At 71.9% G+C, this 82,028-nt stretch carries 78 protein-coding genes and 1 pseudogene; 40 read left to right on the top strand and 39 right to left on the bottom strand.

From position 1 onward, the window contains the following. Together L1785_RS16810 and L1785_RS16805 are read right to left on the bottom strand one after the other, a co-directional pair. Positions 1-187 (bottom strand): annotated as a pseudogene (locus L1785_RS16810) (aminoglycoside phosphotransferase family protein); the annotation flags it as partial. A gap of 166 nt (positions 188-353) precedes the next feature. After that, entirely contained in the window at positions 354-1,025 is a 672-nt protein-coding gene (locus L1785_RS16805) for a TetR/AcrR family transcriptional regulator (RefSeq protein WP_236090438.1), read from the bottom strand. Positions 1,026-1,124: 99 nt separating this feature from the next. Here L1785_RS16805 and L1785_RS16800 point away from each other — a divergent pair, with 99 nt between their 5' ends. Beyond that, a complete protein-coding gene (locus tag L1785_RS16800; RefSeq protein ID WP_236090437.1) occupies positions 1,125-2,057 on the top strand; it encodes an SDR family NAD(P)-dependent oxidoreductase in 933 nt (310 codons plus the stop codon). Positions 2,058-2,066: 9 nt separating this feature from the next. Beyond that, positions 2,067-2,195, top strand: a complete 129-nt coding sequence (locus L1785_RS23415) for a hypothetical protein (RefSeq protein WP_372461879.1) — start codon at positions 2,067-2,069, stop codon at positions 2,193-2,195. Position 2,196: 1 nt separating this feature from the next. On the opposite strand, the gene L1785_RS16795 is transcribed toward L1785_RS23415, so the two are convergent. Continuing rightward, positions 2,197-2,625, bottom strand: coding sequence for a CBS domain-containing protein (locus L1785_RS16795; RefSeq protein ID WP_236090436.1), 429 nt, complete (start codon positions 2,623-2,625; stop codon positions 2,197-2,199). Positions 2,626-2,938: 313 nt separating this feature from the next. On the opposite strand from L1785_RS16795, the gene L1785_RS16790 reads away from it, so the two are divergent. From L1785_RS16790 to L1785_RS16775, 4 genes are read left to right on the top strand one after another with little or no spacing between them, the layout of a single operon-like run. Next, the gene (locus tag L1785_RS16790) at positions 2,939-3,220 is read left to right on the top strand and encodes a hypothetical protein (RefSeq protein WP_236090435.1); all 282 of its coding nucleotides are present in this window, start codon (positions 2,939-2,941) and stop codon (positions 3,218-3,220) included. Positions 3,221-3,230: 10 nt separating this feature from the next. Beyond that, entirely contained in the window at positions 3,231-4,664 is a 1,434-nt protein-coding gene (locus tag L1785_RS16785; RefSeq protein WP_236090434.1) for a hypothetical protein, read from the top strand. After that, a complete protein-coding gene (locus L1785_RS16780; RefSeq protein WP_236090433.1) occupies positions 4,661-5,338 on the top strand; it encodes a hypothetical protein in 678 nt (225 codons plus the stop codon). The genes L1785_RS16785 and L1785_RS16780 overlap by 4 nt, the downstream gene beginning before the upstream one ends. 47 nt (positions 5,339-5,385) lie before the next feature. Next, complete coding sequence (locus L1785_RS16775) at positions 5,386-5,925, top strand: hypothetical protein (RefSeq protein WP_236090432.1); 540 nt, start codon at positions 5,386-5,388, stop codon at positions 5,923-5,925. On the opposite strand, the gene L1785_RS16770 is transcribed toward L1785_RS16775, so the two are convergent. Both L1785_RS16770 and L1785_RS16765 read right to left on the bottom strand, forming a co-directional pair. Then, positions 5,922-6,404, bottom strand: a complete 483-nt coding sequence (locus L1785_RS16770; protein WP_236090431.1) for a DUF4198 domain-containing protein — start codon at positions 6,402-6,404, stop codon at positions 5,922-5,924. The two genes, L1785_RS16775 and L1785_RS16770, sit on opposite strands and share 4 nt — an antisense overlap. After that, positions 6,401-12,241 carry a hypothetical protein gene (locus tag L1785_RS16765; protein ID WP_236090430.1) on the bottom strand — a complete coding sequence of 1,947 codons (5,841 nt, stop codon included), beginning with the start codon at positions 12,239-12,241 and terminating at the stop codon, positions 6,401-6,403. Before L1785_RS16765 ends, L1785_RS16770 begins: the two co-directional genes overlap by 4 nt. A 284-nt stretch (positions 12,242-12,525) precedes the next feature. Here L1785_RS16765 and L1785_RS16760 point away from each other — a divergent pair, with 284 nt between their 5' ends. After that, positions 12,526-12,975, top strand: coding sequence for an SRPBCC family protein (locus tag L1785_RS16760; RefSeq protein ID WP_236090429.1), 450 nt, complete (start codon positions 12,526-12,528; stop codon positions 12,973-12,975). A gap of 123 nt (positions 12,976-13,098) precedes the next feature. Here L1785_RS16760 and L1785_RS16755 read toward each other — a convergent pair whose 3' ends face one another. Next, positions 13,099-13,524 carry a VOC family protein gene (locus L1785_RS16755; RefSeq protein ID WP_236090428.1) on the bottom strand — a complete coding sequence of 142 codons (426 nt, stop codon included), beginning with the start codon at positions 13,522-13,524 and terminating at the stop codon, positions 13,099-13,101. A gap of 106 nt (positions 13,525-13,630) precedes the next feature. Here L1785_RS16755 and L1785_RS16750 point away from each other — a divergent pair, with 106 nt between their 5' ends. From L1785_RS16750 to L1785_RS16730, 5 genes are all read left to right on the top strand, one after another. Further along, positions 13,631-14,635, top strand: coding sequence for a helix-turn-helix transcriptional regulator (locus tag L1785_RS16750; RefSeq protein WP_236090427.1), 1,005 nt, complete (start codon positions 13,631-13,633; stop codon positions 14,633-14,635). A gap of 140 nt (positions 14,636-14,775) precedes the next feature. Further along, positions 14,776-15,981, top strand: a complete 1,206-nt coding sequence (locus L1785_RS16745; RefSeq protein WP_236090426.1) for a sulfotransferase family protein — start codon at positions 14,776-14,778, stop codon at positions 15,979-15,981. Positions 15,982-16,183: 202 nt separating this feature from the next. Next, on the top strand, positions 16,184-17,452 hold the full coding sequence (locus L1785_RS16740; RefSeq protein WP_236090425.1) for an ABC transporter substrate-binding protein: 1,269 nt from the start codon (positions 16,184-16,186) through the stop codon (positions 17,450-17,452). Positions 17,453-17,470: 18 nt separating this feature from the next. Further along, positions 17,471-18,373, top strand: a complete 903-nt coding sequence (locus L1785_RS16735) for a carbohydrate ABC transporter permease (RefSeq protein WP_236090424.1) — start codon at positions 17,471-17,473, stop codon at positions 18,371-18,373. Continuing rightward, positions 18,370-19,302, top strand: a complete 933-nt coding sequence (locus L1785_RS16730) for a carbohydrate ABC transporter permease (protein WP_236090423.1) — start codon at positions 18,370-18,372, stop codon at positions 19,300-19,302. The genes L1785_RS16735 and L1785_RS16730 overlap by 4 nt, the downstream gene beginning before the upstream one ends. A gap of 339 nt (positions 19,303-19,641) precedes the next feature. Here L1785_RS16730 and L1785_RS16725 read toward each other — a convergent pair whose 3' ends face one another. Together L1785_RS16725 and L1785_RS16720 are read right to left on the bottom strand one after the other, a co-directional pair. Next, positions 19,642-19,851 carry an SANT/Myb-like DNA-binding domain-containing protein gene (locus tag L1785_RS16725; protein ID WP_308113358.1) on the bottom strand — a complete coding sequence of 70 codons (210 nt, stop codon included), beginning with the start codon at positions 19,849-19,851 and terminating at the stop codon, positions 19,642-19,644. 15 nt (positions 19,852-19,866) lie between these two features. After that, positions 19,867-20,427, bottom strand: coding sequence for a maltokinase N-terminal cap-like domain-containing protein (locus L1785_RS16720; protein WP_236090422.1), 561 nt, complete (start codon positions 20,425-20,427; stop codon positions 19,867-19,869). 101 nt (positions 20,428-20,528) lie between these two features. Here L1785_RS16720 and L1785_RS16715 point away from each other — a divergent pair, with 101 nt between their 5' ends. Then, on the top strand, positions 20,529-20,927 hold the full coding sequence (locus tag L1785_RS16715) for a nuclear transport factor 2 family protein (protein ID WP_236090421.1): 399 nt from the start codon (positions 20,529-20,531) through the stop codon (positions 20,925-20,927). A gap of 34 nt (positions 20,928-20,961) precedes the next feature. On the opposite strand, the gene L1785_RS16710 is transcribed toward L1785_RS16715, so the two are convergent. The 3 genes from L1785_RS16710 to L1785_RS16700 all read right to left on the bottom strand — a co-directional run bounded on the left by L1785_RS16710 (position 20,962) and on the right by L1785_RS16700 (position 22,924). Then, positions 20,962-21,804, bottom strand: a complete 843-nt coding sequence (locus tag L1785_RS16710; RefSeq protein ID WP_236090420.1) for a PhzF family phenazine biosynthesis protein — start codon at positions 21,802-21,804, stop codon at positions 20,962-20,964. A 26-nt stretch (positions 21,805-21,830) separates the two neighbouring features. Further along, entirely contained in the window at positions 21,831-22,214 is a 384-nt protein-coding gene (locus L1785_RS16705; protein WP_236090419.1) for an ACT domain-containing protein, read from the bottom strand. Between the two features lie 68 nt (positions 22,215-22,282). Next, positions 22,283-22,924, bottom strand: a complete 642-nt coding sequence (locus L1785_RS16700; RefSeq protein WP_236090418.1) for a dihydrofolate reductase family protein — start codon at positions 22,922-22,924, stop codon at positions 22,283-22,285. Between the two features lie 250 nt (positions 22,925-23,174). Between L1785_RS16700 and L1785_RS16695 the strand changes: the two genes are divergently transcribed. After that, positions 23,175-23,555 (top strand): MmcQ/YjbR family DNA-binding protein, encoded by a 381-nt coding sequence (locus L1785_RS16695; protein ID WP_236090417.1) that lies wholly within the window; start codon positions 23,175-23,177, stop codon positions 23,553-23,555. 86 nt (positions 23,556-23,641) lie between these two features. Here the strand turns inward: L1785_RS16695 and L1785_RS16690 are convergent, their stop codons facing one another. Then, positions 23,642-24,751, bottom strand: coding sequence for a cellulose binding domain-containing protein (locus L1785_RS16690; RefSeq protein WP_236090416.1), 1,110 nt, complete (start codon positions 24,749-24,751; stop codon positions 23,642-23,644). Positions 24,752-24,864: 113 nt separating this feature from the next. Then, positions 24,865-26,481 carry a hypothetical protein gene (locus L1785_RS16685; protein WP_236090415.1) on the bottom strand — a complete coding sequence of 539 codons (1,617 nt, stop codon included), beginning with the start codon at positions 26,479-26,481 and terminating at the stop codon, positions 24,865-24,867. Between the two features lie 176 nt (positions 26,482-26,657). Here L1785_RS16685 and L1785_RS16680 point away from each other — a divergent pair, with 176 nt between their 5' ends. After that, positions 26,658-27,959, top strand: a complete 1,302-nt coding sequence (locus L1785_RS16680) for a dicarboxylate/amino acid:cation symporter (protein ID WP_236090414.1) — start codon at positions 26,658-26,660, stop codon at positions 27,957-27,959. 65 nt (positions 27,960-28,024) lie between these two features. Here L1785_RS16680 and L1785_RS16675 read toward each other — a convergent pair whose 3' ends face one another. Further along, positions 28,025-28,666 carry an NAD(P)-dependent oxidoreductase gene (locus tag L1785_RS16675; protein ID WP_236090413.1) on the bottom strand — a complete coding sequence of 214 codons (642 nt, stop codon included), beginning with the start codon at positions 28,664-28,666 and terminating at the stop codon, positions 28,025-28,027. Between the two features lie 40 nt (positions 28,667-28,706). Next, a complete protein-coding gene (locus L1785_RS16670) occupies positions 28,707-29,639 on the bottom strand; it encodes an NADP-dependent oxidoreductase (RefSeq protein WP_236090412.1) in 933 nt (310 codons plus the stop codon). A 99-nt stretch (positions 29,640-29,738) separates the two neighbouring features. Between L1785_RS16670 and L1785_RS16665 the strand changes: the two genes are divergently transcribed. Further along, positions 29,739-30,431, top strand: coding sequence for a TetR/AcrR family transcriptional regulator (locus L1785_RS16665; RefSeq protein WP_236090411.1), 693 nt, complete (start codon positions 29,739-29,741; stop codon positions 30,429-30,431). Here L1785_RS16665 and L1785_RS16660 read toward each other — a convergent pair. Then, positions 30,407-30,682 carry an alpha-L-rhamnosidase C-terminal domain-containing protein gene (locus tag L1785_RS16660; protein WP_236090410.1) on the bottom strand — a complete coding sequence of 92 codons (276 nt, stop codon included), beginning with the start codon at positions 30,680-30,682 and terminating at the stop codon, positions 30,407-30,409. The genes L1785_RS16665 and L1785_RS16660 overlap by 25 nt on opposite strands. A 32-nt stretch (positions 30,683-30,714) precedes the next feature. Here L1785_RS16660 and L1785_RS22905 point away from each other — a divergent pair, with 32 nt between their 5' ends. From L1785_RS22905 to L1785_RS16650, 3 genes are all read left to right on the top strand, one after another. Further along, positions 30,715-30,849, top strand: a complete 135-nt coding sequence (locus L1785_RS22905) for a hypothetical protein (protein WP_268915396.1) — start codon at positions 30,715-30,717, stop codon at positions 30,847-30,849. Between the two features lie 130 nt (positions 30,850-30,979). Further along, positions 30,980-32,905: an APC family permease gene (locus L1785_RS16655; RefSeq protein WP_236090440.1), complete on the top strand. Its 1,926-nt coding sequence runs from the start codon at positions 30,980-30,982 to the stop codon at positions 32,903-32,905. Positions 32,906-32,988: 83 nt separating this feature from the next. Continuing rightward, positions 32,989-34,389 (top strand): TrkH family potassium uptake protein, encoded by a 1,401-nt coding sequence (locus L1785_RS16650; RefSeq protein ID WP_236090409.1) that lies wholly within the window; start codon positions 32,989-32,991, stop codon positions 34,387-34,389. A 10-nt stretch (positions 34,390-34,399) separates the two neighbouring features. On the opposite strand, the gene L1785_RS16645 is transcribed toward L1785_RS16650, so the two are convergent. Further along, positions 34,400-35,299 (bottom strand): helix-turn-helix transcriptional regulator, encoded by a 900-nt coding sequence (locus L1785_RS16645; RefSeq protein ID WP_236090408.1) that lies wholly within the window; start codon positions 35,297-35,299, stop codon positions 34,400-34,402. A gap of 167 nt (positions 35,300-35,466) precedes the next feature. Between L1785_RS16645 and L1785_RS16640 the strand changes: the two genes are divergently transcribed. The 3 genes from L1785_RS16640 (at position 35,467) to L1785_RS16630 (ending at position 38,511) form a co-directional block, all read left to right on the top strand. Beyond that, complete coding sequence (locus L1785_RS16640) at positions 35,467-36,930, top strand: MFS transporter (RefSeq protein ID WP_236090407.1); 1,464 nt, start codon at positions 35,467-35,469, stop codon at positions 36,928-36,930. Between the two features lie 37 nt (positions 36,931-36,967). Then, positions 36,968-37,333 carry a putative glycolipid-binding domain-containing protein gene (locus L1785_RS16635; RefSeq protein WP_236090406.1) on the top strand — a complete coding sequence of 122 codons (366 nt, stop codon included), beginning with the start codon at positions 36,968-36,970 and terminating at the stop codon, positions 37,331-37,333. Between the two features lie 158 nt (positions 37,334-37,491). After that, entirely contained in the window at positions 37,492-38,511 is a 1,020-nt protein-coding gene (locus L1785_RS16630; RefSeq protein WP_236090405.1) for a zinc-dependent alcohol dehydrogenase family protein, read from the top strand. A 111-nt stretch (positions 38,512-38,622) separates the two neighbouring features. Here the strand turns inward: L1785_RS16630 and L1785_RS16625 are convergent, their stop codons facing one another. The 4 genes from L1785_RS16625 to L1785_RS16610 form a co-directional block, all read right to left on the bottom strand. Further along, positions 38,623-39,579, bottom strand: a complete 957-nt coding sequence (locus L1785_RS16625) for an aldo/keto reductase (protein ID WP_236090404.1) — start codon at positions 39,577-39,579, stop codon at positions 38,623-38,625. 170 nt (positions 39,580-39,749) lie between these two features. Then, positions 39,750-41,039 (bottom strand): M15 family metallopeptidase, encoded by a 1,290-nt coding sequence (locus L1785_RS23270; RefSeq protein WP_236090403.1) that lies wholly within the window; start codon positions 41,037-41,039, stop codon positions 39,750-39,752. A 135-nt stretch (positions 41,040-41,174) separates the two neighbouring features. Further along, positions 41,175-42,068 (bottom strand): hypothetical protein, encoded by an 894-nt coding sequence (locus L1785_RS16615; protein ID WP_236090402.1) that lies wholly within the window; start codon positions 42,066-42,068, stop codon positions 41,175-41,177. 55 nt (positions 42,069-42,123) lie between these two features. Then, positions 42,124-42,741 (bottom strand): GyrI-like domain-containing protein, encoded by a 618-nt coding sequence (locus L1785_RS16610; protein WP_236090401.1) that lies wholly within the window; start codon positions 42,739-42,741, stop codon positions 42,124-42,126. 97 nt (positions 42,742-42,838) lie between these two features. Between L1785_RS16610 and L1785_RS16605 the strand changes: the two genes are divergently transcribed. Beyond that, positions 42,839-43,237, top strand: a complete 399-nt coding sequence (locus L1785_RS16605; protein ID WP_236090400.1) for an OsmC family protein — start codon at positions 42,839-42,841, stop codon at positions 43,235-43,237. A 52-nt stretch (positions 43,238-43,289) separates the two neighbouring features. Here the strand turns inward: L1785_RS16605 and L1785_RS16600 are convergent, their stop codons facing one another. From L1785_RS16600 to L1785_RS16585, 4 genes are all read right to left on the bottom strand, one after another. Continuing rightward, a complete protein-coding gene (locus L1785_RS16600) occupies positions 43,290-43,616 on the bottom strand; it encodes a DMT family transporter (RefSeq protein ID WP_236090399.1) in 327 nt (108 codons plus the stop codon). Next, positions 43,613-43,969 carry a DMT family transporter gene (locus tag L1785_RS16595; RefSeq protein WP_236090398.1) on the bottom strand — a complete coding sequence of 119 codons (357 nt, stop codon included), beginning with the start codon at positions 43,967-43,969 and terminating at the stop codon, positions 43,613-43,615. Before L1785_RS16595 ends, L1785_RS16600 begins: the two co-directional genes overlap by 4 nt. After that, positions 43,966-44,496, bottom strand: coding sequence for a TetR/AcrR family transcriptional regulator (locus L1785_RS16590; protein WP_236090397.1), 531 nt, complete (start codon positions 44,494-44,496; stop codon positions 43,966-43,968). Before L1785_RS16590 ends, L1785_RS16595 begins: the two co-directional genes overlap by 4 nt. Positions 44,497-44,575: 79 nt before the next feature. Continuing rightward, the gene (locus tag L1785_RS16585; protein ID WP_236090396.1) at positions 44,576-45,553 is read right to left on the bottom strand and encodes a DNA-3-methyladenine glycosylase family protein; all 978 of its coding nucleotides are present in this window, start codon (positions 45,551-45,553) and stop codon (positions 44,576-44,578) included. A gap of 9 nt (positions 45,554-45,562) precedes the next feature. On the opposite strand from L1785_RS16585, the gene L1785_RS16580 reads away from it, so the two are divergent. From L1785_RS16580 to L1785_RS16555, 6 genes are all read left to right on the top strand, one after another. Then, positions 45,563-47,140: an NAD-dependent epimerase/dehydratase family protein gene (locus L1785_RS16580; RefSeq protein ID WP_236090395.1), complete on the top strand. Its 1,578-nt coding sequence runs from the start codon at positions 45,563-45,565 to the stop codon at positions 47,138-47,140. A 65-nt stretch (positions 47,141-47,205) separates the two neighbouring features. Then, the gene (locus L1785_RS16575; protein ID WP_236090394.1) at positions 47,206-47,763 is read left to right on the top strand and encodes a TetR/AcrR family transcriptional regulator; all 558 of its coding nucleotides are present in this window, start codon (positions 47,206-47,208) and stop codon (positions 47,761-47,763) included. A gap of 99 nt (positions 47,764-47,862) precedes the next feature. Then, complete coding sequence (locus L1785_RS16570; protein ID WP_236090393.1) at positions 47,863-48,492, top strand: SRPBCC family protein; 630 nt, start codon at positions 47,863-47,865, stop codon at positions 48,490-48,492. Between the two features lie 29 nt (positions 48,493-48,521). Then, positions 48,522-49,766: an MFS transporter gene (locus L1785_RS16565; RefSeq protein ID WP_236090392.1), complete on the top strand. Its 1,245-nt coding sequence runs from the start codon at positions 48,522-48,524 to the stop codon at positions 49,764-49,766. Between the two features lie 61 nt (positions 49,767-49,827). Continuing rightward, positions 49,828-50,247, top strand: a complete 420-nt coding sequence (locus L1785_RS16560) for a Dabb family protein (protein ID WP_236090391.1) — start codon at positions 49,828-49,830, stop codon at positions 50,245-50,247. Between the two features lie 437 nt (positions 50,248-50,684). Then, positions 50,685-52,037: a pectate lyase family protein gene (locus L1785_RS16555; protein ID WP_236090390.1), complete on the top strand. Its 1,353-nt coding sequence runs from the start codon at positions 50,685-50,687 to the stop codon at positions 52,035-52,037. Between the two features lie 152 nt (positions 52,038-52,189). Here the strand turns inward: L1785_RS16555 and L1785_RS16550 are convergent, their stop codons facing one another. The 4 genes from L1785_RS16550 to L1785_RS16535 form a co-directional block, all read right to left on the bottom strand. Next, complete coding sequence (locus L1785_RS16550) at positions 52,190-52,816, bottom strand: DUF6580 family putative transport protein (protein WP_236090389.1); 627 nt, start codon at positions 52,814-52,816, stop codon at positions 52,190-52,192. Next, a complete protein-coding gene (locus L1785_RS16545) occupies positions 52,795-53,262 on the bottom strand; it encodes a DUF4430 domain-containing protein (RefSeq protein WP_236090388.1) in 468 nt (155 codons plus the stop codon). Before L1785_RS16545 ends, L1785_RS16550 begins: the two co-directional genes overlap by 22 nt. Positions 53,263-53,356: 94 nt before the next feature. Next, positions 53,357-54,466, bottom strand: coding sequence for a prenyltransferase/squalene oxidase repeat-containing protein (locus L1785_RS16540; RefSeq protein ID WP_236090387.1), 1,110 nt, complete (start codon positions 54,464-54,466; stop codon positions 53,357-53,359). Further along, entirely contained in the window at positions 54,463-56,619 is a 2,157-nt protein-coding gene (locus L1785_RS16535) for a DNA gyrase/topoisomerase IV subunit B (protein WP_236090386.1), read from the bottom strand. Before L1785_RS16535 ends, L1785_RS16540 begins: the two co-directional genes overlap by 4 nt. Positions 56,620-56,810: 191 nt before the next feature. Here L1785_RS16535 and L1785_RS16530 point away from each other — a divergent pair, with 191 nt between their 5' ends. Next, complete coding sequence (locus L1785_RS16530) at positions 56,811-57,008, top strand: DUF7455 domain-containing protein (protein ID WP_236090385.1); 198 nt, start codon at positions 56,811-56,813, stop codon at positions 57,006-57,008. Between the two features lie 78 nt (positions 57,009-57,086). On the opposite strand, the gene L1785_RS16525 is transcribed toward L1785_RS16530, so the two are convergent. After that, complete coding sequence (locus tag L1785_RS16525; RefSeq protein ID WP_236090384.1) at positions 57,087-58,424, bottom strand: aspartate aminotransferase family protein; 1,338 nt, start codon at positions 58,422-58,424, stop codon at positions 57,087-57,089. Between the two features lie 132 nt (positions 58,425-58,556). Between L1785_RS16525 and L1785_RS16520 the strand changes: the two genes are divergently transcribed. Beyond that, complete coding sequence (locus tag L1785_RS16520; RefSeq protein WP_236090383.1) at positions 58,557-59,642, top strand: phosphotransferase enzyme family protein; 1,086 nt, start codon at positions 58,557-58,559, stop codon at positions 59,640-59,642. Between the two features lie 327 nt (positions 59,643-59,969). On the opposite strand, the gene L1785_RS16515 is transcribed toward L1785_RS16520, so the two are convergent. The 3 genes from L1785_RS16515 to L1785_RS16505 all read right to left on the bottom strand — a co-directional run bounded on the left by L1785_RS16515 (position 59,970) and on the right by L1785_RS16505 (position 63,608). Continuing rightward, the gene (locus tag L1785_RS16515) at positions 59,970-61,691 is read right to left on the bottom strand and encodes an RNA polymerase sigma factor (RefSeq protein ID WP_236090382.1); all 1,722 of its coding nucleotides are present in this window, start codon (positions 61,689-61,691) and stop codon (positions 59,970-59,972) included. Between the two features lie 261 nt (positions 61,692-61,952). Then, positions 61,953-62,321 carry a universal stress protein gene (locus L1785_RS16510; RefSeq protein WP_236090381.1) on the bottom strand — a complete coding sequence of 123 codons (369 nt, stop codon included), beginning with the start codon at positions 62,319-62,321 and terminating at the stop codon, positions 61,953-61,955. A 33-nt stretch (positions 62,322-62,354) separates the two neighbouring features. After that, a complete protein-coding gene (locus L1785_RS16505; protein ID WP_236090380.1) occupies positions 62,355-63,608 on the bottom strand; it encodes a DUF4192 domain-containing protein in 1,254 nt (417 codons plus the stop codon). Positions 63,609-63,797: 189 nt separating this feature from the next. On the opposite strand from L1785_RS16505, the gene L1785_RS16500 reads away from it, so the two are divergent. Beyond that, the gene (locus L1785_RS16500) at positions 63,798-64,355 is read left to right on the top strand and encodes a hypothetical protein (RefSeq protein ID WP_236090379.1); all 558 of its coding nucleotides are present in this window, start codon (positions 63,798-63,800) and stop codon (positions 64,353-64,355) included. Between the two features lie 9 nt (positions 64,356-64,364). Next, the gene (locus tag L1785_RS16495) at positions 64,365-65,522 is read left to right on the top strand and encodes a polyprenyl synthetase family protein (RefSeq protein WP_236090378.1); all 1,158 of its coding nucleotides are present in this window, start codon (positions 64,365-64,367) and stop codon (positions 65,520-65,522) included. 11 nt (positions 65,523-65,533) lie between these two features. On the opposite strand, the gene pknB is transcribed toward L1785_RS16495, so the two are convergent. Beyond that, complete coding sequence (pknB, locus tag L1785_RS16490; protein ID WP_236090439.1) at positions 65,534-67,537, bottom strand: Stk1 family PASTA domain-containing Ser/Thr kinase; 2,004 nt, start codon at positions 67,535-67,537, stop codon at positions 65,534-65,536. Positions 67,538-67,660: 123 nt separating this feature from the next. On the opposite strand from pknB, the gene L1785_RS16485 reads away from it, so the two are divergent. Then, a complete protein-coding gene (locus L1785_RS16485) occupies positions 67,661-68,086 on the top strand; it encodes an Rv2175c family DNA-binding protein (RefSeq protein WP_236090377.1) in 426 nt (141 codons plus the stop codon). A gap of 148 nt (positions 68,087-68,234) precedes the next feature. Here L1785_RS16485 and L1785_RS16480 read toward each other — a convergent pair whose 3' ends face one another. From L1785_RS16480 to L1785_RS16470, 3 genes are all read right to left on the bottom strand, one after another. Continuing rightward, entirely contained in the window at positions 68,235-69,584 is a 1,350-nt protein-coding gene (locus L1785_RS16480; RefSeq protein ID WP_236090376.1) for a class II 3-deoxy-7-phosphoheptulonate synthase, read from the bottom strand. A 99-nt stretch (positions 69,585-69,683) separates the two neighbouring features. Beyond that, entirely contained in the window at positions 69,684-70,910 is a 1,227-nt protein-coding gene (locus L1785_RS16475; protein WP_236090375.1) for a pyrophosphate--fructose-6-phosphate 1-phosphotransferase, read from the bottom strand. Between the two features lie 162 nt (positions 70,911-71,072). Beyond that, complete coding sequence (locus tag L1785_RS16470) at positions 71,073-71,819, bottom strand: hypothetical protein (protein WP_236090374.1); 747 nt, start codon at positions 71,817-71,819, stop codon at positions 71,073-71,075. 58 nt (positions 71,820-71,877) lie between these two features. On the opposite strand from L1785_RS16470, the gene L1785_RS16465 reads away from it, so the two are divergent. Beyond that, positions 71,878-72,627, top strand: a complete 750-nt coding sequence (locus L1785_RS16465; RefSeq protein ID WP_236090373.1) for a lysophospholipid acyltransferase family protein — start codon at positions 71,878-71,880, stop codon at positions 72,625-72,627. Positions 72,628-72,631: 4 nt separating this feature from the next. Here L1785_RS16465 and L1785_RS16460 read toward each other — a convergent pair whose 3' ends face one another. Next, on the bottom strand, positions 72,632-73,576 hold the full coding sequence (locus L1785_RS16460) for an ROK family glucokinase (RefSeq protein WP_236090372.1): 945 nt from the start codon (positions 73,574-73,576) through the stop codon (positions 72,632-72,634). 209 nt (positions 73,577-73,785) lie between these two features. Here L1785_RS16460 and L1785_RS16455 point away from each other — a divergent pair, with 209 nt between their 5' ends. The 5 genes from L1785_RS16455 (at position 73,786) to L1785_RS16435 (ending at position 80,916) form a co-directional block, all read left to right on the top strand. After that, positions 73,786-75,615, top strand: coding sequence for an AMP-dependent synthetase/ligase (locus tag L1785_RS16455; protein WP_236090371.1), 1,830 nt, complete (start codon positions 73,786-73,788; stop codon positions 75,613-75,615). A 142-nt stretch (positions 75,616-75,757) separates the two neighbouring features. Beyond that, positions 75,758-77,512, top strand: coding sequence for a DEDD exonuclease domain-containing protein (locus tag L1785_RS16450; protein ID WP_236090370.1), 1,755 nt, complete (start codon positions 75,758-75,760; stop codon positions 77,510-77,512). Next, positions 77,506-77,787, top strand: a complete 282-nt coding sequence (locus L1785_RS16445) for an Lrp/AsnC family transcriptional regulator (RefSeq protein WP_236090369.1) — start codon at positions 77,506-77,508, stop codon at positions 77,785-77,787. Before L1785_RS16450 ends, L1785_RS16445 begins: the two co-directional genes overlap by 7 nt. Positions 77,788-78,013: 226 nt before the next feature. Continuing rightward, positions 78,014-79,540 (top strand): TldD/PmbA family protein, encoded by a 1,527-nt coding sequence (locus tag L1785_RS16440; protein ID WP_236090368.1) that lies wholly within the window; start codon positions 78,014-78,016, stop codon positions 79,538-79,540. Then, entirely contained in the window at positions 79,537-80,916 is a 1,380-nt protein-coding gene (locus L1785_RS16435) for a metallopeptidase TldD-related protein (RefSeq protein ID WP_236090367.1), read from the top strand. The genes L1785_RS16440 and L1785_RS16435 overlap by 4 nt, the downstream gene beginning before the upstream one ends. A gap of 3 nt (positions 80,917-80,919) precedes the next feature. Here L1785_RS16435 and L1785_RS16430 read toward each other — a convergent pair whose 3' ends face one another. Then, on the bottom strand, positions 80,920-81,864 hold the full coding sequence (locus L1785_RS16430; RefSeq protein WP_236090366.1) for an alpha/beta hydrolase: 945 nt from the start codon (positions 81,862-81,864) through the stop codon (positions 80,920-80,922). Positions 81,865-82,028 lie beyond the last annotated feature (164 nt).

Genomic DNA, 82,028 nt, shown 5'->3' with positions numbered 1-82,028 from the left:
GCACGGCGGCGATCGCGAGCACGGGCGGCTCGCGCCACAGGATCGCCGGGGTCGGCATCGGCGCCATGGCCATGGCCCGCACCTCGACGTCGGCGTGCGCCGGGTCGCTGTCGACCTTCAGGAACACCTCGCCGACGCGCAGCGTCGCGCGCTGGCTGTGGGCGACGACGACTTCAACGTCGTCCATACCGGCCATCCTGGCGCTGGTTGCCGCCGATGGCGCCGGATTTTGCGGGTGGCGACACCACCACCGGCGTCGATACACGGCCTGACGCACCCGGCAAGTGGATCGCTGACCGACGCACCGTCGTCAAGGCTGTCCGGCATCTCGTCGGGAAAGACGACGCCGTGCGCTAAGCGCCGGACCGCACCAGAGTGCCCGTGATCAGCGTGGCCACGGCGCTCTCCAGGTTGGAGCGCAGGTCCAGTTGGAGCTCGGCCAGTGACGGGTCGACCTCGTAGGCGGCGAGGGTACTTGCGGATGGCCGACAGTACGTCGACAGCGCGCCTGCCAGGATCAGGGTCGTCATGCACACCGTCCTGGCGCCGTCGCCGAGTTCCGGCACATGGCGGCGGATCAGCTCGACCGTGGCCCCAAGGGTGGCGATGACGGACCGCTTGTGGCGTACGACGACGTCGACGGACACGTTGTGCTCCAGGACCCCGGCCTGCGCGTTGGCGAGATCGCACAGCACCGTGTGGCGGGCCAGTGACCGGCCGAGAACCGCGGCCACCTGGTCGCCACGCTCCCTCGCCGGGAGGCGCGGGTCGACGCCGGCGGCGAGCTCCTCCGACACCTCCGCGAGCCACGTCTGCAGGGCACCGTCCAGCAGCTCGAGCAGTACGGCCTCACGGGATTCGAAATAGCGCAGCACGTTGGACTTGGCCAGCCCCACCCTGCGGCTCAACTCGTTGAGGCCTACCTCGGCCACCGGCATCTCGTCGAGCATCGCCATCGCCGCGTCGAGGATCGCCTGGCGCCGGATCTCTCGCTGCTCCTCACTGCGCGCTCGCTGGAATGTCATACCGTCAGTTTACAGACCGGCAGTCTCTTGACAAGAGACCGTCGGTCTCTTACGGTCGACCTGACATCAGACCGACGGTCCGTAAGAGGGAGAACGACCATGAGCGAAAAGTGGACTGAGCGCGACATTCCCGACCAGAAGGGCCGGGTGGCGGTCGTGACCGGCGCCAACACCGGCCTGGGCTTCGAGACCGCACGGGCCCTCGCAGAACACGGAGCGACGGTGGTACTGGCCGTGCGAGACGTCGAGAAGGGCAAGAAGGCGGCCGCCCGCATCTCCGGTGACCTCACCGTGCAGGCACTGGACCTGACGTCGCTCGAGTCCATCCGCGACGCGGCGGCAGAGCTGCACACCAGGCACGCTTCGATCGACCTGCTCATCAACAACGCCGGCGTGATGTACCCGCCCAAGCAGACCACGCGGGACGGGTTCGAGCTGCAGTTCGGCACCAACCACCTCGGGCACTTCGCGTTCACCGGGCTGTTGCTGGACCTGCTGCTGCCCGTGCCAGGCTCCCGCGTGGTGACGGTCAGCAGCCTCGCGCACCGCTTGGGGGGCGCCGCCATCCACTTCGACGACCTGCAGTGGGATCGGTCCTACGACCGGGCCGCGGCCTACGGGCAGTCGAAGCTCGCGAACCTGCTGTTCGCCTACGAGCTGCAACGCCGCCTCGCGCCGCAGGGCACTACGATCTCCGTCGCCGCCCACCCGGGCCTCGCAAACACCGAGCTGCTCCGCAACGCTCCCGCTGCCTTCCGTCTGATCGGACCCATCGTCGCACCCTTGATCAGCCAGGACGCGGCGATGGGGGCGCTACCAACCGTGCGCGCCGCCACCGACCCGGCCGTCCTCGGCGGGCAGTACTACGGACCTGATGGAAGGGGCGAGCGCCGCGGGGACCCACACCTGGTCGCCTCCAGCCCGCAGGCCCAGAACGGGACCATCCAGCAACGCCTCTGGACCGTCTCCGAGGACCTCACCGGCGTGAAGTTCCCCGAGACGCAGCCAGAACTGATGGAGCAGATCAAGTAGCCGGCCCGCATCTGCGACGAGCTCGGCTACACCAACCTGTCCACCGTCAACCGGCAGTTCCTCGCGGAGATGGGCGCCACGCCCCGGGAGTACCGGAGGCGCGAGCCGCCCACCCGGCCCTGCGGAACCTGCGGGTGAGTCACCCGGTGATGTAGTCCTTCAGCTGGTCGCGCTCGTCCTGCACCTCTGTGATCCGGTGCTTGACCACGTCACCGATGCTCACGATCCCGGTCAGCCGGCCGTCCACGAGCACGGGCACGTGCCGGATCCGGCGCTCCGTCATCACGGGCATCAGCTCGTCGAGCGTGACCTCCGGCCCGCAGGTGTGCACGTCGGCCGTCATGATGTCCCGCACCGCACCGTCGAGGATTGCGTCCCCGTCCGAGTGCAGCCGACGGACCACGTCGCGCTCGCTGACGATGCCGTCGACGCCGACGCCGTCGTCCGAAACCACGACCGCGCCGATCCTGTGCTCGGCGAGCAGGGCGAGCAGCTCACGCACGCTCCGGTCCGACGAGATGGTGATGACCGCACTGCCCTTGCGCCTCAATGCCTCTGTGACCCGCATGTTCCGAGAACCTCCTTCGCACGCTGGCAAGGCCCGCGTCGTTGCGGACTCCCCCAGGACCGTACGACACAGGATCGGTTCGATGGCGTGCGACGCGGCCGCGGCGTCTGCAGCCACGTGAGCGTGGCCTCCGCGAACACCGCCGCGACGCCGAGGTCGCTCGCGACGACCGTTCCCTCACGTGATCGCCGAAGTAGGCGTCGCGAGCCGTTCGTCTGCTGTTCACACACCCGAGGCCGACCGGTTAGTTCCATTCGTGACGATTGCGACGCACGAGCGAGACCGTCCGTAACGTACGAGCGAGAGGTGACTCATGGCTGACCTCGTCGTCACCTCGGTCGCCGTCGACGAGGCCGCGAAGCAGCTGGCGGCGATCGTGGACGAGTTCAAGAACATGGAGAAGCTGTGGGAGGACGGCGCCGTCTGGGGTCACGACACGGTGAAGCGGGCGATGGACGACTTCGTCGAGGACTGGTGGGTCAAGCGGGAGAAGCTGACCACGAACCTCTCGGACCTGCAGAAGAAGATGGAACAAGCGGCCGAGCAGTGGAACAACCTCGAGATCGAGCTCGCGGCATCGTTCGACGAGCAGTAGGGGGTGGACGATGAGCGACACCCGGGCCGGGGACTGGCATCTGCTCGGATACGACTCAGACCCCGTGCCGGCGAATGTGACCGGCCTGGACCCGGTGATCAGGCACTACGAGGACATCGCCCTCGCGATGACCACGCAGGCGAAGCTGCTCAAGAAGATCGGCGACGGCGACGAGACCCTGCTCAAGGGCAAGGCGGCCGACGCGATGCGCAAGCGGTCCCGGGAGAGCGCCGACGCGCTGAACAAGGCCTCGGAGCGGTACGTCGACGTCCGCGACGCGCTCCGCGTGTTCCGGCCCGAGCTCGAGTTCGCGCGATCGGAGACCGGCCTGGCGCTGAAGGAGGCCCAGGACGCGGCGGCGAACCAGTCGGCCGCGGAGGGCATGCCCGATCCGGTGAACGCCGACCGGCCGGACGACGCGCCCCCGCTCACCGACACGGAGAAGCGAGAGTCCCAGAACCGCACCGGCAAGATCGACGCCGCGAAGGGCAGCCTCGAGGCGGCCAAGGCGAAGGCACGCGTCGCCATGACGAGGTTCGACGAGGCCGCGACCACCGCCGCGAACAAGATCCGGGAGAACTGGGGCGACGACGGGCTGCACCACAGCGGCTGGGAGGCGTTCCTGCACACGCTGAACAAGGTCCTGAAGAAGCTCGTCGAGGTCCTCATGTACATCGGCATGGCGTTGGCGGTGCTGAGCATCCTCATCCCGGGACTCGGCATGCTCACACTCCTCAGCGTGGTCGTCACGGTGGTCTCGGTAGTGGCCAGCTTCATCCTGGCCGTCCAGGGCGAGGGCAGCTGGCTGAGCGTCATCATCGGCGTGCTCAGCCTGGGCCTGATCGGGGTGGCGGCAAAGATGGCCGGCGGGCTCAAGGGTGTCCAGGCCGCACAGCTCGGGCGCGGGGCCGGGGCGTTCACCAATCAGAACCGGCAGCTCCAGTTCTTGTTCCGGGACCGGGAATGGCTGCGGAGCATGGTCAGCATCGGCCGGAACCCGGACCTGACGCGCCGGATCAACGATCTGACGATCACGATGGCGCCGTTCGCGAAGAACCTCCGCGGCTGGCAGGAGTTCGCCGGCAAGACCAGCGTGTCTCCCGGCTGGTGGCAGATCACCAACCCGAAGTACCTCGCGACGGACTTCAGCCGCTTCATGGACCGCATCGGCGGCGGCACGTGGCGCTGGGACCGCCTCATCGGGATCAGCGACATCAAGGACGTGCAGAAGATCAGCGCAGCCCTCAGCCAGCTCGGGATCGCGGGCTTCACGATCAAGCCGTGGATGTACCTCGGCCCCGTCTCGTACACCTTCGGGTGGGCGATGCGGCCGTTCAGCCTGATCAACCCGTCGAACTTCAACCCCGGCGATCCGCGCTGGAGCCTCGACGGCTGGCGCGACGCCGACTACAGCGGCCTGTACGGGGAGAACCCGGTCCTATGACGACGTCGACGGATCGCGCGCCCGCAACCGGTCAGACCCGGTGGGCCTGGCGGGTGGACCCGCCCGACGGCTGGCTCGTCGTCCCGTCCGCCGTGACCGAGGACCACGAGGACGTCGCGACGTGGGAGCGGGAGGCGACCGCCGCGGTGCGCGCGTCGCTCGAGCCGCAGCCCGGCGACGACGGCGAGCCGGCCGAGCTGGACGACGCCGCGCGATCCGCCCTCGACCGGGCGGCCGCCGAGTCCGTCGCCAGCCTCCGGGAGTTCGCCGACGGTATGGCGCCGGCCGGACATCGTGTCGCCGCCGCGGTCGGGGTGCTCGGGCGCGGCCCGGTGCCGGTGCTGGTCGCCGTCGGGGTGAGCGACCCGGCTGAGCCCGACGACGGCCTCATGGCCGCGCTGGGTGCGACGGGCGGCTACCCCGCCGCGCCGCCGGACATCGAGTACCTCGACCTGCCGGACGGCGACGGGGTGCGGGTGGTCCGCCTCGACGTCGGCGAGGTGACCGGGGGCGCCTGGATGAGCGTGTGCCTCGGGCGGCGCACCGAGCACCCGGACGCCGTGGTGGACACGGTGCTGGTGTGGCGCACCCAGGACCTCCTTCTCGGCGCGGCGATGGTGGAGCTGCTCGACGAGCTCCTGCCTGCTGTGCGGATCACCCGGGGCGGGACATGACTCGGCCGACGGTCGACGTGGCGAGCGGGACCCCGGAAGGCCAGTCAGTGGACAGGAGACCGACCGACGAGTGGGCCTTCCTGCTTCCCCCCGGTTGGGCGCGGTTCCCGGCCGGCGAGGCCGCTGCCGGGGTGGTGTACCTCCCGGTCGAGCCGATGGAGGGGATGATCATCCCGGCCTCCATCACCGAGACCGAGCTCTTCGGCGTCGTCGGCCGCAGCCCGGTCGAGGTCGCGACCAGCGTCCTGGGCGACGGATACGACGAGAGCGAGCCCGTCGAGCTCGATGGGCGTCCGGGGGTGCGCGCGACGAACACACGGCACGAGGTAGAGCATGCGGGCGACCGGCCGGCGGTGATCACGCGCCAGGTGGCGTACGTCGTCTCCCGGGACGAGGCAGACGGCGACTGGCTGGTCCTGTCCTTCAGCACCGTCTGGGACAGCCCCGACACGGAGCGTCTCGCCGAGGCGCTGGTCCTCTTCTTCGACGCCGTCATGACCACCTTCCGGTGGACCGGCCCCGGCCTGAACCCCGTGAACCTGCGGAAGCAGATGGTTCCCGGCTCCGCGTCTCGTCGACTCCCCTAGTCGTCGAGGAGGCACGCCAGCCCCGCGCATGGCACGTCCAGCACCGCGCGCTCGGTTGTCGCCGGGCAGTACTCCGTGCCGCCGATCGGCCGTGGTGCCCGGTATTCCGCGGTGTAGCCCAGCAGGACGTCGTCGGACGCGCCGAGCATCGTTCGCGATCCGCCGGTGTACTCGTAGGTGGCTCGCCCGTCTGCGTCGGTGGTGCCCGCGCCCCCTCCCATCGCGGTCTCTGCACCCTCTGGGTCCCGGTAGACCGGGAAGAACTCCAGCTCAGCGCCTTCTACGGGTCGACCGTCCGCTGTCAGCCGAGCCGCCAGGGCGAAGGCTTCCGACTCCGTGGCCACGGTGACGTCGTCCGCGACCAGCTCCGTCGGCGAACAGGAGGCGTAGCCGCTGCCGGTTCCGCAGCCCGTCAGGAGTCCTACGACGTACGTGAGTGCGAGTACCCGCCCGGCAGTCGCAACGGTCCTTCGGTTCATAGGCAGAGCTCGTATCCGTCGTCGGGGTTTGCGGGGTCGTCCGTCCGGGCGTCCTCTTCGTCCGCGGGGCCGAACGGGTTGAGCAGGTACATGGTCGTCAGGTGGAGGCCGACCGAGCGCAGGTTCTCCGAGATCGGGGCGGGGAACGGGTCGACGTCCAGGTAGTTGATGACCTGGTTCCCGTCGGAACCGGCGATCTCGATGTGGTTGACCTGCGCCTGGGTCTTGCCCGGGTCCGTGTAGATCGGGAGGTCCGGCGCCAGCGGCAGCGGCACGGTCCCCGCAAGGCCCCAGTGGCCGTCGCGGGAGACGTGGAACCGGGTACCGGTGACCGTCTCGCCCTCGTCGAGCAGGAGCAGAGGAACGTCGGTCGGATCGCCCCCGCCGAGATAGTCGATCCTGAAGTTCATCGCCACGTCCGGTTCGATCGTCATGCCGGCGATGTCGATGGTGAGGCTCCCGTAGTCGCCGCTCACGCCGGTGGCCAGCCAGCTGACCCCGCGGCTCGGCAGGAGTGCGACGTTCGCCACGTCGGTGAACTGGACGGTCATGTCGTCCACGGAGATCTCGGGCACGTTGACGTGCCCGACGAGCGATCCGGTGGCGACGTCGATGCCCGCACACTGGAGAGCGACGACCTCCTTGTCGAACGTGTACGGCGCGAACGCGCTGTTGATCGACGCACCAAGGGCGATCCGATCGGTGACGTACTCTCCGGAGTCGATCTGGATGCCGTCCGGGCCGACGATCACGCCCGTCTTCGCGCCGAGGTTGTCGAACTCGACGACGACGTTGCCCGCGATCGAGATCGGCACGCCCGCGATCGGGAACGCCGCGATGAGATCAGCCTCGACCTCGACAAGGCCGTCGAGCGTCGACCCGTCTCCGTCGGACGCCGTCGCGTCGTAGACGACGGGCGGTACGGCCATCGAGTCCTCGCCTGGCGACCCGGCGACCCTGAAGGTGAAGGCGTCCGGTACGTCGGTCAGGCGGAAGAGTGCCGAGCCCGTCCCGGCAGGTAGCTGGCCTCCGAGGACTGCTGTCGCCATGATCTCCAGGGTCTCGACGGGCGCGGCGAGGTTCGTCGTGATCGCGCTCTCCTCGCCGAAGTCACCGGTCACCTCGAGGGTGCGCGGGACCGGGTCCAGGTAGACACGGCCGCGCCAGTCACCGTAGTCGGCGGTCTCGGCGTCTGCCTGCGCGGTGAGCGTCCCGACGTCGGCGGAGGCTTCGTAGCCGAGTGCGAGCTCCTTGCCCTTGCCCTTGGCCCCGAACCGGAACGGCCCGAGGAAGACGTCGACCGTTGCCGGGAGACCGTCGAGAGTGACCAGGCCCTCGGCGCGGGGAACGTCGACGAGAGTCCCGAGTGCCTCGACGTAGAGGCGCAGGCTGCCGCCCGGAGCCCGGAGCCCGTCGATGTCGACGGTCTGACGGGCCACGTCGACGGCGACGAGCGTCGGCAGGCCGGGCAGGTTCAGATTCATCACCGCGCCGAAGCAGCCGTCGACGACCGCGCAGAACTCGGGCAGCAGCTCCTCGGAACAGCCCTGACCTGGTTCGCACGCCGACACGCGGGCGGCGACGCCGTTGTCGAAGAGCGGCGCGCCCAGTCCTTCGAGGGCCGCGATCTTTCCGGCTTCGGCGTGCAGGCGCAGGCCCGTGGTGGTGTCGGCGGTGTAGGTGTACTTGCCGTCGGCGATCTGCATGGTGACGGCGTTCGGTGTGCGCAGCTGACCGGACAGGGCGAGCCGGGTGTCGTCGACACCCCCGGCCTCTAGGACGACGTCGGCGTCGAGACCGACGATCTGGGCCGCGACGTCGAGGTCGAAGCTCTGTGTCGACCCCTGAGTCCCGTAGGTCGCACTGGACAGCCCCGAGACCGAGGCGCTGGCGTCGATCGTCCCTGCGGACTCCCGGTACCCGACGGCCAGGTGGGACCCGACGGGTGCGGTGGCCCCGGCGTGGTTGGTCACGGCGGCGGCGGCACGAGCGAGAGTCCCGGCGGAGCTGGTGAAGCCGAACGTCCCGTTGCCCCAGCCGACCTGGAAGCCGGAGGGGATTCCTGCGATCTCGAGCCAGGCGCCCCACGTGTCGCCCTGGTAGGGAAGGTTGTTCGCGAGCACGGTGACCCCGCCGAGAGGCGCGGACGTGGTCCCGGTCATCAGCGAGCCCGCCATGTCGATGGCGACCTCGGCCTGTGCAGGGATTTCCGTCAGGGCCGCGTCGAGGTATCCCTGCTCGGCCCCGGTCACCGCCAGACCGATCCGGGCGACTGATGCGGAGTTCGTCATCGTCACGGTGGTCTGCTGTCCGATCACCGCCGCCAGGTCGAACGCCTGTGGCAGGCCCGAGACCTCGGCGCGGGCCCGCAGGTGCGGGAAGGCCTCGTACGACGTGTCGGCCTGGGCGCGCAGGGTCAGGGCGCCGAGGGCTGCGCTGGCGTCGTAGCCGGCACGGATGGTCCCGTCGCCAACGGTGATCGGCCCGACGGTCAGGTCCAGGCTGTCCGGCAGGCCGGTCAGCTCGGCCTCGGCGCGCAGGTCGGGCAGGTCGTCGATCATGCCGATCAGCCGGACGTACGCGTTCAGGGTGTCCGACGGCGACCGGTAGCCGGTCAGCGTGACGGTGCGGTTCGCGAGGTCGGCGGTGACCTGGGTCGGCAGTCCCTGCATGCTGATCGTCCCGACCAGGCCGAGGCATCCGGTGCCTTCGGGGCAGAAGGGCGAACCCGCCTCGGCGGCACATCCCGCGCCCGTCGTGCAGGTGCGGGCCACCGCGCCGACGCCGTTGTCGTACAGCGGTGCACCGAGGCCGCCGAGGGCGGCGATCTTCCCCAGACGCGCCTCGAGGGTCAGGCCGATGTGGCGGTCGGCCGTGTAGGTGAGCCGCTCGCCGGTGAAGGTGACGTCCATGGTGGCCGGCAGGTTGTCCACCCGTCCCAGCACTGCCAGCTGGGTGTCGTCGGTGCCGTCGGGTCCGGCCAGCACGGCGTCGACGTCCACGTGCACCGGGTCGCCGCCGGTGTCGGTCTCGAGCCGGAAGTTCTGTGTCTCGCCGGTGTCGGCGTACTCCACGTGCGACAGGTTCCTGGTCCGCACGGCGGCTTCGATGTCCCCTGTGGACTCGTGGTACGTGGCGGCGAGGCGCAGGCCGGTCGGAGCGGTGTGGCCGGGGTGGTTGCCGGCGTACAGGTCGATGCTGTCCATCGTCCCGGTCAGCGCCCGGGCGCGCACGGCGCCGTCGGCCCAGTCCGCGTCGAACCGGGTGGGGATCCCGTCCAGGTCGGCCCCGGCGGTCCAGGTCCGGCCGGCCAGGTCGAAGCGGGCCGTCAGGTCGATCCCGCCCAGCCGGGACGACAGGGTCCCGTCGAGGTGCTGGGTGCTCAGGTTCATCCCGACGTCGATGGTGGCGGGGATGTCCTCGATCAGCGCAGAGAGGTACTGGTCCCCGGTCGGGTCCAGGTTCGCGACGTGGTCCGGGCTGGCGAAGAAGTCGACCTGCGGCACGCCGGAGGACGCCTCGTACACGATCCGAGGCGTCTCTCCCATCGCGTAGTCCAGCGCGACGGTGGCCGGTACCTGGTGCACGGCGGCGGTGACCGACGGGCCCTCCTGGGTGTTGGTGTAGGCCATCGAGGCGAGGCCGATCATCTCGCTGGCCGCATACCGCACCTGCTGGTCGACCGTCGAGACGTCGATCCTCGCGTCGGCGGGGAGGTTGGAGATGTGCGCCCGCGCGCGGTGGATGCCGTCGAGGTTGCCGGCGGCGTCGAAGGCCTGCCCGCCCGGCACGAACGACGTCGTCACGCGTGGGTGGCCGTCGAAGTAGGCGTCCACTCGCCGCAGACCGGTGACGCGAGCCGAGACGCCCAGGTCGGCGCCGTCGGTCACGAGCGTGACGTGGTCCCCGGTCGCGGGCGGGTAGTCGGCGAGGCCCTGGGAGGCGTCCACGAATGCTGCCCCCAGCGTTCCCGGCGCGTCGAACAGGGCCCGGCCCGAGGCGGCGTCGGCGATCAGGGAGACCTGGGTGGGGATGTCGTCCAGGCCGCCGCGCAGCACCAGCTCGCCGGCCCGGTCGAAGTAGGCGACCTGGATCCCGGTCATGCGTGACGCTGCGGCATAGTCCAGCGTCACGGAGCCCGACGGCGCCGTGGCCAGCGCCGCGTCGAACGAGGCCGGCAGATCCTGCGCCGTGGCCTGGGTGGCCTGCGTCAGGTCGGTCCCGCCGGCGTAGGTGTGGTCGGCGAACAGCAGGTCGTTGATCGCCGAGTCCGCCTCATAGGCAAGATCGGCCCGGTCCCCCGTGCCGCTCCAGGTCAGCTGCGCGCTCACGGAGGTGGGCACCTGGTCGACGACGGCCTGGACGAACCGGTCCTCGGGCGCGTCACCGCTGCGGGCGTTCGCCAGGACGATGGCGTCCAGCCGCGTCTCGGTCGTGCTCGTCACGTCCACGCTCGCCGTCTGGTCGCGCTCCTCGGTGGCGGGCTTGACCTCGACATCCGTGGAGAACAGGGTCGGCACGGGCGAGAAGCGCGCCGAGGCGACCGTCGGGTCGAAGGCCTCACCACCCTCGGTGTCCGCCACCGAGGAGAACCCGGCCGTGACGGCCATCGCGTCCCCCGCGCCCAGCTGGGCCAGGTGGGCGTTGATGTCGAGCTCTCCGGCCAACGTCGAGAACGGGGAGAACGTGAACAACCCCAGCGTGGCGCTCGACAGCGACGTGCCGCGCCGGTACCCGTCGAAGCCCACCGACAGACGCTTCGCCCCCGGGATGTCGTACACCGCCCACACGTGCGCCGGCAGGTCCTCGCCCGCGTACTCGCTCGTGGGCAGCCGCACCTCCAGCATCGCCAGCCCGAGGTGGACCACCTCCAGCAGCGCGGTCGTCTTGGCCGCCACCTGAGCCGTCAGGTCCTCGACCAGGCCCTGCAGCTCCAGGACCTCCAGCAGGGCGCCCGGGTGCGTGAGCAGGTAGAGCGGGTCCTGGATCAGCTCCAGCAGGTTCGCCAGCCGGTCCTGAGCGTCCGCCAGCAGCTCCTGCGCCTCCAGCAGCTCGTTCACCGCAGCCGTGACATCGTCCACCGACGCAGCGGGCAGCAGGTCGGCAAGCACGTCCGGGGAGCCGTCACCTGTGGCGTCGACGATCGCCGGAACCGCCAGCGGCAGCCGCATCGAGCAGGAGACACCCTGCGAAGCCGACTCCGAGCACACCCGATAGGTCACCCGCGGCACACCGTCGGGCAGCGCCTCGAGGATCGCCAGCGGGTCGACTCCCAGGTCCGTCGCCAGCTCCACGCCCGCCAGAGCGGTCTGCAGCTCGAGCCGCGTCGCGATACGCGACGCGTCTGCCGGGGTCGACGTGTCGATCTGCGGCTGGAGGTCCTCTGCATCCAGGTCCGGAGCGCCGTCGCTCAGTCGACCTGCCGCGTCCAGTGTCGCCAGGGCGTCCGCCGCTGTGGCGTCGACGAGCTCGCTCGCCGGCCGCGTCGGCAAGGCCACCGACCCCGGACCCACCGCCGGCTCCGGCGTCACCTGCTCCGTCGGCACGTCAGGCCTGCCCGACACCGGATCCAGACCGGGAAGCACCCCGACCTCCTGCGTCGCCTTGTTCGGCTCGCGCTGCGTGACCACTTCCTCGTCCGGGCCCGGGTCCAGTGCCGGCAGGTCCTGGATCTGCTGCGGCAGTACCGGCGTGTCCAGCACAGTCACCTCGGGGGCGTTCGCCGACGACGGCGGCTCCGGTTCCGTCTCGCTCGCCGCGGCGGGCGAGACTCCTACCCCGAGCAGCAGAGCGGCAGTGGCGAGCATGGCGAGCAGGTGACGCAGCGTTGCGACCATCGGGCAGTCCCATCTGGAGGTGGGGAACCGAGCTGTGCAGGTGCTGACCTTGTGGGAGCGCTCCCCCAATACCGGGGCAAACGGCACAATACACGCCGCGACAAATCTGCGACAGGGTGAAATTACCCCGACGTCGGCCTCGGCGCTCGCGCGAACTCGATGTGATGTCCAGGGATCCCCGTGGTGGTGACAAGCTCGCCCGGCGCGAGCCGGCGACCGGGCGGTGGGAGCTGGACCACGCCGGCGGGTACGGTCGTGTGGGAGATCACCACGAGGGGGTAGCGATGAGCACCGGCACCACGCGACACACCGTCACCGCGACGACGCACATCGCCGAGCCGCCGGAGCGGGTGTGGGCCGAGCTCATGCACCCCGGGGCGCGGTGGGTGCTGGGCGCCAACATGGAGACCGACTTCCGGCCGGGCAGCCCGATCACGTTCGAGGGTCACTTCTTCGGCCGTGCGTTCGCCGACAAGGGTCAGGTCATCGCGGTCGAGCGGCACCGGCTGCTGCACTTCACGCACTTCGCGCCGCTGAACGGCCTCGAGGACGTCCCCGAGAACTACCACGAGATCCGCATCATGCTCGAGCCCGACGACGGGGGCACCCTCGTCACCGTCGTCCAGGAGAACATCGACACAGAGGGGCACGCGGTCGCTGCCGAAGGGCACTGGAAGGACGCGCTCGCCACGCTCGCGCACCGGGATGACGGGACCCGCACGTCACACCGGTGAGATCGACCCGCAGGCTCCCTTCCAGCGCGCGGACACGGTCTCCAAGGGCCCGTCAAACGGTGGTCGGGCGCTGACGCGGAGCGGTGGGACGAGGAGATCCCTCGCCCCACCGCTGTCATCGGATCAGGAGGCGCTCCAGGGCACCTCCACGTCGAGCACCCAGGTCACGCCGAAGCGGTCCTCGACCATGCCGTACAGGGGCGCCCACGCTGCCTCGGCGAGCGGCACGACGACGGTCGACCCCTCGACCAGCCGCTCCCAGTACCCGGCGATCTCCGCCGCGTCGGTGCTGCGGATCGAGACGAAGACGGGAATCACGCCCGGCTCGTACGCGGTGTGCGAGGGGACGTCGTACGCCATCACCCGGAACCCCTCCTGGGAGGCGACCTGGCCCCACATGACCTGCTCCGCCTCGGCCGGCTCGGTCACGCTGTGCGCATCCGCGTAGGTGACGGTCACCAGCTGACCACCGAACACGGACTGGTAGAACTCCAGCGCCGCACGAGCGTCGCCACGGAAGTTCAGGTGCGGGGTGGTGTTGATGGACATGTCTGCTCCTTGTAGTCAGCGCCGGTGCCGAACGTTCCCGGCAACCACCACGCTCCCCGAAGTAGCGGACAGCGAAGGTCCTCTACTGCCCGTACCCTCCGAAGACGTGACCCCGACGACCTCGACGACCACGCGACTGCTTGCGTTGCTGTCGCTTCTGCAGACACGACGGGACTGGCCCGGCCAGCTCCTCGCGGACCGCCTGGGCATCAGCCATCGCACCGTTCGGCGCGACGTCGATCGGCTGCGCGAGATGGGGTACCGCATCCAGGCGTCGATGGGACCCGACGGCGGATACCACCTGGAGGCCGGCTCCGAGCTACCCCCGCTGCTGTTCGACGACGACCAGGCGATCGCCCTCGCCGTCGCCCTGCAGGCGGCCACCATGGCCGGTGCTGGCATCGAGGAAGCGGCCGTGCGCGCCTTGACGACGGTGCGCCAATTGATGCCGTCGCGCCTGCGCCACCGGCTCGACGCCGTCCGGTTCACGGCGATTCCCAACGCATCGCACGCAGCCGGCAACTCGGTGTCGCCGGACGTGCTCATGACGCTTTCCACCGCCGTCCGCGCCCGGGAGGTGCTGCGGTTCGACTACTCGAGCCCGCGGCGACGCGAGGGCGCCGTCGAACCACTGCCGCCTCGCCGCGCCGAACCGCACCACGTCGTCACCTCTCACGGCCGCTGGTACCTCGTCGCCTGGGACCTCGAGCGCGACGACTGGCGCGTCTTCCGCGCCGACCGGATCACTCCACGCACACCGAACGGCCCGCGCTTCACTCCGCGCGAGATCCCCGGTGGCAGCGTGCGCGACTTCGTGTCGGCGCGCTTCAAGGGATCGGACCAGGTCGATACCTGGCCCTGCACCGGCAAGGTGATCCTCAGCCTGCCGGCCGACGCCGTCCTTCCGTTCGCCGGTGACGAAACGGTCGAAGACCTCGGCCCGGACAGGTGCAGCCTCGAGGCCGGTTCATGGTCGTGGGTGGCGCTCGCCGCCTCGCTCGGCCGGTTCGACGCCGACATCGACGTCGTGGGACCACCCGAGCTGACCGAAGCCTTCGGACAGCTGGCCGCACGCAACGCCGCAACAGCGTCCTCGGCGAAGTCCTGGTAGTGCAGGACGATCGTCGGGTTGGCTCGCGGCACTGCCGTGGCCTGTCGGACGGTCGGGACGAGCAGGGCTCCTTTCCCCGCGTCCGAAATATCCCTCATGGGAGGATGGATGCCACCCTTGCGCTCACACCCTGGAGAGACGTGTCCCAGACCCCGCCTGCGCTTCGCCTGACCAACCTCCTCCTGGCGCCCGGAACGCGGACCCGTCGGGACCCGGACGCCGTGTTCGACCGGATCTTCACGGAGGTCTCCCGCGGCCACGCGCCGCTCAGCGCCGAGCACGCGGCCGACGTCGAGCACCTCCGGCCGGCCCTGCGAGCGTTCGCCGACTTTCCGGGTCTGAGCCCGTTCGGCTGGATGGCGGGGCAGGAGCTGGTGCGTACCCGGGTCAGGAACCGTGTGGTCGTGGGCGACCTGCGTGTCCGCCACCCCGAGATCGCCGACCAGCCGGTGGAGGCCCCGGTGTTTGTGGTCGGCATGCCGCGCACGGGCACCACCCTCACGTACAACCTGCTGTCCCGGTCGCCCGCCCATCGCGGGCCGAAGCTCTGGGAGATGACGCACCTGGGCCTCGCCGTGGACGCCGGCACCGAGGCCGCGCTGATCCGGCGCACCCGGCGGAAGTTCGCGATCGTGTCGCGGCTCAGCCCCACGTGGGACACCATCCACCCGCTCTACGCGGCGGCCGAGGAGGAGGATACGTTCATCCGCGCCCACTCGGAGCTGCACTCCTCCGCCGTGCCGATGCCGGACTATCTCGAACGTCTCGAGAGCATCGACCTCAGGACGGACTACCGGTTCCTGCGCGACACGCTCCAGGTGCTGTCCTACGGCCGGCCTGCCCGGCGCTGGGTGCTCAAGCACCCGGCGAACCTGTTCCACATGTCCGCGATCCGCGACGTGTTCCCGGACGCCCGGTTCGTGTGGACCCACCGCGCCCCCGAGGTGGCGCTCGCCTCGCTGTGCTCGCTGGCCGAGTCCGCGCGGTGGATGCACCTGCATCCGGCTGCGGTGGACCTGGCCGCGATCGGCCGCAGCTGGCTGTCGATCATGTCCCGGGGCGTGTCCCGCGCGCTGGCCCAGCGCGCCGAGCTCGGGCCCGATGTGGTGCTCGACCTGCCGTACAGCCGCCTCACCGGCGATCCCGGCGCGTCGCTGCCGGAGCTGTTCGAGCGGCTCGGCGCGCGGTGGGGCGCCATCGACGAGGCGAACCTGGCCGCTGCGCGCGAGGCGCCGAAGCAGCGGTCGCCGCACCGGTACACGCTGGAGCGGTTCGGGCTGGAACGCGATGAGGTGCGCGCGGCGTTCGCCGACTACGTGGCCCTGCTCCCGACCCTGCCGAAGTAGAACCAGGTGGAACGAATCGCCCTCGTAGGTCACAATTCGGCGACCCTGGGCCTCCCCGTTTGACAGCGCCCCGACCTCGGCTTTCGATGAATGAGGGTTCAGGGCGCGAGGATGCGCCCGGCCGGTCCTCCGGACAGCCGTCCGCCGCCGGCTCCTGGCGACCCACGAAAGCTGGGTGTTCGAGATGCGACTCGACCACAGGATGGCAAGGGCGACTGCGCTCGCCGCGGCAGTAGCGCTCGCGCTCGCCGCGTGCGGCGGTGACGGCGACGGGGGTGACGGCGACGCCGGTGACGGCGGCGGAGACGTCGAGGTCTTCACCTGGTGGGCCGCAGGCTCGGAGAAGGCAGGCCTCGACGCGCTCGTGGGCGTGTTCGGGGAGCAGAACCCGGACTTCACCTTCGTCAACGGCGCGGTCGCCGGCGGTGCCGGTTCGGCCGCCAAGGACCTGTTGCAGACCCGCCTCCAGGCGCAGGACCCGCCGGACACCTTCCAGGCACACGCCGGGGCCGAGCTGCAGGACTACATCGACGCCGCCCAGATCGAGGACGTCTCCGACCTCTACGACGAGTTCGGGCTCACCGACGTCTTCCCCGCCGACCTCGTCGACCGCCTGCGCTCCGACGACGGGGCGATCTACTCGATCCCGTCGAACATCCACCGGGCGAACCTGGTGTGGGCCAACCCCACCGTGCTCGAGGACAACGGCATCGACCCGGAGACGGCCTACGCAGACCTCGACGCCTGGATGGCAGACCTCGACAAGCTCAAGGCGGCAGGCATCACCCCGCTCTCGGTGGCGACCACCTGGACGCAGGTGCACCTGCTCGAGACGGTGCTGCTGGCCTCGCTCGGCCCCGACGCGTACCAAGGGCTCTGGGACGGCTCGACCGACTGGGAGGGCGCCGAGGTGACGACCGCGCTCGAGGACTTCGAGAAGCTCATGAGCTACACCAACACCGACCGTGACGGCCTCGACTGGCCGGAGGCCACTCAGCTGGTGATCGACGGCGGTGCCGCGTTCAACGTCATGGGTGACTGGGCGGTCGCGGCGTTCGAGGAGCAGGACAAGGCACTCAACACCGACTTCACGGTCTTCCCGGTGCCCGGCTCGGACGGCGTGTTCGACTTCCTCGCCGACTCGTTCACCATCCCGGTGGGCGCGCCCAACCCCGACGGGGCGAAGGCCTGGCTCGAGACGGTCGGCTCCCTCGAGGGCCAGGTCGCGTTCAACAAGGCCAAGGGCTCGATCCCCGCGCGCACTGACGCCGATCCGGCCGAGTTCTCGGAGTACCAGCAGACCGCGATCGACTCCTTCGCCACCGACACGATCGTGTCGTCGCTCGCGCACGGCGCCGCGGCGCCGATCGCGACCCTCAACGCGATCTCGGACGCGACGAGCAAGTTCACGACGGGAGCGTCCGACCTCGCCGCGTTCCAGTCCGAGCTGGCCGCGGCGGCCATGGGCTGACCCGCCCGGCGACCGGTCATGCTCAAGACTCTGAGGCGAGCGGGTCCGGCGCTGCTCCTGCTCGCGCCGTCGCTGATCCTCGTCGGCGTCTTCGTCTACGGGCTCATCGTCGCGAACTTCCAGACCTCGGTCACCGACAACCACACCGCGGCGCAGGCGACCGGACGCGAGCCGTCCGTCGTCGTCTGGTTCCGCAACTACACCGACCTGCTCGCGAGCGAGGCGTTCCAGCACTCGCTGGCGAACCTCGTGCTCTACACCGCGGTCTTCCTCGTCGGCACCATGGTCATGGGATTCCTGTGGGCATGGATGCTCGACAAGCCGATCCGCGGCGAGGGCATCTTCCGGTCCGTCTACCTGTTCCCCATGGCCGTGTCGTTCGTCGCGTCCGGCGTGGTGTGGCGGTGGCTGCTGAACTCGAACCAGGGTGAGCAGGCGTCCGGGCTGAACCGGTTGTTCCAGATCGTCGGCCTCGACTTCCTCCAGAACAACTGGTGGAACAACGTGACGTTCGGGATCACCGCGATCGCGATCCCCGCGATCTGGCAGCTCTCGGGCTACGTCATGGCGCTCTTCCTCGCCGGGTTCCGCGGTATCCCCGAAGAGCTGCGCGAGGCCGCCCGCATCGACGGCGCCAGCGAGTGGAAGCTGTACCGGCACGTGCTGTTCCCGCAGCTGTCGCCGATCGCGCTCTCAGCGCTCATCATCATCGGCCACATGTCGCTCAAGGCGTTCGACCTCATCATGTCGATCTCGAAGCCGGCGAACTACCAGACCAAGGTGCCGGCCGTCGACATGTATGTGTTCAAGTCGAGCTTCGACTACGCGAACTCCGCGGCCGTCGGCGCGATCCTGCTCATCATCGTGGCCGTGATCATCGTCCCCTACCTCGTGAACCTCCACCGCCAGGAGAAGCGATGACCGCCGCGACCGCGGGCGCGGTGCCCGACCCGCGAGCCGACGCCGTCCCCACCCCGACGGGCACGAGCGGCCGCCCGGTCGACCTGCGGCGGACCTCCGTCCAGCGGGGCCGGTTCACGACGGCGCGCACCCTGCGCTACGTGGCTCTCCTGGCCTTCGTCGTCGTCGTGCTGATCCCCGTCTACGTGCTGTTGGTGACGAGCTTCAAGGGAGCGGGCGACGCGTCCCCGGCGCGTGCCTGGAGCCTGCCGCAGCTGTGGACGCTCGAGAACTGGCAGGGCGCGTGGACTGCCCTCTCGCCGGCGATCGGGCGCAGCGTGCAGATGGTCGTCCCCGCCGCGATCATCTCGGCGTTCCTCGGCTCGCTCAACGGCTTCGTCCTGGCACGCTGGCGCTTCCGCGGGGCCGACCTGGTCTTCACCCTCATCCTCTTCGGGATGTTCATCCCGTACCAGGCGGTCATGATCCCGCTGACGCGTCTCGTGCTGGGTCTCGGGATCCCGAGCGGCATCCCGTCCCTGATCCTCCTGCACGTCGTGTACGGCATCCCGATCACCACGCTCATCTTCCGCAACTACTACATGACCGTTCCCCACGAGCTGATCGAGGCCGCCCGCGTCGACGGCGCGGGCATGCTGCGGACCTACTGGTCGGTCCTGCTGCCGATCTCGATACCGAGCTTCGTCGTGGTGCTCATCTGGCAGTTCACCTCGGCATGGAACGACTTCCTGTTCGCGGTGTTCTTCTCCTCGAGCCAGAACGGTCCCGTCACGCTCGCCCTCAACAACCTCGCCAACGGTGCGCTGCTGCAGAACTACGGCGTCTCCATGGCGGGGGCACTGTTCGCCTCGCTGCCCACGCTGCTCGTCTACATCATCCTGGGGAAGTACTTCGTCGGTGGCCTGATGTCCGGCTCGGTCAAGGGCTGAGCTCGAAGACTTCAACGCCGACCGCGCCGTCGGGACCATCCCCGCCCGGTCAGCCCTCCGGACCCCGGTCGATCCCCAGAGTTGCGACCAGGTCCTCGTGGAGCTCGCACCACACGCGATGACAGGAGTCGACGTCGGTCCGGTCGACCCAGCCGTGCTCCCCAGCCCCCGAGCCCGCGGAAGGCGGAGTGCGTCACGCAGCCGCGCGCCTCGACGTCCAGCAGCAGGGACGACGTCTCGTCCGGGTCGATCCCGAACCGGCGGGCGACGGCCACCGTGTCGGCGAACCCGAGGATGCGCACCGGGTGCAGAACGAGGAGGCCGGTCGGCGACGGCGGGTCACGAGTCGCTCCGCTGCCGTGCGGTGAGCCGGTCATAGCGCTGCTGGCAGGCCTGGGGCGAGCCGTACCCCATCGCATCGGCGATCTGCGCCCAGGTCAGCCCCGCCCCGCGGGCTGTGAACAGCAGCCCCGCCTCGAGGCCTTCGACCTCATCGCGCGCCGCGGGCAGCAGGGCCAGCCTCCTGACGCGGTTCAGTCGTCTGGTCACCGATGGCGCCGCTGTTCAGCATTCGAGGAAGGCCACCACCAGGGGCTCGTCCTGGCCGTCCCACGTCGCGACCAGTGCCGGGATGCCGGGGGCGTGCAGGTGCGGCAGGCGGACGGTCCGTACGACGGCGTCGTCGTCGGCCCGGTCGCCGGGGACTCCCTGGGCGCGGACGGTGCTCGCCCGCCGTGCGACGGTGCCGTCCGGATGGTGCCAGTCCTCGGCGGCCTGCGCGGCCCCGGCAAGGATCGCCTGCCGAACGACCGCCTGGTACACGGGGTCGGCGTCGGCGTCGTAGAACCAGCGCGTACCCAGGACCGAGTGCTCCGCGGTGCCCATCAGGGCGTGCGCGAGATCCGGCGCCTCGGCCCCGCGGTAGGTGCACGGGACGTGGATCACGGTGCCGTCGTCGGCCCGAACCAGGGCGAGCTCGACGCCGACCTCCCCCGCGGGATCGTCGAGCCGGAAGCTGCCGACCGGGGCGAAGCCACCGCCGGGGAACCACGGTTGTGCGGGCAGCCAGCCCGCGAGGATCTCACGCTTCGACGGGACGAGGGTCGCATTGTGGAGGATCGCCATGGTCCGACCCTACGACCGCCCCACCAGCGCACCGGCCCCTGCACACTGCGCCAGTGGCGCTCGCCCGGGTACAACGCTCGGGCCGGGAGCATCCTGAGGGGATGACCGAACGCGATGAATTCCTTGCCTGGTTCGAGACTGCGTTGTACGAAGCGGAGCTCGCACTCCACAACGGCGACGCCGCCCCCCGGCGAGCGCTCTGGTCGCGCAACGAGCCGGTGAGCGTTCTGGGTGCGTGGCGCAACGCCATCGGCCAGCAGGAGATCGACAACCTCTTCAGCGCGCTCGGCAGAACCTTCTCCGACTGCACGTCGTACGCCGTCGAGCTGCAGGCGTACGACGTCGTGGGCGACATGGCATACACGGCCGGCCTGGAGCACACCTCGGTTTCGGTCGACGGTCAGCCGGGTGGCTACACGTTGCGCGCCACTCAGGTGTACCGCCGCGAGTCCGGCGTGTGGAAGGTAGCCCACCGGCACGCCGACATGGTTACCGGATGACGGTGCCCGTCCCGGTGGCCTCTGCTCAAGGTCATCAGAGTGTGGCAGTTCCGGAGAGAACGACCTCGGCTCGTCCGCCGACCCACAGCCGGTCGTCCTCGCTGCTGATATGGATGCGCCCCTGCCGCCCCATCGCGGTGCCCTGGGCGGCAACATAGGGTGCCCGAGCGCGACCGGTGGCGATGAGCCATTCCGCGGCCGCCGCGTTCAGGCTTCCCGTCACGGGGTCTTCGCGCAGAGGTTCTTCGCCTTCGGTGAAGAACGCCCGCAACTCGAACGCCGCCTCGGAGTTCGGGTCGTGGGCGCCGATCACACCGATGTCCCAGCGGCCCGGATACGCCGACGCGTCAGGGCGCAGGTCGAGAACGGTGCGCGCATCATCGAGCAGGAGGCCCACCCAGCCGGGCCCGTTGTCGAGCCACTCGGCATCCAGCACCTGCTCGCGTCCGATCCCGAGAATCTCGACCAGCGCATTCCGAGTGTCGGGATCGACCGGGCCAGAGCGCAGACGCGGGGGTGCGGCGAAAGCGAGCCTGTCATCATCGATGCGAACCGGCACCAGCCCCGCACCGCATTCCTGCACCACCACGCCCGGAGTCGCCGGAACACCACCGGCCTCCAGCCACGCCCGCGCCGTTCCCAACGTCGGATGTCCCGCGAACGGCAGCTCGGTGTTCAGGCTGAGAATGCGCACCCGGTAATCCGCCCCCGGCTCTGTCGGACGCAGCACGAACGTGCACTCGGACAGGTTCGACCACACCGAGAACCTCCGCAGCGTCTCATCGTCGAGACCATCCGCGTCGAGCACCACCGCAACCGGGTTCCCCGTGCATGCGCCCTCGCCGAACACATCGACCTGACGAAACCTGCGCTCCACACCCGGGACGATACCGACGCCGGCCCTCAACGACGAGCTCCCCCGATCGCCTTCGCGTCCACGGGGTGGCCCGCCTCCCGCAGCACGTCGACGGCGGCCTCCAGCCGGTCCTCGGGGACCAGGACGAGGTCGGCGTGGAACGTCGAGGCCACGAGCAGCTCGATCCCCGTCTCGGCCAACGGCCCGACGACCGACGCCAGCACCCCGGCCACGCGCGCACGGTGCGGGTCTCCGTAGAGGCCCGCCCAGCGTTCGCCGTCGGGCGCGAAGGGCGACGCGTGCCGCAGGACCGTCAGCCCCTCCGGGGCGCGCACGAGTGCGACCCACTCGTCGTCCTCGGGAAAGACGGACCCGGCCTGGTGCTCCAGGACGAACCGGTCGGGCAGGACCTGCAAGGACAGCTCAGACATGCCCGGAGCCTACGGCCGGCCACTGACGTTGCCGATGGCCGGCCGACCCGGGAGACCCCGTCCCGCCCCTACGAGCGCTCGACACCGCGGTCGGGTGCGGCCATGTCCCCCGTCCCGGGGGTGCCGTCGACGAGCCCGTAGCGCAGGTACACGGTGCCCTTGGGACCGGCTACCGGCGGTTCGAGGAGGGTGACGTTCGTGGGCACCGCGCCGCCGTCGAACACCTTCTTCCCGACGCCGAGCACGATCGGGTGCACCCAGAGGTCGAGGCGGTCGAAGAGCTTCTCGCGCAGGAGGGTCTGCACCAGGTTCAGGCTCCCGACGACCTTGATGTTCTCGTGCCGGTCGCGGATCTCACGCACCGCGGTAGCCAGGTCCGGGCCGAGCTGCGTGGACCCGGCCCACGAGAGGTCGGGCTTGCCGCGGGAGGCGACGTACTTGGGGACCCGGTTGAAGAGCGTGGCGATCTCGTTGTCCTCGCCGCCTTCCTGGTGCGGCCAGTAGGCGGCGAAGATGTCGTACGTCCGCCGGCCCAGCAGGAGGGCGTCCGTGCCCTCGTACGCGGCACCGACCTGCGCCCCTGCGACCTCGTCGAACAGAGGCGCCTGCCAGCCGCCGAACGGGAACCCCACCGGGTCCTCGTCGGGACCGCCGGGCGATTGCCCGACGAGGTCCAGGGTCGCGAACAGCTCGAGGTAGATGAGGCCCATGGCTTGCTCCCGATGAGTCGTTGTCTCGGTCGGGAGGTAGACCTGTGGGCGCCGGCAAACTCATCGCTGCGTACCGTGGAATGTGGCCCGGCACAGGCCGGCGGCGGTTGGCCCTGCAGGATCAGGTCGCCTCGCCCCGGGGCATCACGTCCGCGCTCCCCGGGGCCCCGGCAGTCCTGACACCAGGCGCGTACGAACGCCTGGAGGACGGACCATGATCGATGTCAGTGGCGGGTGCAAGACTCCTGCCGTGGCCGAGCGAGCACCTGTCCCCGCCGACATCGTGAGTCGGCTTGGCGCCATCTTCGAGCGTCTCCCCCAGTGCGTGGAACGGGACGCATGGACAGGTGTGGCCTGGAAGGTCCGGCAGGCCACGGTCGCGCACGTGTTCGGCGGTGAGGACGGCCTGGTCCGGATCTCGTTCCGCGGCGAGCCCGACGAGGTGGAGGCGTTCGAGCACCTCGGTCCGCCGTACTTCAAGGCGGACTGGGGAAGCAACGTCGTCGGGCTGGTGCTCGACGAGCGCACCGACTGGGACGAGCTGGCCGAGCTGCTCACGGACTCGTACTGCATCCAGGCGCCGGAGAGCCTTGCGACACTTGTGAGCCGGCCGGAACGGCAAGAGACCTGACGGGCGAGCCGGGGAACGGGTCCTGAACGGGACCCGCTCCCCGGCCGCGTGCCGGCTCCGGCCGAACGCCGGCCGGTGCCCGCCCGCTACGGGAGGACCCGGTCCAGGGCCGCGAACCACTTCGCGGCGATCTTGACGTTGCCGCTGTCGTCCGGGTGGACGCCGTCGTAGGCGTCGGTCGCCGGGTCGAAGCCGGTCCACTGGTCGACCACGACGACGGGCGACCGCGCGGTGTTCAGGCCTGCCGCCCACGCCGGGATCTGGGCGTTGAGGTCGACCGCTCGCTGCCCGCAGTCGGGGCAGTTGAAGGACGCGGCCGGCTCCAGCGGGATGATCTGGGCGACCAGGATCGTCGCATCGGGGTTCAGCCTGCGCAGGTCGGTCACGATCGTGGTGTACGCGTCGAGGATCTGAGCGGGCGGGAGGTTCGACCAGACGTCGTTGGTGCCGAAGTGCAGCAGCAGCACCTCTGGCGTGTTCTGCTCCAGCCACCGCCGCGTGTCGCCGTTCGCCACCGAGCTGGTGACCAGGAACCCGCCGTGGCCCTCGTTGTCGGCGTCGGACCCGGTCGGGGCACAGCCCTGGCTCTGCGACCCGACGAAGTCGACCTCGTGCCCGGCGTCGACCAGGAGCTGCCACAGGTTGCCGCGCCAGCAGCCGGGGCTGCCGGTGATCGAGTCGCCCATCGGCATGATCCGGACGGGACCGGCCGGGGTGGGCGTCGGGGTCGGTGTGGGAGTCGGCGTGGGGGTTGGCGTCGGCGTGGGCGTCGGCTGGCCCTGCCCGTCGCACGGCACGCCGTTGACGGCGACCTGCGTCGGAGCGGCCGTGCTGCCGGAGCCGACGAACCCGAACACCTGGACGCTCTGACCCGGGGCGATGCGGGCGTTCCAGCCGACGTCGGCGCCCGTAAAGGTGGCACCGCTCTGGCTCCAGCTCACGTTCCAGGCGCTGGTGACCGTGGTCCCGCCGGGGAACTGCCAGGAGATGTCCCAGCCGTCGATGGCCTGGCCTGCGGTGATGGTGACGTTCGCCTGGAAGCCGCTACCCCAGGAGCTCACCAGGTCGTAGTCGACCTGGCAGCCTTCCTCGGCGGACGCCGGTTCAGCCGGGATCACCTGCAGCGCGCCGACGGCGAGGGCAGCGACCGCCGCGCCGATGATCGCAATGCCTCTTCGCGTTCGATCTGTTCGCATGGTCCACGTCCTCTGAGAGTGAGATGGAGGAAGGCGCTTCCGGAGGAAGGTAACCGGCCTCCGTGGGGCCGCGCGGCGGACCTAAACGATCCGGGTCATGGGAGGGTCGTCGGTCAGGGCCGCCACGAACCGGCCCTCGCCGGGGCGAGCACCGACGCAACAACGAGCAGGCAGGCCAGGGAGTAGCCCGCGATGGTCAGCCCGTCGAGCAGGATGAGGCGCCGCAGCATCCCGGCGCCCCCGGCAACGTCGCCGAACGAGGCGACGGCCAGCACCCCGAGCAGCACGGCCGCCACGATCCTGATGGTGCGGCTGGCGTACCCGAGCAGTGCGGCGGCCGCGACCGCGCCGAGGGCAGGCAGGGTGTCGGCTACATAGGTCGCGAACATCGGGTCGCGCGCGTAGACCATGCGGGACGGGTCGGCGAGCAGCGTCAGCGGCGAGACCAGGAGCAGCGGCGGTACGACGGCGGCCCAGCGCAGCGCCGTCGCGGTGGCACCGGTGCGCGCGGTTGCCGCCCAGGCCAGCGCGAGCGACATGGCGAGGGCGGCCAGGGGCAGGTAGGACTGCACGTCGAGGCCGAGCACCCCGACCCCGGTCACGGCCCCGGCCAGGAGCGCGCCCCCGGCGACGAGACCCGAGAACCCGCTCGCGAGGGCGAGCACCGGGCGGGAGCCCGACGTCGCGGCGCCCGCGACGACCGCCGCGGCGGCGGGGATCGCGGCGTCGGCGAGGAACTGCAGCAGGAAGACAGCCCCCGCGCCGCCCGGATTGATCCCCGGTCCGAAGGCGAAGAGCTTCGGCAGCTCGAGCAGCAACGTAAGGACGACGACTGCGAGGGCCGCTCCCCCGGCCGCGCGCCGCAGGTCGGCCCGGCTCATCGGCCCGCTGGACCCGGCCGGCTCGTCCGTGGCTGCCGGCTCCGCCGTCGGCGTCGTGGTCGGCTCGACCTCCCAGGACGCCTCGGGCCGTGCTGGGAGCACGGCGACCGCGCCGCACACCAGCGCGGCGAGGAGGACGACCAGCTGCAGGGCCGCCGGCATGGCCGGGTCGGCACCGATCCCGGCACTCTGCGCTGCGGGCAGGCCCCCCACTCCCACGGGCGGCGCGAGGCGGTCGCCTGCCACCCACGCGACGAGCAACGTGCCCGCGACGCGGCTCCCCCTGCCGGGGAGCCCGAGCAGCGCGGCCGCGCCGACTGCCGCGAGGACGGTGAACCCGCCCCCGCTGAGCACGACGTACACGAAGAGGTACGGCGCGCCCAGCAACGCGACACCCAGGGCCGGCACGAACGGCGCCAGGAGAACCGGCACGACCCCGATCCAGGGGCGCGAGACGGGCCGCGTGATGCCCCACCACGCGAAGCCGAGGCCCGTGAGGGCGAGCAGGAGCTGACCTGCGGCCGGGCCGACGCCGTCCCACCCGCGCCCGGGCGGCGCCCCGGCTGCGGCAAGCAGGCCCACCGCGAGCACCGCGCACAGGTGGAGCACCGTCACCACCGTCGTGACAAGCAGGAACGTGCGCGACCTGCGGGTCGCGGCGGCTGCCGCGAGGACGAGGCCCGGCACCACCGACGCGGCTGCCACGGCTGCCATCACCGTCCTGGTCTGCTCGTAGAACCCGGGGCTCAGCAGGTCGAGCGGGAGGCTCGACCAGCCGTACAGGACCAGCAGGAGCGTGGCAGCAAGCGTGAGCCGCTGAAGGGCCGCGCGGGTCAGTGGCGAGGACACGCAGGGAGCATCGCAGAGGTCGCCCGTCATGACCAGACATTCCAGACAAGCCTCGCACTGGCCGGGAGTCGGGCCACTCCGAAATGCGACAGTAACGCCCCGTCTCCATCGATCTAACAGCCTCTCCCTAGCCTCAAGAAGCGGCGCGTCGGCCGCAACGAGCATCAGGAGGACTCATGAAGGCGTTAAGGAACCCCGCCCTGCAGATCGGCATAGCGGCCGTCGCCGGAATCGCCTTCGGGCTCATCGTCGGCGAATGGGCGAGCAACCTGAAGTTCGTCGGCGACCTCTTCATCCGACTCATCCAGATGTCGATCGTGCCGCTCGTCATGGCCTCGGTGATCGTCGCGACGGGCTCGATGAGCGGCAAGGGCGCCGGCCGGCTCGCGCTGCGGACCTTCGGCTGGATGATCGGGTTCTCCATCGTCGCGGCGCTGCTCGCATGGGGCCTTGCCACCTTCATCCGACCCGGGGCGGGAATGGTGTTCGAGGGGCAGCTCGACCCCGAGCTGGCCGCACCGGAGACAACGGGATGGCAGGACACCGTCCTCGCCTTCGTGTCGACGAACATCGTCGACGCGATGTCGACGGCGACCATGGTGCCCATCATCATCTTCTCGCTGCTGTTCGGTGCCGCACTCAACGGCTACGTCGCCAAGACCGGCAACCGGCTCGTGCTCACCTTCTTCGACCAGCTGCAGCAGATCGTCCTCTCGATGATCAGGCTCGTCATGTACATCGCGCCCGTGGGCGTGTTCTGCCTGCTGGCGGCGCTCGCGGGGGACGTCGGGTTCGCCGTCGTGACGACGGCGCTGAGCTACCTCGGCACGACGCTCCTGGGCGTGGTCATCCTCCTGACCCTGTTCGTGACGATCGTCGCGCTGCGCACGGGGCTGAGCCCGTGGAAGCTGCCGCGCAAGCTCGCGGAGCAGACGGCCGTCGCCGTCACGACGACGAGCTCGGCCGTCACCTTCCCGACGGTGCTGCGCAACGCGGTCGAGAAGGTCGGCATCAGCCAGCGCGTCGCGAACTTCACCCTGTCGGTCGGCCTGACGATGGGCTCGTACGGAGCCGTCCTCAACTACATGATCGTCGTGATGTTCCTCGCCCAGGCGGGCGACATCAGCCTGACGCCCGGGCAGATCGTGCTGGGGATGGCGCTCGCCGTGCTCCTCAACATGGGCACCATCACCGTGCCGGGAGGATTCCCCGTCGTCGCGATGTTCCTCGCCACGTCGCTCGGGCTTCCGTTCGAGGCCGTGGGTCTGCTCATCGCGGTGGACTGGTTCACGGGCATCTTCCGGACGTTCCTCAACGTCAACGGCGACACGCTCGTCGCCATGCTCGTCGCGAACGCGAGCGGTGAGATCGACCGGGACGTCTACGACGAGCGGAAGACGGTCGCGGCGGCGAGTGCCGACACCTCCGAGCTCGACGAGGACAGTGCCGCCACCTCGAAGGTCGAAGAGCCCGTCTGAGGTTCCGTCTCGTCACGCGTGGTGCACCTCCTCCGGGGAGGAGGTGCACCACCAGCGTGGGAGTCCTAGCTGCTGATTGCCGGGGCGGCGTTGACGTAGGTCTCGTCGTCGACCTGCGCGGCGGTGAACGCGGCGATGTCGGCGCGGCTGACGGCGAACCCGATCCTGTCGGCGCCGTAGAACCCGACCCGCAGCGCCCCGGTCTTCGGAGTGTCCTTGGGTGCGGTGAAGCGGACGATGGTCCATGGCACGGCGGAGCCCATGACGAGCCTGCTCATGCCGAGCATCTCCTGGTAGGCCCGGGGGAACATCCTGCGCCCCAGGAACCCGATGAGGCGGGTCTGAACCGTGGGCTTCTCCCGCGGGTCGAGCACGCTCGGGGTTCCGTGACCGATGTACCGGTTCACCCCGTGCCGCTTGATCGCGTCGAGGATGTGCCCGGTCCCTTCCACGAGCGGGAGCCCGGCCGCTGAACGGTCCATGCTGGGGCCGAGTGCGCTGACCACCACGTCTGCCCCGGTGATGGCGGTGTCGATCGCCTCTGCGTCGGAAATCTCTCCGATCACCACCCGGACGCGACCGCCCCATCGGGGTGGGATCTTCTCCGGATTGCGGGCATGGGCGGTCACGGTGTGACCTTGTGCGAGAAGCTCGCTGACGGTGAGGGAGCCGATGGCGCCGGTGGCGCCGAAGACGGTGACATTCATGCGAGGGGCCTCCTTGCTGAGCGAGTGGCGATCGGGGTGGTCAGTCGATCGAGACGACGAGCTTGCCGAGGGTGCCGGCGGCGAAGTGGCCGAGCGCGTCCGGGGTCTCGTCCAGGTCGTAGACCCGCTGGACGGTGACCGTCGTGTGCTGCTCGGCGTGGCTGCGCGCCAGGCGCTCCAGAGTGGCCGTCGAGGCCTGCGCGTAGATCGGCACGACCCGGATGCCGTCCGCCGACACCTGGCCGGGGTCCTGCACGAGCGTGGAGACGAGCACGCCTCCGGCCTTGACCACGGACGCCAGTGCGGCGGGGTCGCCCGCGAGGTGCAGCACGACGTCCACCCCGTCGGGGTACAGCTCGCCCAGCTGCGCGATCACGTCGCCGGTGTGGTCCACCGTGTGGCCCGCGCCGAGCCCTACGACCTTCTCGATCTCCTCCGCGGTGTGCGCGGTCGCGATGACCACGGCCCCGGCCTTGGCGGCAAGCTGGAGCGTCTGCTGGCCGACGCCGCCGGTCGCCCCCGAGATGAGCACCGTCGTGCCCGCGCCGATACCTGCGGCGTCGAACGAGTCCACGGCCGCCGACCCGGCAACCCCGAGGGCTGCGGCCTCGGTGAACGCGATCTCGTCCGGCAGCTTCGCGATGCCGACAGAAGCCGGCACCGTCACGTACTCACCGAACGACCCGTCGCCGAGGAAGTCCTTCACCACGACCCCGAACACGCGGTCACCGACCGTGTACTCCTCCACGCCCTCGCCGACGGCGTCGATGGTGCCCGCGAAGTCCTTGCCGAGCACCACCGGGAAGCGGTGCTCCATCACCCCGTTCAGGTACCCGTTCACGACGGCGACGTCGAACCCGTTGATCGACGCCGCCCGCACGCGCACCCGGACCTCCCCGGCACCCGGCGTCGGCACCTCCAGCTCAGCCACCTCGGGGGCCCGACCGAACGCGCCCAGCACGACAACCTTCATGATCTGCTGCCCTTCTGCCCATCATCGGAGTGGAGCGATCGCTCCGGTTATGACCAACCAGGCAAGTGGAACGTCTATTCCAGATCGTAGGATGGGGTCGTGACCATCTCGCCGAGACCCCTTCGCGCCGACGCCGAACGCAACCGGCGGGCGATCGTCGACGCCGCGGGCACGGTCTTCGCCAAGGAGGGCACGGCCGTGACGCTGGAGCACATCGCCGATGTCGCCGGGGTCGGCGTGGGGACGATCTACCGGCGGTTCTCCTCGGTCGAGGAACTCGTCGCCGTGGTGCTGGAAGAGAAGATGACCCGGTACGCCGACCGCACCGAGCAGGCCGCCCAGCAGGCGCTGACCGAGCCGTGGGAGGCCTTCGGCGACTACGTGCTGTTCATGCTGGAACAGCAGGCCACCGACCTCGCCTTCAGCGAGGTGATCCTCGCCCCGGCGACCGCCACCGACCTGTTCCGGAGCGAGATCGGGCGCGCCCTGGACGCCTCGATCCAGCTCGTGGACCGCGCCAAGGAGGCTGGGGCGATCCGCGAGGACTTCGACCACAGCGACCTGTATCTGCTGCTCAACGCCAACGCCGGACTGATCCGCGGCGCCGGCCGTTCCGCGCCCGACGCCTGGAGGCGGTTCGGGCAGTACCTGCTCCAGGCCTTCCGTGAGCGCGGCACGGAGACCCTTGCCGCGCCACCGGCCGCCTGGGCGCGCGCCGGCCGGGCGCGGCGAACGGCACCGAAGCAGCCGGACGAGGCTCCCGTTCGTCAGGTCACGGAGCCTCCGGCGTAGGGCACCACGAGCTGGTGCACGCCGTGGCCGACCTCGCGCCGATCGTCGCCGGGCAGGTTCACCGTGGCGGTGCAGCCCACGGGCACCCGCAGGCTCACGTGCAGGGACCCGTCGCTCAACCGCCAGTCGATCGACGCCTCGCCGTAGGGCGTCAGGTGCGTCGCTCCTGCGCTCGTGAACGTGCCGCCCGGTCGCGGGGAGAAGTCGATGGTCCGGTAGCCCGGCTCGGCCGGCGCCAGGCCGGCGACCACCCGGTGCAGCCAGTCGGCGGACGGGCGTCCACATGCGCGACCGCCTGCGCAACGTCCTCGACGGCGGGCCGGCCGCAACGGGAGTCAGCAGCGACGCCCTGCAGGTCATCGAGCGCGAGTCCACGATGCCGCTCGACCGCGAGCAGGTCCGGCCGGACGACCCATAGAGCTGGCTCGACCGGGCCGCGGGTGACGAGCGTCATAACGCCCGCGGTGTCAAGGATCCGTCAACGCCGTCGTCGTGGGCCTGGTCGTTGCCGTGTAATGGCCCACGTGACCGTCACTGCACCCGCGCCCATGCCCACCCGACTGCGGTCGTGGCTCCTGACAGGGCAGGAGCATCGCGCGGACCGGCTCGGGCCGTACGCCCAGGAACGCCCGCCGGAGAAGGCGCACTCCTGGTGGAAGGTGATGTGCCTGACCGGCGTCGACTACTTCTCGACCCTGGGCTACCAGCCCGGGATCGCGGCGCTGGCGGCGGGCCTCCTGTCCCCGATCGCGACGCTCGTGCTCGTCGCTCTCACACTGCTGGGCGCGCTGCCGGTGTACCGCCGGGTCGCCCAGGAGAGCCCCCACGGGCAGGGCTCCATCGCGATGCTCGAGCGGCTCCTGACCTTCTGGCGCGGCAAGCTGTTCGTCCTGGTGCTGCTCGGCTTCGCCGCGACGGACTTCATCATCACGATCACGCTGTCGGCGGCCGACGCCGCGGAGCACGCGGTGGAGAACCCGGCCGTCGCGGACCTGCTGCACGGCGGAAACCTCTGGATCACGCTAGGCCTGATCGCGCTGCTCGGCGTGGTGTTCCTGGTCGGGTTCACCGAGGCCATCGGCGTCGCCGTCGTCCTGGTCGCGGTGTACCTCCTGCTCAACACGGTGACGATCCTCGTGTCGTTCGTCCACATCTTCACCGAGCCCCACGTCATCGCCGACTGGTCCACCGCGCTCGTGACCCAGCACGGCAACCCGGTGATGATCGTCGCCCTTGCGCTGCTCGTCTTCCCCAAGCTCGCGCTCGGCATGTCCGGGTTCGAGACGGGCGTCGCGGTGATGTCCCACGTCCAGGGCGACCCCGGCGACACCCCCGACCGCCCGGCCGGCCGGATCCGCAACACCAAGAAGCTGCTCACCACCGCCGCGGTCACGATGAGCTGCTTCCTCGTGGCCAGCAGCCTGGTCACCACCTGGCTCATCCCGCAGCAGGAGTTCGCCGACGGCGGCGCCGCGTCCGGACGGGCCTTGGCCTACCTCGCGCACGCCTACCTCGGACCGGTGTTCGGCACGGTGTACGACCTGTCCACGATCGCGATCCTGTGGTTCGCCGGCGCCTCGGCCATGGCCGGCCTGCTCAACCTGATCCCTCGCTACCTGCCTCGGTACGGGATGGCGCCCGAGTGGGCATCGGCAGCCCGGCCGCTCGTGCTGGTGATCACCGCGATCGCGTTCCTCGTGACGTGGATCTTCGACGCCGACGTCAACGCCCAGGGCGGCGCGTACGCCACCGGCGTGCTCGTCCTGTTCTCCTCGGCCTGCGTGGCCGTGACGCTCGCGGCCCGCAAGGCCGGGCAGCGCCGGCTCACCGTCGCGTTCGCCGTGATCACGCTGATCTTCTTCTACACCACCGCGCTCAACGTCTTCGAGCGGCCCGACGGCGTGAAGATCGGCGCCGTGTTCATCGTCGCCATCGTGCTCGTCTCGCTCGTCTCGCGACTGACGAGGTCGTTCGAGCTCAGGACCACCAGTGTCGTGCTCGACGCCCGCGCCGAGCAGTTCTTCCGTGACTGCGCCCGGCGCCAGGTCCGCCTGATCGCCAACGAGCCCGACACCGGGGACCTCAAGGAGTACCAGGAGAAGGTCGACCAGATCATCTCCGACAACGACGTGCCGCACTCCGACGACGTCCTCTTCATCGAGGTCACGCTCACCGACCCGTCCGACTTCGAGTCCGTGATCGAGGCAAAGGGTGTCGTGCGACCGGGCGGGTACCGCGCCATCACCCTCGAGGCACCCAGCGTCCCCAACGCGCTCGCCGCCCTGCTGCTGCACGTGCGCGACGTGACCGGCGTCCCGCCCCACATCTACTACGAGTGGACCGAGGGCAACCCGATCACCCAGCTGCTGCGCTTCCTGCTCTTCGGCGCCGGCGAGGTCGCACCCGTCACCCGCGAGATCCTGCGCCGAGCCGAACCCGACCGCACCAAGCGCCCCCACGTGCACGTCGGCTGACCCGCCGACGCGGATCGCGGTTGCCGCTCCCCCGCCGAACCGGACGGGCCGCTCCTGCTGACGCTGGTGCACACTTGGGCATCGTGCGCTTCTCTCTGCCGGGGCCGACCACGAAGTCGTCTGCCCCTTCCCCCGCCAACCTGCGGCGCCGGCCGGCCCAGCTCGTGACGCTCGGCTTCCTCGGGGCCATCGCACTGGGCACCTTCCTGCTCTCGCTGCCGATGTCGAGCACCGGACGGCGGGCCACGCTCATCGAGGCACTGTTCACCACCACGTCCGCCGTGTGCGTGACGGGCCTGGCGGTCGTGGACACCGAGACCTTCTGGACACCGTTCGGACAGGTCGTCATCCTGGTCCTGATCCAGGTAGGCGGGTTCGGCGTGATGACCGTCGCGTCGCTGCTCGGCCTGCTCCTGTCGCGGCGCCTTGGGCTGCATACCCGCCTGCTCGCCGCCGAGTCCGCGCACACCGTGGGTCTGGGCGACGTACGGCAGGTCCTGCTCGGCGCGCTGCGGTTCACCATCGTGGCCGAAGTGCTTGTCGCAACGGTCCTCACGGTCCGGATGATGGTCGCCTACGACGCCGGCCTCGGTCATGCCGTGTGGTCGGGGGTGTTCCACTCGGTGTCCGCGTTCAACAACGCCGGGTTCTCCATCTACTCCGACAACCTCGTCCGGTTCGTCGCCGACCCGTGGGTGTGCCTGCCGATCTGTGCCGCGATCATCGTCGGGGGCATCGGATTCCCCGTGCTGCTCGAGCTGTGGCGGCTGTACCGCTCCGGACGGGGGCACTGGTTCCAGCCCAGGCGGTGGAGCATCCACACGCGGCTCACCCTGCTGACGACGGCGGTGCTGCTCGCCGCCGGCACGCTCGTCTTCCTGCTCGCCGAGTGGTCCAACCCCAAGACCTTCGGCCCGCTGGACGTTCCCGGCAAGCTCCTGGCCGCGTTCACCCAGGGCGTGATGCCCCGCACCGCCGGCTTCAACTCCATCCCCACCGGCGAGCTCAACAACGGCACCTGGTTCTTCTCCGACATCCTCATGTTCATCGGCGCGGGGTCCGCGGGCACCGCCGGCGGCATCAAGGTCGGCACGTTCGCCGTGCTCGCGTTCGTCATCTGGTCCGAGCTGCGCGGCGACCCCGACGTGACCGTGTTCGACCGCCGCATCACCAGGACGACCCAACGACAGGCCCTGACCGTCGCGCTCATCGGCGTGGCAGCCGTCGTGCTGCCGACCTTCGTCATGACCGTCACCACCACGACGTTCTCCCTCGACGCGATCCTGTACGAGGTCATCTCGGCCTTCTCCACGACCGGCCTGTCGACGGGCATCACGGCGACCCTGCCCCAGTGGCACCAGCTCATCCTCGTGGCCCTGATGTTCCTCGGCCGCCTCGGCCCCATCACGCTCGGCACGTCGCTGGCGATGCGCGAGCGCCAGCGACTCTTCCGCCAGCCGGAGTCTGCGATGATCATCGGCTGACCCGCTCCGGTCAGGCGCGAGGCTCGGTCGCCTCCGCGCTCGTGCGCTCCGCGTCGGTCGTGGCCGCCCAGCTCGCGAGGACCTTGAGCGCGTCCTCGGACGGGGAACCCGGCGCGGCCGTGTAGACGTTCATCTGCAGGCCGGCGTCCGCGGGCAGCTCGAACGCCTCGAACGTGAGCTCCAGGCGGCCGACGACCGGGTGGTGGAACACCTTGACGCCGGTGCGGTGGTACTTGACGTCGTGGGCGGCCCACAGCCTGCGGAAGTCCTCGCTGCGGGTCGACAGCTCGCCGACGAGCGCGGTCAGGCCCAGGTCATAGGGATTGCGGCCGGCCTCGGCGCGGAGGATCGCGACGGCGTCGTGCGCGATCCTGTCCCAGGCGTCGCCCCAGAACCGGGCCGCGCGCGGGTCGAGAAAGTGGAAGCGTGCGGTGTTCACCGGGTGACTCTGGGCGACGTACATCTCGGAGTAGAGGGCGGTGCCCAGCGAGTTCGCAGCCAGGACGTCGAGCCGGCCGTTGCGCACGAACGCAGGCGCTCCCTCCATGGCGTCGAGCACCCGCCGCACGCTCGGACGGACCGTGGGTGCCGGAGCCCGGCGTACCCGGGACCGTGCCGCGCCTGAAGCGTTGGCCACCCGTGCCAGGTCGAACAGGTGCCCGCGCTCGGCCTCGTCGAGGTGCAGCGCTTGGGCGAGGGACTCCAGCACGCTCTCGGACACCCCTGACAGATTCCCGCGTTCCAGCCGGGTGTAGTAGTCCACGCTCACCCCGGCGAGCATCGCCACCTCCTCGCGGCGCAGCCCGGGCACCCGCCGGTTGCCGCCGTAGGCGGGCAGCCCCGCCTGGTCCGGCGTGATCCTCGCGCGACGGGAGACCAGGAACTCGCGAGTCTCGCCCTTGTGGTCCATGCCTCCGACGGTACGGCGAGGCCCGTCACGGCGGGAGGTTCTGCCAGTACCCGGAAGAGCCGTGCCTCCCGAGAAGTGCTCGGGCGAGGTTCGCTGAAGGCGCGCTGGAGCGCGCCGGGCTCGTTCGCCCTGACCTGAACCTTCTTCGCAGCACGACGGAAGACACGATGCGACCCACACGAGCCCTGACGGAACGATCCTCAGGCCGCCCGACCGCGATTCTCGGGATCATCCTCGTCAGCTACTTCATGATCCTGCTGGACAACTCGGTCGTCTTCACCGGGCTGCCGAGCATCCGCGCCGATCTCAGCCTCAGCCCGACCACGCTCTCCTGGGTGCAGGACGCGTACACCCTCGTCTTCGGCGGCCTCCTGCTCCTCGGCGCGCGTGCCGGCGACCTGCTGGGCCGGCGGCGCCTGTTCGTCCTCGGGCTGGCGATCTTCGGTACCGCCTCGCTGCTGATCTGCCTGGCGCCCACCGGGTGGTGGATGGTGACCGCCCGCGCACTCCAGGGGATCGGCGCCGCGATCGTCGCCCCGACGTCATTAGCGCTGATCACCGCCCACTTCGAGGGGCAGGCGCGCGCCAGGGCCGTGGCCTGGTACAGCGCCACCGCGGGTATCGGCGCCAGCCTCGGGCTCGTCGTCGGCGGGACGCTCACCGAATGGGTGTCCTGGCGGGCGGCCTTCCTCGTCAACGTACCGATCGCGGTCGCGATGATGGTCGCCGCCCGGCGCGTCCTCGCCGATACCGAGCGCCGCCCAGGCCGCTTCGATGCCCCCGGCGCCCTGCTCGCCACGCTCGGCATGGGGGCACTCGTCTTCGGCATCATCGAGTCCGGAGTGCGGGGCTGGGCCTCGCCGGTGACGGTGGCGGGGCTCGTCGCGGGCGCGGTCCTGCTCGTGGCGCTGGTCCATCACGAGTGGCGGGCCGAGCAACCGATCCTTCCGCTGCGACTCTTCCGCAGCCGCGAGCGGAGCGGCGCGTACGCTGCCCGGTTGCTCTACCTCGGCGCCATGGTCGGCTTCTTCTACTTCACCACCCAGTACCTCCAGGACGTCCTCGGCTTCAGCCCGCTGCGGGCAGGGCTCGGCTTCTTCCCGATGACGGTGGTCAACTTCGTCGTCGCGACGGCGATCCCCCGGCTGACCAGCCGGATCCCGGGCGCTGTCCTGCTGACCGCCGGCATCACGACGACCCTCGTCGGGATGTCCTGGCTGAGCCGCCTCGACGGTAGCGACGCCTACCTCACAGCGGTCGCCCTCCCGATGCTCCTCATCGGCGCCGGCCAGGGCCTGGCGTTCGCCCCGCTGACGAACGCGGGCATCGCCGGTGTCGCCCCCGAGGACGCCGGAGCCGCCTCCGGGCTCGTCAACACCGCCCACCAGCTCGGAATGGCGCTGGGGCTCGGCATCCTGGTGGCGGTCTCGGCTCACGCCGGGGCCAGCAGCCTTGACGGTGCCGCCGAGATCTCCGCCCACGTCAGCGCGGCCCTGACCGGCGCCTCGGTCCTGCTGGCCGTGGCGCTCATGATCGTGGTGACGGTCATCGTCCCGGCCGGCAGTCCTGCAGTCCGGGACATCCTGTTCACCAGCCGGGGAGGAACATTGTGGGTGACAGCGAGACGGTAGAGGCGAGCAGATTGGCGGCCTGATGGAGCCACCACCCATGTCCATGGCGCTTCCGCCGTTCGCCGCATGGCGTCTCATCGGCGCCCTCGACGGGTTCGAAGTGGTCTACCCCGAGCCGGGGCGGTTGCGTGGACACGCGACGGCCGTGGACCTCGAGGCCTCGGCGTGCACGAACACCCTGCCCGTCCACCGGCTGGCGCTCCGGACCGGGGACGCCGTCGTCGCCTCCGCGGTCTATGTCCAGGCTCTCGACGTCGCTGTGCGCCGCCTCGACCAGACCTACCGGCGACTCGACGACCACCGGTTCGACTACACGTCCGAAGGCGACTTCCACGCCATCCTCACCTACGACGCGGCCGGCTTCGTCATCGACTATCCCGGCATCGCGGTGCGATTCGCCTGAGTCGGGACTCCCGCGCTGGTGATCCGGGGGGGTACTGAGCGGGCCTCCCAGATCGGCTGCCTCCACGCCTAGCGTGATCGACGAGAGCACGCCGGGCTGTCCATCTACGGGCATGCGGCGCCGGTGTGCGCCAATCGACCAGCGAGGAGTACGCAGTCATGCGTGGTGTTGTGATGTACACCGCCGGCGACGTCCGGGTGGAGGAGCGCGAGGACCCGAAGATCCTCAAGCCCACGGACGCGATCATCCGTCTGACCGCGACCTGCATCTGCGGGTCGGACCTGTGGCCCTACCGAGGTGTCGAACCCGTCGATCACCAGGTGATGGGTCATGAGTACGTCGGGGTCGTCGAGGAGGTCGGCGCGGACGTCAAGAACGTCAAGGTCGGTGACTTCGTCGTCGGCTCGTTCGTGATCTCGGACAACACCTGCGAGATCTGCCGGTCCGGTTTCCAGTCGAAGTGCGTGCATGCCGAGTTCACCTCGCAGATCGGCACGCAGGCCGAGAAGGCCCGTATCCCCTATGCGGACGGCACCCTCGTGCCGACCCCCGGACGGCCAGACGAGGACCTGATCCCGTCGCTGCTCGCGGCGTCGGACGTGCTCGGGACCGGTTGGTTCGCCGCTGTCGCCGCACAGGCCGGCCCCGGCAAGACGGTCGCGGTCGTCGGGGACGGCGCGGTCGGCCTCATGGCGGTTCTCGCGGCCAAGCAGCTCGGGGCGGAACGGATCATCGCGATGTCCCGCCACCCAGAGCGGCAGGCCCTGGCCCGCTTCTACGGCGCGACCGACATCGTCGAGGAGCGTGGCGAGGAGGGCGTCGCGAAGATCAAGGAGCTCACCAACGGGCTCGGCGCACACTCCGTCGTCGAGGCGGTCGGCACGCAGGAGTCCTTCATGCAGGCCGTCGGCGCCACCCGCGGCGGAGGTCACCTCGGCTACGTCGGCGTCAACTACGACGTGGCGATCCCCGGCCTCGAGCTGTTCTTCGCCGGCATCCACACCCTGGGCGGCCCTGCCCCGGTGCGCCGGTTCCTGCCCGACCTGATCCAGCTCATCTGGGACCGCACGATCGACCCGGGCAAGGTCTTCGACCTCACCCTGCCGCTCGAGCAGGCAGCCGAGGGGTACAAGGCGATGGACGAGCGCCGGGCCACCAAGGTGCTGCTCACCCTCTGACACCGCACACATCCTGGGCCGGGCGGCCGGACACCTTTGCCGCCCGGCTCCGGACCTCGCAGACCTACCGTGGAGACCATGAGCACCACGATGCACGGGCTGTCGAGTGGCTCAGGCGGCGTCGAGCACGGCTCGCAGCTCGTCGGTGAGGTCCAGGGTCATCGCGTCGAGGGCGGCCTGGAGCTGGTCGGGCTTGCTGCCGCCGAGGATCGGGCGGATCGTCGGCGAGGTGCCGGCGAGCCAGGCGAGGACCACCTGCCCACGGGTCGCGCCGAGCTCGGCGGCGACCTTGTCGAGGGCTGCGAGCCGCCGGGTGGTGCCCGGGTGATCGTAGGCGTCCGGGACCGGCTTGGCGGGGTTGTCGTACGCGCCGCTGAGCAGCGGCGTATAGGCCCACGTCTCGAGACCTTCGACGACGGCGAGGTCGAGGTGCTCGTCGGTCAGCATGCCGAACCGGTGGCCCTGCCCGGCCGGGAGCTCGAACGGGCGTGGGTGCAGGTAGCTGAAGGAGTGCTGCAGCGCCGTCCACGGCGTCCGGCCCTGGGAGATCGCGTGCCGGCGTGCCCGCTCGACGAGCCAGGCCGGGTGGTTCGAGGCCCCGACCCGGACGGCCGTGCCGTCCTCGACGAGCTCTGCCATCGCGTCCGCGGTCTCCTCGACGGGAACGGCACGGTCCTCGACGTGGGCCCACGCGAGGTCGACGTGGTCGGTCCCGAGCCGTCGCAGGCTGTCCCCGAGCTGGGTCCGGATCGCGTCGCGGCTCAGTCCCGTGCGCGACGCCGGGTCGGTCGCGTCGATCGGCTCGGCACCGAACTTGGTGGAGATCAGCACGCGGTCACGCAGGCCGGGCCGGGCGGCCAGCCACCTGCCGAGCACGGCCTCGCTCTGCCCGCCATGGCCGGTCCGCGAGAGCCAGAAGCTGTAGCAGTCGGCGGTGTCGAGCCACCGCCCTCCGGCGTCGACGAACCGGTCGAGCAGCGCGAACGACGTCGGCTCGTCGACAAGGGTTCCGAACACCATCGTGCCGAGCACGAGACGTTCGGCGGGGGCAGCGGGGATCTCGGACATCGTTCCTCCGGGCGTTCGGTCGGCAGAGATACCCACGCTAGGAGCAGATCGGTCTGGCACGCCGATCCGATCCGGCGGCCGGGAACCGGACCAATCTTGGGCGAACCCCTTCGCGCCGCGCCGACATCGCCATCCTTGCCATGCGCCGCGGCCGGCCGTACCCCGCCGGGTCATCCCACGTACTCGAAGTGCCAGGACTCCTCGCGGCCGCCGCCCTGGCGCGCCCAGTAGGGGTGGACCCAGCCGTGGCGCGGGCCGTTGGCCGCGAGCCACGCGAACTCGGGCTGCCCGAACCGGAACCCGTCGTCCACGGGCACGTCCGCCGCAGCCGCCCAGCCGTGGTTCGACGTGCCCGGCTGGCCGGCGAGCCCGGCGCCGAACTCGTCGAGGACCTGGAGCTGCCAGTCGTACGGCCGGTAGCCGTACTCGACGCGCAGGGCCTTGCCGAACTCCGCCTGGAACTCCGCGCCGAGGCGCTCCCACGCGGCCGCGGCGTCGCACCCGAGATACTGGTCCTGCCCCTCGGGGCTGACGCCCGTCGGGCACAGGTCCTCGATCGCGAGCTTGCCGTTCGTCCCGTCCGCGACCGTGGCACGAGCGTCCCATGCGGCCGCCTCGATCGCGACGCGCACCGTCTCGCGCCGCTCGGCGGCGGCCTGCACGGAAGCGAGGTCGGCGAGGTCCACGGCCGCCGCGAGCACGGCCTGCCCCTCGGCGCGGTGAGCGGTGAGGGCGTCGAGGGCCGACGTCGGAGCACCGTCACCCTGCGTCCACTCGATGGTGAAGCCGGAGTCCCGCACGGAGATCTCGAGCTGGTGGGTGACGTGCTCGAGCGTCGCGGTCGCGGCCGGGAGCTCGGCGGCGGCCTGGCTCTCGCGCTCCGCCGCTGCGGCTGCCTCGGCCTGCGCCGACTCCCACGCGGCCTGGGCGGCGCGTACCGCCTCGGTCCCGGCAGCGAGCGCCTCCGCCGCCTCCCGGAGGGTGGCGACCCATTCCGTCGCGGCGGCGCTCACGGCCTCGGCCTCGGCGAGCGTGGCGTGGTCGGCAACGGCAGGCGGCGGGGCCGCGCCGGCCGCCTTAGCGGCGGCGACCTGGTCCGCAAGGCCGGCCCGGACGGCGTCGTCGGCCACCTTGCCCTGCGAGGCGGCGAGGACCTCCTCCGCGGTCGCGACCTGCGCGGCGAGGCCCGCCTGGGCCTCGCCCCCGTCGGCGACGACCTGCCCGACGGCGGCGCGCGCCTGGGCGAGCTGCTCGTCCGCGGCCTGTTGGGACCCGGCCCGGACGAACCCGTACCCGACGCCGCCGCCCAGCACGACGGCGAGCGCCACAAGCGGGATCACGAGCCGCCGCACCCGCTCGCGTCGGCGGCCCTCGCGCGGCGCCCGGTCCGGCACCTCGGGCGGCACCACAGCGCCCGACGGCGGACCCGCCGGGCTGAACCTCTCCGCGAAGTGCGACACGGCCCGCAGTCTCCCACGCCCGGCCCGCTGGGACACCGCCAGAGCGGCCCGGCGCCCGGGGGTGCTCGGGCGCTCCCCCCGCGGGCGGGCGGCTTCACGGTCGTCCGTCGAGCCGCCCGCCCACGGTGGCGGGTATTAGCCCCGGTAGCCGTTCGTCACGTAGTCGCGCGAGAAGGCGCCCGGGATGGTGAAGTACTCCGCCACGAGCTTCGCCGGGTCGGTGGCCATCTCGCCGCGGCCGGTCAGGTCGTCGCCGTGGTCCCAGCCCCAGGGAGCGTTGGCCGAGTTCGTGGGACAACCGCCGAACGTGCCCGAGCCGCAGCCGCCCGAGGTGTCACCCGCGAACGAGCCGTGGCTCGCGAACAGGTTCGCGTCGGCCCGGTGCGACCAGAGCCCGCCCGACCCGAAGATGTCGACGAGCGCGTAGCGGACGTCCCTGTCGTCCGGGCCGGAGGGCGACTCGGCGACGGTCGACGGGTAGTAGATCAGCCCGTCGCCGTTGATCTGGTACTGCGGGTGCGCCTTGAGGCCGTGACCCTTGGCCTCCTGCGCCGTCACGGGGTGCGCCAGCCCGTCCACCGGCGACGTGGTGAGGTTGAGCGTGCCGTCCACCGACTCCCGGCCGGACGTCCACGTGCTGCCAGGCGGCGTGTACGAGTAGAAGTTCGTGTGCGCCACGGTGACGGCCCCGCGCAGCACGCCGTAGGTGGAGCCGTCCTTCTCGACGGCGAGCAGCACGCCCTCGGCGTCGTTCTCGTGCTCGGAGTCGAACGGCTGGTCCACCCAGTCGCGCGGGTGGAAGAACAGGTACGTCAGGTACCAGTGCGTCGACGTCTCGACGACCGAGTAGTAGGCGTGCGCCGAGAACGACGCGCCGGACGCCCCCGCGTTGTCCCAGTTGTTGCGGCCGGTCCAGTCGCCGTCGAAGTCGATGCGCGCGACGTGGTCGGCGCGGCCGCCGAGTGCGTGGTCGCCCGTCTGGTCGACGTCCTGGTGGTGCACCGGCGCCCAGCGCAGCGCGAGCTGCATGACCGGCGCCTGACGTTCAGGGGGTGGGTCAGGGTTCCGAGTCGACGGAGCTCGTCTATACGGATGTGACCGGTTGCCGCAGGATGGTCCTGAGCTTGGCGGGTGCGGTTCGACGGGGGTCGCTGAGGTAGATCTCGTGATGGTCGCCGTTGAACGTGAGGCCGTTGTCGGGGAGATAGCGGTTGTGGAGGCGGTCCAGCGTGGGAGCCTCGTCGTCGTACGACCCGATGTGCAAGATCTGGACGCAGGTTCCTTCCGTGAGCGTGAGCAACCGGAGATCTCCGAGCGCATCGTTCTGCTTCTTCTTCGCAACGCTCTCGAGGGCGGACCGGACCATCGCCTCGGTGATCCAGTCCGGCTGGCCGATCATCATGGTCCACTCCCATGAGTCCTTGCGCCGGGTGAGGAATGCGGCGGGGTCGTCCGCTCGCCACAGCCCCTCCAACGGGCCGACCACGAAGTCCCGCCCGAGGGCGTTCTTGCTGGAGAACTTCAGCGCGTACGCCACCCCATAGAGGGCTTCCACCGCGTGCGCGTAGGCGGCGGAGGTGTTCGGATCGCCCCGGCCGCCGACCGCGATGTACCGCAGCTCGGGCACGTCGACCACCGTGAAGTCCTTCGACGGTGGGGCATACAGCTCGCGGCGGGCCTTCTTGACGTCGTACTTGTCCATCACAGCCTCCTTCGTGAGTGCGGCAACGGTGGCCTCGGTCCACCGGACACCTCGACTTCAGCCACCGAGGAACTCGGTGACCGGGCATGCTGGCTGCATGACCGCGCAGTCACCCTTCGGCGTCACGGCAGGCGCTGGGAGCCTTCGGCCCGCCGACGGGGTCACGCTCCCCCACGCATGGACGCCCGAGGGGATCATCGCCGGTCCGGCGAGCAACGGCGCACAGGTGCTCCATCTCGCCGTCGCGGTCTGCGTCCTCAACGACACCTTCCGCGAGGCGCGCCGGCTCGGCATCCCCGTCGACGGCGTCGCCGTGACCGCCGACGGCACCTTCGACGACCAGTGGCGTTCCACCGGCATCGTCTACACGCTCGCTGTCGACTCCCCCGCTCCGGCCGACGACGTCGAACGCCTCGTCGCGCGTGTCGACGACGTCGCCGAGATCCCGCGCACGATCCGCGCCGGGGCCGACGTCCGACGCTCGACCTCGGGATGAGCCTCGCGTGGCGCTGGCCGCCATCGGTGCCGCGTGCCCGGCGACCATCGCCCTAGTGGCCTCCGGCGCTGAGCTCGATCACGAAGACCCCGGCTGCGATCAGGACGATCCCGATCATCATCCGCACCGTGAGGCGCTCTCCGAAGAAGACGCGGGCGCCGACGGCGGTGAGCGCCACACCTGACGCCGCCCAGATCCCGTAGGCGATGCCCACGGGCATGCCGTTGGACAGGGCGAGGGTGAGGAGCCCGAACGCGGCCGCATAGGCGATCGCGACCGGAGCGATCCACACCTTCTTGCGCAGACCTTCCGAGGCGCGCAGAGCGAGCGTCGCGGTGACCTCGGAGACGATGGCGCCGGCCAGGATGAGCCACATCATGCGGGGTCCTCCTCGAGTTCAGCCTTGAGCTCGGGAGCCCCGTGCCCCGTCTCCACGAGTACGACACCCGCGATGATGATCGCGATACCGGCCCCGATGCCGATCGTCAGCTGCTCGCCGAACACCAGCGCGGCGAGCAGCGCGGTGAGCGCGACACCGGATGCGGCCCAGATCGCATAGACGGTTCCGATGGACGCCCCTTGGCGCAGCAGCGCTGCGAGGGCGACAAAGGCCCCGGCGTACCCCGCGACGGTGATGACCGCCCACCACGGCTGGTCCACCGCGGCTCGCAGAGCGAGTGTGGCGCTGACCTCGAGGACGATGGCGAGAGCGAGGATCCACCCGGTCTTCATGCCGACCGCCCTTCGATCAGGGTCTGCAGCGTCGCGATCAGGTGCGAGCGCTGCTCAGGGGTGAGAGCGACCACCCCGGTCGCCTCGACGATCCACGCGCCATTCGCTGCCAGCCAGGGCACGAGCAGATCGACGTCCGACTCCGTGTCGAAGTCGAACCAGGTCCTCAGGTATTCGAGCCAGGGCTTGGCGATGACGGGATTGCGGATCGACTCTGCAAAGACGACGAAGTCGGCCATCTCTGCCCCACCTCCCACCGCGAACTGCAGGAACGCCTGCACCCGCTCGCGAGGGGTCGAGTCCTCCACGGGACGCCCCAGCTCTGCTGCCATCTCGGCTTTCCATCGCGCGATCACGTGCTCGACGAGCGCCGTCATCAGCTGTTCCTTCGTCGCGAAGTGGTACATGAGCCCGGCCTTGGTCATCCCGGCGGCCTTCGACACCGACTCGAAGGTGATGTCGGCGCCCTGCTCGTTCACGACACGCAGAGCGGCGTCGAGCGTCTCTTCTCGTTGGCTTGGCCTCATGGCCGTAACTTTACCGTACGTACGGTAAAGTTACGGCACGGCCCACCGGTGCGCGCAGCGGCGTCGTTCGGGTGCGGCGTCAGAACGCTCGGTAGTCGGCGAGCGGCAGCCGCGGCCCGCGCCGCGGCGCCCGGTGCCGCCCGTCGATCATCAGCAGGCGGACCACCCGTTGCCGGTGCGGCGCATACGGCGCCAGAAGCCGCAGCATCCCGTCGTCGTCCGTGCGCTCGCCGGCCAACGCCCAGCCGACAGCGGCCGCCAGGTGGAAGTCACCCACGGACACGGCATCCGGGTCCCCGAACGCACGCTGCGCTACCTCGGCCGACGTCCACACGCCCACGCCCGGCACCTTCTCCAGCCGGGTGCGCGCCTCGGCGGGCGCCATAGCGCACGCCTCCTCCAGCCGCGGTGCCACCTGTGCACACCGCACCACCGTGCGGGCGCGTCCCGGATCGACGCCGGCGCGGTGCCACTCCCACACCGGGATGCGGGCCCACGTTCGCGCGTCGGGCACGACCCGCATCCCGTCGGGAATCGGCCCGGGTGCCGGCGTGCCGTGCCGGGTGAGGAGCCACCGCCACGCCCGGTGCGCCGTCACCGTCTGCACACGCTGCTCCAGCACGGCAGGCACGAGCGCCTCCAGCACCCGGCCGCTGGCCGACATCCGCAGGCCCGCGGCCCGGCGACAGGCGTCCCGCACCTGCGGCGGCGGCACGAAGCCCGTGGAGTCGTCGTCCTCGCCGAGCAGCACCGGCAGCGCCTCGGCCGCCTCGCGGGCGCCGTCGCCCCACAGGTGTACCACCACCTCGTTCGGCCCGGCCGGCACGAACCGCTGCGTCACCGGGCCGGTACGCAGCAACGACGTGCGCCAGACCGACCCGTCGGCCGCGCGATGGAACGTGGGGTCCGCCGGGCCGTGTCCGAGCGGCCCGAGCGTGAGGGCGACGTCGAGCCGGCGCGGCGACGTGTGGCGGACCGTGAGCACACTCCAGTGGATCACGCCTCGGCCGACGATCGTGAGCGGGCGCCGGGTGCGTGCACCCCGCACCGGTGCCACCGTGGCTCCATGCGCGTCGTCGTCGTCGGAGCCACAGGGAACGTCGGGACCGCACTGCTGCGCGCCCTGCACGAGGAGCCGCAGGTCACGTCGGTGCTGGGGATCGCCCGGCGCCTGCCGGACCGGAGCGCCGAACCGTACCGGGGCGCCGAGTGGGCTCCCGTCGACATCGCGGCCGAGGACACCGACGTCGTCGCGCTGCTCGCCGAGCACTTCCGCGGCGCCGACGCCGTCGTCCACCTCGCCTGGCTCGTCCAGCCGAACCGCGAGCGCGACCTGCTCCGCCGCACCAACGTGGAGGGCACCCGCCGGGTGGCCCAGGCCGTCGTCCGCGCGGGCGTGCCGCACCTGGTCGTCGCCTCGTCGGTGGGGGCGTACTCGCCCGTCGACGACGACGTGCCGCGGCGGGAGGACTGGCCGACCCAGGGCATCCCGACGTCGCACTACAGCGTCGACAAGGCGGCGCAGGAGAGGGTGCTCGACGAGCTCGAGGCCGAGCATCCCGAGGTGACCGTGGCGCGGCTGCGGCCGGCGCTGACCTTCCAGGCCGACGCCGCCCAGTCGATCGTGCGGTACTTCCTCGGCCCTCTCGTGCCTGTGCGGCTCCTGCGGTACGGCCGGCTGCCCGCGGTGCCGCTGCCCACGGGGGTGCGCATGCAGGCCGCGCACGCCGACGACGTCGCGGACGCCTACCGACGCGTGATCGTGGAGCGGGCCCGCGGGGCGTTCAACGTCGGGGCGGACGACCTGCTCGACGGCAAGGACCTCGCGCGGATCGTCGACCACGGCAGGCTCGTCGAGGTGCCGCCCGCCGTCGTCCGCCTCGCGCTCACCGCGGCGTATCGCGGCCACGTGGTCCGTCCCGATCCCGGCTGGCTCGACATGGCGATGGGCGCGCCCGTGCTCGACACCACCCGGATCAGGACCGAGCTGGGCTGGGCGCCGCGCCGCACCGCCGAGGATGCGGTCGAGGAGCTGCTCGGGGGTATCGCCGTCGGGCAGGGGCTGCGCTCTGCTCCCCTGCACCCGGGGACGGCCCGGCCCGCGGGCGCGTCCGTCATGCCACTGCGGCACGACAGGGACGTGCGGATCCCGGACTCGATGGATCGCTTCCTGTTCGGGCTCTACCTCTCCGACCACTTCTCCGGCGCGACGGCGGGCCTCGAGCGCATGGAGCTCATGACCGGGACCCACCGGGACACGCCCTTCCACGCCGAGCTGGCCGAGGCCACCGAGCAGCTGCGCGGCGAGCGGGAGCTCTACCGCGAGCTGCTCGACCGCCTCGGGGTGCCGCGGCGTCGGTACCGGCAGGTGGCGGCGTGGCTCACCGAGAAGGCGGGGCGGCTCACGCTGAACGGCCGGATCGCGCAGCGGTCGCCGATGACGGCGGTGCTCGAGGCGGAGCTCATGCGGTCCGCGGTGCTGGGCAAGATCGGCGGTTGGCAGACGCTACGCGAGCACGCCGCCGAGATCGGGTTGGACCCCGGGCAGTTCGACGAGCTCATCGTCCTGGCACGCCGGCAGATCGAGATGCTCGACCGCTTCCACGCGTACGCGCGCGGGCGGGCGTTCCGCCGGGAGCTCTGACCGAGCGAGCCTGACTCCGTTCCACGACTTGCGTCACCGGCAAGAGTGAATGTACAGTCACTCACATGACAAGGACAGCCCTCTCCACCGCAGAGCTCCGCAAGCCGGTCGTCGCCGCGGCCGCCGTGCGGGAGTTCGCCGGCGGCGGCTTCCACGGCACGACGATCGCCGACGTCGCTCGCGCGGCGAAGATCTCGCCGGCCTACGTCATCAAGCTCTACCCCAGCAAGGAGCGGCTCTTCGTCACCGCTCTGGAGACCTGCTTCGCCCAGGTGGTCGAGTCGCTGGCCGCCGGCGCGGACCGCGCTCAGGACCCGTCGCCCGACGGCGTGCTGCACGCGATGGGCGGCGCGTACGCCGAGCTCATCGGCGACCGCACGCTGCTCATGCTGCAGGTGCACGCACAGTCGGTGGCGGACGTGCCGGAGATCGGCGCGGCGCTGCGCGCCGGGCTCCGGCAGGTGGTCGACTACGCCAAGAGCCGCTCCCGGGCCTCCGACGAGGCGGTCCAGCGGTTCATCGCCTTCGGCCAGCTGTGCCACCTGATCGTGACCGCGCAGATCGACGACGTGCCCGAGGACTGGGCCCGGCTCCTCACCGAGGGCATCCGGCACCCGGCCTGACGGCCACCCTCAGGGCTCCCCTGCCCGACACCTCCCGACCTGACCCTCTTCAGCCAATCAAGTGAGTGACTGTTCACTCTTACCCGAACGGAGACCGACATGACCCAGCACACGACCCAGACCACCGACCAGTCCGGGGCCCCCACCGGCATCGACGACGCCGCGACCGTCGTCGTTCGCCGCGAGATCCGCATCGCCGCGCCGATCGAGCAGGTGTGGCGGCTGCACACCGACGTCGACGCCTGGCCCACCTGGCAGACCGACGTCGACACCGCCCACACCGACGGCCCGCTCCAGCCCGGCGCGACGTTCCGCTGGAGCACGCACGGCCTCGACGTCACCTCCACGGTCTACGCCCTCGACGCGCCGCACCGGATCCTGTGGGGCGGGCCGGCCATGGGCATCACCGGCATCCACGAGTGGACCTTCACCGCCGACGGCGACGCCACCGTCGTGCGCACGGCCGAGTCCTGGGAGGGCGACCCCGTCCGGGCCGACACCGACAACCTGCGCGCCGCGCTCGACGCATCCCTCGGGAACTGGCTCGAGCTCCTGCGCCAGACCGCCGAGACCAGGGCCGCCGAGCAGACGAAGCGCACGAGGCGGCGCCGCTTCGCCAAGGGGCTGGCCTGGGGCGCAGTCCTGATCACGGCCGCCTTCGTCCTGGCCGAGCCGTGGCTGCTGGTCCCTGTGCTCATGTTCGGTGCAGCCCTGAGCCTGTGGGACTGAGCCCGCACACGACCGGGAAGGGCCACGACATGAGCCTGACCGCGAACGCCCGCGTCGCGACGGCGGCGGGTGCGACGACGGGGGCGGCGGCCACCGCCGTCGGCCCGAGCCGGGCCGCCCGCACGGCAGTGCTCTCCGCGGCGAGCCTGACGATCATGGCCGCGGCGGTCATCGCCCCCAGCCTGCCCGCCATGGCCGAGGTCTACCAGGACGACGTGCTCGTACGGCTCGCCCTCACGATCACGTCCCTGGCCATCGGGCTCAGCGCGCCGTTCGCCGGTCTCCTCACCGACCGGCTCGGCCGGCGGCCGGTCCTGCTCGGCGGGCTGGTGCTGTACGCGGCGGCCGGCACGGCCGGGCTCGTGGTCACCGACCTGAGCGTGCTCCTCGCCACCCGAGCTGCGCTCGGCCTGGCCGTGGGCGCCGTGACGACCGCGGTGACGGCGCAGCTCACCGACTGGTTCTCCGGGCCGGCGCGCGCCACCTACCTGGCGTTCCAGCAGGCCGCGGCCAGCCTCGGCGGAGTCGCGCTGCTGCCGCTGGCCGGGGTGCTGGCAAGCACGGGGTGGCGGGCACCGTTCTGGCTGTACGCGGCCGCAGTGCCCGTCGCGGTCCTGGTGCTCGTCACGGTCCGCGACGCAGCTCCCGGCGGTGCGGCCCCCGTGGCACGACCACCGGCCCCGGCCGACGGCGTGCCCGACTCCGGCCGGACGAGCCTGCTCCGCCGGCGGGTTCTCGGCCTGTACGCCCTGGCGTTCGCCGCGACGGCCGTGTTCTACATGGCGCCCACCCAGCTCCCGTTCCTGCTCGGCGAGCTCGGCGCCGGGCCGGCTCTGGTCGGCGTCGCGATCGCCGGGACCACGCTCACCGGCCTGCTCGGCTCGCTCGCGTTCCCCACCGTGCGTCGCCGGCTGTCCCCCGCGGCCATCACCCTCACCGGTGTGGTGGCGCTCGGGACCGGCTGGTTCCTGGTCGGGCGGGCCGACGGGGTCACGGTCGTCGTCGCGGGACTGCTCGTGGGCGGGCTCGGCGTCGGGCTCACGGTGCCCAACCTCAACCTCCGGCTCGGCGAACTGGCCCCGGCCGCCCGGCGCGGTCAGGTCCTCGCGGGTCTCGTGACCGGCGTCTTCCTGGGCCAGTTCGCCTCACCGATCGCCGTCGGGCCGCTCGTCGCCGCCGCCGGGCTGAGCGGTGCCTTCACCTGGGCCGGCCTCGTCACGGCCGTCGGGGCGGCCGTAGCCGCACCCCTCCTGCTCCGGCCCCGCCGGACCTGACCACACCCTCGAACCACCCTCAGCCCACACCCACCGAAGAACCCACCGCAAGGAACGAATCATGATCATCCACGGCAACCGCTTCACCCTCCGCCCCGACGCCGACGCCGCCCAGATCGAGGAGGCCCTCGAGAGCCTGCGCAACCAGGGCCGCGTCATCCCGTCCGTGAAGTCCTTCGTGGTCGGCCGCGACTTCGGCGGCGAGTACGAGTGGGGCGCGACGTTCATGATCGAGGACCTCCAGGGCTACTGGGAGTACCTCGTCCACCCCGCCCACCGGAACACCGACCAGGTCGGTCTGCCGCTCGTCGACAAGTTCGCGTCGTTCGACATCACGGACGACCCCGACCCGGAGATGGGCGCCAAGATCGCCGCGCTGCACCAGCGCCGCTACGACAGCGACGCGACGCTGACCCAGCTCGTGTCCGACCTCGGCGAGTACAAGGGCAGCGCCGCACCCGGCGCGCACGGGGAGCGGTGACCCGACCGTAGACCGGCGACCGCACCGAGGGTCCTCCGACCTGGAGGGCCCTCGGCCATGCCCGGGGGCGGGCGACCGGCGTCGGCTGTCGTGCCGGGTACTGCCCAGACCGACCAACCCCCGCCCGCCCGCCCAGATCCGATGGTTTCGTTTTGCCTTGTCTTCCCATTACCAGTGCTGGCGTTTGACGTAGGCGCCAGCCTGGCCTGCTGGCTCGACCCGCGGAAACGATGTCGAGAACGGACGAAGTAGACAGCCGCGCAATATCCCTCATATGCACGCAAACAGAGCGTCCCACCGCGGTGGAGACGGGCCCGAGCGGCGGGCCGTCGAAGACTTGACGATCTGTGCAGAAACCGTGCAGGGTCTGGCCTGAAGCCGAGGGCGGCGCGTCCTTCCGGCCTCCCTCTTTCGCCTCTCGAGAGGGAAGAGACCCCATGGCATCATTCGTGACCCGCCTGCGCCCCCGGTGGCTCCTGCCGGTCGTCGTCGGCGTCGCGGTCGTCCTCGGTGCCGCCGCCGCTCTCGCGCCGACCATCGCCGAGAACATGGCCGGAAACGACGGGTCGGTCGATCCCCGGTTTGACCGCCCCTTGATCACCTCGTCGCCGGACGCGAGCGCCAGGGCGTCCGCGACGGCCAGCCCGAGCCCCAGCCCGAGCCCCTCGGACACCGCCGCGGCCGAGGCAGCCGCTGCGGCCGAAGCGGCCGCTGCGGCGGAGGCGGCTGCAGCAGCCGAGGCCGCGGCGGCGGCGGAGGCGGAGGCGGCCGCGGTGTCCGTGGCCCCGCCGCCCAGCGCAGGTACGGCGGCGGGCTACGCGTCGATGAACGGCGGCACCCGCGGGGGCCAGGGCGCGGCCACCGTGCACGCGTACGTCCTGTCCGCCGTCGCGGGCCAGTACGGCGGCGCCGGGAACGCGCTGTACGCGCTGCTCGAAGAGCACCGGGACCGCGGCGCCGACCAGGGCCTGGTCATCTACGTCGACACCCCGATCTCCGAGGCCAACCTCTCGGAGAGCAGGATCGACGTGAAGGACGTCCAGCACGTCTCGATCCTCGGCGTCGGAACGAGCGGCGAGCTTGACGGAGTCGGCATCACCGTCACGCGCTCGCACGACGTCGTGATCCAGAACCTGGCGATCCACCACGTCGACACGGGCGACAAGGACGCCGTCAGCATCACCGACCACTCGACCAACGTCTGGATCGACCACAACGAGCTCTACAGCGACCTTGCGGCCGACCCGGACTACTACGACGGCCTCGTCGACATCAAGCAGAACTCCCAGTACGTGACGGTCTCGTGGAACTACATCCATGACCACCACAAGACGTCCCTGGTGGGGCACACCGACGACCCGTCGGTCGCACCCGACAACATCACCTACGCGTTCAACCACTTCCAGAACGTCAAAACGCGCGTCCCGCTGATCCGGTATGCGCACGTGCACATGCTGAACAACTACTTCGACAGCATCGGCACCTCGGCGATCAACGCCCGCGGCGGCGCCCAGGTCCTGGTCGAGGGGAACTACTTCTACCGCACGGGCAGCGGCAACGCCGACAGCCACGCGGGCCAGATCCAGGGCCCGGTCGGCTGGTGGTACGGCACCGACACGGGCGGCTCCTGGAACCTTCGGGACAACGCGTTCGAGGAGACGGCGCACGACCACCTGACCTCGACGACGGACTTCACCGTCCCCTACGGCTACGCCGCGATGCGGCCCGGGGACGCGCGGGCCGCCGTACTGTCCGGAGCCGGCACGGGGGTGCTGAGCATCCAGCCGTGAGCTGAGCCGGCCGTACCACCTCCGCCGAGGCCGACGCCGACGCCGACGCCGCCAAGCCTGCCGACGGCCCCCCCCCCCCCCCCCCCCGGGGGGGGGGGGGGGGGGGGGGGGGGGGGGGGGGGGGGGGGGGGCGGTCGTCGGTCGTCGGTGGGTCAGTGCGCGGTGACCAGCACCGGGACGCGGTGCTCCAGCCGCTCCACGAGCGCCGCGCACGCGGCCGCCAGCGGGACGAGCACGAGGTTGCCGAGCAGCATCGTCCGCAGGAACGGCAGGCCGGCCACATAGCTCGCGAGAAGGCCGTCGAGCCCCGGGGCGTAGTACGACTCGCGGCCCATGAGCCACACGCCGAAGTTGGTCCAGAGGAAGAACCACACCGACCCGGCGACGCCGAAGCCGGCCGCGACACCGAACCGGCGCAGGCCGGTCCCCCAGCGCCCGAGACGGCGCACCGGGAGGGCCGCCAGGCCGATGACGGCCCAGGCCGACCAGGTGAAGAGCAGGATCGACGTGTTGCCGAGCGCGAGGTCGCTCGCGACCACCACGACCAGCGGCACGAGCGCGGCGAGCCGGTGGCGCAGCAGGAGCGCCGCGAGGAACGTCGCCGCGGTCGTCAGCTCGAGGTTCGGCGGGGCGCCGAGATCCTCGCGCACGAGGCGCCACACCACGGCGGCGACCGCCACGAGGACGACCACGGCGGGGCGCCACCAGCGCGCGAGCAGGTCGCGCGCCGTCAGGCCGTCCGAGCGGCCATCCGGGGTCAGTACGTCTCGAGCTTCCATGTGATCTCCTGACCGGTCGTCGTCACGAGCGAGCCCGCGCCGACGGTCGCCATCGCGCCGTCGACGTAGAGCGCCCAGAACTCCTTCGCCGCATCGTCAGCGGCGCGGCCGCCGATGCTGGTCACGTACGCCATCTCGCCCTCGCCGCTGACCTCGGCCGAAGGGTCGGACTCCAGCAGCAGATCCAGGGCGGTGCGACCGTCCTGGCCTTCGTACGACCACTCGGTCACGTCGGCCGACGCGCTCGCGGACGGGCTCGCGGAGGTGGCCGAGGCGGCGGACAGGGTCGTGTCGGCGGCCGGCTCGGTACCGGCGCAGCCGGCCAGCAGGCCGGCGGCGAGGACGGTGGTCAGCGCGGTCGTCAGGACTCTCGTCCGCACAGCCGCCGACGTGTGGCCGCTCGTCGCACGGGCACGGCCCAGCGAGCGGAAGTTCTGGAGGATCATGGTCACGAGTCTACGGACGGCCCGTCGCCGCGTGCAGGGGCGTCCATCCCACGGGCGTGCGCGGTGCCGTCCGACGGCCTCGGCGCGACCGGCCTCATCCGTCCAGGACGGTGGTCAGGCGGGTGCCCGACAGCGCCATGGCGCCCCAGGCGGTGGCCCGGGGGTCCGCGACCTGGTCCACGGCGAGCGCCCCGGCGTCGTCGCCCCGCGTGACGGCCTGCGCCGCCAGCCACTCGCGCGCGGGCCGCAGCGTGCGGCACTCGATGTCCATGCCGGGGACGGCCGCCGTCGGCTCGAGCTCCGTGAGGGCGAGAACCGCGAGCGCCGTGCTCACGACGCTCAGCCCGGTGTCGTCCGCCGCCTGCCACGCCACCAGCTCGGCGCCGTCCACCTCCGTGGGCGTCGCCTGGGACAGCAGCCAGTCACGGGCGGCGGTGGCCTCGGGCGCCGAGGGCTCCCGGGTCTGCAGCGCGACGATCGCCAGCGACGTCGCCTCGACGTCGCCGACGCACTGCTCGTCGTCGGGCGACGCTGGGAACGACCCGTCGTCGCACTGCAGGTCCGTCAGCGCGCCGGTGACAGCGTCTGCCTCGGGCACGCCCGCACGGGTGAGGACGACGACCGACCAGGCCTGGCCGGCGGTCTGGGTGTGGCCGTGCACGCCGCGGTCGCCGACGCGCCCGTCCTTGCCGACGAGCGCACGTACCTCGGCGACGAGGTCCAGTCCGCCGACGGCGCGCGGGTCGTGGCCGGCCGCCGTCAGCGCGGCGGCGAGCTCTGCGGTGGAGCCGCCGAGCCGCAGGTGCTCACCGTCGCCGAGGTGGGCGTCGACGTGCGCCGGCTCGGCCAGCGCCGCGGCGAGCGGACCGACAGCGGCGTCCTGGCCGGTCGCGACCAGCGCGAGGAGCACGTCCCTCGTCGGCCCGTGGTCGCCGATCCCGCGGCCGTCCGGTGACCGGCCCGCCTCGAGACGGGCCGTCGCCTCCGCGGCGAACCCTGCGAGCCACGCTGTCGCGGCGTCGGCGGCCGCGGTCACGGGGTCCTGGGACGGGACGGGGGTCGGGTCCTCGGACGCGTCGCCCGTGCACCCAGCCAGCAGCACCCCGCAGGCAAGGAGGCCGGCGAGCACCGCGGCCGCGCCATCGCGCCACGGGGCGGACCGCACCGGCCTCCCGGCCGGCCGCCGCCCCGTGCGCCTGGTCACGCGTCGATGCGGTTCCGGTCGAGCTCGCTCGCGCCGGCGATGATGAACTCCTTGCGCGGCGCGACGTCGGACCCCATGAGCAGCTCGAACACGCGCTCCGCCGCCTCGACGTGCTCGGCGGTGACCCGGCGCAGCGTGCGGTGACGCGGGTCCATCGTGGTCTCCGCGAGCTGGTCGGCGTCCATCTCACCCAGACCCTTGTACCGCTGGATGTCGTCCTTGTAGCGGCGCCCCGCCTTGTCGAGCCGGCGCAGCGTGGCGTTGAGCTCGGCCTCCGAGTACGTGTAGATGTACTCGTTCTGCCGCCTCCCGTTGCCGATGACCTCGATGCGGTGCAGGGGCGGCACCGCGGCGTAGACGCGGCCGGCCTCCACGAGGGGCTTCATGTACCGGTAGAACAGCGTCAGGAGCAGCGTGCGGATGTGTGCACCGTCGACGTCGGCGTCGGTCATCAGCACGATCTTGCCGTAGCGCGCGGCGTCGATGTCGAACGAGCGGCCGGAGCCGGCGCCGATGACCTGGATGATCGCGGCGCACTCGGCGTTGCGCAGCATGTCGGTGACCGACGCCTTCTGCACATTGAGGATCTTGCCGCGGATGGGCAGCAGCGCCTGGAAGTCGCTGGAGCGCGCGAGCTTGGCGGTGCCGAGCGCCGAGTCGCCCTCCACGATGAAGAGCTCGGAGCGCTCGACGTCGTCGGACCGGCAGTCCGCGAGCTTGGCCGGCAGCGAGGACGTCTCGAGCGCGTTCTTGCGGCGCGAGATCTCCTTCTGCTTGCGGGCCGTGACGCGGGCGCGCATCTCGGCGACGATCTTGTCGAGCAGGAGCGACGCCTGCGTCTTCTCGTCCCGCTTGGTGGAGGTGAGCATGGCGTTCACCTCCCGCTCGACGACCCGGGTGACGATCTGCCGCACCGGCGCGGTGCCGAGGACCTCCTTCGTCTGGCCCTCGAACTGCGGCTCGGCGAGGCGGACGGTGACCACGGCGGTCAGGCCCGCGAGCACGTCGTCCTTCTCGATGCGGTCGGCGCCCTCCCTCGCGGAGACCTTGAGCCGGCGCGCGTTGGTCTCGACGCCCTTGCGCAGGACCTTGAGCAGCCCCTGCTCGAACCCGGCGAGGTGGGAGCCGCCCTTCGGCGTCGAGATGATGTTGACGAAGGACCGCACCTCGGTGTCGTAGCCCGTGCCCCAGCGGATCGCGATGTCCACCTCGCACTCGCGCTGGACGGCCTGCGGAGTCATGTGGCCCCGCTCGTCGAGCACCGGGACGGTCTCGGTGAAGCTGCCGGACCCGGTCAGGTGCCAGACGGCGGTGACGGGCGTGTCGGGCGCGAGGAACTCGACGAAGTCGACGGTGCCGCCGGTGTGCTTGAACACCTCCTCGTGCGGGCCGGCCTCGCCGGGGGTGCCCGGCAGGCCGCGCTCGTCGCGCACGAGGATCTCGAGGCCCGGCACCAGGAAGGTGGTCTGCCGGGCGCGCGTGACCAGCTCGTCGTAGCTGAAGACGGCGTTCTTCGGGAAGATCTGCCGGTCCGCCCAGTAGCGCACGCGCGTGCCGGTACGGCCGCGGGCCACCCTGCCGACGACCGCCAGCTCCGAGTGGTCGGTGAACGGCTGGAACGGCGAGTCGGGGGACGGGCCGCCCGCCGGGTCGGCGAACGTACCGGGCTCGCCTCGGTGGAAGGTCATGCGGTACGTCTTTCCGCCGCGGTCCACCTCGACGTCGAGCCGCGAGGAGAGGGCGTTGACCACCGAGGCGCCGACGCCGTGCAGGCCGCCCGAGGCCGCATAGGAGCCGCCGCCGAACTTTCCGCCCGCGTGCAGCTTCGTATAGACGACCTCGACGCCCGAGAGGCCCGTCTTGGGCTCGATGTCCACCGGCACTCCGCGCCCGTCGTCGGTCACCGTCACAGACGTGTCCGGGTGCAGCACCACCTCGATACGCGTCGCGTGCCCGCCCAGCGCCTCGTCGACCGAGTTGTCGATGATCTCCCACAGGCAGTGCATGAGACCGCGTGAGTCGGTGGACCCGATGTACATGCCGGGTCGCTTGCGCACCGCCTCGAGACCTTCGAGGACGGACAGGTGCCGCGCGGTGTAGCTCGACTCGGAAGTGGTGGTCACGGCGCCCAGCGTAGACGAGACCTCAGACATCCCAGGTGAGGCGCTCCACACGAACGGCCATCTCGCAACCGGGCGAGGGTGAGTAAGAAATTTCCCTCTCAGCGCAATTGTCCGTTACGTCGTACCTAAAGTGTGATCCACGCCGCTATGCTCGCAGCGAACCCGTGGAAGCGGCTGGCATGAATCGCAGTCGCCGATGGTTGGATGGAGGCGTGACAACCATGACGACCGAACCCCTCACCGCTGCCGATCGCTGCGACCGTTGCAGCGCCCAGGCCTATGTCCGCGTCGTTCTGCCCGTAGGCGAGCTCCTCTTCTGCGGTCACCACGCCCGCGCGCACGCGCCCGCGTACGCGGGCGTCGCCACCCACGTCCACGACGAGACCGACCGCCTGCACGCCGAGCACGGACAGGCCTGAGGCTCACACACACTCCCGGCGCCCGGCGCCGGTGGCCACCTCCCGCGGAGGTTCCCACCGGCGCCGGGCACCGTCGTGTCAGGGCCGGGCGAGCGTCTCGTCCAGCGCCTCGCAGAACCAGGCGATGTCCGCAGCCGTGAAGGGCAGGGGCGGACGGACCTTCAGGACGTTGTTGTGCGGGCCGCAGACCGACGTCAGGACGCGACGGTCGCGCAGGCCCTCGACGACGTCGAGGGCCCGTGCCGCGTCCGGCTCGCCCGACTCCCCCACGATCTCGACGCCCGTGTAGAGACCGACGCCTCGGACCTCGCCGACCTCGTCGTGCCCGGCGGCGACGCGCGAGAGCTCCGCGCGGAACGACGTCCCGAGCGTCAGCGCGTGCGCCTGGAGCCCTTCGTCACGGATCACGTCGAGCACCGCCTGCGCCGCCGCGATCGACACCGGGTTCCCACCGAACGTGTTGAAGTACGGCACGGTCGTCGCGAACGGCTCGAGCACCTCGGCCCTGGTCGCCATCGCGGACACGGGGATGCCGTTGCCCATCGGCTTGCCCGTCGTGACGACGTCGGCCTGCAGGCCGTGCCGCAGGTGGCCCCAGAACTCCTCGCCCGTGCGCGCGAAGCCGGGCTGCACCTCGTCCGCGACGAACAGGCCGCCCGCCGCCCGCACCGCCGCGACCGCCGGCCCGAGCACCCGCGCCGGGAAGATGCCGTCAGAGCTGAACACCGCGTCCACGAGCAGCGCGGCCACGCCGTCACCGGCCTCGTCGAGCGACGCGACCGCCGCCCGCACGTGCCCGGCGAACCACTCGGACGTGCCCTCGGGCGTCGCGGGGAAGCCGTCCGCTGCCGCGAGCGCCGGGTCCGGCGCGGGCACGACCCGCACCTCCGGGTGGACCGCCTGCCCGCCTCCCAGCGCGGGCGACATGCCCGACACGAGGTCCGTGTTGCCGTGGTACGCCTCCGAGGTGACGATCACGCCGCGGTGCCCGGTGGCGTACCGGGCGACCCGGATCGCGAGGTCGTTCGCCTCCGAGCCCGTGCACAGGTACATGACCCGGTCCATGCCGGGCAGCGTGGCGAGGAGCTCCTCGGAGTACCGCAGGATCGCCTCGTGCAGGTAGCGGGTGTGGGTGTTGAGGGCCGCCGCCTGCTCCGCGACCGCCGCGACGACGCGCGGGTGCGCGTGCCCCACGGACACCACGTTGTTGTAGGCGTCGAGGTACTCGAGACCGTCGGCGTCGAAGAGGTGGGCCTTCTCGCCGCGGACCAGGTGGACCGGGGTGCGGTAGAAGAGCCGGTAGGCGGGGCCGAGCATCTCGCGCCGCCCTGCCAGGGCGAGCGTGCGCTCGTCGAGCCCCGCAGCGTTCTCGGCGCGGAAGGAGTTGCCGTCCAGGATGGAGGAGCGTCGGGTCACCTGGTCATCATGGCGCACCCGGCGCGCCCTCGGCGGGCCCCCATGGTAAGCGCGCGGTAACACCTTCGGTCGCCGTGTGAACTCCGTGTTGCCCTGGCCCCGCGGCGCCCGGGCCGGCCGTAGTGTGCGGCCATGACGATACCTGACGTCACACCGGCGCCCGACGACGTCCCGCTCGCCGACGGCGGTGAGCCCGGCCCCGGGCTCTCCGCGTTCGACGCCCTCACGCGCGGCGCCCCCGCTCCGTACTGGCTGCACCGCGGGGTCAGCGCGGCGTGGGGTCTCGACCCGACCCGGGTCGTGCTGGAGCTGATCACGGTGAGCGAGAACGCCACCTTCCGGCTCGACCTCGACGGGCGAGCGGCCGGCGTGGTGCGGGTGTCGCAGCCCGGCTATGTGGGCGGGCCGGCGGCCGTGGCCTCCGAGCTCGCGTTCGTCGCGTCCCTGTGGCAGGTCCCGGACCTGCGGGTGCTGCAGGCCGTCCCCACCTACCGCGGGACATACACCGCGCAGGTGCGGGACGACGCCGGACAGACCTGGACCTGCGTCTCCACACGGTTCGTCACCGGCTCGGTCCTCGAGGACCTCGAGGACCCCGCCCCGTACTACCGGACGATCGGGCGCTGGAGCGCGCTGCTGCACGAGCACGCGCGAACCTGGACGCCGCCGCACGCCTTCACGCGGTTCACCTGGGACGTGCCCGACATGGTCGGCCCCTCGGCCCGCTGGGACCCGTGGGAGTCCGCCGGGCTGACGGACGCCGAGCGCGAGCTGCTGCTCGCGGCGCAGGACAAGGCGCTGGCGATCGTCGCAGACTTCCCCGCGGACGAGCAGACCTGGGGCCTCGTGCACGCCGACCTGCGGCCCTCGAACATCATCGCCGACGGCGGCACGCTGACCGTGATCGACTTCGACGACTGCGGGTGGTCCTACTACCTGTACGACTTCGCGGCGGCGCTCACCTTCGTCGAGCACGAGCCGTACGCCCCCGCGATGGCGCGCGCGTGGGTGACCGGGTACCAGGAGGTGGCGCCGCTGTCGGCGGGCGACCTCGAGGTCGCGTGCGCGCTGTCGATGCTGCGCCGGCTGCAGATGCTCGGCTGGACGCTCGGCCACCGCGAGGACGCGCTTCCGCCTGGCCTGCACGCCGCTCAGAAGCCCGGTTCGCTGGAGGTGGCCCGCCGGTTCCTCGACCGGACCACCTGGCTGCTCGCCTGAGCCGGAGGTGCAGCGCAGGGTGGGGGCCGAGGAACGAGGCACCCGCCCGGAGCGGAACCGCAGGCTCAGGCGAACAAGGAAGTCGCCTGAGCCGGAGGTGCAGCGCAGGGTGGGGGCCGAGGAACGAGGCACCCGCCCGCAGCGGAACCGCAGGCTCAGGCGAACAAGGAAGTCGCCTGAGCCGGAGGTGCAGCGCAGGGTGGGGGCCGAGGAACGAGGCACCCGCCCGCAGCGGAACCGCAGGCTCAGGCGACGAACAACACCGCCTGAACAAAGACCGACGGCCCCGTCCCTGCAGAGCAGGGGCGGGGCCGTCCGGCGTCGGACTCAGTCGAGATAGTCGCGCAGGACCTGCGAGCGCGACGGGTGCCGCAGCTTCGACATGGTCTTGGACTCGATCTGGCGGATGCGCTCGCGCGTCACGCCGTAGACCTTGCCGATCTCGTCGAGCGTCTTCGGCTGGCCGTCCTGCAGGCCGAACCGCATGGAGACCACGCCGGCCTCCCGCTCCGACAGGGTGTCGAGCACCTGGTGCAGCTGCTCCTGCAGGAGCGTGAAGCTCACCGCGTCGGCGGGCACCACGGCCTCGGAGTCTTCGATCAGGTCGCCGAACTCGCTGTCGCCGTCCTCACCGAGCGGGGTGTGCAGCGAGATGGGCTCGCGGCCGTACTTCTGGACCTCGACCACCTTTTCGGGGGTCATGTCCAGCTCCTTGGCCAGCTCCTCCGGCGTGGGCTCACGACCCAGGTCCTGGAGCATCTGGCGCTGCACGCGGGCGAGCTTGTTGATGACCTCGACCATGTGCACCGGGATGCGGATGGTGCGGGCCTGGTCAGCCATGGCGCGGGTGATCGCCTGACGGATCCACCACGTGGCGTACGTCGAGAACTTGTAGCCCTTGGTGTAGTCGAACTTCTCGACCGCACGGATCAGGCCCAGGTTGCCCTCCTGGATGAGGTCCAGGAACAGCATGCCGCGGCCCGTGTAGCGCTTGGCGAGCGACACGACCAGGCGGAGGTTCGCCTCGAGCAGGTGGTTCTTCGCGCGCTTGCCGTCGTGCGCGATCCACTTGAGGTCGCGCTCGTTGCGCCGCTGCTCGGAGTCGGCCTTGTCGAACACCTGCGTCGCGAGACGCTCCTCGGCGAACAGGCCGGCCTCGATGCGCTTGGCGAGCTCGACCTCCTGCTCGGCGTTCAGCAGCGCGACCTTGCCGATCTGCTTGAGGTAGTCCTTGACCGGGTCCGCCGTGGCGCCCGCGGTCACGACCTGCTGAGCCGGGGCGTCGTCGTCGTCCGCGTCGGACACCACGAAGCCGGTGTCCTCCTCGCCCTCGGCCTTGCGCGGGGGCGCAGCCTCGGTCTCTTCGGTCTCCTCGACGACGACCTCGGGCGTCGCCTCGACGTCCTCCGGCGGGTCGACCTCGACCTCGGTCTCGAGGTCGACGGCCTCGAGGTCGATCTCCTCCTCGGCGATCTCCTCGTCGTCGTCCTTACCCGTGGCGGGCGCGGCCTTCGACTTCGCCGGGGCCTTCACCGCCCGGGTGCCGGCAGTCTTCGCTGCCGTCGTGCGGCGACGAGTTGCGGGCTTCGCAGTGGCTTCGTCCGCGGCGTCCTCCGCCGCGTCCTCGGCCGTGCCCTTGGCGGGATTCGCGGCCTTCGCGGCCGCCGGACGGGTACGTGTCGTGCGCTTGGGGGCTGCCGAGGCCTCGGCCTCGGACGGCGCCTTGGCGGCGACCGTCGTCGAACGCGCCGCCGACGCGGCTGCGACCTTCGTCGCCGTGGGCAGCCCCACCTCGACACCGGCGTTCGCGAGCGCGCGCAGCACGGCCTTCAGCCGCTTCGCGTCGGCGACCGCCGCGGTCTCGCACGCGGTACGGAAGCTCTCGGCATCGACGCGGCCGGCAGCCGCTCCGCGGGCGAGCAGATCCTTGAGCGCGGGGTGCTCGAACTCGCGGGGCAGGTTGTTGTTGTCGCGCACGACGTCACGAACGGGGGCGATGTTCTGGGGGTCCTTCACGGGAGTGGGCGCCACAAACCGACCTTTCGGCATTCGAGGGGGCGGTGTACCGCCGTCGGGGCCTTCAGACCTTCTTCAGCCGCCGGCGGACACACGCTATTGTACCGTCGGCACCGGTCCATGGCCGCCGAAAAACGGCGGTAGGACGTGAATCGGGTGCGGAGGATCACCTCTGGCAGCAGTGCCTGCCTCACAATTCTGGGAATCAGGTCCTTGTACAACGTGCGGGCCCGTCCGGGAATTCCCGGGCGAGTCGGCTCCGTCACACCTGTCGGCGCGAGGCCGGCCCGCTCCTCAGACCTTGACGGCGAGGACCGGGCACGGCGCCTCGATGAGGATCCGCTGCGCACCCGCACCGAGGATCAGCTTGCCCACAGGGCTGCGCCGGCGCAGGCCGATCACGACGAGCTCCGCCGCCGTCTCGGTCGCCAGGCGGACCAGGTCATCGGCCAGGTCGCCGCCGCCCTGCTCGATACGGAAGTCCGCACCGGATGCTGCCAGGCGTTCCTGCAGCGCCGCGATCCCCGCCTCCCGCTCGTCCTCCGGAGCTTTCCCGGACGCCACGACCACGAGCGGTGTGCTGCGCTGCCGGGCTTCGTCCACAGCTGCGGCAAGTGCCGCCTGGCCCTCCGGCGTGGTCAGGTGGCCCACCACGATCGTCATGTCCACCGACGCTACCCGACTTCGGGGGGCTGCTCAGCCCGGCGCGCCCGCCCGTCCGGCTCCGGCCTGCGCGGACGGGTTGGCACGGTCGTCCTCCCGGTACCGCCGGCGCACCCAGCCGGGCGGGACTGCCGCGTTCAGCGCACCCGCCAGCACCTTCGCCAGGGGGTAGTCCGGCTCCGTCGCGAGCGCCTCCCGGACCCGCTCCGCCGCGCTCCCGCCGTCACCGTCCCACCACGCGAGCAGGGCGAGCAGCGTGCAGGCGGCCGCCCGGCGCCGGCGCGGCACGTGCGCGACGACCGCCTCCAGCACGGCGCGCGCCGGGCCGACGATCGCCGGGTCCGGCTCCTCGCCGACCCGCTGGTCGACGATGCGCGCGATCACCTCGCCCGTCGCGACGTCAGTACCCGCGGTCGCGAGCCGGCGCGCCGTCGCCGAGGCGAGCTCCTCCGACCCGGGCAGGAGGCTCACCAGGATCGCGTCGCGCACCCACCGGTCCGCGAGCGCCGCCGCGATGCGGCCGAGCGCCACGGGCGGGAGGACGACCGGACGACCGGGCTCCGCCGATGCCACCTGCCGGACAGCCCGGCGCCAGGTGTCCAGCCCCTCCGCGCCCCAGCGCGAGAAGGCGCGCAGCGCCCGGCCCGCCTCCGGGGCGCCCGACGCGCCCTCGGCGTCGGTGGTCAGCCGCGCGCGGTGCTGCTCCCACCGCAGGGCCGCCCGGCTCGCCTGCGTCCGGGCGGCCACGGGCGCCGACGGGATCGCGTACCGCGCCTCACGGCTCGTGGCGATCGTCCGGCCCTCCAGCACCATCGAGGCCACGACCCGGCTGCCCGCCACCTGGGTCAGCGGGCGGCCGCCGGCCGGGCAGCACGCGGGGTCCGGGCAGTCGACGGCGCGGTAGCCCGACGGGCCCACGACCCACGCCTCGGTGCCCGGCAGGGAGCGGTCGAGCCGCGCGCGCACCAGGTCGACGGCGCGCCGTTCGGGGCACGCGGGCACCGCCCCGACGTCGGCGGACGTGTACACGACGACCACCGCCCGGGTCGCACCGTCGGCGAGGGCGTGCTCGGCCAGCCAGCCCGCGAGCCCGGCACCGCCCGGTCCGCCGTCGTCGGCCGCCCCGGTGAGCTCGGCGAGGTCGACCCGGGACACGAGGCCGACGGTCTGCCGCCGGCCGCGCAGGCTCACGACGACGAGCGACTCGACCGGGCGGAACCCGAGCCGGTAGGGGATGTACGCGAGGAGGTCCTGGGGTCCGCTGACCCGCACCGTGGTGGTCGTCATGCGTCGATCCCACCCGGCCCGCGCCCGTGGCGGGGGCACCCGGACAAGGATGTGGACGACGGCGCCCCTGTGGTCGACGTCGGGGCCGCTCCCCGCCGTGAACAGGGTCGGTGACGCGAGCCCCGTCCGGGCCGGCAACCTGTCCGGCCGGGTTGCCCCGGACCCCGCCTGTCCGGCTACCGTGTCCGGGTGCCCGCCCGCCCCCGACGCTCCCCCGCCGCCCGCCACGGGCTGGCGGCCGTCGCGCTCGCCGCCGCCCTGGCGGCCGCGGGCTGCACCGCGACGGCCGCGGGAGGCGAACGACCGACGTCGGTCACGGGCGGGACGCCCGCCGCCGCGGACACGGTGACGCTGCCGAGCTTCGACCCGGCGTCGGCCGTGGGCGGGTACGCGCCCGGGTTCCCGGCCGAGCTGCTCCCCACACCCGAGGGCGCGACCCTCCTCGCGACGTCGGCGCAGCCGGTCCCGGACAGCACGCCCCCGACGACTCAGATCACCCTGAACCTGTCGTCGGCGCTCGGCGCGCAGGAGGTGCTCGACCAGGTGGGCGGCCTCCTCACCGGCCAGGGGTTCGCCCCCGTCAGCACCCCGGCGCTGACCGGCCTCACGGCGCAGACCGCCTGGACGCGGCAGACAGCCACGGACACGGGCACCGCGTCGGAGGCCCTCCTCGTGGGCGTCCTGGACGACGGGGAGCGACGCCTCGTGAGCATCAGCGGGACGGTGCTGGCCCCGGCAGGGTCCTAGGCTGGGGTCGTGCCCGCTCGCCTCTCCGCCACCGCGCCTGCCCCGACCTCGCCCGGCACTGCGCCCGACCCCTCCGCACTCGTCGACCGCGAGAACCTGCGCCGGGACGTCGACGCCGCGCTCCGCGCCCACATGGCTGAGCTGGCGGACGAGGTGGCGGGCCTCGGCGCGAGCGCCACGGCTCTGACCGACGAGGCGGGGGCCCTGCTCGAGGGCGGCAAGCGGCTGCGCGCGGCGTTCTGCTACTGGTCGTTCCGGGCGCACGGTGGCGCGGCCGACGGCCCGGCCCGCACGGCAGCGGTCCGCGTCGGGGCCGCGCTCGAGCTGTTCCAGGCGGCCGCCCTGCTGCACGACGACATCATCGACAGCTCGGACACCCGCCGCGGCCGCCCCACGGCCCACCGCGCCTTCGCAGCCCGGCACACGGGCTCGAGCTGGGCCGGCGAGGCGGGCCGGTTCGGCGAGTCGGTCGCGATCCTGCTGGGCGACCTCGTGCTCCTCGCCGCCCAGCGCGAGCTCACCGCAGCCGTCGCCGTTCTGCCCGCGCCGGTCGCCGCGGCCACGCGCGACACGTTCGACCGCATGCAGAGCGAGGTCGTCGTGGGCCAGTACCTCGACGTGCTCGTGCAGGCCGAGCCCTGGGGCGCCGACCCGGCCGCCGACGAGGAGCGCGCCCGCGCCGTGCTTCGCGCCAAGTCCGCCTCCTACTCCGTGGCCGCGCCCCTCGCGCTCGGCGCCGCCCTCGCGGGCGCCGGCCCCGAGCGGGTCGCGGCGATCCGCGCCGCCGGCCTGCCGCTCGGCGAGGCGTTCCAGCTCCGCGACGACGTCCTCGGCGTCTTCGGGGACCCGGGCATCACGGGCAAGCCCGCCGGGGACGACCTGCGTGAGGGCAAGCGCACCGTCCTCGTCGCCCGCACGCTCGCGGGCGCCGACGACGACCGGCGCGCCCTCGTGCTGCGTGCCCTCGGCGACCCCGACCTGGGGCCTGACGACGTCGCCGCGCTCCGCCAGGCCATTGTCGCCACCGGCGCGCTCGACGCGGTGGAGAAGCTCATCACGGACCTGGCGGGCCAGGCCGACGCCGCCCTCGACGCCGCGCGCCTGGCCGAGCCGGGCCGCGGCGTGATCGCCGACCTGGCACGCGCGGCGGTCGACCGGGCGGCGTAGCGCCCCCGGTCTCACCAGTTGCTGATCGTCACCTCGGACCCCTTGGCGACCTGCTCGCCGGCGGCCGGGCTCTGGGTGCTGACGGTGTCATCGAGGACGAAGTTGAGGCCCGGGTCGTCCACCTTGAAACCGCTGGCCTCCAAGGTCTCCTTCGCGTCCTTCCGGTCCATCCCCACCACGTCGGGCACTGCGACCAGCTCGGGCCCCTTCGACACCAGGAGCTGCACCGTGTCACCGCGGTGGGCCTCGTCGCCCTCCTCCGGGTTCTGTGCCACCACCTGGCCGGCCGGGATCTCGGGGTCGAACTCCTCGATCTTCTCGGCCTTCAGGCCGGCGGCCGTCAGCGCGGCCACCGCCTCGTCGAACGTCAGGTCCACCACGCTCGGGACCTCCGTCGGCGCGCCGCCCTCGGACACGACCAGGGCCACCTCGCTCCCGCGCAGCGCCTGGGTGCCGGGCTCCGGGCTGGACGCCATGACGCTCCCGGCAGGGACCGTGTCCGAGTAGTCGGTCGACAGGGGCTCCTTGACCGTGAACCCCGCGTCGGCGAGCGCCGCCCGGGCGTCGGCCTCCGTCAGGCCGACGAGGTTCCCCGGCAACGCGACCAGGTCGGGCCCCTTGGACTCCACGAGCTGCACGACGTCGCCACGCGCCACCACGGCACCGGCGCCCGGGTCGGTCGACACGACGGAGCCCACCGCCACGGTGTCGTCGAACTCCTGCGTGACCTGCCACTCCAGCCCCGCGGCCTCCAGCTCGGCCTGGGCCTCGGCGACCGGCAGGCCGACGAGCCCGCCGGGCACCTGCACCACGCGGTCGCCCCTCAGCCACCACAGCCCGCCGAGCACCAGGAGCACGAGGACGATCACCGCCGTCACGATCGTCCCGGTCGCACGCCGCTTGTCGAGGCGCGGCGGCTCGGCGTCCGCCATGGCCTGGCCGGGGTACCCGCCGTAGGCCGGGTACGGCTGCACGTACCCAGGCTGGGCGGGCAGCGCCGTCGTCGGCGTCGAGACCTGGTGCTGCGGGCCGGCCGGCACAACGGCGCCGCCCGGGACGCCCGGGACGCCCGGCATCAGCGCGGTCGAGCTCGGCGCAGGAGTCGCCGGCGCCTGCCCGCCGGGCGCCCGGGGCGCGGTGGAGGCCGTGGCCTCCAGGACGCCGTCGGGCAGGGTGCGCCGGACCGCGCGGAGCACCTCGAGAGCGGCGGCCGCGTCCCGCGGCCGCGCGTCCGGGTTGCGGGCCGCGAACGAGCGGACGAGGTCGTCGACGGCGCGCGGCAGGTGCGGCGCGAGGGACGACGGCGGCGCCACGTCTGCGTTGACGTGCGCGAACGCGATCTGGATCGGCGAGTCCCCCGGGTGCGGGAGGCGGCCGGTCAGCATCTCGAACGCGAGGACGCCCACCGCGTACACATCGGTGCGGGTGTCGGCCCGGCCGGTCGAGATCACCTCCGGCGCGAGGTACGCGACGGTGCCCATGACCGTCCCGGTCGACGTCGCGGTGACCTCGGTGACGGCGCGCGCCAGGCCGAAGTCCGCCACCTTGACCTGGTCGCTGTCGGCGACGAGCAGGACGTTCTCGGGCTTGATGTCGCGGTGCACCACGCCCTTGCGGTGCGCCGCCGCGAGCGCCGACAGCACCTGGTCCAGCACGTCGAACACGCGGCGTACCGTGACGCCGCCGTCCCGGACCGCGCGGCGCAGGTTCGTCCCCGCCACGTACTCCATGGTGAGGTAGCTCATGTCGCCGTCGATGCCCTGGTCGAACACGGCGACGACACCCGAGTGGGTCAGGCCGGCTGCGGCCCGCGCCTCGCGACGGAAGCGCGAGAGGAAGTCGCTCGCCTCCGCGCCCTCCGCGAGGTGCGGGTGCATGACCTTGAGCGCGACCTCACGGTCCAGGCGCCGGTCCAGCGCGCGATAGACGGTCGCCATGCCGCCTCGCGCGACACGCTCGAGCACCTCGTACCGCCCGTCGACCAGGCGGCCGAGGAGGGGATCCGTCGTCACCATGGCCACGGGGGCGAGTGTATGCGGCCGGGACGGACCCGCGGTGAAGGCCTGCCGGGGAGCGCGCCGCACCGTTGCACGATCGTTGCGCGCACGACCGCCGCGCCCACCGCCTAGGCTGACGGGGTGAACGATCTCGCTGCCCGCCTCGACGCCCTCGTCGGCGACTGGCTCACCCTCCCCGACCTCGCCGAGACCCTCGGCCTCGACCTCGGCAAGGTCCGGCGCCTCCTCCAGGACCGGCACCTCGTCGGCGTCAAGCGCGGTGAGCGCAGCGTCTTCCAGGTCCCGGCGGCCTTCGTCATCGACGCCGCCGACCAGCCCCCGGGCACCGGCCTCGCCGGTGCGAAGGCCTCGGGGGGTCAGACCGGCAAGGCGGTGCTCGGCACGCTGCGCGGCACCGTCGTCGTCCTGTCCGACGCCGGGTTCGGCGACGCCGAGATCCTCGAGTGGCTGTTCACCCCCGACGACTCGCTCGGGGGGACGCCGGTCGGCTCGCTGCTCGCGGGCCGCCGTGCGGAGGTCCGGCGCCTGGCCCAGGCACAGCTCTAGCCGCGACGGCGGAGCGCCGGCCCGGCCGGGCGGGGAGGCGGAGGCCTCGTCGCGAGGCTGGATGGGCCTGGCGGGAGGCCGCGAGGACCGAGCGGCCGGATGGTCGCCTCGCGACGGGGCCTCCGCCTCCCTGCCCGGCCCAGCCCCGTCAGTCCCGCAGCATCTTCGCGACCTGGAACGCCATCTCCAGCGACTGCTGGTGGTTCAGCCGCGGGTCCACGAGGGTCTCGTAGCGCAGCGCGAGGCCCTCGTCGGAGATCTCCTCGCTCCCGCCGAGCACCTCGGTGACGTCGTCACCGGTGAGCTCCATGTGCAGGCCGCCGGGCACCGTCCCGAGGGACCGGTGCACCTCGAAGAAGCCCGCGACCTCGTCGAGCACGTCCGTGAAGCGGCGCGTCTTGTAGCCCGACGCGGACGTGATCGTGTTGCCGTGCATCGGGTCGGTGACCCAGGTCACCGACGCGCCGGACCACGTCACGGCCTCCACCAGCGTGGGCAGCACGTCGCGCACGCGGGCGGCGCCCATACGGGTGATGAACGTGAGCCGGCCGGGCACGTTGTCCGGGTTGAGGCGCTCCACCAGCGCGAGGGCGTCGGCGGGCGTCGTCGTCGGCCCGAGCTTGACCCCGATCGGGTTCGCGACGCGCGACAGGAGGTCGACGTGCGCGCCGTCGAGCTGACGGGTGCGTTCCCCGATCCAGAGGAAGTGCGCCGAGGTGTCGTACGCGCGGCCCGTGCGCTGGTCGTGGCGCGTCAGGGCGCGCTCGTAGTCGAGGATCAGCGCCTCGTGGCTCAGGAAGAACTCGACGGTACGCAGCGCGTCGAAGTCCGCGCCGCACGCATGCATGAAGCGGATGGCGCGGTCGATCTCCTCCGCGGTCGCCTCGTAGCGGGCGTACGCCGGGTTGCGCATGAAGCCGCGGTTCCACTCGTGCACCTGCCGTAGGTCGGCGAACCCGCCCTTCGTGAACGCCCGCACCACGTTCGCCGTCGCCGCCGAGATCCGGTACGCCTGCTCCAGGCGCTCCGGGTTCGGCACGCGCGACTCGGGCGTGAAGTCGAAGCCGTTGACCATGTCGCCCCGGTACGCGGGCAGCGTCACGCCGTCGCGCTCCTCGTCGTCCGACGACCGCGGCTTCGCGTACTGCCCCGCCAGGCGCCCCATCTTCACCACGGGCGTGCTCGCGCCGTGCGTGAGGATGACCGCCATCTGCAGGATGGTGCGGATCTTGTTCCTGATGCGGGTCGCGTTCGCGTCGGCGAACGTCTCCGCGCAGTCCCCGCCCTGCAGCAGGAACGCCTCGCCGCGCCCCGCGGCCGCGAGCCGGTCGCGCAGCAGGTCGGCCTCCGCGGGCACGACGAGGGGCGCGGCCTGCTCCAGGCGCTCGGCGACGGCGGCGAGGGCCTCCCGGTCCGGCCAGACAGGCTGCTGACGCGCCTGGAGCGTTCGGAAGTGGTCGAGCCCGGCGGCCAGGGCCGGGTCGGCGACGGTGCTCATCGGGTGCTCACTCGGGTGCTCATCAGGTCGTTCGCCCGGTCTCTCGCGGTTCGCAGGGTCCGGGTGGCGCGGGATCGCCCGCGCCACCCGGGTGAGGCGTCAGTGCGCGGCAGACTTCGCCGGCACGAGCGGCTGGCCGATGGCGCCGAGGATCTCGCCGAACCAGTCCTGCGTCACGTCGAACGCCTTGCCGCCGGCGATCCGCGGGAACGCGATCGCCTTGAGCTTGTCGCCGTCCTCCTCGTCGTGGCCGATGACGCCCGCCTCGCCGCGCAGCGCGCACTCGACCGCGAGGTCGGTCATCGACTTGATGAGGCGCAGGTCCTCGGCGTTCGCGGCGGCGGCGCGCGAGTAGTAGCCGGACTTCTGGACCATGACCTTCTCGGCGCCGAGCTTCTCCGCGAACTGCTTCGCGAACCACTGGCCCGGGTTGATCGTGTCGAGCTTGACGTGCCCGAACGGGTCGCGCGGCACCTCCTCGCCGGCGGCCTCGAGCTGCGCGACGATCTCGTGCATGCCCGCACCCTCGGACAGGAAGATGTTGACGTTGCCGATCTCGTCCATCACGGCGCGCAGGCGCTTGGCCTCGGCCTCGATGTCGAGCTCGAGCTCCGGCAGGAACACGGCGTGGACGTCCCAGCGCTCCTTCGTGAGGCCCAGCGCGGGCGCCCACTCCTGCTGGTCGAGCCACTTGCGGTACTCCTTGGCGGCCGCGGCGGTGAGCCAGCCGCAGTGGCGTCCCATGACCTCGTGCACGATGAGCATGCGCGGGCCCGAGCGGTGCTCGCCGATGATGTTGACCGCGAAGCCGGCCGCCTCCTCGGCCGCGGTCCACGCCCCGAGCGACTGACGGATCGGCACGACGTCGTTGTCGATCGTCTTCGGCAGACCCACGACGGTGAGCTCGTACCCGTTCTCGTGCAGGTAGGCGGCCAGGTCGGCGGCCGTGGTGTTGGTGTCGTCGCCGCCGATCGTGTGGAGCACGTCGACGCCGTCGGCCTTGAGCTGCTCGGCCGCCACGTGCAGCGGGTCCTGGCCCTCCTGGACCAGGCCGCGCTTGACGGCGTCCTTGACGTTCGTGAGCTTGACGCGCGAGTTGCCGATGGGCGAGCCGCCGAACCGGTGCAGGATCCCGGCCTGCTTGCGTCCCTCCTCGTCGATGACGATCTTGGTGCCCGTCAGCAGGCCGTGGTAGCCGTACTGGTAGGCGATGATCTCGATCGTGGGGTCGAGCTCGTTGTAACGCTCGATAAGCCCACCCACGGCCGAAGACAGGCAGGGGGCGAAGCCGCCGGCGGTCAGCAGAGCCACGCGACGAACAGCCATCGGACTAGCACCTCTCGTTGGGGACTGGCAAGGGCGCGCGGATCGCTCCGGAGCCCTGCCGATCATCCTACTGACGCGCCACCCCGGTCCGCGGGGTCCGCTGCGTGGACTGCGTCAGACCACAGCGCCTTCTGTCGTCCGAACCTGCGGTTCCGCTCCGGCTCAGACCACGGCGCCCGGACCGTCGTCGTCCGGGTCGCGGTGGTGCGGCATACGCCACACGAGCACGGCGAGGCCGGCGAGGAACAGGCCGACGGCGATCTGCGCGGCCAGGCTCGGCACCCGGACCGACGGGATTGCCGCGGACACGATGACCGTGAGCAGCGCGATCACCGGGATGCCGACGACGAAGCCCCACGCCATGGTCAGCAGCGGGTCGCGGGACAGCAGCGGCGGCGGCTCGGGCGGCGTGAAGTGCGACTCCGCCTCCTCCAGCGCCTCGACCTCGTCGGACGCGGGCCAGTCGCGCGGCCCGCCGGGGCGCACGATCCGGGTCGGCAGCACGGGCTCCTCCGGCCCGACGACGTCCCGGCCGGCCCGATCACCGGCCTCGCCGTCGGGCTTCTCGCCGGCGTCGGCGCCGGCGGCCGTGTCGGCACCGGTCGCGCCGACGGCGTCGGTCGCACCGTCCTCTCCAGCGGCGCGGGGCGCGGGAGCGGCACCGCCGTCGGCCACCTCGCCGGGCGCCGTGGGCGACGTGCTGGAAGGCTCGGTCGAAGATGGGACAGAACCGGACGGGCGCAGGCCCGGGCCGGCGGCACGGTCCGCCGCGAGGTCGACGTCGCCGAGGGAGGCGACGATGGCGGCCCAGCGTGCCTCGACTGCGTCGTCGGGCATGTCGCCCGCTCCTCCGGGACGGTCGCCCGGGGGGACGTCGTCGTCGCGGTCGTCGGTGTTCGATGCGGCCATGCGCACACTCTAGAGTCGGAACCGTCCTCCGAGGGGAGGGTCACGGAGGAGGAAATCCTTGTTCTACTGGGTGATGAAGCACGTGCTGGTCGGCCCGGTGCTCCGGCTGGCGTACCGCCCGTGGATCCGTGGTGCCGAGAACGTGCCCGAGAACGGGCCGGCGATCCTGGCGAGCAACCACCTCGCGGTGATCGACTCCTTCATCCTGCCCCTGTTGCTGCCGCGGCAGGTCAAGTTCCTCGGCAAGTCCGACTACTTCACGGGCTCCGGCCTCAAGGGGCGGCTCGTCGCGGGCTTCATGCGCGGCGTCGGGACCATCCCCGTCGACCGGTCGGGCGGCAAGGCCAGCGAGGCCGCGCTGCGCACGGGGCTGCGCGTGCTCGCCGAGGGCGACCTGTTCGGCATCTACCCGGAGGGCACCCGCAGCCCCGACGGGCGGCTGTACCGGGCCAAGACCGGCGTGGCGCGCATGGCGCTCGAGTCCGGGGCGCCCGTGATCCCTGTCGCGATGGTCGGCACGAACGTCGCCCAGCCGGTCGGCCGCGTCGTCCCGAAGTTCATGCCGCTCGGCGCGATCGTGGGCGAGCCTCTCGACTTCTCCCGCTACAAGGGCATGGAGGAGGACCGGTTCGTCCTGCGCGCCGTCGCCGACGAGATCCAGTACGCGATCCTGCGCCTGTCCGGCCAGGAGTACGTCGACATGTACGCCGCGACCGCGAAGGCCCGCCTCGCCGCGGGGGGCGACGCCGCGCCTGCGGCAGGCTCCGCGCCGGGCGGCAAGCCGCTGCCGCCGCCCGCCGAGAGCTGACGACTCAGCGGCGGGCCAGGTCTGCCGCGCCCACGATGCCCGCCTCGTTGCCGTGCTCGGCCAGCTCGATCTTCGCGACCGGCCGGTGGCCGAGCGCGGAGAGCTGCGACTCGTAGCCGCGGCGCACCGGGCCGAGCAGCAGCTCCCCGGCCGCTCCGACGCCGCCGCCGATGACGATCAGCTCCGGGTCGAGCAGCGCCGCGACCGACGCGGCCCCCTCACCGATCCATCGGCCGAGGTTCGCGAGCAGCTCGACCGCGAGCTCGTCCCCTTCCTGGGCGGCCCGGGTCACCTGCGGGCCGTTGAGCTCCTCGGGGTCGCCGCCGGCGAGCTCCAGCAGGCGCACCGCCCGGCCGGGCTGGGCCACCGCCGCGTGCTGCGCGTCGCGTACCAGGGCGCTGCCGGAGGCGTACTGCTCCCAGCAACCCTCGTGGCCGCAGCCGCAGTAGTGCCCGCCAGGCACCATCCGCATGTGGCCCACCTCGGCCGCCACGCCCCACTTGCCGCGCACGAGCTCGCCGCCGACGATGACCGCCCCGCCGAGCCCGGTGCCGACGGTCAGCATGAGCATGTCCGTGGCGTCGCGGCCCGCGCCGAAGCGGAACTCCGCCCAGCCGGCCGCGTTCGCGTCGTTCTCAACGACGATCGGCACGTCGACGTCCACGAGCTCGCGCACCTTCTGCGCCAGCGGGTAGTCACGCCACGCGATGTTGGGGGCGAAGGTCACCGCGGTGCGGTCGGGGCTGACGAACCCGGCGGCAGCCAGGCCGATCGCCCCGACCTCGTGCTCCTTGACGAGCTCGGTGACCGCGTCGGCGATGGCCCGGTCGATGTTCGCCACGTCGTCGGCGTCGGTGTCTCGGCGGACCTGGGCGAGGATCGTGCCGCCCTCGTCGACCACGCCCACGGCGATCTTCGTGCCGCCGATGTCGACTCCGATGGCGTACATGCGTCCTCGCGTTCTCTCGTACGGGCCCTGCCAGAAAGCACACCCAGCCTAACGACCGCCAGGGGCCCGCGTGACCGCGCTCAGAGTCGCAGCGACGCACGGGTGGCGCGCGGGCAACGCCACTGGGTGGAACTGTGTAGTTGTTCACACCGTTACATTGATTGCCGGTATCTTTGCAGCCACGGTCAGCACTGCCACTGGAGTCAGCCATGGACGAGTACGTCGCACCTCAGCTCATCGAGCTGCCCCCCACCTCGAACGTGAACGACCTGCTCGCGAAGCGGGTTGCGGCCGGGCCGGACCTGCCGTTCGCAGAGAAGCCGGGGCGACCGGGCGAGCCGTGGACGGTGGTGTCCTCCGGCAAGTTCGACGCAGAGGTCGTCGCGGTGGCCAAGGGCCTCGTGGCTCGCGGGATCGAGCCGGGCGACGCAGTCGGCATCATGTGCCGCACCAGCTACGAGTGGACGGTGCTCGACTTCGCCATCTGGGCCGCCGGAGCCGTGCCCGTCCCGATCTACGAGACCTCGAGCGCCGAGCAGGTGCAGTGGATCGTCACGGACGCCGGGGTGAAGCTCATCGTGGCGGAGAGTGCGGCGAACGCCGGGACGATCGCTGAGATCCGCGACCGGGCCCCCGCCATCGAGGAGGTGCTCGTCATCGACGACGGCGCGATCGACGCGCTGAGGTCGGGCGGCACGGGCGTCGCCGACGAGGAGATCGCGCGACGCCGCGCGATCGCCGGCCTGGACGACCTCGCGACGATCATCTACACGTCGGGCACGACGGGCCGCCCGAAGGGCGCCGAGCTGACCCACGGCAACTTCGCGGCGCTCACGGTCAACGCCGTCGAGGCGGTCCCGGAGGTGTTCGCCGAGGGCGGCCGCACCCTGCTCTTCCTCCCTCTGGCGCACGTCTTCGCGCGCTTCATCGAGGTGCTCGCCGTGGCGGGCGGCGTCGTCCTGGGCCACACACCCGACACCAAGGACCTCGTGCGGGACCTGGGCGCCTTCAAGCCGACGTTCATCCTGGCCGTGCCGCGCGTGTTCGAGAAGGTCTACAACTCGGCCGAGCAGACGGCGGCCGCGGGCGGCAAGGTCAAGATCTTCCACTGGGCCACGGCGACGAGCATCGCCTGGTCGCGCGCCCTGGACAACCCGCGGGGCCCGGGCATGTGGCTCAACCTGCAGCACAAGGTCGCCTCGGCGCTCGTGTACTCCAAGCTCCGCGCCAAGCTGGGCGGGGCCGCGAAGTACGCGGTCTCCGGCGGCGGCCCGCTCGGCGAGCGTCTCGGCCACTTCTACCGCGGTCTCGGCCTGAAGGTCCTCGAGGGCTATGGCCTGACCGAGTCCACGGCCCCGACCTGCGTGAACCGCCCCGAAGCCACGAAGATCGGCTCGGTCGGCCTCCAGCTGCCGGGCTGCGGCGTCAAGATCGCCGAGGACGGCGAGATCCTGCTCAAGGGCATCCACATCTTCCGCGGGTACCACAACAACCCGGTCGCGACGGCGGAGTCGTTCACGGCGGACGGCTGGTTCCGCACCGGTGACCTGGGCGCCCTGGACGAGGACGGCTTCCTCAAGATCACGGGCCGCTTGAAGGAGATCATCGTGACGGCGGGCGGCAAGAACGTCGCTCCGTCCGTGCTCGAGGACCGCATCCGTGCGCACCCCCTGGTCAGCCAGTGCGTCGTCGTCGGCGACAACAAGCCGTACATCGGCGCGCTCGTCACGCTCGACGAGGAGGGCCTGCCCGGCTGGCTCTCCATGCACGGAAAGCCGGCGATGACCGTCGTCGAGGCCCGCAAGGACCCGGACGTGCTGGCCGCGCTCGACCAGGCCGTGATCCGCGCCAACAAGGCGGTCTCGAAGGCCGAGTCGATCCGCAAGTTCACCGTGCTGTCGGGCGACCTCACGATCGAGAACGGCTACCTCACGCCGAAGCAGAGCGTGCGCCGCGCCGCCTTCGTGAAGGACTTCTCGGACGACATCGAGGCCCTGTACGCGGACACGAACAAGGACTCGCTGCACCTCGTGTCGTGATCCCCCGGTAGTGCGCTGACGTCCGACGGGGCGACCACTTCGCGGGTTCGTCTCGCCGAGGTGGTCGCCCGTCGCACGTGCGCACCACCTCGCGGTGGCGTGGCGACCGGGAGTGTCGGTGGGTGCGGCTACCGTTCCGCGCATGAGCCCCACCCTCCCCGCGTACCAGGCGACGTTCGACGAGCTCGGGACGCCGCTGCGGGACGTCACGTTCGTCGTGGTGGACCTTGAGACGACGGGGACCAACGCCCGTGAGGGCGGCATCACGGAGATCGGCGCGGTGAAGGTCCGTGGCGGCGAGGTGCTGGGCGAGTTCCAGTCCCTGGTCAACCCGGGGCAGCCGGTGCCCGCCTTCGTCGCGAGGCTGACCGGGATCACGAACGCGATGGTGGCGACGGCGCCCGGCATCGAGCTGGTGCTGCCCAGCTTCCTGGAGTTCGCGCACGGGTCGGTCCTGGTGGCGCACAACGCGCCCTTCGACGTCGGCTTCCTGCGCGCGGCGGCCGAGCGCCTCGAGTACCCGTGGCCGGGCTTCCCCGTCGTGGACACGGTGCCGCTGGCGCGGCGCGTCGTCACGCGGGACGAGGCGCCCAACCACAAGCTGTCGACGCTTGCGACGCTCTTCCGTGCGGCGGTGTCGCCGGAGCACCGTGCGCTGGCCGACGCGAGGGCCACCGTGGACGTGCTGCACGCGCTGTTCGAGCGGCTCGCGCCGCTCGGCGTGACGCACCTGGAGGACCTCGCCACGGCGGCCGACCCCGTCCCGCCGGACGTGCGGCGCAAGCGTCACCTGGCGGACGGCCTGCCCGACGCCCCCGGCGTCTACCTGTTCAGGGGCCCGGGTGACGAGGTCCTCTACGTCGGCACCTCGACGAACATCCGCAAGCGCGTTCGCTCGTACTTCACGGCGGCGGAGAAGCGACGGCGCATCACGGAGATGGTGCGCGTCGCCCACGAGGTGACGCCGGTCGTGTGCGCCACGCCCCTGGAGGCGCAGGTACGCGAGCTGCGCCTCATCACCGAGCACGCCCCGCGCTACAACCGGCGCTCGAAGTTCCCCGAGCGGGCGTCGTGGGTGCGGCTCACCGACGAGGCGTACCCACGGCTGTCGGTGGTGCGGGACGTCAAGGCCGGCTCCCCGCACATCGGCCCGTTCGCGTCGGCCCGCACGGCTCAGGAGGCGATCGCCGCGCTGCACGACGCGCTCCCGCTGCGCCAGTGCTCGCCCCGGCTCCCCCTCGTGGCGCGGACGCCGGGCAGCCCGTGCGCCCTGGCCGGGATGGGGCGCTGCTCTGCGCCGTGCACGGCCGTGGAAGCGCCGGACACGGGGTACGCCGCCGCGGCCGAGGCCGCCCGCGAGGCGCTGCTCGGCGACGCCTCTCCCGTGGTGCGCGCCCTGGCCGACCGGATCGCACGGCTCGCCGCCGAGGAGCGCTTCGAGGAGGCGGGCGAGGTGACGCGCCGGCTGCGGGCGTACGTCGTCGGCGCGCACCGTGCGCAGCGGCTCACGCCCCTTGCCGGGTGCGCTGAGCTGGTCGCGGCCCGGCCCGCCCAGGGCACCGTCCCCGGAGGCGGAGAGACGTCGGGGGCGCGCGGCTGGGAGATCGTCGTGGTCCGGCACGGGCGGCTCGCTGCGACGGGCGTGTCGGGACCGGGCGAGGACCCGCTCCCGCTCGTCGACGCGCTGCGCGCGACCGCCGAGGTCGTCGAGCCGCCGGTCGCGCCGCAACCGGCGAGCCACCCCGAGGAGGCGGACCTCCTGCTCGCCTGGCTGGACTCCCCCGGCGTGCGCCTGGTCCACGTCACGGACGCGTGGGCCTGCCCCGTCCGCAGCGCCGCCGCGCACGCGGACCTCGCGTGGGCGAGGGAATCCGTGGCTACGATGACGGCATGCTGACCGCGATCGTGCTCATCGACGCCGAACCGTCCCGCATCCCCGAGGTCGCGCAGGAGGTGGCGAACATCGCGGGCGTGAGCGAGGTCTTCTCGGTCACGGGCAAGGTCGACCTCGTGGCCATCGTGCGCGTGCACGAGCACGACGAGCTCGCGGGCGTGGTGTCGGACGCCGTGAGCAAGATCGAGGGCGTGCGGCACACCGAGACCCTCATCGCGTTCCGGGCGTACTCGAACAAGGACCTGGAGCAGGCGTTCGCCCTCGGTCTCGACGACTGAGCCGGAGGTGCAGCGCAGGGTGGGTCCGCAGCGAAGCAAGGACCCCGCCCGGAGCGGAACCGCAGGCTCAGGCGTCCAAGAGCACGACTGAGCCGGAGGTGCAGCGCAGGGTGGGTCCGCAGCGAAGCAAGGACCCCGCCCGGAGCGGAACCGCAGGCTCAGGCGTCCAAGAGCACGACTGAGGTTTTACCTGGTCGGAGCCCTGACCTCGGAGTAGGGTCGGCCCGTGCCCCAGGACATCGACGAAGCCTTCCTGGCGTTGCCGCTGCGCCCGCTCGCGGACGCCGCGCTGCAGCGCGCCCGGGACCTCGGCGCCGAGCACGCCGCGTTCCGCCTCGAACGCATCCGGTCGCAGCACCTCACGCTGCGCGACGCCCGCCTGGAGGGCAGCAGCGACGGCGAGGTCGTCGGGCTGTCGGTGCGGGTGCTGCACCAGGGCACGTGGGGCTTCGCCGCGGGTGTCGAGCTGACGGCGGAGGCCGCCGCACGCGTCGCCGAGGAGGCCGTCGCCCTGGCCGGGATCGCGCGCCCGCTCGCGCGGACGAGGGTCGAGCTGGCCGACGAGCCGGTCCACGCCGACGTCACCTGGGTGTCCGAGTATGCGGTGAACCCGTTCGAGGTCCCCGACGCCGACAAGGTCGCTCTGCTCGCCGACTACTCCGCGCGCGTGCTGGGCCAGGACGCCGTCGAGCACGTGAGCGCGCGCCTCAGCCAGGTGCTGGAGTGCACCTTCTACGCCGACACGGCGGGCACGGTCACGACGCAGCAGCGGGTGCGCCTGGAGCCCGAGCTGGAGGCCGTCGCGGTCGACGCCGAAGCCGGCACCTTCGAGACGATGCGGACGCTGGCCGCCCCGGTCGCGCGCGGCTGGGAGTACGTCACGGGCGAGGACGGCACCGTCGGCTGGGCGGCGTCGCTCGACGAGCTCGGCCCGCTGCTCGCGGAGCGCCTCGCGGCGCCGTCGTTCGAGGCCGGCCGGTACGACCTGGTCATCGACCCGACGAACCTGTGGCTGACGATCCACGAGTCGGTCGGGCACGCCACCGAGCTCGACCGCGCGCTCGGCTACGAGGCGAACTACGCGGGCACGTCGTTCGCCACCCTGGACCGGCTGGGCACCCTGGAGTACGGGTCGGGCGTCATGCACGTGACCGGCGATCGCACGACGCCGCACGGCCTGGCGAGCGTCGGCTACGACCACGAGGGAGTCGCCGCCCAGTCGTGGGACATCGTGCGCGACGGGGTCCTGGTCGGCTATCAGCTCGACCGCGCCATGGCGCACGCGAACGCGGACGCCCTGGGCGTGACCCGGTCGAACGGCTGCGCCTTCGCCGACTCCCCCGGGCACGTCCCCGTCCAGCGCATGGCGAACGTGTCCCTGCAGCCCGCGCCCGACGGTCCGGACACGGCCGGGCTGATCGAGCGCGTCGAGGACGGCCTGTACATCGTGGGCGACAAGTCGTGGTCGATCGACATGCAGCGCTACAACTTCCAGTTCACCGGGCAGCGGGCGTACCGGATCCGGCACGGCCGGCTCGAGGGCCAGGTGAAGGACTTCGCCTACCAGGCCACCACGACCGACTTCTGGGGCTCGATGGAGGCCGTCGGCGGCCCGGCGACCTACGTCCTGGGCGGCACCTTCTTCTGCGGCAAGGCCGAGCCCGGCCAGGCCGCCCCCGTGTCGCACGGCGCCCCGAGTGCGCTGTTCCGCGGCATCAGTGTCCTCAACACCGCCGAGGAGGGTGGCCGGTGACCATCACCCCGCAGGAGATCGTCGAGCGCTGCCTCGAGCTGTCCCGCGCCGACGGGACGCTCGTGCTCGTCGAGGAGTCCTCGTCGGCGAACCTGCGCTGGGCAAACAACGGGCTGACCACGAACGGCCTGATGCGCGAGCGCTCCGTCACGGTCGTCGCCACCGTGGGCGCCGGCACCGGCGTCGCGGCGGGCGTCGTCGGGCGCAGCGCCGTCGGGCCCGACGACCTCGAGCCGCTCGTGCGCGCCGCGGAGCGCGCGGCCCGCGACAACGGCCCCGCCGAAGACGCCCAGCCCCTCGTCCCGGGGGCCGCCGCCGCCGACTTCGCCGACCCGCCGACCGAGACGTCCCCCTCGGTCTTCGGCGCCGCCGCGCCCGCGCTGGGCGATGCCTTCGGGCGCGCCGAGGCGGACGGCCGCCTCCTGTACGGCTACGTGGAGCACGAGGTGCGCACCACGTACCTCGGCAGCTCGACGGGCCTGCGGCTGCGCCACGAGCAGCCCGCCGGCTCGTTCGGGATGACGGGCAAGAGCGGCGGCGCGTCCGCCTGGGTGGGCCGCGCGGCGCGCGACCTCGCCGACGTCGACGTGACCGCCCTCGACGCCGAGCTCACCCAGCGCCTGCGCTGGGGGTCCCGCACCGTGGAGGTCCCCGCGGGCCGCTACGACACGGTGCTGCCGCCGACCTGCGTCGCCGACCTCATGATCTTCGCCTACTGGTCGATGGGCGCCCGCGACGCCCACGACGGCCGCTCGCCGTACTCGCGGCCGGGGCAGGGCACCCGCGTCGGAGAGACCCTGTCGACGCGGCCGGTGACCCTCTGGTCGGACCCGGGGGCGCCCGGCATCGAGTGCGCGCCGTTCGTGCTGGCCCGCTCGTCCGACGACGTCCAGAGCGTCTTCGACAACGGGCTGCCGGCCGGCCGCACCGAGTGGCTGCGCGACGGCCGGCTCGACGCCCTGATCCAGACCCGGCACACCGCGGGCCTGACGGACCTGGCCGCGACGCCCGTGGTCGGCAACGTCGGCCTCACCGTCGACGGCGCGCAGGGCACGACGCAGGATCTCGTCGCCGGGGTCGAGCGGGGCCTGCTCCTCACGTCGCTCTGGTACATCCGGCCCGTCGACCCCATGACGATGCTGCTCACGGGCCTCACCCGCGACGGCGTCTACCTCGTGGAGCACGGCGAGGTCGTCGGCGCGGTCACCAACTTCCGGTTCAACGAGAGCCCGCTCTCGCTCCTCGACCGGTTCACCGCCGCGGGCGCCACCGCCCCGGCCTACAGCCGCGAGTGGGGCGAGTACTTCCCGCGCGCGGCGATGCCGCCCTTGCGCGTGCCGGACTTCAACATGAGCACGGTGAGCCAGGCGTCGTAGCCGTCAGGCGACCGCCGTGCCGACCGCCCGCCGCAGCCACGCGCGGGCGCGGCCCAGGTAGCCGACGGTCAGCTCCGTGGCTGGCACGATGGACTCGAACCCGTGCGGCGCACCGGGGACGACGTCGAGGTCGCACGGCACCCCGGCCGCGCGCAGCCGCTCCGCGTAGCGGACGTCCTCGTCGTGGAACAGGTCGATGTCGCCCACGGCGACGTACGCCGGTGGCAGGCCGGCGAGGTCGTCGCGCCGGGCCGGGACGGCGTGCGGCGGGACCTCGCCGAGGCCCGGCTCCTGGCCGAGATAGGCCGCCCAGCCGGCGCGGTTCTTCCGGTTCGACCAGACCCAGTGGCCCACGGCGTCGAGCTCACGGCGGGCGGCGGTGCGGTCGTCGAGCATCGGGCACATCAGGAGCTGGGCGACCGGCTGCGTCCCGCCGGCGTCGTGGAGGCGCTGCACGAGCCCCGCGGCGAGCCCGCCGCCGGCGCTCTGCCCGCCGACGACGACGCGCGCCGGGTCGACGCCCAGCTCGGCCGCGTGCTCCTGGAACCAGGTCCAGCCCGCGAGGCAGTCGTCGAGGGGCAGCGGGAAGGGGTGCTCGGGCGAGCGCCGGTACTCCACGGACACCACGACGAGGCCCAGATCGCGGGCGGTGACCGAGCAGAACCGGTCGTCCATCACGGCCTGGCCGATGACGTAGCCCCCGCCGTGCACCCACAGCAGCCCGGCCCCCGAGAGCTCGCCCTCGGGCCGGTAGACGCGCACGGACGCGGCGCCGACCCGAACCGTGGACAGCGAGACGCCGTCGGCGACGTCGGGCCGCATCAGGCGCTGCACCGCGCGGATCACGGCGCGCCCCCACGGCGAGCCGACCGGCGGCCCCGAGCGCATCCTGCGCATCCCTCCACGCAGCTCGGCGTCCACCCGCTCGGCAGTGATGCGCTCGCCCATCTTGGGACCCTGGCCCTTCTCGCTCCGGAACCTCGGTGGATTCTGTCACAGTCGGACACGGTTGTCCGGTTGTGCCCGGCGGGCAGGACGCTCCAGAGACGGGCCCCCCCCCGGGGGGGGGCGCGCGGGGGGGGCCCCCCCCCGGCCGGGGGCCCCCCGCCGGC

This window comes from Antribacter soli (genome assembly GCF_021568775.1).
Lineage (GTDB): Bacteria > Actinomycetota > Actinomycetes > Actinomycetales > Cellulomonadaceae > Antribacter > Antribacter soli.
This window is presented reverse-complemented; position numbering and strand designations above follow the sequence as displayed.

Coding starts and splice junctions, on each gene's coding strand:
- L1785_RS16715 (WP_236090421.1), top strand. CDS start 20,529: ATGACCGAACGCGATGAATTCCTTGCCTGGTTCGAGACTGCGTTGTAC.
- L1785_RS16670 (WP_236090412.1), bottom strand. CDS start 29,639: ATGAAGGTTGTCGTGCTGGGCGCGTTCGGTCGGGCCCCCGAGGTGGCT.
- L1785_RS16475 (WP_236090375.1), bottom strand. CDS start 70,910: ATGGCTGTTCGTCGCGTGGCTCTGCTGACCGCCGGCGGCTTCGCCCCC.
- L1785_RS16530 (WP_236090385.1), top strand. CDS start 56,811: ATGACGACCGAACCCCTCACCGCTGCCGATCGCTGCGACCGTTGCAGC.
- L1785_RS16625 (WP_236090404.1), bottom strand. CDS start 39,579: ATGTCCGAGATCCCCGCTGCCCCCGCCGAACGTCTCGTGCTCGGCACG.
- L1785_RS16730 (WP_236090423.1), top strand. CDS start 18,370: ATGACCGCCGCGACCGCGGGCGCGGTGCCCGACCCGCGAGCCGACGCC.
- L1785_RS16535 (WP_236090386.1), bottom strand. CDS start 56,619: ATGTCTGAGGTCTCGTCTACGCTGGGCGCCGTGACCACCACTTCCGAG.
- L1785_RS16520 (WP_236090383.1), top strand. CDS start 58,557: ATGACGATACCTGACGTCACACCGGCGCCCGACGACGTCCCGCTCGCC.
- L1785_RS16760 (WP_236090429.1), top strand. CDS start 12,526: ATGAGCACCGGCACCACGCGACACACCGTCACCGCGACGACGCACATC.
- L1785_RS16430 (WP_236090366.1), bottom strand. CDS start 81,864: ATGGGCGAGCGCATCACTGCCGAGCGGGTGGACGCCGAGCTGCGTGGA.
- L1785_RS16555 (WP_236090390.1), top strand. CDS start 50,685: ATGGCATCATTCGTGACCCGCCTGCGCCCCCGGTGGCTCCTGCCGGTC.
- L1785_RS16735 (WP_236090424.1), top strand. CDS start 17,471: ATGCTCAAGACTCTGAGGCGAGCGGGTCCGGCGCTGCTCCTGCTCGCG.
- L1785_RS16740 (WP_236090425.1), top strand. CDS start 16,184: ATGGCAAGGGCGACTGCGCTCGCCGCGGCAGTAGCGCTCGCGCTCGCC.
- L1785_RS16600 (WP_236090399.1), bottom strand. CDS start 43,616: ATGATGTGGCTCATCCTGGCCGGCGCCATCGTCTCCGAGGTCACCGCG.
- L1785_RS16455 (WP_236090371.1), top strand. CDS start 73,786: ATGGACGAGTACGTCGCACCTCAGCTCATCGAGCTGCCCCCCACCTCG.
- L1785_RS16770 (WP_236090431.1), bottom strand. CDS start 6,404: ATGAACCGAAGGACCGTTGCGACTGCCGGGCGGGTACTCGCACTCACG.
- L1785_RS16515 (WP_236090382.1), bottom strand. CDS start 61,691: ATGCCGAAAGGTCGGTTTGTGGCGCCCACTCCCGTGAAGGACCCCCAG.
- L1785_RS16445 (WP_236090369.1), top strand. CDS start 77,506: ATGCTGACCGCGATCGTGCTCATCGACGCCGAACCGTCCCGCATCCCC.
- L1785_RS16800 (WP_236090437.1), top strand. CDS start 1,125: ATGAGCGAAAAGTGGACTGAGCGCGACATTCCCGACCAGAAGGGCCGG.
- L1785_RS16680 (WP_236090414.1), top strand. CDS start 26,658: ATGAAGGCGTTAAGGAACCCCGCCCTGCAGATCGGCATAGCGGCCGTC.
- L1785_RS16720 (WP_236090422.1), bottom strand. CDS start 20,427: ATGGCGATCCTCCACAATGCGACCCTCGTCCCGTCGAAGCGTGAGATC.
- L1785_RS16675 (WP_236090413.1), bottom strand. CDS start 28,666: ATGAATGTCACCGTCTTCGGCGCCACCGGCGCCATCGGCTCCCTCACC.
- L1785_RS16545 (WP_236090388.1), bottom strand. CDS start 53,262: ATGATCCTCCAGAACTTCCGCTCGCTGGGCCGTGCCCGTGCGACGAGC.
- L1785_RS16690 (WP_236090416.1), bottom strand. CDS start 24,751: ATGCGAACAGATCGAACGCGAAGAGGCATTGCGATCATCGGCGCGGCG.
- L1785_RS16785 (WP_236090434.1), top strand. CDS start 3,231: ATGAGCGACACCCGGGCCGGGGACTGGCATCTGCTCGGATACGACTCA.
- L1785_RS22905 (WP_268915396.1), top strand. CDS start 30,715: ATGCGCGACCGCCTGCGCAACGTCCTCGACGGCGGGCCGGCCGCAACG.
- L1785_RS16450 (WP_236090370.1), top strand. CDS start 75,758: ATGAGCCCCACCCTCCCCGCGTACCAGGCGACGTTCGACGAGCTCGGG.
- L1785_RS16550 (WP_236090389.1), bottom strand. CDS start 52,816: ATGGAAGCTCGAGACGTACTGACCCCGGATGGCCGCTCGGACGGCCTG.
- L1785_RS16590 (WP_236090397.1), bottom strand. CDS start 44,496: ATGAGGCCAAGCCAACGAGAAGAGACGCTCGACGCCGCTCTGCGTGTC.
- L1785_RS16575 (WP_236090394.1), top strand. CDS start 47,206: ATGACAAGGACAGCCCTCTCCACCGCAGAGCTCCGCAAGCCGGTCGTC.
- L1785_RS16805 (WP_236090438.1), bottom strand. CDS start 1,025: ATGACATTCCAGCGAGCGCGCAGTGAGGAGCAGCGAGAGATCCGGCGC.
- L1785_RS16765 (WP_236090430.1), bottom strand. CDS start 12,241: ATGGTCGCAACGCTGCGTCACCTGCTCGCCATGCTCGCCACTGCCGCT.
- L1785_RS16470 (WP_236090374.1), bottom strand. CDS start 71,819: ATGGCCGCATCGAACACCGACGACCGCGACGACGACGTCCCCCCGGGC.
- L1785_RS16645 (WP_236090408.1), bottom strand. CDS start 35,299: ATGGACCACAAGGGCGAGACTCGCGAGTTCCTGGTCTCCCGTCGCGCG.
- L1785_RS16580 (WP_236090395.1), top strand. CDS start 45,563: ATGCGCGTCGTCGTCGTCGGAGCCACAGGGAACGTCGGGACCGCACTG.
- L1785_RS16595 (WP_236090398.1), bottom strand. CDS start 43,969: ATGAAGACCGGGTGGATCCTCGCTCTCGCCATCGTCCTCGAGGTCAGC.
- L1785_RS16560 (WP_236090391.1), top strand. CDS start 49,828: ATGATCATCCACGGCAACCGCTTCACCCTCCGCCCCGACGCCGACGCC.
- L1785_RS16615 (WP_236090402.1), bottom strand. CDS start 42,068: ATGCAGCTCGCGCTGCGCTGGGCGCCGGTGCACCACCAGGACGTCGAC.
- L1785_RS16780 (WP_236090433.1), top strand. CDS start 4,661: ATGACGACGTCGACGGATCGCGCGCCCGCAACCGGTCAGACCCGGTGG.
- L1785_RS16705 (WP_236090419.1), bottom strand. CDS start 22,214: ATGTCTGAGCTGTCCTTGCAGGTCCTGCCCGACCGGTTCGTCCTGGAG.
- L1785_RS16610 (WP_236090401.1), bottom strand. CDS start 42,741: ATGGACAAGTACGACGTCAAGAAGGCCCGCCGCGAGCTGTATGCCCCA.
- L1785_RS16510 (WP_236090381.1), bottom strand. CDS start 62,321: ATGACGATCGTGGTGGGCCACCTGACCACGCCGGAGGGCCAGGCGGCA.
- L1785_RS16635 (WP_236090406.1), top strand. CDS start 36,968: ATGTCCATGGCGCTTCCGCCGTTCGCCGCATGGCGTCTCATCGGCGCC.
- L1785_RS16605 (WP_236090400.1), top strand. CDS start 42,839: ATGACCGCGCAGTCACCCTTCGGCGTCACGGCAGGCGCTGGGAGCCTT.
- L1785_RS16755 (WP_236090428.1), bottom strand. CDS start 13,524: ATGTCCATCAACACCACCCCGCACCTGAACTTCCGTGGCGACGCTCGT.
- pknB (WP_236090439.1), bottom strand. CDS start 67,537: ATGGTGACGACGGATCCCCTCCTCGGCCGCCTGGTCGACGGGCGGTAC.
- L1785_RS16630 (WP_236090405.1), top strand. CDS start 37,492: ATGCGTGGTGTTGTGATGTACACCGCCGGCGACGTCCGGGTGGAGGAG.
- L1785_RS16795 (WP_236090436.1), bottom strand. CDS start 2,625: ATGCGGGTCACAGAGGCATTGAGGCGCAAGGGCAGTGCGGTCATCACC.
- L1785_RS16565 (WP_236090392.1), top strand. CDS start 48,522: ATGAGCCTGACCGCGAACGCCCGCGTCGCGACGGCGGCGGGTGCGACG.
- L1785_RS16570 (WP_236090393.1), top strand. CDS start 47,863: ATGACCCAGCACACGACCCAGACCACCGACCAGTCCGGGGCCCCCACC.
- L1785_RS16790 (WP_236090435.1), top strand. CDS start 2,939: ATGGCTGACCTCGTCGTCACCTCGGTCGCCGTCGACGAGGCCGCGAAG.
- L1785_RS16480 (WP_236090376.1), bottom strand. CDS start 69,584: ATGAGCACCGTCGCCGACCCGGCCCTGGCCGCCGGGCTCGACCACTTC.
- L1785_RS16460 (WP_236090372.1), bottom strand. CDS start 73,576: ATGTACGCCATCGGAGTCGACATCGGCGGCACGAAGATCGCCGTGGGC.
- L1785_RS16640 (WP_236090407.1), top strand. CDS start 35,467: ATGCGACCCACACGAGCCCTGACGGAACGATCCTCAGGCCGCCCGACC.
- L1785_RS16655 (WP_236090440.1), top strand. CDS start 30,980: ATGCCCACCCGACTGCGGTCGTGGCTCCTGACAGGGCAGGAGCATCGC.
- L1785_RS16505 (WP_236090380.1), bottom strand. CDS start 63,608: ATGACGACCACCACGGTGCGGGTCAGCGGACCCCAGGACCTCCTCGCG.
- L1785_RS16700 (WP_236090418.1), bottom strand. CDS start 22,924: ATGGGCCTCATCTACCTCGAGCTGTTCGCGACCCTGGACCTCGTCGGG.